Genomic DNA, 115,343 nt, shown 5'->3' on the forward strand with positions numbered 1-115,343 from the left:
CAAATTGTTAATCATACTTTTAATGATACCAATAAAACAAGTTTCACTGAAGCAGATATAAATTCTATGCCTAAGGGTTATATTTCTGTTGGCTATAAAGGTTTAGATTTTTCAGATCAATCCAATCCTTATAATGCATTAGGACTAGTTAATCATTCTAACACAAAAGTAACTAATGTTTTTAAAACAGATGATGAATTTCATGAAGCTCAAGCAATACAAATGGGAATGATGGGTATTGATTTTTATCCGCAAAAATTAAATATATCAACTCAAAGTTTATCACAAGGAGCTTTAATGGAAGGTGGATTTAATCCTGATATGTCAGTTTATCCACAAAATGAAGATGGAAGTTATTCTAAAGAAGCTTTTTTTATGAGCTTTTTAAAATCAGAAGGTGGTTATATGGTTGCAGGAAAAAATACAACTATTGCACCGCAAGCAATGAATTATAATCTTAATGTTGCCAAACAAAGTATTCCAAAATACTCTAATGTAGATTTCGATGACATTATGACAGGTAAAGTTGATTTTGCAAGTTTATTAAAAGGTTATGCACAAGATGGCTAGCTTGATGCAGATATATATGCAATGGATAAAGGAGTTGCTTGGCAAAATACAAGCATAGGTTATAGTGGAGCTTGGTTTGATAATCAGTTTAATCAAGCAAAAGCTAATGGCTGGAAAGCAAGTAGCCAAAGTATAGATTCTTATGTTAATTCTATAATGGATAGACTTAATAATCTTTTAGGGCAGACTAGGGTTTAAAGAAGTATTTGCACGAAGTCAAATTAAAAATGATGATATTTGCAAATACTTATGCGAATCACATAAAGCTAGGTGCATCGTTTGAAAAGAGTATCAAATCTCCGTTTTTTGTTTCTTTAGCTAGAGTTTGAACTAGCTGGCTTTTTTCTTTAAGTATAATGGTTTTTATTTTTAACTCTTTTTTGAAAATTTCAGCATTGATTTGTGCGCTAATGATAGCAAGATCAAAACACTCATTAATGATTTTAGCAAGTTTTATATTTTCTTCTTCGCTTACTTCCACTATACCAGGACTTACTAAAACTTTGCGTCCTTTATAGCTTTTACAAAGTTCATAGCTTGTGCTCATACCTTTAAAATTTCCATTAAAACCATCATCTATGATAAATTTAGGCTCTCTTGAAAGCACTTGCAAGCGATGTTCTACGGAGTTTATATTTAAAACTTGCTTTTGAATTTTTTCTAGTTTTATACCAAGATAATGAGCACAAAGTATACAAACACAAAGATTTTGCGCGTTAAAATCCCCTAAAATTTGACTTTTGAAATCATAGGATTTATTTTCTATATCGACTTTAAATTCTAAACCTTCAAGACTTGAATGAATAAGACTTAATTTATCATCATAAAGGCTGATGAGTTTATCTTCTTCTTTTTGGGTGCTAGAGTGTAAAAAAGCCTTTTCTAATCTTTTGGAATTTAAGGCTTCAAGTTTGGTTGAGCGGATATTTTCAACACTTTTAAAATACTCTAAATGTGCATTGCCTATCTCTCCTACTATGCTGATGTGAGGTTGTAAAAAACGAGTGATTTCATCAATATCGCCTTTAAGTCTAGCACCTGCTTCAGCTATGTAAATTTGAGTATCTTGGCTTAAATTGGTATTGATATCAGCAACTATACCTAGCAAGGTATTGACAGAGCGTGGTGTTTTGTAGCTTTTAAAGTCATCTTTTAAAAGTTCGTATAGAAAATTTTTAATACTTGTTTTTCCAAAACTTGCGGTAATGAGTATGATTTTTAAATTTTCATTGGCTCTTAGTTTGGCTTTGGCTTGTTTTTTATAATATAAATTTGTAAAAAACTCATAAATTTTAAGACTCAATAAAGCAAAAGGAAGGCTAAAAAGATTAAAAAGAAAAGAAAAACGCAAAGCAAGGATAGCAAAAATAGCATTATAAACAAAAACAAAAACAAAAAACCATTTAACCTTGCTTGTAAAAACAAGCTTTTTATCTATACCTTTGTTCCAAAAATACAAAATTGGAGTATGGATCAATGCAAAATATGCCAAAGAGTATAAAGGAAAAGCTAAGAATAAAAAATAAGGAATAAATAAAAAATACAAATGCCACAAAGGTTTATGATAATGAAAAAACACGCGTTTAAATTTATAAGAATACCATTGTAAAGCACTCATAAGATAAAAAGCTATACAAAAATTAAAAAATAAAGAATTAATAAAATAAAGAGTATTGATAAGCATTTAAATTTCCTTAATTTTTTGAGCTATGAAAGCAGAATGTTTTAAAAAGAAAAAATGATCTCCCTCTAAAGGATAAAAAGTGCTATTTTTTAAAAATTGATGCATTTTCTCGCCACAATATAAAGGCGTAGCTTCATCGCTTTTCCCCCAAAAAACCAAGCTTTTAGCCTTTTGCTTGGCAAAAATTTCACTAAAATCCTCATCAACAACCCTTTTAAAGGTTTCATACATTATAGGACTAAGATTTGCTCCATCTTTACTAGCAAAATAGCGATAAAATTTTCCAAAACCAAAGAGTTTTAAAATTTTAAAAATACGGATTTTAAAACGTACTTTTAGGGATTTTTTAGCCAAAATTCCTGCACTTGAAAGTAAGATTAGAGTGTCTTTTTCTTTTGCGAGTAGGGTGCTTACTTTTCCACCAAAAGAATGCCCCATGAAAAAACAGACATCGAGTTTTTTTTGCTTTAAAAAAAGTTCTGTGATATTGGCATAATCTTGAGTGTTTAAAATTTCTTCCACGCTTGAATTTCCAAAACCCGCCAAATCCATATAAATTTGACAAAAATCTTTCAAAAAAGGACAAAAACTTTGCTTCATAAGTTCTTTATTGGCTCCCCAGCCGTGCAAGATAAGTATTTGCGGTAAGGCAAGATCGCCTAAAATTTCATAAGAAATTTGATAAGTTTTGTTTTTATAAGAAAGTTGTGTTTGAGCCATTTTAAGCCTTTTGATTTTTGTAGATATTTTCTAAAAGTTGCATGGCGTTTTGTAAGCGTTCAAATTCTTTCATACTAAGCATTACAGCTTCAAATTTGTTATTTTTTAAAATAACTATTTTTCCACTTTCGCTTTTTTTGAGTTTTTCCATAATGGGGCTAAAATTTCTTACCACTTCGGTGGCAGTGTAAATTTCATCTTGTTTAAAAGAGAGCATTTTTCTTCCTAAAATACGCTAAATTTTATGTATAATTTAGCGTATTTTGACTTAAAAGCTTATAATTTTCCTTTTTGTCCGTTGATGGAGTGAAGGAAGTTGTAATTGATTTTTATCATTTTTTCAAGTGAAATTTGATCAGCTAAAGCGTTTAAAGTGGTATTAAAATCTTTAAAAAGATAATTAGCCAAAGAACCAGGATTTGGGTTGATTTCATTTAAATATACTTCATTATCCAGTATAAAAAAATCGCAGCGTATTAAAGCACCTTTAAACAAAGGATTGTAGATCTTTTTAAAACTGTCTTTGAGTTTTTCTTTTAATTCTTCGCTTAAATCCGCTTCTATAAGCTCATTGTGTCCTGAAAAGCTAAGATATTTTTGTTCAAAGTCTAAAAATTCTTTTTTCTTTGGCTCTTCTATGATGGAAAAAACAAACTCATCATTGATCATACATCCTGCAAGATTGTATTCTTTGATATTGTTTTTAAATTCTTCTACTACAAGATCATTATCAAATTCAAAACCTACATCTTTGGCGTATTCTAAATCTTTTTCATCTTTTACTATACTAATACCTATACTACTTCCAAGTCTTGCAGGTTTGATAATGCAAGGAAAACTAAGCTTTTCTTTAGAGTTTTGGTTTTTTCTTAGCATGGTATAATCAAGTGTTTTTACTCCAACGCTTTTGGCATAAAGTTTGGTAAGTTCTTTATTAAAAGATAATGCGCTAGCTTCAAGCCTAGGTCCTATAAATTTAATAGAATAAAACTCAAATAAAGCCGCAATTTTTCCATCTTCTCCATCTCTACCATGGATAAGATTGATCACGCATTCGCACTCTAGTTTATTTTCTTTTAAAAAGCCTTTGCTAAAAAAACCTCCTTGTTTGATGAAGAGTTCTTTTTCATTTTTATAAGCTTTGGTGCTAAAAGTTTTAGAATTCATTTTTTCGCTTGGAATGTGATAAAATCTTCTTTCTTCATCGCAAAAAACAAATTCTAAATTTTGATTGATAACTTTTTTAAGTACTACAGCACTTACTATACTGATCTCGTGTTCATAAGAATTTCCGCCAAAAAGTATTGCAAATTTCATTTTATTCCTTTATCCTAGTTTTTTAAGAGCTTCTTTGATGAGTTCGCTTGTGTTTGTTGCTTGAGCACTTGCTAAAACACTTATGATTTTTTCTTGTTTAAAGCCTAGAGTAAGAAGTGCGGCTAAGGCTTCGCTTTTATCATCGCTTACATTTTCAAGTTTGGTTTTTGTGTCAGAAAGTTCTACTATAATGCGTTTTGCATTTTTTGGACCTATGCCAGGTACTTTTTTAAGCACGCTTTCATCGCCCAAACTTAACGCTTTGTAAAAAGAATTTACATCAAGACTAGAGCATACCGCCATAGCAGTATTTGCACCCACTCCATTGACTTTTAAAAGCATTTCAAACATTTTTTGTTCATCTTTATCCAAGAAGCCATAAAATTTATTAGAATCTTCTTTGATGATTTGAGTGATAAAAAACTCATGCTTTTCTTGAGTTTGAATTTTAGCAGAACAAAAAAGCGAAATAAATATCCCATAGCTTAAACCACTAGCACATTTAACAATGATAAAAGTAGGTTCTTTTTTTGTGACTATTCCTTCGATGCCGACAACCATGCTATATCCTTTTCTTCATAATCTAATTTTTTATGTATTTCTATACTTTCTTGGTTGTTTTGTATGACTTTTTTAATGCCTATAAATTTAGCACTTTCATTAACAAATGAAGAGTAAAAAATATCTTCTTTAGGCTCTAGAAGTGAAAATTTGATTTCATTCATATCAGTCCATTTGCCGCTTTTATTTATAAAAGTTGCTTCAAAAAGCATTTTTTGCAAATTGATTAATTCTAATTGTAAAGATTTTTTGCGTTCAAGAAGTTCTTTTTCTTCATTTTGTAGTTTATTTAATTCAAGATTTTGTAAAGAGAAATCTTTTAGGGCTTTTTCGTATTGTACAGGAACATTTTGACCTTGATTTTTAAGTTCTGTTATCTTTTTTTCAATGCTTAAAATTCCATTTTTGCTTGATAAAATGTATTGTCTTATTTTATTTATTTTATGATTTAACTTAGAAATTTGCTCTCCTAAAATCGCAAATTCTTCATCATAATTTTTATCAAGAGTTTTAATTTTAGCATGAAATTTATTGTTATCCCCGTTAATGCGTTCTATTGTGGTGTTTTCAAAAAACACACAAGAATTATTACTTTCTAAATTTTCTATATAGATTTTATCAGCTTGTATATTTCCACCTAAGCTTTTTTTAATTCTCACTTCTTTGGCTTTGATTGTTCCACCTTCGAGCAAATCTATATTTAAAATTTCGGCTTCTGCAAATCCTCTATGAGTTTTTATATAGGCTTGTTTGGCTTGAATTTTGGCTTTAGAGTGTGTAGTGCCTTCAATTTTCATTTTGGTGGCATTAAGTTGAGTGTTGCTTCCTACGCTTCCGACTACATTTAATTCTTCACATTCTATCCCAACACCAGAATTTACAGCATCTTTTACTTCTGAAAGAAATTTTATATTGATTTTGACATTTTTGTCTAGTCCAGCTCTTATAATCCCTATATTTTTAAAATCTACCCCATTAAAATCTAGTTCATTGGCAATATCAAATTTTTCACCATCTTGTACTACATAACCTTTTTTTAAAGCTATATATTCTGTGTATCCATCTTGCTCTACTTGTTTAAAAGCCGAAGAACAAGAAAATTTAACTTTATTTTCATTTGCGGCTAAAACTTTTAAGGTGTGTAAATTTAAGTCTTTTCCTTCTTTACCTTGTTTAAATTTGGCGTGTTTTAAAACAACTTCATTTTCATCAACAACAATAATACCTGAGCGTTTTTCATCGATAGTGTAGTTTTTGGTTTTTTCTTTATAAGTCAAGATCAGGGATTCATCTTGACTTTCTATAGGATCAATACCTTGTGCAACGGTAATTTGTATAGTTTTATTTAAAGGGGTGTTTTTATGTTGGTTGCAAAAAGACATTAAATTTTTCTTAAAATCAAAAATGCGGATACCTATTAAAAATTTAAGTTTCAACATCTTTTTATAAATATTTTGCAAAAGTTCTAGTGCTAGTTTTTCATGAAAGTCTAAATTTGTAAAATCAATTTGAGCAACTATTTTGGTTAAATTTTTATTCGCAACTAGTTTGACTGCTTGAGATGCTTTGCTTTGGTTTATACCATGGAAAATTTCTATTTTGTATTCTTGCTTGATTTGAAGATCATTTTTTAAAAAAATTTCATCTTTATCAAAAAGAGTTAATTCTTTTTCAGAGATTTTTTCCCATTCTAAATCTCCAAAACGATATTGTGTAGAAAATGCCAATAAACTAAAATCAAGCTCATTTAAGCTAAGGTTTGTTCGTGAAGCTACGCTTAAAAGCTCTCGAGCTGGATTTTCTGTATAGGCAATAATTTTTTCATCCAAAGCCAAAACTTTCCCCTTGTAAAAAATTAAGAATGTAATTATAGTCAATTTTTAATCAATTTTAGTTAAAATAGTTCTCTTTATATTTTGAAATTTATGAAAAAATTTAATGAAGAGTTTAGTATTTAAAAATTTTATTATCAATGCTTTAGGAATTTTATTTTCAAGAATTTTAGGGCTTGCTAGAGATGTTTTAATAGCGCTTTTTTTAGGAGCAGGGCTTTATAGTGATATTTTTTTTGTGGCTTTAAAAATGCCCGCTTTTTTTAGAAGAATTTTTGCAGAAGGGGCTTTTGGACAAAGTTTTTTGCCTAATTTTATAAAAGCGAAAAAAAAGGGAGCTTTTTGCGTTAGTGTAATGATGCAATTTAGCCTTATAGTTTTTTTATTTTGTCTTTTGGTAAGTTTTTTTTCCTCTTTTTTTACTAAGCTTTTTGCTTTTGGGTTTAACGCAGATACTATAGCTTTAGCGGCTCCTTTGGTGGCGATTAATTTTTGGTATTTGTTTTTTATTTTTTTAGTTACTTTTTTAGGAGCTATTTTAAATTATAGACAAAAATTTTTCATTACCTCTTTTTCTGCGGCATTATTTAACTTAAGTATTGTTATAGCTGCCTTTTTTGTGGATAAAAATGCACCGCAAAATACACTTTATTATTTTTCTTATGCAACGGTTTTAAGTGGGGTGGCACAGCTTGTTTTACACTTGCTTGTTTTAAAAAACAATCCTGTAATCCGTGCTATGGCTTTAAGTGTAAAATTTAAAAAAGCCAAGGCGAAATTACAAGGTTTTTATGGCAATTTTTTTCATGGAGTTTTAGGTTCTTCTGCGACTCAATTTAGCTCATTGCTTGATACAACCATAGCTAGTTTTTTAATGAGTGGGAGTATTTCTTATCTTTATTATGCAAATCGTGTATTCCAACTCCCCCTTGCACTTTTTGCTATCGCTTTAACTCAAGTTTCTTTTCCAAAAATTTTAAAACATTTAAAAAGTGGTCAAGAAAATTTAGCTTTAAAATTTATGCAAAGAGCATTAGCGCTTTTAAGCATTTTGCTTATTGCTTCTAGTATTGTAGGTTCTGTGTTTGCTTTGGAAATTTCAAAACTTTTATTTGAAAGAGGAAATTTCACTCACGAAGATGGTGTAATTACGGCTTATGTTTTGATTGCTTATCTTATAGGGCTTTTACCTTTTGGTTTGCAAAAGCTTTTTTCTTTGTGGCTTTATGCAAAATTTAAACAAAAAACAGCAGCTTGGATCGCGGTAAAATCTTTAATTATCAGTGCTTTATGTTCTATGGCTTTTATATTTTTGATTAAAGATGAAAGTTTAAAGGTTATTGCAGTAGCACTTTCAAGCTCTATTAGTGCTTTTTATTTGCTTGGAGCTAATATCAAAGAATTTGGTTTTAAGAAATTTTTTGCTTTAATATCTATTAAAATTTGCTTATTGGTTATAGTTGCTTTGATTGTTTTTGCAATCTTACTTATTTTGATTAAACCTTATATTTTAAGTTTTTTTATAGGAATTTTTACAAGTTTTAAAGGAGTTTTTTAATGAGATTATTAGACAGTGTAACAAAAGAGAAAATAAAACTTGATAAAAAAGATATTAGTATTTACTTATGCGGACCTACGGTTTATGATGATGCACATTTAGGACATGCAAGAAGTAGTGTTTGTTTTGATCTTTTGCGTAGGGTTTTACTTGCTCAGGGCAATAGGGTAAAATTTGCTAGAAATTATACAGATATTGATGATAAGATTTTGAAAAAAATGGCTCAAAGTGGTCAAACTTTAGAGGAAATTACGGAATTTTATATCAAAAGTTATGAAGAGGATATGAGGGTTTTAAATGTATTAGATCCTGATTTTAAACCTCGTGCAACGCATTATATAACAGCTATGCTTGATTTGATTAAAAAGCTTGCTAAGGATGGGTTTGTTTATACTCTAGAAGATGGAATTTATTTTGATACAAGTAAAGATGAAAAATATTTAAGCCTATTAAATCGCAATTTAGAAGAAAATATCTCTCGTCTAAGTAATGAAGTGCAAAAAAGAAATGAAAGCGATTTTGCGCTTTGGAAATTTGATGAAAATTTTTACGAAAGTGAATTTGGCAAAGGGCGTCCAGGTTGGCATACTGAATGTGTTGCTATGATTGATTCTATTTTTGAAAATACTCTTGATATACATGCTGGAGGGATAGATTTGCTTTTTCCTCATCATGAAAATGAAGCTGCGCAATGTCGTTGTGGATGTAAGAGAAAATTAGCAAATATTTGGCTTCACAATGGTTTTGTAAAAATCGATGGCGAAAAAATGAGTAAAAGTTTAAATAATAGTTTTTTTATAAAAGATGCTTTAAAAGAATTTATGGGCGAGGCTTTAAGATTTTATCTTTTGAGTTCTCATTATAGATCTCATTTTAATTATTCTTTATCGGATTTAGAAAATGCTAAAAAACGTTTAGATAAATTTTATCGCCTTAAAAAAAGATTGGATTTAGGTGAAATTTCTGATTTTGATGTTTTAAATGATATTGAAATAAAAAGCGAAATTACTAAGCAAATTTTAGAGATTTTAAATGATGATTTAAATGTTTCTAAAGCCTTAGCTCTTTTGGATGATTTTATCAGTAGTGCAAATTTAGAGTTGGATAAAGAAAGCAAAAATAAAATTTTAAAACAAAATATCAAAGAAGCTTTAAGTGAGCTAGCTAAAATTTTTGGCTTTGGTTTTATGGATACAACTTTATATTTTCAATGGGGTGTAAGCAAAGAAGAACGAGAAGAGATTGAAAAGTTAATTTTAGAAAGAACTGAGGCTAAGAAAAACAAAGATTTTAACACAGCTGATGCAATAAGAGAGCAATTAAATAGTAAAAAAATCACTCTTTTAGATACTCCAAATGGAACAATTTGGGAGAAAATAAATGCATAATGAGATGAATTTAAAAGAGGTTTTAATACGCTTTAAGCCCTTTTATAAAAGATATTGGAAACAATTTGCTATAGCTATTTTCGGTATGATTTTAGCAAGCGGAGGAACTGCTGGAAGTTTTTATGCTTTAGAGCCTATTTTAAATTATATTTTCGTTGAAAAAAATGAAGCTTTACTTTATACAGTGCCTTTTTTGCTAGTATTGATGTATTTTTTTAAAAATCTTGGAACTTATTTACAAAGTTTTTATGTTTCCTTTATAGGAACAGATATGTTAAGAGTATTGCGTGCTAGGGTTTTGAAAAATGTTTTACGCTTGGATATGGATTTTTTTAAACGCTATAGAAGCGGAGAGCTTGTAAGTCGTTGTACTAATGATATTAATGCACTTCAAAGCATAGTATCAAACATTATTCCTGATTTTTTTAGAGAGCTTTTAACTGCTATAGGACTGCTTGCGGTAGTCTTGTATCAAAGTCCTACTTTGGCTTTTTTTGCTTTAGTGATTTTGCCTTTAGCTATTTTTCCTTTGGTATGGTTTGCTAAAAAACTTAAAAAATATGCAAGAAATATACAAGAAACAAATTCGGATTTACTTTCTTATTTGGGTGAAATTTTTTCAAATATTGAATTGATCAAAGCTAATGATAATGAAAAAAAAGAAAGTGATAAATTTGCTAAGCATAATGATACTTTATGTAAATTAAACCTAAAATCCGCACGTATTGATGCACTTACAAGTCCTTTAATGGATATGATGGGTTCTGTTGGGGTTGCTGTGGTGATTATTGTAGGGGGTAGAGAGGTTATCAATGGTTCTATGAGTGTGGGAAGTTTTATCAGTTTTGTTTCGGCACTTTTTGCGATATATACTCCTTTAAAGCGTCTTTCGTCTTTATATGGAAAACTTCAAGGTGCTGTTGCGGCAAGTGAAAGAACTTTTTATTTATTGGATTTAGAACCTCAAATTAAAGGTGGAAGCAAAGAATTAAAAAACATTGAAAAAATTAGCTTTGAAAATGTTGAATTTGCTTATGAAAACCCGCATAAAAGTGTTTTAAAAGGCGTAAATTTTGATTTTGTTAAAGGGCAAATGCTTGCTCTTGTAGGGACAAGTGGGGGTGGTAAATCTTCTATTATTAATCTTTTGATGTATTTTTATGAAAAGCAAAAAGGTAAAATTTTACTCAATCAAGAAGATATTAGCACTTTTACCATAGAAAGCTTACATGCTAAAATAGGACTTGTAACGCAAAATATTTATCTTTTTAATGATAGTTTTGCTGCAAATATTGCTTATAGCGAAGAGTTAGAAGAAGAAAAAGTCATCCAAGCTTTAAAATTGGCCAATGCTTATGAATTTGTTAAAGAAATGGGCGGGATTTGGGCTGAAGTGAAAGAACATGGTAAGAACTTAAGTGGAGGGCAAAAACAAAGAATAGCAATCGCTAGAGCTTTATATAAAAATCCTGATGTGCTTATTTTTGATGAAGCAACTTCAGCTTTGGATAATGAAAGTGAAAAAGCAATAGTTAAAACTATAGAAAATTTAAAACAAGATAGATTGATTTTAGTGGTTGCACATCGTTTAAGCACTATAGAAAATGCGGATAAAATAGTAGTATTGGATAAGGGTAAGGTATTGGCAATAGGTAAAGATGAAGAGCTTTTGCAAACTTGTTCTTTGTATCAAAAATTTAAAAGCAAAGAAAAAACAAAGCCTAGCTTTAGTTAATTTTAGTTAGAATTTCAAAAAGGATTAAAAAATGGCTTATGAAATGATAAAACCTTTACTTTTTAAGTTAAACCCTGAGCATGCACATGCTTTGGTTGAATATAGCTTAAGGGCTTTAAGTGCTAGTTTTCCAGGAGCTTTAAGTTTTTTAGCACACAAATATATAGTTGATGATGAGAGTTTAAGGCAAAATTTACTTGGACTTGATTTTAATAATCCTGTAGGTTTAGCAGGAGGCTTTGATAAAAATGCCACTATGATAAGACCTTTGAGTGCTTTAGGATTTGGCTTTTTAGAAGTGGGAACTTTTACTCCAAAACCTCAAGAAGGCAATGAAAAGCCACGTCTATTTAGACTTGTAAAACAAGAAAGTATACAAAATGCTATGGGTTTTAACAACGAAGGTGCTGAAAAGATTGCTTTAAGGCTTGCAAAAACTTATCCTTTTGTTTTGCCTTTAGGGGTAAATATAGGGAAAAATAAAATCACTCCAAATGACAAAGCCTTGGAGGATTATTTTACTTTGTTTAGAGATTTTAAGGATTTGTGTGATTATTTTATCGTTAATATCTCATCTCCTAATACTAAAAATTTAAGAGAGTTGCAAAATGATGATTTTTTAAATACCTTGCTTGAAGAAGCCAAAAAAATCACTTCTAAGCCTATTTTGATAAAAATTGCTCCTGATATGAAAATAGATGATGCTTTAAATTTATGTGAAAATACCATTAAAAAAGGTGCAGATGGGTTTATATTGGCCAATACTAGTATTGATTATAGCTTGCTAGATAATAATCGTACCTTTGGTGGTATTAGTGGAAGACTGATTACGGAAAAAAGTGGTATTTTTTTCAAAGAAGTAGCTAAAATTCTTTTTGGCAAAACCTTGCTTATTGCAAGTGGAGGGATTGATAGTGCTGATATTGCTTATGAGCGTATTAAAAATGGGGCTAATTTAGTGCAAGTTTATACAGCTTTGATTTTTAAAGGTCCTTCTTTGGTAAAAAATATCAATCAAAATCTTATAGAACTTTTAAGAAAAGATGGTTTTTTACACATTAGCGAAGCTGTTGGGGTAAATTTAAAATGATTGCTTATGAAAAAATTCAATTAAAAAACAAGCTTGAAATTTATGCTTTGCCTGTAAATAAAAATAGCGATGTGATTAGCGTTGATATTTTTTATAAAGTGGGTTCAAGAAATGAGATCATGGGAAAAAGTGGCATAGCTCATATGTTAGAACATTTAAATTTTAAAAGTACTAAAAATTTAAAAGCTGGCGAATTTGATGAGATTGTTAAAGGTTTTGGTGGTGTGGATAATGCAAGCACAGGTTTTGACTATACTCATTATTATATTAAATGTGCGAAGAAAAATTTAGATAAAGCTTTAGAGCTTTTTGCGGAACTTATGGCGAATTTAAATTTAAAAGATGAAGAATTTCAGCCTGAAAGAGCAGTGGTTTTAGAAGAGCGTAGATGGAGAACAGATAATAACCCTTTAGGATATCTTTATTTTAGACTTTTTAATCATGCATTTATGTATCATCCTTATCATTGGACTCCTATAGGTTTTTTTAAAGATATAGAAAATTGGAGTATCGAAGATATTAAAGAATTTCACAGTATTTACTATCAACCTAAAAATGCGATTTTACTTGTAAGTGGTGATATAGAAAGTAAAGAAGTTTTTGAGCTTTCAAAACAACATTTTGAAAAGATTAAAAATACTAAGACTATACCTAAAATTCACACAAAAGAGCCTAAGCAAGATGGAGTAAAAAGAATATATTTGCATAAAAACTCAGATACTGAACTATTAGCCCTTGCTTATAAAATTCCAAATTTCAAGCACAAAGATATACCTGCCTTAAATGCTTTATCCGAGCTTTTAGGAAGTGGGAAAAGTTCTTTAATGAGTGAAATTTTGATTGATAAATTAAATTTAATCAATGATTATTATGCTTATGTTAATGATTGTATAGATGAAAATTTATTTATTTTTATTTGTAATTGTAACCCCAATGTTAATGCAGAAAAAGTAGAAAAAGAGCTTTTAAAAATCATTGATAAACTTAAAATGGGTAAAATTTCTCAAAAAGATTTGCAAAGAGTGAAAAATAATGTCAAGAGTGATTTTATTTTCTCGCTTAACAATGCTAGTGCAGTGGCAAATATTTATGGTTCATATCTAGCAAGAGGAGATATCAATCCTTTGTTAAATTATGAGAAAGATATACAAAATTTGGAATTAAAAGATTTGATTTCTTGTGCTAAAAAATATTTTATTCAAGAAAATTCAACTACGGTAATTCTAAGAAAGGATTCAAATGGATAAAAATATTATCATTGGGGCGATGACTGCTCTTATTACACCGTTTAAAAATGGAAAAGTTGATGAGCAAAGTTATGCAAGATTGATTAAAAGACAAATAGAAAATGGCATCGATGCAGTAGTTCCAGTAGGAACAACAGGAGAAAGTGCAACTTTAACCCATGAAGAACATAGAACTTGCATAGAAATAGCCGTTGAAACTTGCAAAGGAACTAAGGTTAAGGTTTTAGCAGGTGCGGGAAGTAATGCAACTCATGAGGCAATGGGTTTGGCTAAATTTGCTAAAGAACATGGTGCTGATGGGATTTTAAGTGTGGCACCGTATTATAATAAACCTACACAACAAGGACTTTATGAGCATTATAAGGCTATTGCGCAAAGTGTAGATATTCCTGTGCTTTTATATAATGTTCCAGGAAGAACAGGTTGTGAAATTTCAACAGATATTATTATCAAGCTTTTTAGAGATTGTGAAAATATTTATGGAGTAAAAGAAGCGAGTGGAAATATCGATAAGTGTGTGGATTTGCTTGCGCACGAACCTAGAATGATGCTTATTTCGGGAGAAGATGCGATCAATTATCCTATACTTTCAAATGGTGGAAAGGGAGTGATTTCAGTAACTTCAAATTTATTACCCGATATGATTAGCGCTTTAACTCATTTTGCTTTAGATGAAAATTATAAAGAAGCTAAAAAAATCAATGATGAGCTTTATAATATCAATAAAATTTTATTTTGCGAAAGTAATCCTATTCCTATTAAAACGGCTATGCATATAGCTGGATTGATAGAAAGTTTGGAGTTTAGACTTCCTCTTTGTTCTCCAAGTAAGGAAAATTTTGCTAAAATTGAAGAAGTGATGAAAAAATATAAGATCAAAGGATTTTAATGAATACAGAATTTCAAGGAAAAACTTTAGTAATCAGCGGTGGAACTCGTGGGATAGGTAAGGCTATAGTTTATGAATTTGCTAAAGTGGGTGCAAATATAGCTTTTACTTATAATTCTAATGCACAAATTGCTGACGAAATGGTACAAGATTTGGAGAAAAATTATAAAATCAAAGCTAGAGCTTATGAATTTAATATTTTAGAACCTGAAACTTATAAAGAACTTTTTGAAAAAATTGATGCGGATTTTGATAGAGTGGATTATTTCATCTCAAATGCTATCATTTCAGGACGTGCGGTTGTAGGTGGTTATACTAAATTTATGAAATTAAAACCAAAAGGAATTAATAACATCTTTACAGCCACAGTTAATGCTTTTGTTGTGGGCGCACAAGAAGCAGCTAAAAGAATGGAAAAAGTAGGGGGTGGAAGCATTATTTCTATCTCATCTACAGGAAATTTAGTGTATATAGAAAATTATTCAGGTCATGGCACAGCAAAAGCTGCCGTAGAAGCTATGGCAAGATATGCGGCTACTGAACTTGGGGGAAAAAATATCCGTGTAAATGTCGTAAGTGGTGGGCCTATTGAAACTGATGCTTTAAGAGCTTTTACAAATTATGAAGAAGTAAAACAGGCTACTATAAATTTAAGCCCTTTAAATCGCATGGGGCAGCCTGAAGATTTGGCTGGAGCATGTCTTTTTCTTTGTTCAAGTAAGGCAAGTTGGGTAACAGGACATACTTTCATCGTTGATGGTGGTACAACTTTTAAATAAAAATTAAGAAAAATCAATGGATTTTTCTTAAAAATATTTTTCAATCAAGTTTTAATTTCCATCCTAAAAAAACACTTAATAATGCAAGTAAAAAAATAAAATTTAAAGTCCAATTGCCAAAACCTACAAAACCTATAGATAATACGCTGTAAAAAAATCCTCCCACAGCTGAATAAATACAAATCGTACTTAAAGATCCATTTTCTGCCATTTTTTTACATGGGCAGATTTTATAAAATTTTTTATCGTTAAATTGATTTTTCTTTTTATTTCCCAAAAATAAACCAAAAAGGGCAAAAAGATTTAAAAAAATAAAAGCATATAATAAAATTTGATCTAATTCCATTTTAATATACCTTAAAAGTATCTAAGCCAAGAGGGTAAATGGACTTGTTCTTCTTTTAAAGTAGTCTCTTGTCCATGTCCTGGTAAAAGTTTAAAATCTTCTTTGTAAGTCATAACTTTTTCTAAACTTTGTTTCATTAAATTTGCATCTGAATAAGGAAAATCCCATCTTCCTATGCTTCTATAAAATAAAAAATCTCCACTAAACATGATATTTTTACCTACAATTTCTATCATAGTGCAACCTGGTGTGTGTCCTGGTAAAAAGTGAAATTTAAAATCAACTCCGCAAATATTTAAAATATCTTCATTATCTACTAAAAAATCCGCATCGCTAGAATCATAGCCTTGATTGAAATCATCATGTAGCATAAAAGCATCATTTTTGTGAATATAAATGGGGATGTTGTATTCTTTTTTAACCTTGGCATTATCCCAAATATGATCATAATGCCCGTGAGTATTTAAAATCGCTAAAGGATTTTTTACATGTTGTTTGATAAATAAAAGTGCATCAGTTCCTGGATCAATGATAAATTCACCCTTTGGGGTAAATAAAATATAGCAATTAGTTTCATAAACTCCACAAGCTTGTTTGATAATTTGCATTTTTTACCTCTTTAACGAAAAATTTGCCTTAAATAAATATAATTATACATTAAATTTTTAAAAGGCAAGCTTTATGGATTGGCAAAAGATTACGGAAAAAATGTGTGATTTTATACAAGAAAAAGTGAAAAATTCTCAAAGTCAAGGTGTGGTTTTGGGGCTTAGTGGCGGGATTGATTCTGCTTTGGTAGCAACGCTTTGTAAAAGAGCTTTAAAAGAGAATGTTTTTGCTCTTTTAATGCCAACTCAAATTTCAAATAAAGCCAATCTTGAAGATGCTTTAAGGCTTTGTGCGGATTTAAATCTTGAATATAAAATCATAGAAATTCAAAGCATTTTAGATGCTTTTATAAAGCAAAGTGAAAATACTACTCTAGTATCGTTAGGAAATTTTGCAGCTCGTATTAGAATGAGTTTGCTTTATGATTATTCTGCTTTGAAAAATTCTTTAGTCATAGGCACTTCTAATAAAAGCGAATTACTTTTGGGTTATGGTACGATTTATGGGGATTTAGCTTGTGCTTTTAATCCTATAGGATCGCTTTATAAAAGTGAAATTTATGCCTTAGCAAAATACCTTAACTTGCATGAAAATTTTATTAAAAAAGCTCCAAGTGCGGATCTTTGGGAAAATCAAAGCGATGAGGGGGATTTAGGTTTTTCTTATGCAAAAATCGATGAAGGCTTAAAAGCCTTAGAAACTAATGATGAAAAACTTTTAAGAACGCTTGATCCTTCTTTGATTGCTATATTAAAAAATCGCATGCAAAAAAATGCTTTTAAGGGAAAAATGCCTGAAATTTTGGAAATTTAAACAATGAGTGAAGAAAAAAATTATGAACTTTGGCTTGATAATTATTTTTTTAAGCCTAATTTTTGGCAAAAATGCCTTGCTTTTATACTTTTTCCCTTAAGTGTGTTTTATGCTTTTTTTGCGATTTTAAATACTTTTTTTCGTAAAAAAATAGTTTTTAAAAAACCTGTTATTAGCGTTGGTAATTTAAGTTTTGGGGGTAATGGAAAAACCCCGCTTTGCAAAGCTATAGCAAGGGAATTTGATGGCGTTTTTATAGTACTTAGAGGCTATAAAAGAAAGTCTAAAGGTTTGTTTGTTGTTAAAAATCAAAATGAAATTTTATGCACCTTAACACAAAGTGGCGATGAAGCTATGGAGTATGCTTTTGAAGAAAATATCAAAGGTGTGATTGTGAGCGAAGATAGAGTAAAAGGTATTGAAAAAGCTTTTGAATTGGGAGCTAAAATCGTTGTACTTGATGATGCTTTTTCTAAATTTCATATTAAAAAATTTGATATTTTACTTGAAAGTAAAATCAAACCTTATTTTAATTTTACTTTACCAAGTGGAGCTTATCGTTTGCCAAAATTTTATGAAAAAAGGGCTGATTTTATTGCATTAGAAGGTAGAGATTTTGTGCGTTATTCTTTTGTAAAAGAAAATCCAAAGGCTGTTTTGGTAACTGCTATTGCTAAACCTTTTAGATTGTATGAGCATTTTATTAAAGCAAGGGCTTGTTATTTTTTTAAAGATCATTATGAGTTTAAAAAAGAAGAATTAGAAAATTTGCTAAAAAAACATAATTGCGATACACTAATGCTTACTTTTAAGGATTTTGTTAAAGTTAAAGATTTTGGTTTTAAATGTCAAATTATAGAATTAAATATAGAATTAAAAGATTCATTAAGAGAAAAAATAAAAACTTATATCAAGGAGTTTGAACAGTGAAATTGGTCGAGAGTAGAAATGTAAATAATGTATCAAGCTTTAAGGAAGCTTTGATTAACCCAAACGCTCCAGAAGGAGGACTTTATTCGCCTTTAAATTTACCTATTTTTGAAGGAGAAAAATATGCCAATTTATCTTATAAAGATTTTGCTTTAAAGCTTATAGAAAGTTTTGGTTTTGGCGAAGAAGAGCTTTTTAAAAAGGCTTTGAAAAGTTATGAAAGCTTTGATGATAAAAATACACCTATTTCTTTGCAAAAAATCTCTGAAAAAACCTATATTAACGAGCTTTGGCATGGGCCTACAAGAGCTTTTAAAGATATGGCTTTACAGCCTTTTGGCGTGCTTTTAAGCGAATTTTCAAAGGATAAGAATATTTTAATTATCTGTGCTACAAGTGGCGATACAGGGCCTGCAACTTTAAAAAGTTTTGAAAATGCAAAAAATGTTAAAGTAGCTTGTATGTATCCAAAAGGTGGCACAAGTGGAGTTCAAGAGTTGCAAATGCAAGCTTTAGATAAGGATAATTTGAAAGTTTTTGCCATAGATGAGGATTTTGACGCAGCGCAACGCACTTTAAAAGAATTGCTTTTTTCAAAAGATTTTCAAAACGAAATTAAAGCTTTAAATTATGAGCTTTGTGCAGCTAATTCTGTAAATTTTGGGCGTATTTTATTTCAGATTATTTATCATTATTATGCGAGTTTAAAACTTTTTAATGAGTTTTTAGAAGAAGTACAAATCATCGTTCCAAGTGGAAATTTTGGCAATGCTTTAGGGGTTTTTTATGCTAAAAAAATGGGAGCTAAAATTTCAAAAATCAAAATCGCTTCAAATGCGAATAATATTTTGAGTGAATTTTTTAATCAGGGCGTTTATGATTTGCGTGAAAAAAGTCTTAAGAAGACTATTTCTCCAGCTATGGATATACTTATTTCATCTAATATCGAAAGACTTTTGTTTGCGAAATTTAAAGATAAAAGAACTAAAGAACTGATGAATTTGTTAAAAAATGAGAGATATTTTAAACTTGAAAAAGAAGAATTACAAAGTTTGCAAGAAGATTTTGAGGCGGATTTTTGCACCGATGAAGAATGTATGCAATTTATCAAACAAAGCAAGATTTTAATCGATCCGCATACCGCAACTTGTTTTAAAATGCTTGATCCTTTAAAACCTAGCATTATCACTTCTACAGCAGAATGGACAAAATTTACTCCAAGTATGATAAAAGCTTTATATGATAGGGATTCTAAGAATGAAAAAGAAGATTTAAAATTTATAGCTAAAGAGTTTAATGTCCAAGTTAAAGATGAAATTTTGGCTTTATTTGATTTGAAAAATAGCGATGAAAAGGTATTTGAAGCCAGAAATATAAAAAAAGAAATTTTAGATTGGATGCAAAAATGATTATTATCCCTGCAAGATTAAAATCAAGTCGTTTTCATGAGAAAATTTTATGTGATATAGGTGGAGTGCCTATGTTTGTGGCTACTGCAAGAAGGGTAAGTAATGTAGATGAAGTTTGTATAGCTTTAGACGATGAAAAGGTTTTAAGTATCGCTAAAGAATATGGTCTAAATGCGGTTTTAACAAGCAAAGATCATGAAAGTGGTACGGATAGGATTAATGAAGCTTGTAAGAAACTAGCTTTAAAAGATGATGAGATTATTATCAATGTCCAAGCTGATGAGCCTTTTATAGAATGTGAAAATTTATTAAAATTTAAAGAATTTGCAAGTTCTTGCTTGGATAAAAAAGCTTTTATGGCGAGTTGTTATAAAAAAATTACTCAAGAAGAAGCTATGGATCCTAATCTGGTTAAAGTGCTTTGTGATAAAGAAGGGTATGCTTTGTATTTTTCAAGAGCTAAAATCCCTTATGAAAGAGAAAATTACGAGGAAAGTTTTAAAGGGCATTTAGGCATTTATGCTTATAGTGTCAAAGCTTTAAGGGAATTTTGTTCTTTATCAAGTTCTGCACTTGAAAGAGCGGAAAAATTAGAGCAATTAAGAGCTATAGAAAATGGTAAAAAAATCAAAATGCTTGAAATTTCAACAACAAGCATGGGGATTGATACTAAAGAAGACTATGAAAGGGCTTTAAAAATTTATTTAGAAAAATAACTCCACCCCAAAACGGAACAGATCTTGCTTATATTATTTTAATATATTTAGGTTGAAGGCAAAAAAATCTAAATTAAGGAATTAATATGAGTATCTTTAGCATCAGTGATAACTCAAATTATAATTCTATACTTTCACAAAGTAAAGCCAATAAAGAAAGTAAAGAAAATTCCAAAATAAGTTTTGCTAATTCTTTTTTAAAACAAAATGCTAGTAAGTTAAATGAAATTCAAAATGCAAATTCACAAACTCTAGCAAGAAGTGAAGTATTAAATTCTACTAATACAACAAATACTAGCAATAACACTAATTTTAGTACAAGTAGTAAGACAAGTTCTCCTAATTATGATATATCTAGCGAATTTAAAAACTCTATTTATACTCTAAAATATAAACAAGCAGATATAAGTAATACTTCTACCAATACAGCCTATGGTTATAGTGTAGATAAAGATGGTTATATGGGAGAAGATTTTAACAAAGCTGCAGGACTTCCTGAAGATTTTAAGATACATAAATCTACTTTGGATGAGATATATAACTTTAATGAAGCACAATATCAAGACATAAAAGAACAGCTAGGAATTTCTCGCTATTTTACCAATATCGATATGGCTGATACCATAAAACAATACTATAATCAATTTAATCAAATTGTTAATCATACTTTTAATGATACCAATAAAACAAGTTTCACTGAAGCAGATATAAATTCTATGCCTAAGGGAATTAGTGAATTATCATCTAAAACTATAGGTATTATGCCGAAAAATTATAATAAGCTAACAATAACAAACTATTATAATACACAAGAGCAATATAATGAAGCAGAACAATTAGGAATGTTTGGACATATTAATATAGGCTTACAACCATTAAATTTCACTCCGCAAAGTATGCAAACTCAAAATTTAGATAAAGACACTGCAATAGATACTTTTAATCCTGATATGTCAGTTTATCCACAAAATGAAGATGGAAGCTACTCTAAAGAAGCTTTGTTTATGAGTTTTTTAAAATCAACGGGTGTATTGCCAAGAGAAGGTAGTGCAACATTAAATCCTATAGCTAAGTCTTATGCTGAAGCTATGGCTAAAGAAAGCTTTGATGGATCATTAACTTCCTTAGATGATATCATGACAGGTAAGGTTGATTTTGCAAGTTTATTAAAAGGCTATGCACAAGATGGCTGGCTTGATGCAGGTATTTATGCAATGGAAAAAGGAGTTACTTGGCAAAATGCAAGCATAGGTTATGGTGGAGCTTGGTTTGATAATCAGTTTAATCAAGCAAAAGCTAATGGTTGGAAAGCAAGTAATGAAAGTATAAATTCTTTTGCTGATTCTATAGCGGATAGACTTAATAATCTTATAGGACAAACTAGGGTTTAGGAAGTATTAATTTTTTAAGTTTGAAGCAAATTGCTAATAACAAAATAAGATAAAATTAGTATAATTTTTTTACAAAAAAATTTGAAAGGAAATTATGAAAAAAATTATTTTGATTTTTATCTCTTTTTTTGCTTTAAATTTGAGTGCAAAAGATTTGGTTGTAGGAATGGAGCTTGGATATCCGCCTTTTGAAATGAGCGATAAAACAGGCAAAGCAAGTGGAATTAGTGTGGATTTTTTAGAAGCTTTTGCAAAGAAAAACGGCTATAAACTTGTAGTAAAAAATATCGCTTGGGATGGTTTAATACCTGCTTTAAAAACAGCCAAGATAGATCTTATCATGTCTTCTATGACAATTACCGATGAGAGAAAGAAAGTGGTGGATTTTAGCATTCCTTATGCTAAGGCAAATTTGGCTATTTTAGCTCCTTTGAGCTCTGATATTACAAATATCAAAGATTTAGATAAAAAGGGCAAAGTTTTGGCTTTAAAGCGTGGTTCTACAGGGCATTTATATGCGGTTAAAAATTTAAAAAATGCAACTATTAATTTATTTGATAAAGAAAATGCTGCTATTTTGGAAGTGATTCAAGGTAAGGCTGATGGATTTTTTTATGATCAACTTACGATTTATCGCACTTGGCAAAAACATCAAGATACAACTAGAGCCATTTTGGCACCTTTTCAAGAAAATCCTGAGTTTTGGGGTATAGCAGTCCAAAAAGGTAATGCAGAACTTAAAAAAGAGCTTGATGAATTTATTGCAGAAAGCAAAAAAGATGGGCTTTTTGATTCTTTAGGAGAAAAATATCTTAAAGATGTTAAAGATACTTTTAAAAAGAATAATTTAGAATTCTTTTTCTAAGAAGGATTTTCCTTCTTAGGTTACAAAGCTTTCCACAAGCCTTTGCACTAGCAAATTCCATCCATCCACTAATACAAAAATTAAGAGTTTAAAAGGTAAAGAGATCATAGTAGGAGGTAGCATCATCATACCCATAGCCATTAAAACTGAGCTTACAACCATATCTATGACTAAAAAAGGTAGGTAGATTAAAAACCCTATTTCAAAAGCAGTTTTAAGCTCTGAAATCATAAAAGCAGGAACTAAAACCGTAAGGGGAACATCATCTATGGTTTTGGGATTGGGTAGATTGCGTATGCGATAAAAAAGGGCTAAATCTTTTTCGCGAGTATTTTTAAGCATAAAATCTTTAAAAGGCTTTGCTCCTTTTATAAAAGCCTCTTCATAGCCTATTTTTTCTGCTAAATAAGGTTTTATACCTTCATTATAAGATTTTGTAGCTACAGGTTCCATGATAAAAAAAGTTAAAATTAAAGCCAAGGTTACTAAAATAGTGTTAGGTGGCATACTTTGCGTCCCCATAGCTTGTCGCAAAAATGAAAATACCACAATAAGACGCAAGAAAGAAGTCATAACAAAAACTATACTTGGAGCGAGTGCAAGTATGGTTAAAACAATCACTATATTTAAAGTAGTAACAAGCTGATTAGGTGTATTGGGTGCACTTAAGCTTAAATTTACTGTAGGGATAGTTGCTTCAGCAGCAAATAAGCTCATGCTTAAAAGTAAAAATAATAATATTTTTTTCAAAATTTAAAAACCTTTTTTTGTTTTTTATTAAAGAAATTTAAATTTTATCTTTTGATGACTAAAAACTAGTTTAAGGGTATTAGGATTTTAACTTTAAACTGCTAAAATAGTCTTTTAGACTTCTTAATAACAAAGGTAAAAAATGAAAACTTCTATTTTGATTTTAGCGGCAGGATTAGGCACTAGAATGAAATCACAAAAGCCAAAGGTTTTGCAAGAGCTTTGTCAAAAAAGTATGATTTTACACATTTTAAAAAAGGCTTTTGCTTTAAGTGATGATGTAAGTGTAGTTTTATCGCATCAAAAAGAACGCGTTGAAAAAGAAATTTTAGAACATTTTCCAAAAACACAAATTTTAGAGCAAGACTTGCAAAATTATCCAGGAACTGCGGGAGCTTTAAGGGGGTTTGAGCCTAAAAATGAAAGAGTGTTGATTCTTTGTGGCGATATGCCTTTGGTTGAGCAAACAAGTTTGGAAGCTTTGTTGGGTAATAATGCAAAATTAAATCTAGCAGTTTTTAAAGCAAGAGATCCTAAAAGTTATGGCAGAGTGGTGATAAAAAACGATAGCGTTGAAAAAATTGTTGAATTTAAAGATGCAAATACACAAGAAAAAGAGATAAATACTTGCAATTCTGGGGTTTATGTGATTGACTCGAGGCTTTTAAAAGAGCTTTTACCTTTGATTGATAACAATAATGCGGCAAAAGAGTATTATTTAACCGACATTGTAAAACTAGCAAAAGAAAAAGATGTGATGATTAAAGCGGTTTTTGTAGATGAAGATGAATTTATGGGGATTAATGATAAATTTGAACTCAGTATAGCTGAAAATTTCATGCAAGAAAAAATTAAAAAACACTGGATGCAACAGGGAGTGATTTTTCATTTACCGCAAAGCACTTTTATAGGTACAGATGTTGAATTTGTAGGTGAATGCGAAGTATATGAAAATGTAAGGATAGAGGGTAAAAGTAAGATTATAAACTCTATCATTAAAAGTTCAAGCGTGATAGAAAATTCCATTGTAGAAAATAGCGATGTAGGGCCTTTGGCACATTTGCGTCCAAATTGTGAGTTAAAAAACACTCATATAGGAAATTTTGTAGAATGCAAAAATGCGAAGTTAAATACCGTAAAAGCAGGGCATTTGAGCTATTTGGGAGATTGTGAGATAGATAGTGGAACTAATATAGGCTGTGGGACTATCACTTGTAATTATGATGGGGTAAAAAAGCATAAAACCATCATAGGAAAAAATGTTTTTGTAGGTTCTGATACGCAATTTATCGCACCTGTAAAAATCGAAGATGAAGTGATCATAGCAGCAGGAAGCACAGTAAGTGTTAATGTAGAAAAAGGTGCTTTATTTATCAATAGAGCAGAGCATAAAATGATAAAAGATTATTATTATAAGAAATTTCAAAAATGAAAACCATACTTTTAGCCATTAGTGGCAGTATAGCTTTTTATAAATCTTACGAGCTTATTTCTTTGTTTAAAAAAGAAGGCTTTAGGGTAAAAGTTTTGCTTTCTAATGGTTTGTTAAAATTTGCTAGCAAAATGAGTTTTGAAGCCTTGGCTGATGAGATTTTATGCGAGGAAAATGAAAGTTGGCAAAACTCAAACAATCACATAGCTTTTAGTAAGGATGCAGATCTTGTTTTGTTTGCCCCTGCAAGTGTTAATTCTATCAATAAACTTGCTTTTGGTATAGCGGATAATCTTTTTATCCAAACCTTAATCGCAGCAAATAAACCTCTTATCATAGCTCCTGCGGCAAATACAAATATGTTTCATCATTTTAGCACACAAAATTCTTTAAAGATACTTAAAAAAAATAAAACTTTGATTATAGAGCCTATTTGTAAAGTTTTAGCTTGTAAAGATGAAGGCGTAGGAGCCTTAGCTGAAGTTAAGGATATTTTCAATATCACCAAAAGAGAACTTTTAAAAGAAAAGTTTTGGTGCGATAAAAGTGTAGTTATCACAGGTGGCGGCACAAGGGAAAGAATCGATGATGTGCGTTGTGTGAGTAATTTTTCAAGTGGAAAAATGGCAAAAGCCATAGCTGATGCTTTTTATTTTTTAGGAGCTAGGGTAAAACTTTTAAGCTCTGTGGAATTTGATACGCCTTATGAGTTTTGTAAATTTGAAAGTTCTAAGGATCTAAAGGAGCTTTTGGATAAAAATTTAAGTCATGACTTTTTGATTATGACAGCTGCGGTGAGTGATTTTATCCCTCAAAGTACAAAAGGAAAAATTAAAAAAAATGAGCATTTACAGGGTTTAAATTTACACCTATCTTTAAATGATGATTTGCTTAAAACTTGCAAATTTCAAGGTAAAAAGATAGGTTTTAAGATGGAATTTGATTCTCAAAATGCCTTAGAAAATGCGAAAAAATCTTTAAAAGATAAGCAACTTGATATGGTTTGCCTTAATATCATTGATCAAAAAAATTATTTTGGAAGTGATCAAAATGAGCTTTATTTTATCACTTTAAACAATGAAAATAAAAGCACTTTGCAAAGCAAAGAAAAATTGGCATTTGAATTAGTAAAATGGTGTGAAAAATTATGAGTATGATTAATTCTACCTTGCCTATACAAATGAAAGTTTTAGCTAAATCAGGCTATGGACATTATACGCTTTTGTTAAATCACAAAAAGATTCAAACCAAAAGCATGATAGAGCTTGAAATTGGCGCTGAATATTTAGCCGAACTTTATATGCAAAATGGTGGAGTTATACAATTTAAACATCTTTCAAAGCGTCCTAATTTCAAACCTTTTGAAGAGGGATTGGCTTTGATAATCGCTATTTTAGAGGATAAAATTTCTTATAAAAAATTCATCATACAAAATCTTTTAGATTGTAAAGATATAGAGCGTTATCAGATATTAAAAGAAATGCTTTTTGCAAGTTTTGAAAATATTTATCATATTCCTTTTATCTTTGAAAATAAATCTTGCTTATTTCAAATGCGTAAAAGAGCAAAATATTTAGAAATTTACTTATATTTTAGTGTTTTTGGAGCTTTGAAAATTTTGATAGATTCACAAGGTGTTAGTGTTTTTACACCTTTTGCTAAGGTGCAAAAATTTTTAAACGAACATTTAGATTTTAATGTATCACAAGAAAACAAGATTGAACCTTTGTTTGTTTTTAAAAGGCTTTTTGATTTTAAAGGATGAAAAATGAATGAATTAAAACACCTTGCTGTTGTTATGGATGGTAATAGGCGCTGGGCTAGGGCTAAGGGTTTTTTGGCAAAACTTGGATATTCCCAAGGAGTTAAAACTATGCAAAAATTGATGGAAGTTTGCATGGAAGAAAATATTTCAAATTTAAGCCTTTTTGCTTTTAGTACGGAAAATTGGAAGCGCCCTAAAGATGAAATTGATTTTATTTTTGAACTTTTAGATCGTTGTTTAGATGAAGCTTTAGAAAAATTTGAAAAAAATAATGTGCGTTTAAGAGCTATAGGTGATTTATCGCGTTTGGAAGATAAAGTAAGAGAAAAAATTACCTTAGTTGAAGAAAAAACAAAGCATTGTGACGCACTTTGTGTTAATTTGGCTATAAGTTATGGTGCAAGAGATGAAATTATAAGAGCTGCTAAGCGTGTGATTGAAAAAAAATTTGAGCTAAATGAAGAAAATTTAACGCAAAATTTGGATTTACCTTTAGATGTGGATTTGATGCTTCGCGTTGGAAATGCCAAAAGGCTTTCAAATTTCTTACTTTGGCAGTGTTCATATGCTGAAATTTATTTTAGTGAAACTTTATTTCCATCTCTTACCAAGAGAGAATTTAAAAGGATTATTAAAGAATTTAGAAATAGAGAAAGAACTTTTGGAAAATGATATTTTTCATAATAATTCTAGGGGCTTGTTTGGGTTCTTTTTGCACAAGTTTGGCAAGTAGGATAATTGAAAAAAAGCCCTTTTTTATCTCGCGCTCTTTTTGTTTTTCTTGCGATACAAAATTAAAATACTATGAAATTATTCCTATTTTTTCTTATGTTTTTTTAAAGGCAAAATGTCAAACTTGCAAATGTCATTTGCCTATTTCTTTGTTAATTAATGAAATTTTAGGCATAATTTTGCTTATTTTGGCTTATTCTTTAAGTCAAAATTTTTATGATTTTTTATTTTTATCTCTATTTTTATTTAATCTTTTCTTGCTTTCTTTAATTGATATTAAACTCAAAGCCGTACCACAAATTTTACTTTGGAGCGCTTTTTTATTTGCTTTTTTTTGCGCCTTTAGGGAAAGTGAAATTTTACATTTTTTGATTTTTAAAGAGTTTAGCGGAGGTTTTTTGCTAAATGCTTTTAGTTTTGGAGGATTTGTTTTTTTATTAAAAAGTTTGGTTTTTTTTCTAATGAATTTCCGAAAAAAAGATGAAATTTTAGAAAATTTGGGTGATGCTGATATTATCATTATGTCTTGTATAGGTGGAATTTTAGGTTTTGAGTATGGATTTTTAGTATTACTTATAGCTTCTATTTTAACTTTGCCTTTTTTTATTTTTTTTAAAATTAAAGCAATAAAAGAGCAAGAACTTGCTATGATACCCTTTTTAAATATCGCTTTTGTGGCAGTTTTATTTTATAAAAACTTAGGATTATTCTAATGAAGCTTAGTTTAAGATATGTTTTAAATCAATTTTTAAGTACGAATTTGTCTATATTTTTCGTACTTTTTGCTATTGTATCTATGGTGTTTTTTATTCAACTTGCAAAACTTACTTCAAGCATAGAGATTAGTTTTTTGGATCTTTTAAAGCTTTATGGGTTTATGTTGCCTAGAATTTTAATTTTTACCTTGCCTATATCTTTTTTTATTTCTTTAACTTTGGCTTTGTTTAGGCTTTCTAAGGAAAATGAAAGCATAGTACTTTTTACTTTGGGATTTTCACCAATGATTTTGGCAAAATTTTTCCTTAAAATTGCAAGCTTGATTAGTGCTTTTATGCTTGTTGTGGCTTTGGTAATGATACCTATAGTATTTGAACTTCAGGATAACTTTGTAAACTATAAAAGCACTCAAGTGAAATTTAACTACAAAACAGGAGAATTTGGACAAAAATTTTTAGACTGGATGATTTTTATAGAAAAACAAGATAGCGATAAGTATGAAAACATAATTATGTATCGCCCTAAACATAAAGCAGATGATAAAGAACAACTTATCATAGCCAAAGAAGCGCATGTGCAAAGAAAAGATGATAGCTTTGCTTTTAGCTTGAATCAAGGCAAAATGTATAATTTTGAGCAAGGTCAAAGTATTTTTAGTGGAGAATTTGACACTTTAGTAGTAAATACTCAGTTTAATACAGACAATCTTCAAACAAAGAAATTTTATGAATACTGGAATGATTTAAACGAAAATCCACAAAGAGCAAGAGAATTTGTGATTTATACAACTATAGCCTTGTTTCCACTTGCTAGTACGCTTTTTGCGCTTTGTTTTGGTTTGGTTACTTATCGTTATGAAAAAGGCTATGTGTATTTAGGTATGTTTGGAGTGATTGCTATATATTTTGGACTTTTAAGTTCTTTTTCTCAACCTCCAATTTTGGCTTGCCTTGGAATTTTTTCTTTAAGTTTATTTGTTTCGGCTTATTGTTTTAAGAAAATGATTTTGAGTCGTTATTGATGAAAATAAAAATTATATTTTCTTATGATGGCTCTGCTTTTTTAGGTTCTGCTACTCAGCCTCATAAAAAAGGTGTTCAAGATGCTTTAAGTGGGGTCTTATCGCATTTGGGTATTGTTTCACCTCTTTTGATGGCTTCTCGTACAGATAAAGGAGTACATGCAAGCTATGCTGTAGCTAGTGTGGAGTGTGGAGATCATTTTGTAAATTTAGAATATCTTCAAAAACAGCTTAATAAATTTTCCCATCCTTTTATCCATATCAAAAAAATTGAAAAAGTAAAAGATGATTTTGAAGTAAGATTTGATGTAAAAAGTAGAGAATATCGCTATATATTTTCTCATTCTTCTTATAGTCCTTTTATGGCTTCTTATGTACATTTTTATCCTAAATTTGACTTAGATAAGGCTAACGAGCTTTTGGGTTTTTTTGTGGGAAAAAAGGATTTAAAGTTTTTTTGCAAAAGTGGAGGAGATAATAAAACGACTTTAAGAGAAATTTTTATTGCTAGAGCTTATGCTTATAAAGATTTTAGCATTTTTCATTTTAAAGCTAATGGTTTTTTAAGAGGGCAAATTAGATTAAGTGTAGCAAGTGTTTTAAAGGTTTTAGAAGGAAAAATGAGTGAAAAAGAGCTCAAAGAACAGATTGAGGCCAAAAAGCAATATAATCACTTTTTAGCACCGCCAAATGGGCTTTATTTAAGCCGTATATGTTATTAAAAACTTTCATAGAAATTAAAGGCCTTTTGGGTTAAAATTTTTCTTATTTCTTCTTGATGTTCTTTACCTTTGGTTTCTAGGGTAATTGAAATCATCGCATCGCCATAATCAAGCTTGGTGGAAAATCTATCATAGTCGATTTTTACTATATTTGCATTGGCTATTTTTAAGCTATCTGTAAGGTGTAATAATGCCCCGGGTTTATCTACTAAAGTAACATGAATTTGCATTTTTCTATAAGATTTAAATAAACCTTTTTCTATGATGATATTTAGCATTTGTGCATCGATATTGCCTCCGCTTAAAACTACGCCAATTTTTTTACGATTTTGTGTATTTATTTTTTGATGAAGCAGGGCGGCTACACTTGCAGCTCCTGCGCCTTCAACTATGATCTTATGTTTTTCAAGTAAAAACAATACCGCATTAGCGATTTCTTCATCATCAACTTGTATAAAATCATCTACACATTCTAAAATAATGTTAAAATTTATAGGATTTGCATCACGCACAGCAATACCATCGGCTATAGTGCGTACGCTTTTTGCATTTTTGATTTTTTTAGCATGAAAACTTTCATACATTGCAGGAGCTCCTTTGGCTCCAACTCCAATGATTTTAATGTTTGGATTGATTTGTTTAGCTGCACTTGCGATACCACTTATAAGTCCTCCACCACCAACAGGTGTGATAATCATATCAAGATCGCTTATTTCATCAAGCATTTCAAGCATCAAAGTTCCTTGTCCTGCCATTACAAATTCATCTTCAAAAGGATGGATAAAGCTAAGATTATTTTCTTTAGCATAAGAGGTTGCAAAGGTATAAGCTTCATCAAAATTGTCCCCTCTAAGTATCACCTCTGCTCCTAGGGCTTTTGTAGCAGAAACTTTTAAGAGCGGAGTGGATTCTGGCATTACAATAACTGCTTTAATGCCAAATTTTTTTGCACTAATGGCCACGCCTTGAGCATGGTTTCCCGCACTTGCCGCAATGACTCCATGTTGTTTTTGTTCAGCGTTAAGATTGGCTATTTTATTATAAGCTCCACGAATTTTATAAGCACCTGTGATTTGTAAATTTTCATTTTTAAGATAAATCTCACTTTGACAAATATTACTTAAAAAAGAAGAGTGTATGAAAGGAGTTTTATTTACAAACCCTGAAATTTGTTGTTTTGCTTTGTAAATTTTATTAAGCTCTAACACTATTTTTCCTTTGTTTTAAAATGTGGATATTCTAGCATAATGCAACGATTTTGTATAAAATTTATATCTAATTTTTTACATTCTTCTTTGGCTGTTTCATTACTAATGCCAAGTTGAAGCCATAGGTTTTTAATATTTTTTTCAATAAGCTTAGAAAGAATTTCTAGTGCTACTTCGCCTTTTCTAAAAAGTATAAGTGTATCGATTTTTTCTTCTATTTGATTTAAATTTCTATAAACTTTTTCATTTAAAATAAACTCTTCTTTAGGATAAATAGGAAAAATTTTATAATTTTTTCTTTGTAAAAATTCTGCTACCCTATAAGAAGCTTTTGTCTTATCTGGACTTAAAGCAAATATGGCAATATTTTTACTTGTATTTATAATATAAGAGATAGTTTCTTTTTCGTTCATTGTTAACCTTTGTTTTGGTATTTTATCTTAAATGATTAAAAAATTAACTAAAAGTGAATTCAAAAAATGAAAAAAGTGTTATAATATAGCAAATTCCGAAGTTTAATAAGGAGGGAAAAATGGAAGAATTTTATCCATATACTTTAACAATACATCTTCTTTGTGCTATTTTGTTTATAGGTTATTTGTTTGTTGATGTATTTGTTTTGGGTGTAGTTAAAAAGAAAAACCCTAATTTTGACAAAAGTCTTTTTAGTGCTACTGGAGTTAAAATAATGCCTTTTGTGGTTCTTTTGCTTTTTTTAAGCGGAGGTGCTTTGGCAGGTTTTCATTTTAAACCTTTAAATTTACTTTTTGCTGTAAAAATTATTTTGGCTTTTGGAATTTTATCTTTAGTTGTTTTTTCTTTATTTTGTCATTTTATATTAAAGAAGAAAAACCCGCTTGGTGCTTTTATCCACCCTTTTGTATTTGTGCTTTGTATCGCGATAGTAATACTGGCCAAATTAATGAATTATTTTTTTATACCTTGCTAAGAAATACTCCACATTCAAGATGTGGAGTATTGGCAAATTGATCAAAAAGAGCAAACTCTTCCACTCTATGTGTTAGGCTTAATTCTTTTAAATTTTCTTTTAAAGTGATAGGATTGCAAGAAATATAAATAATATTTTCATATTTTTTTATTAAGTCAATTACGCTTTTATCAAGTCCTGCACGGGGTGGATCAACTAAAACATGAGAGAAATTAAAATCATCTAATCGAATATCTTTTAAACGAAAAAATTTTCTTTCTTTTTTGATAGCAAGACTTAATTCTTCGCTTGAAAGTCTTGCAAAGTAGATATTTGTTGTATTGTTAAGTTTGCAATTTTTTAAAGCAAAATTAATATTGTTTTTTGAAATTTCAGTGGCTAAAACTTTAAAAAAGAATGGTGCTAAAGCTAAAGTAAAATTTCCATATCCACAGTAAAGCTCAAGTAAATCCATTCTTTTTTGAGTATTTAAAATTTCACACACCCAAGTAATCATTTTTTCATTTATAGCAGTATTAGGCTGAATAAAACAATCGTTGTTAAATTCATAAAATATTTTTCTATCTTGAATATTTAAAGTTTGTCTTAGATTTTCTGTTTTAAAAATAAGTTTTTTGCCTTTACTTCTTGCTATAAGGTTGATATGAAGAATATTGCTTAAATTTTCTAAATTTGACTTTATATCCTCTATATTTTTATGATAGAGTAAGGTTACGCTAAGTTCTTGCTTTGTGGTTAAAAACTCCACGCCAAAAAGTTTTTCTTTTAATTTATTATCTTGACGCAAGTATTCTAGAAGTTTTGGCATAAAAGCACAAATTTTTTCATCAGCAAAATCTAAATATTCTATAATGTACTTTTTTTTGCTTTTTGGATCAAACATTGCATAAAAAAGCGTATCGTTTTCATGATAAAATGAAAGTTCAGCTCTTGTACGATAATGTTTATCTTTTGAGGCAAAAAGTTTAAAATCCTTTGTATAAAATTCTTTAAAATATTTTTTTATGAAAGAGTGTTTTTCATCTAAAGTGAGAAAATTTCCAAAATTTTCAAGACTCATGGAACTTTCTTTCCGATGAGTCTTAATAAAAGCGCAATAAGTATGAAATTTAAAGGCAAGACAAACCAAACGCTAAGTCCTAAAGATACAGGAATATATCCAGCGATTAAAGAAATGCCACAGATAAATAAAGCATAAGGAATTTGTGTTCTTACATGCTCCATATGATCGCATTTTGCACTCATAGATGAAAGGATTACATTATCTGAAATTGGTGAGCAATGGTTTCCAAAAATCGCACCTGTTAAAACGCAGCTTATATTAATAACCATATAATGATGCATAGCATTTGCATCCATACCATTGATTTTGGCGATTTCATGAGCTAAAGGCACAGCCAAAGGCATTAAAATCCCCATAGTTCCATAGCTTGTTCCTATGGCAAAAGAAATGGCTGAAGCAAAAGCAAAAATAGTAGCAGGTAAAATAAACTCAGGCAATTTATCTGCAAGCAAACTAGTGATAAATAAAGAAGTTCCTAGATCTTTTACTATACTTGAAAGCGACCAAGCAAATAAAAGCAATACTATGGTAAAAATCATGGTTTTCCAGCCATATATCCAAGTTTCTACCGCTTCTTTAAGATTGAAAATTTTACGACGCACCCCGATAAAAATCGCTACAATAGCAGCAAACAAAGCAGCTTGGAATAACACCACAGAAGAATCAGCATTTCCAAAAGCAGCCCTAAAAGTTTCAAAAGACAAAGGATTAGCACTTGCTTTTGCAAGTTCTTCGCCTTCTAAAGTGCTAAGTCCATTAAAATAAAATCCTAATATAGCTAAAATGATTAAAGTAAAAATAGGAACAATAGCATCAAAAGCACGAATTTTAATACCTTCTTTTGGTGCTAAAAATTGATCTTCTAATTCAGCAGTATCTAGTGTGCCTGATTTAGGTAGAGGAGCAATTTGTCCTGTGGTTCTTGCACGCACTTCAGCCTTGTACATAGAACCAAACTCACGTCCCATGATTGCAGTCATGACTACAAAAAAAAGCATGAAGATATTATAAAAACGATAAGGTATGGTTTCAACAAAAATTCCAAAAGCACTAATATCGCTAATGCCTATGTGTTCATAAGCGGTTTTAATTAAAGAAACTTCTAAGCCTATCCAAGTAGAAATTACAGCTATTCCTGCTACAGGAGCTGCGGTAGAGTCGATAATAAAGGCAAATTTTTCACGAGAAATTTTAAATTTATCCGCCAAAGGACGCATAATTGGACCTACGATCAGTAAATTAGCATAATCATCAAAAAATATTAAAAGCCCTAAAAACCAAGTATTAACTTGAGCTGATACAGCTGATTTGGCTCTTTTGGCAAATTTTAATGCTACAGCTTTTGCACCACCCATTTTTGTGATAAGCGCCACAAGACCACCTATACAAAGAATTTGTAAAATGATTCCCGCATTTACTGGATCAGAAGTTGAACCTAAGATATAAGAAATAATCTTTGAAAAAGATTCTACTGCAGTATTATAAAAATTTACAAAAGCTAAATGTTGTGCTTTGAAAATATTTGCAGAAAGGCTAAGTAGAAAAGTTCCACTTAAAACTCCAGCAAAGAGTGACAAAATAACATCTTTTGTGATAAAGGCTAAAGCAATAGCAACTAAAGGCGGTATAAGCGTAAAAACTCCAAATAAATTAGCATTTGCAGCTGCTTCTGAGGAGTTTGCAAATGCAACTAAAGGTAAAAACAATAAAACTAAAAATTTATTCATTCATCTCTTTCTATATAAAATCCATTCCAAGTTTGTGTTACCGGCATAAGCTCGATTTCATTAACATTAATATGGCTTGGTAGGTTAATGATAGACATTACCACTTTGGCAATATCATTAGCACTGATAAATTGCGTATTTTCATACACTGCATCAGCTTTTTGGATATCTCCTTTAAAACGCACTTCACTAAATTCAGTTTTGCAAAGTCCTGGAGCAATGTTTGTTACTTTGATATTGCTTCCTCTAAGATCATTTCTTAAGGCCAATGAAAATTGTCCTACAAAGGCTTTGGTTCCACAATACACATTGCCTCCAAAATAAGGATTTCTTCCTGCAACCGAACCTAAGTTAAAAATATAAGCATTTTTTTGTTTACGAAGTATAGGAATAACAGCTTTTGCAACATATAAAAATCCTTTGATGTTTGTATCAATCATAGTGTTAATATCTTCAAGGTTTAATTTATCAAATTCATCTACCCCTAAAGCTAAACCTGCATTATTAAAAAGCACATCAATTTCTTGAAATTCTTTGGGTAAATTTTCAATAGCCTCAAAGATTTCTTTTTGATTTCTTACATCTATGCAAAGCGTGTAAATCTTATCTTTGTGAGCATTTTTTAACTCTTCTAGACGCTCTTTGCGTCTAGCAAGGGCGATTACTTTGTAGCCTTCTTGTATAAAAGCTTCAACGCAAGCTCTACCAAAACCTGAACTAGCTCCTGTAATAAATGCGGTTTTCATTCTAAACTACCTCCGTAAAATAGATTTTCGTTTGCTTTTAAACCCAAGCTTTTTAGATAATCAGCATTTTCTTTTTTACCTGCTGATAGCGCAAAGTCGAGTGCATTAAAACCAAGATCATCAACAGCATTAAAATTTGCTCCTTTTGAAATAAGAAGTTTTAAAATTTCAACATTTCCATAGGCCGCAGCATGCATTAAAACATTTTTTGAAGTATGCTCTAGAGCGCAAAATGTAATAAAATAAGGCGTATTTGAACCTATGTTCGCACTTAATGCTAATTTTTCATTGTTATTAATATATTTTTGATTAACATTTGCTCCATTATCAAGAAGTAGTTTTATGATATCAAGACGATTAAACTCTATGGCATAAAAAAGTGGGGTTTTACCAAAGGCATTGGCTTGATTAACATTTGCTCCATTTTGGATTAAAAAGTTTGTATTTTCATAATTTTCCAATGCATAAAAAATAGCACTTTCATAACCTTCGTCAATCCTAGCACCAAAACGAATCAAAAGTTCTAAAATTTCTTTTTCTCTTTGATTTAAAAGCGCTGCTTGCAAGGCTATAGTAAGATCATCTTGACTTGGATTATTTGAAAAAATAAAATCTTGTATATAAGATACTGAATAATTTTTATTTGACATGATTTTTGCTAAAGGACTAATGTCTTTGTAAATTTTTGTTTCACCAACAGCCCAATTTAAAAATTCGTTTAAGGCATTGCTAGTATAGTAAATATTACTACCTTTGTCAAAATTAAAATTACTTTCAAAATACTTTTCTAAAGGTTCTATAGCATTGTTATATTCTTTCCAAAAAGCTTTGTAAAGTCTAAAATTTCCTATACTTTGATATGCCCAATATCTAAAATAAGATTTTAAAATATCATATTTTTTTTCTAAATTTTCGGGTGTATCTAAAGTTTTTTGATAAGCGATGGGATCGATAGCTATTTTTAATAATAAAAAATCAAATTGTTGTAATTTGGGCAAATAAGCCACACCATTACAAGAGCTATTGCTTCCGCGAATTTCATTGGAAATCGCATAGAGTTTTTTTGTAAAATCTTGATTTTTTAAAGATTCTTTACAGCTTGAAGCTATATTTAAATAATCTAAATTTGAACTTTCATTTAGCAATGTTTTATTATTTTTAATGTTGTCGCAGTTAATGGCATCGCTAGCCATTAAACTTGCAAAACAACAAAAGGAAGTGAATAATAACTTCAATATTTTTCCTTTGAAAATTTTAATTTTGTTATTTAATCCAAATAAGTATTAAATTTGAATTAATTTTCAAGTTTGAAATTTTCAATCTCATTGAAATTTAAATATCTATAGATATTTGCCTTATGCTCATCACTTAGCTTTTCGCTGACAATTTGTAAATATTCTTCCTTGCTTGGAATTTTACCCAAAATCGCACAAACTGCTGCAAGTTCTGCACTGCCTAAATATACTTTAGCGCCCATTCCCATACGGTTGTCAAAATTTCTTGTAGAAGTTGAGAAAACTACAGCTCCATCATTTACTCTAGCTTGATTACCCATACATAAAGAACAACCAGGAACTTCTATTCTAGCACCTGCTGCGCCAAAGATGCTGTAATAACCTTCATTAGTAAGTTGCGCTTTATCCATTTTTGTTGGAGGTACTACCCAAAGTCTGGTTTTAAGTATGCCTTTATCTTTTAAAATTTCTCCCAAAGCTCTATAATGTCCTATATTTGTCATACAAGAGCCTACAAAAACTTCATCTATATTTTTTGGACGCTTATCATCGGCTAAAATTTCACTCAAAGTCGCCACATCATCAGGGTCATTTGGACAAGCTAGGATTGGCTCTTTAATGTCGTTAAGATTAATATCTATAATATAAGCGTATTTTGCATCTTTATCTGCTCTTAAAAGAGTAGGGTTTTTAAGCCATTCTCTCATTTTTTCAGCCCTTCTGGCAAGGGTAGCTTTATTTTCGTATCCTGCTTCTATCATAGCTTCAATTAAAGAGATATTGGATTTGATATATTCGCTTACACTTTCTATGCTTAAATCCACACTGCAAGCAGCTGCAGATCTTTCAGCACTTGCATCACTAAGTTCAAAAGCTTGTTCGACTTTTAAGTTTGGCAAGCCTTCTATTTCTAAAATTTTTCCTGCAAAAATATTTTTCTTATTTTTCTTTTCAACGGTAAGTTGTCCTTGTTTGATTGCATAATAAGGTATAGCATTAACCAAATCTCTTAAGGTAACTCCAGCTTGTAATTCCCCACTAAAACGCACTAAAACACTTTCAGGTACATTTAAAGGCATAGAACCAGTAACCGCGGCAAAAGCCACAAGTCCACTTCCTGCAGGGAAAGAAATTCCTATAGGAAAACGCGTGTGAGAATCCCCACCCGTTCCTACGGTATCTGGCAATACAAAACGATTAAGCCAAGAGTGGATAACCCCATCACCTGGTTTTAAACTCACCCCACCACGACTTGTCATGAAATTGGGCAAGGTTTTATGTAAATTTGAATCGCTTACTTTTGGATAAGCAGCTGTATGGCAAAAGCTTTGCATTACAAAGTCTGCATTAAAACCTAGGCTTGCAAGTTCTTTAATTTCATCTCTAGTCATAGGACCTGTGGTATCTTGAGAGCCTACAGTTAAAGTCATAGGTTCTATATACATACCTGGACGCACACCTTCAACTCCACAGGCACGACCTAGCATTTTTTGAGCTAAGGTATAACCACCGCTTGAAGATTTAGGTTGTTCAGGTTTGGTAAAGATATTTTCACTTTCCATTCCTAAAAATTCTCTAGCCTTAGCACAAAGCCCACGACCTATGATAAGTGGGATTCTTCCTCCTGCTCTAACTTCATCTAAGAGAGTGTTTGGACTGAGTGTAAATTCTGCAATTGTAGAGCCATTTTTTATGATTTTTCCCTCATAAGGATGAATTTCAAACTCATCGCCCATTTCTAAGTTTGTTACATCACAGATGATAGGTAAAGCCCCACTATCTTGAGCAGTGTTAAAGAAAATCGGTGCTATGGTTGAACCCATTACTATACCACCGCTGTGCTTGTTTGGTACCCCTTCTATTTCTTTTCCTAAGTGCCATTGTATAGAATTTATTGCTGATTTTCTACTCGAACCTGTTCCTACAACATCACCTACATAAACCACTTCGCGACCGCTTTTTTTAAGCTCTTTGATTTTTTCTAAGGATCCTGCTTGTCTTACCTTTAGCATGGCATTTGCATGCAAAGGAATATCGCTTCTTGTAAAAGCATCTCCTGCAGGGCTTAGATCATCGGTATTTGTTTCCCCTGCTACTTTAAAAACTATACATTTAATCACTTGAGGTAATTTTTCTTTTTTGTTAAACCAGTCCGCATTTGCCCAGCTTTGTAAAACTTCTTTAGCGTGTGGATTGTTTTTGCTAAGTTCAGCTATGGTATGAAAATTATCATGAACAAAAATAATATTTTTCAACACTTCTGCAGAATCTTTGGCTATGTTTTCATCTTTTAAGGCATCGATTAAAACTTTAACATTATATCCGCCTAGCATAGTTCCAAGCATTCTTAAGGCTCTTTTTTTGTCTATATTTGGAGCACTGATTTTGCCTTTAAGTATAGAATCTAAAAATTCACATTTTACTAAAGCTGCATCATCAACACCAGGATTTACTCTATTTTCTAAAAGATTTGCAAGCTCTTCATTATTTTCATTTTCAAGTAATTTACAAAGTTCTCTAGTTTGATTTGCATTTAAAGGAAGGGGTGGTATACCCAAAGCGGCTCTTTCTTCAACAAGTTTATTGTATTCTTGCATAAAAGACATTTTCTACTCCTTAAATATTTTTTATTATAATTGTAGCTCTTTGAAGGATAAAAAATGTTTAAAGTTTATTATAAAATGCCTTTATGTTACCTATCTTTACATAGTGATGGAAAATTTTTAACTAGAGTCGATTTTTGTGATAATAAAAAATCAGAAAAAAATTGTAGTTTGCTTGACTTAGCAAAATATGAACTTGATTTATATTTTACTCATAAGCTTAGAAAATTTAGCATTCCTGTTTTGATACAAGGTACAGATTTTGAATCAAAGGTTTATAAGGCTTTAATGAAAATTCCTTATGGCAAAATAGCTACTTATAAAGATATAGCAGAAAAAATTAATCATCCCAAAGCTTTTAGATCTGTCGGAAATGCAAATTCTAAAAATCAAATTCCTATTTTTATACCTTGTCATAGAGTTATTGCAAGCAATGGCATAGGAGGATATAATGGAGGGCTTGAAATAAAAAGATTTTTGCTTGAAAATGAAGGAGTGAATTTAAAATAAGCTTGGGGTTTGATTTTCTTTGTTTTCAAATTCTTGTTCAAAAATATCATAATTTTCAAGAATTAAACAATATTTAAAATTTTTTAATTTTCTTAAATCTGAAAGCTGATTATAGGAAAAATCACAAAATAAAGAATTTTTAGAAGCAATTTTAAAGTCTTTTATGTTTTTAAATTTTTCTTTCCAGAATTCAAAGGTATTTTGGTTGTTGCTTACAATAAACGCTTGAGAGCTTGAACCAAAAGGAGTGATTTCAAATTTATCATCAATAAAATAAATTTTAAAATCATCAATCTTATTAAAGTCAAATATTATTTTTTGACTTTTTTCTTTTAAAAAAGAAATAATTTTTGCAAAACTATTTGCGTAAAAAAAAGGCAAATTAAGATTTTTAAAATATAAATTTTCACAAATCAAAGTTGTAAAAAAGAAGCTAGATCGCGATAATAAGGTAAAATTAGCATCTTTTAGACTATGAGAATAGGCACAAAGTTTATTTAAGTAATTTTCTTCACAGTAGCAAAAAATTTCACCCTTTTTTGCTTTGATTAGTTTTTCAAAATCAGCAAAAATATTTCCTTTTAAAATGTTAAAATAAAAAGCCTTGCAAAGACTTAGTTCGTAAGATTTAAAAAGTAAAAATTCATATTCTTTATCTTCACAAAAAAAGCGTAAAAATCTTACAAGAGCTTGTTCTAGATTTTCTACTCTAAAGTAAAAAATTTCTTTATCTTCAATAGTAATGTCATTTTCTGTAATTATGGCATAAGTGCCTTTTTTTATAGCTTGGGCAATTTCTTTTTTATCGTTATTAAAGAAGGCAAAGCCTGCTTTAAGTTCGTTTAAATTTATGGCAAAACCTTCCACGCTTAAAACGCTACCTTCATGAATGAGTGTCGCGTTTAAAAGTTCACCTAAATTGCTAATTTGCATATTTTAGCCTACTAAAGAACCGTTTTGCACAAGTTGTTCAGGGGTGATTAAAACAAGTTTATCTCCGCTTTTTGCAGAAAGTATCATACCATCGCTTTCATGTCCAAAAATTTTAGCTTTTTTGAGATTGCTTATAATGCAAACTTGTTTACCGATTAAATCACTGGCTTTATAGTGTTTTGCTATGCCTGAGAGTACTTGACGGATTTCTTTATCGTCAAGTTCGAGTTGGAATTTCAAAAGTTTTTCACTCCCTTCTATATTTTGACAATCAAGCACCTTAGCGACTTTGATTTCAATTTTTGCAAAATCATCGATTTTTATTTTAGGACTTTCTTCTTTTTTAGGTTCTTCTTTAATTTCTTGTTTTAAAAGAGCTTTTTCTACTTTTGGAAATAAAGCTTCGCAAGGATTTGCTTTAAAATCTAAAAGTTCATTATCAAGTATCATTTTTGCGTAATTTGTAGATGAAATTTCAAAATTTAAAGCTAAGGCCACCTTTTGACAAGACTTTGGTAGAGTAGGGCTTAATAAAAGGCTTGTTTTGGCTAAAATATTTGTACAAAGTGCAACTAAAGCGTTAGCTTGTTCGTGTTTGTTTTCTTTGATTAAATTCCAAGGTTCGTATTTGCTAATGGCTAAATTTGCTACGCTTAAGGCTTTAAAAAGTTCTTCTAAATAACGATTACACTGTAAGTTTTCTAAAAATTCTACCGCTAAATTTAAGTGTTCTTTTGCTTGATTTAATTCAGCATTGTAAAATTTTAAAACACCTTCTTTTGAAATATTTCCTTGAGAATATTTTGTACTCATACCTATAATGCGATTAAGTAAATTCCCAAATTCATTGCTTAGTTCAGCATTGATACGATTTATCAGCATATTTTCGCTAAAATCCCCATCATTACCAAAAGGTACTTCTCTAAGCAAGAAATATCTAAAAGCTTCGCTTCCATAGGCATCAACCACTTCTTTAGGTTTTACAACATTGCCTTTAGATTTGCTCATTTTTTCGCCTTCTTTAGTCCACCAGCCATGTGCACCTATAAATTTTGGCAAAGGTAAATCTACGCTCATTAAAAAAGCTGGCCAATAAATGGCATGAAAACGCAAAATATCTTTTCCTACTAAATGCACATGCGCAGGCCAAAATTTAGCATTTTCTCCCTTGCTTTGAAAATCAAGAGAGCTTATATAGATAAAAAGTGCGTCAAGCCATACATAAATAATATGTTTATCATCATTAATTTCTTGAGGCAGTTTAATCCCCCAATCAAAACTTGTTCTTGTAATGGAAAGATCTTTAAGGCCGCTTTGGACAAAATTTATAAGTTCGTTTTTTTTGTTTTTTGGTAGGATGGGATCTTTTTCTTCATACCATTGTAAAATTTTATCTTGGTATTTTGAAAGTTTAAAAAAATAACTCTCTTCTTTTAAAATCGTAGTGTTTTTGCCACAATCTGGACAAGAACAATCATTGATAAGCTGACTTTGAGTAAAAAAGCTTTCGCAAGAAATACAATAGTGTCCTTCGTATTCATCTTTATAAATATCGCCTTTTTGCCACATTTTTAAAAACATAGCTTTAACAAATTCAATATGCCTTGTATCAGTTGTTCTTGCGTAAATATCATAGGTGATTTCAAATTCATCCCATAATTTTTTAAATTCAAAACTGATTTTATCAGCATATTCTTGAGGAGTGGAATTTCTTAGTTTGGCAGCTTCTTCGATTTTTTGTCCATGCTCATCTGTTCCTGTTAGAAATCTTGTTTCATGTCCTTGCAAACGATAAAATCTTGCTAAAGTATCGGCTATGATGGTAGTATAAGCATGACCTAAATGAGGCACATCATTTACATAATAAATTGGTGTTGTAATATAACGCATTTTTTTCCTTTAAAAGTCAAATCCGCCTTCGGTTTTACCCTTAGACATACTGTTATAGACTGCATCAACATAATTTTTTCTAGTTTGGCAGTTAAAAATTTCATCGCAATTATAACAAGAGTTTAGGTTTTTTGAGTTTTGACATGAAAGTAAAATTTCTTTTTTTTTATCCATATCTTGCTCAAATTCATCTCTAGCTTCATTCATTGTAAGCCTTTAAAAGTTTTGAAATTTCATATCCTGAGCCAAAAAAACAAGGAGTTGTCGCATGGATTTTATCAAATTCAAGTTCAAGTAAGGAGTGGTTTTTTCCATTTGTAGTTTTTCCGCCTGCTTTTTCTATGATAAAGGCTAGAGGAAAGACTTCAAAAAAGGCACGAAGTTTGCCATTAGGCGCATCTTGTGTTGCAGGATAGCTAAAAATGCCACCCCCTTTTAATAAAATTTGATTGATATCGCTTACCATGGCTCCAGAATATCTTAAGCGATAGCCTTCATCAAAAAGACTTTTGATAAATTTAGCGTGTTTTTCTTCCCAAAATTTTTGCGTTCCACCTGTAGCATTAATCTTGCCTTTTTCATTCATTTTAAGATCTTTTGTAAAAATAAATTCATTATTTGCATTTAAGCGATAAAGTTTTGGCTGATCTTTGCAAATCACAAGTTCTAAGCGCGCTCCATACATACTATAAAGTGCAGCTCTTAAATTTTTAGCATTTGCTTTTTCTTCATAGATAGCAAAAATAGAACCTATGGCAAAATTAACATCCATTAAGCTAGAACCATCTAAAGGATCATAAGCTACGATAAAATTTGCTTTTTCATTAAGCGTTAAAATTTCGTCTTTTTCTTCACTTATGATGGCTTTAATGCTTGAACATTGACTTAGAGTTTTTGTGATGATTTCATCGCTTAAAACATCAAATTTGAGTTGGGTATCGCCTGTAAAATTTTGATTTTGACTGTAGCTTGTATCGGGAAATTTTAAAGCGTTAGAAATTTCTAAAACCGCTTTTTGTATATAAGAAATCACTTCTTGCATTTTATAATTCTCCTTGTAAATTTTTAGCATTTTTAAGTATATATCGACAAATAGCTTGTATATCGTTTAAATCAAGCCAAGTAAGATAAGGGTGAGAAATTTTTTCATAGCTTGCAATGGCGTTTGAAAAAGTAAAATAACTTTCATCAATTTCTTTACAAAATACGCTAATGCGTGGTAAATCAAGAGTTTTCAATCCTTCAACCAAACAAATGTCAAAATCAGGGCTTAATTTTAAAGCTTTTAAAATATCTCTATTTTCATGAGAGAAAAAAGTTGTTCTTGTAGGGCTTAAAACCATGACTTCAGCTCCACTTTGAAAAAATTTAAAACTATCTTTACCGTTAAAATCAAATTGAGCTTTATCAGCAGGATCATGTTTGATGATTAAAACTTTTAAATTTTGTTGCAAAAAGTTATCAGCTATTTTGGTGATGAGTGTGGTTTTTCCTGAATTTGAAGGCCCGCTAAAAGCTATAATAAGTTGTTTCATAAAATATACTCTTAATTTTTTTGTAAAATTATATCTTTTTAAACCAAAAAATAGGGTTAAAAGGTTACAATAATGCTAAAAAAATATGGAAAAAGAATGAAAATTTATAGTGTAATTTTAGGTGCTTTTTTGCTTGGAGCTTGTTCTTTAAAAGATCAGGCGATTGTGGATACAAATTTAAAATCTCAAACTTTAATGTTTACTCAAAAATATAAAATCACACAAGATAAGATTAATGCCATTATAACCATGTCTTATTTAAACCCAATTCTAGAGAAGACAAGTAAAGATGATATATTAGCTTTATCTTTTACTCCAAATACATTAAAAATTCAAAATTTAGAAGTTTTTATCAATAATAAAAAAGCCAATATTGAAAAACTGGATGATGAGTATTTAAAATATATAATACAAAACAACTATACTGATTATTTTAAAGTATCTCTTCCTAGTGTCAAGGAAGAGACTAGGCTTGTAGCTAAGATTTGTTTAGATCATTTGCCTTGTTTTGAATTAAATTTTCAAAAATATCCGAAATCTTTATACTATCGTTCAGAAGATGTCGATACACAATATAATTAGCTAGAACTTTTTTTCCGTAAATTCGGCTTTCTTGATAAGGAACTAGCTCCATAGACAAGAAAGGTTCAAATTTGCCCGTCTTAAACATATCATTTCTTGCAAGCATACGGTTAGTAAATCCTATACCGCCATTATAAGCATAAGCGACAAAAAGTGGAGATTTTAAACGTGATTCAAGGTAATTTAGATGATAGTTTCCAAAGTAATATGCTATTTCAGGTTTAAACATAAAATCTTGATCGAAATTTGGAATTTTTAATTCTTTTTCCCCTATGTGATTGGCTAAAAATGGCATAAATTGCATCATGCCTAAAGCATAAGAAACTGAAATAGCAGTTGGAATAAAACGACTTTCTTGTCTGGCAATAGCCAAAATTAAAGCTTGTCTTGTTTTGTTATAGTCTTTTATATTGTCATAATAAGGCATTATAAAATAATGTTTTTTAAAATTATTTTTGCGTTCTAATATGTAAGCATAAATAGGCAAGGTTTCTTGTGTGTCAAATTCTTTTGCCAAGACATCTAGTTGACTTGCGTTAGCATCGCGAATTTGTTTGTTTATTTTTTGCCAAGCAAAAGGATCTTGCATGTTAAAATTATTTTTTTTCTTGCTTGGATTAAGGCTTTCTATCTTTGGAAAAGGTGTGTTAGTAAGTTCTTTTGCGTAAAGACTATAAATATTTAAAGAAGAACTTTGTGATAAAGTTTTTAAATCTTCTTCATTGTTTTTAATCAACCACATCCAAAATATAGCATTGTCTTTATTGCTTTGCGATTTAAAACTTTGAGCCGCCTTTTTAAAAAAGTCATAAGCAAGCTCTGTTTTATCATAAGTTAAGGCATTGACTCCTAAATAGAAAACAGAATCTTCACTTACATTTTCAGGATTTATTCCTAACATAGAATGTCTAAATTTTGGATTTTCTTTTTTAATAATAATATTTTGTGCAAAATCTTTAAAACCAATGTGGTTTGGTAGTTTATTGACTAAACTTGTATTTAAATCTAAGTCATATTTTTTAGAATAATTATAAAGTTTAAAAAAACCATTAATATCTTCTTTTTGTACTATATAGCTCATAGGATCAGAAGTATTAAAAGCTAGCAATAAATTTGTCAAATCAGGTCTTTGATTTTTAAAGGTTTGAGCTAAAGTCGTTCGGTCTTTGGAATTTAAACTCGCTATAAAAACTAATGAATTTAAGCGCACACTTTGACAAGTTAAATTTGCATCTAAGATAGTATTTGCTGTATAGGTATAGCATTTAGCATATTTTGGGTTGATATAAGGCTTTAAAGGGATGATTTTTTCAAGTTCGGATTTAATTTTTCCTATATAGCGAAAAATATGAGAATTTAAATCTTGTGCATCTTTTTTACTGATTTTATTTTTTTCTAAAAGTCTATAAATATAATAATCCTTAGCAAGTGAATTTTCTTCCTTTTTGAGTTTTTCTATGCTATATTGTGTAGCATTTAAACTTGAAAAAATAAATAAAAAAACGAGTATTTTTTTTATCACAATATACTCCTTAAGATATTCCCAAGAAAAATGCCAAGAAACTGCAATGCTAAGACTATAATCAAAGGCGCAAGATCAATATTACCAATGCGTGTTGGAATTTTTCTAACTAAGGCGTAAGCAGGATAACTTAATTTATATAAAATTTGCACTATGGGATTATAAGGATCAGGGTTTACCCAGCTTAAAAGTGCTGTGATGATAATAATCCAAGTATAAATGTTAATGACAATTTGTAGTACTTGAAAAATAGAAATAATAAAAGAGTCTATAACCATAATTAAATCCTTGCTAATTCGTGAATAAAATTTTTAATATAAGGATAAAGATCACTAAGCTCAGGTCCGTGGATATTTCCTGTTAAAATTATCCTTAAAGGCATGAAAAATTTTTTACCTTTTAAGTCGCTTTTGCTTAAAAGTTCATTTTTAAAATCTTCATAGTTTTCAAAAAGTTCAATACCTTTTAAGAGTTCTTTTAAAATTTTACATTCTGTTTCAAACTCTCCAAAGTCTTTTGTGCTAAAAATAGCTTGCATTTTTTCTTTAAGTTTTTTTATGGTGCTTGCTTCTTGAGTGTAAAATTTAGCAAGCTGTGCAAGATCTTTGTTTAAATCTAAAATTTTATTAAGCTCATCATCTTTGATCATTTTGATATGTTCACGATTGATTTGTAAGAGTTTTTTAAGATCAAATCTTGCGGGAGCTTTTGAAACTTTAGAAATATCAAACCATTTTATAGCTTCTTCTAAGGTAAAAATTTCACAAGGAGTTTTATTGCCTAGCATGATCAGATAATTTGCGATTGCACTAGGTAAAATTCCACTTTCAAGTAGCCATTTTACAGAAGAATGTGCTTCTCTCTTACTCATTTTAACACCTTCTTCGTTTAAAATGATAGGCAAGTGTGCATAAGTCATAGCTTTATTATAACCTAAGCTTGCGCGGATATGTTCTTGTTTTGGAGTGTTTGAAACATGATCTTCTCCGCGTATAATACAAGTGACATTTTCAAGCATATCATCAACCGCACAAGCAAAATTATAAGTTGGAGTTTTATCTGTTCTCATGATGACAAAAGAGTCTATGTTTTCAGGCTCAAAACTAAGCTCGCCTTTGATAAAATCAGTAAATTTCATAGTATGAGTAGGTTTTTTAAGACGGATAACAAAGGGTTTTTCACATTCTAAAACATCAATATCGGCTAGTTTTTCACAAGTGCCATCGTAGCGATAAGCTTTACCTTGTTTTTTAGCTAACTCTTTTTTTGCTTCAAGTTCTTCTTCAGTACAAAAACAAGCAAAAGCTTTTTTTTCGCTTACAAGTTTTAAAGCCATTTGGCGATGGAATTTTAAATTTTCACTTTGTATATAGTAATGCTGCCATGAAATACCAAAAAGATTTAAAATTTCTTTGATTTCTTCTTCTTTTCCTGCTATATTTCTAGCCTTATCAGTATCTTCAATACGTAAGATAAAATCCATATTTTTTTGTCTTGCACAGATATAATTAAAAATTGCTGCGCGTAAATTTCCTATGTGCATATCACCTGTGGGAGAAGGTGCAAAACGGTACATTTTATAGCCTTTAAAATTATTTAAAAGCTTATTATAACAGAAAAATTTATACGGATATTTAATTTTACTTGGTTATAATACTTTTATGATATTTTTAATTTTTTCTTTCATTGTATTATTGATTTTTGGCTTAGCAAATGTTTATATTTATAAAAGATTAATCAAGAAAATTACTCTTTTTAAGTATTTTTATAAAATTTTTGCCTTTATTTTTATTGTGCTTTTTTTAGCCCAAGCTGTGTTTTTAATATTTCGTAGAGATGAATATTTAAGTGATACTTGGTATGAAATTTTAGCCATGCTTTATGCGCCGACTTATTGTTTGTTTTTTATGACTTTAGCTTGGGATTTTATTAAATTGATTTTAGCTCTTATGGGTAAAAGAGATAAAAAATATAATCTTATTTTGCGTTTGATTTTTGAGCTTTCTCTTATAGTTTTAAGTGTGTTTTTAATTTATATAAGTATAAATAATGCTCTAAAAATACCTGAAGTAAAGAGTGTTGATGTTGAAATACCAAATCTTAAACAAGATCTAAAAATTGCCATGCTTACCGATATACATTTGGGTAAAAATTTGCATGAAAATTTTTTAGATAAGCTCATCACTAAAGTGAATTTGCAAAGTCCTGATATGGTTGTAATAGTAGGAGATCTGATTGATGCTAATCCTAAAGATTTAAAAAATTACATCTCAAAACTTAATGATTTTAACTCCACTTACGGAACTTTTTATGCTTTGGGAAATCATGAGTATTATCATGGTATCAATGAAGTTTTGGATTTACTTAGAAAACATACTAATATGAAAATTTTAGTCAATCAAAATTTAGATTTAGGTTTTATAAATATTGCTGGACTTGGAGATTTAGCCGGACTTGATAAGGGTTTATATGCTCCTGATTTAGCAAGAATAAAAGTGGATTTAAATACAAGTAAAGCTAGTATTTTACTCACACATCAACCTAAAACAGCTTTGCTTTATGATTTAAGTGATTTTGACCTTGTTTTAAGTGGGCATACGCATGGAGGGCAAATTTTTCCTTTTATGTTTTTAGTTAAACTTCAGCAAGGTTTTGTTCATGGGCTTTATAATTTAGGAGAAAAAACTAAGCTTTATGTGAGTAGTGGCGCAGGATTTTGGGGGCCAAGTCTTAGAGTTTTTGCTCCGAGTGAAATAGTGATTTTAAATTTAAAAGGAAAAAAATGAGTTTTTCAAAAGAAAGTTCGAGGCTTTTTGGTTTTGTAGCAGGGATTAAATTTCCTAAAATGATACAAAAAGTTATTAATGAAAATTATGTTAAGTATTTTAATATCGATATGAGTGAATTTAAATCTCCTTGTGAATACGAGAGTTTAAATGCTCTTTTTACAAGAACTTTGCACATTCCAAGAAAACTTGAAGAAGGTTTTATCAGTCCAAGTGATGGTAAAATTTTAGAGTGTGGAAGTACTTTTTTGGCAAATGAAGAACATTTTGCTTTTTCTATAAAAGGGCATACTTATAGCGTTGAGGAGCTTTTAAAAGATAGCTTTGAAAAAGATGAGCTTAAAAATGGGCTTGATTATGTCAATATCTATCTTTCTCCAAAAGATTATCATCGTTATCACAGCCCTTGTGATATGCAAATTTTAAGTGCAACTTACACAAGCGGCGCCCTTTATAGTGTAAATGAAAAGTATTTAGAACGCATTAGTAATTTGTATGTAAAAAATGAAAGAGTGAGTTTAAAATGTCAAAATGAAAAAGGTATTTTTTGGCTTGTTTTTGTAGGAGCGCAAAATGTAGGAAAAATGCGTTTTAATTTTGATACAAGCATACAAACCAATGCTAAAATTTCTCATAATTTTACTAGAAAATATGAAAATTTAAATTTCAAAAAAGGCGAAGAACTAGGAAATTTTGAACTGGGTTCTACTATAGTTTTAATCTCTCAAAAAGGGATTTTAAATTTTAATTTAAAAGCAGGGCAGGGCATTAAATTTGGAGAAAAAATAGCGGATTAGTTTTTAGGAGTTTTATTTGCCATTTGATAGATAAAGGCAAAAACTTCAGCTACAGCTTTGTACATATTAGGTGGAATTTCATCGCCTAAGTCAAGTTTGCTTAAAATTTCTATTAAATCTTCATCTTCTTTAATGGGAACTCCGTGTTCCTTGGCTAAAGAAATAATTTTAGCAGCGCTTTCACCTTTGCCACTTGCAAGCACTTTTGGGGCAGAGTTTTTTTCTTTTTGATAGCCTAGAGCTACAGCTTTTTTAATCGATCTTTTGATTTTGCTCATACTTTTTTATCCATACCCATTTCAAGATCTAAATTTTTCATATTTCTAGTATCAAATTTACTTCTTATGATATCACCTACAAAGAAATTTGCACTTAAAAGTCCTGCTTTATTGATATTTCTTTTAAGCTCATGGGCATTTTCATAGATGGTTTTTCTAAATTCAATATTTTCTGCCATAATATTAATATCTATATATTTTTCATTATTTAAAGAAATAAGAATTTCCAAATCCCCAAGTTTTGCAAATTCGAGTTTAATCTGAGCAAAAAATTTATCCTTTTTTCCGCGTCTAAACATAATTTTAGAATCATTTAAATCATCCCAAGAAAAAGGCAGATAAGTATTGATAGAATCATTAGCTAAAGACATAAGCTGATTGATTTCAATTTGTGCTAAAAGACGATTAGCTTGATTATATACAGCTTCATTGCCTTCATTTTTAGCCAAATTTGAAATTTGCAAAAGTGTTGATTTTACATCATGATGTAAAGATTCAGCTATATCTTGTTCTGTTTTTGGTTTAATTTGCGCTAGATCTTTGGTAGAAAGATTGAGTTTGTGTTCGAGATTTTTAAGTTCTGCTTGATTAAGCTTGGCATTTTGAGTATAGGGTTCAAGTTCTTTCAAGCTTTCATTAAGTCTACGAGAAAGATTGTTTAAATTTTTACTTAAATCTTGCACTTGTTCTAGATCTAAATTCTCTACATTAAATGCTAAATTTTTTACAATATTTTGTTTTATAAATTCCTGATTTTTAAAAATATTTTGCATGGTTTGGTTATTGTTAGATTGAATATTTTGAGAATTATTTAAATTTTGCGTATTGTTTGTGTTAGGATTTGAAGTGTTGGTATTTGTATTGATTGAAGTTTTGTTTTCTGTTTTTGTTTCATAAAATTTTGGATTTTCTTTGATATTTTCTTTTGATTTTTCTTGTTTTCCATCTTTAATTTTTTCTTGGTTTGGAGTAGAGTTTTTTATATCATTGTCTGGCTTATTTTCTGTTTCATTGTTTTGAATATCATTTTTTGTATCTTGAGTATCTTCTTCGTGAGTTTTTATATCAGAATCTAAATTTTCATCTTCTTTTATATCAGTTTCTTTTGCATGCGAATTTTCTTCGTTTTTTGAATCTTGCTTAATATCGGTTTTAGTATCATCTGTGAGAGTTTCTTCTTTTGATGCTTTTATATGTTTTTCTTCATCTTGGTTTTTTGTGTTATGATTAAGTTTTTCTTCTTTCATATTTTCTTTGTTACTTAAAAGATTTTCTAAAATATTTTCTTTATCTTGTATTTTAGAAGCTTGATTGCCTAGTATATTTTTTAAAGTATGTTCAAGTTTTTCAAAGGCGGTAGCAGTTTGCTTAAGGATGTTTGGATCTTTTATCATTAAATTTTCTGGCTTATTAAGAGCTTTGAAAAAATCATTTTTGATGGATTTTAATTCTTTTAAAATTTTATTAGCTATAGGGGTGATTTTTTCTTGAGCATGACTGGGATTTTTACTTATATAATTTTTAAAATTTTCCAATTTAGAACTTAAATTTAAAAGTGCTTTAAAAGAACTTTGATTTAAAATTTGCTTATTTTCATTTTTGCTAGAATTAATAATATTTTTTAATTCTTTTAAAGTGTCTTTTGGGCTTAAATTTGTATTTGCAAGCTGGGCTATCTGAACGCTTAGTTTTTCGCTACTAAGACCTTTGATTGTACTTAAAAGAGAGTGAAAACTTTTGGGTAGTAATTCTTCGTTTAGGGCATCTTTTAATTTAGCTTCTAAAAATACGCCTGAATTTTTAAACAAAGGAGCTAAGTTATTGTTTTTTATTTCACTGGCAGGTTTTAAAATTTGATTTAATCTATCTAAAACTTGTGTAAAAGTATCGCTTTTTGCAAGTTCTGTACTTAAAGTTTTTAATTCATTGGCAAAATTAGGAGCTAAATTTAAATTTTTTCCTTGTTTAAGTACAGGGGAATCGGGATTTTTTTGAGCATTAATTTGATCTAAAAGTTTATTAACAAGTTCTTTTAATTTGGTACCTGTTTCATTTTGAACAAATTTTGCTAGTATTTCCTCACTACTAGCGTCCTTGCTTAAACCTAAATTTTGCTTTAAAGCTTGTGCAAGTGCTTCTTTTGGATTGTCTTTTAAATTTGTTTTATCTTTTGAAGCAGAGTTATCTACTTTTAAATCATTTTTTTGCGTATTGGCAATTTGACTTGCTAGTTGAGTATTAATCATCAAATATCACCATATTTCCAGGCTTTTTCTTAAATTTTTTATTTAAAATATTTGGTTTATTGATAGCAAAAAGAATTAAAAATGCTAAAGAAATTATATAAAACCATATAAAACCTTTGATTTCAAAATATTGCATTAAAAAACCTAAAATTAAAGGGCCAAACAAAGAGCCCAAAGAATAACAAAAAAGAACCCCACGACCTAACTCTACGCCTTTATTTTTGCTTACTAAAACATCATTTGCTCTAGCAAGTGCTAAAGCATATAAACAAAATATTCCTATACCAAGAGTAATTCCTAAAAAATATTGCATATACAAGTGAAGTTTAAAAAAGATAAATATAAGCATAGTGATAAATCCTATGCTTGCACAAGTGATAATAGCAAATTTGCGACCAAGTTTATCTGAAATAGTTCCTATGATGGTTTGTGCAATAAAACCACCTAAAACCCCACAAAATATAAAATAAGAAACCGCTTTTGTATCAAAACCTTGCAAAAGTATAAATAAAGATGCCATAGAAAAAAAGCCATTTATAAGCATTCCAGCTATAAAGCTTGTGACGATAGCTAAGGGAGCTATATCAAAAATTTTAGGTATAGAAATAGGACTTGATGCGGGCAAAACAGGTTCTTTGATTTTAATTAGATTTAAAGGTAAAGATGAAAGTAAAATTAAAGTTGCACTGAGAATAAATACACTATGTTTGCTCAAATTTAACGCTATGATTAAAACTCCAATACCAAACGCAAGATAAAAAACAATTTCATAAAAACCTAGAATTCTAGATCGAATGGCATTTTTGCTTTTTTCATTAAGCCATGATTCTATGACCATTAAAAGTCCATAGTAGCAAATTCCTATGAAAAATCTTAAAACAGCCCAAAAAATAAGATTTTCGCTTACTGTATGAAGCATAGCTGAAATTCCAAAAATAGCACCAAATAGCCCAAAAGAGCGTATATGACCTATACGAGAAATAATTTTATGAGCACTGATAGTTCCAACAAGAGCGCCTACAAAAAAACAAGAACTTACTACTCCAACAGCTAAAGAACTTTCTCCGTTTTCTTTTAATATAACACCTATAGAGCTTACTATCAAGGCATTACCTGCAAATAAAAATGTCATACCAGCAAAAAGTGCTGTCATTGATTTAATAATTTTTTTTGGACTCATACTTTTTTATATATAAAATAAAAATAAATACACAAACTAGCAAGGATGAAATTCCACAAATATAAGCAAAGATATCTAATTTATCTTGGCGATGTAAAAATAAAAATCCAGCAACCAATATTACATAAGCCATCAATTTAAAGAGAGTAAAAAACATAGCAAAAAAATGGATTTTCTCTTTAACATTTGGCTTTAAATCGTCTTTTAGAACTTTAAAATGAATAATTTTTGATAAATTTTGTTTTTTTTTGATAAAAAGTGACGAAATGAAATTAAAATCTTTTTCATAATTTTTTGATTTTTTTATAATGACTTTTTTATAATTTAAATAAGAAGCAAAAATAATCAATAAAACACTAAAAAAAGCTATTTCATAGCTTAAAAATGTATCTAATTTAAAATGATTTAACGATGAAAATATGATCCAAAAAAATAAATGAATAATGGCAAAAATACAAAATAGAGCTTTTTTATGTTCCATTATTTATTCTTTTCTTTTTGAATTTTTTCTTTGATCAACTCATCTCTTTCTTTAAATTCTTCATAGCTTTTTACTTGAACTTTATAAGCTTTATAAACATTAAGTATAGCGGCACCGATCCCCCAAAAAACTCCAAGCCAAAAAAGCCAAGGATAAGGAGTAAATTTTTTAAGCAAGTATCCTATTCCCACACCTATAAATACAGCAACAACCATAGAGATACCAAGACTTAAACCATCCGCAGCTTCAAGAGTTTTGCGAATGATTTTTTGTCTTTTGCTGTTGGAATTTTCTAAGTGATTTTTTTCTTCTTTTAAAATATTACTCATATTCTTTTAAAGCTTTCCCTAACAGCCTCTAATGTTGTATCTATAATTTTATCATCCATTTTTGAACATATAAAGCCTGTTTCAAATTGAGAAGGTGCTAAATAAATTCCATTTTCAAGCATATTTTTGTGAAATTTTGAAAATAATGCTAGATTAGATTTTAATGCATCTTGGTAGTTTGATACAGGATCTTTGGTGAAAAAGTATCCAAACATAGAACCTACATGACAAGCTTGCAGTGGAAGTCCTTTTTCATCTGCTAATTTTTTCATTCCTTGGGTAAGTTTTTTTGCTAATTTTCCAAGTTTGTCATAAAGCTTGGTTTTCTTTTTGGCTTTTGTAAGACTTGCTATACCTGCAGCCATTGCCAAAGGATTTCCACTTAAAGTTCCTGCTTGATAAACTCCACCCAAAGGACTTAAAATATCCATAATTTCAGCTCTAGAAGCAAATGCTGCTGCAGGTAGACCGCCTCCTATTACCTTACCAAAAGTAATTATATCTGCTTGGATATGATTGATTCCATAGGAACCAAGGTAAGATGCTCTATATCCACTCATTACTTCATCAAAAATCAGCAGAGTTTGATTGTTTTTACAGATCTTAGCAAGTTCTTCTAAAAAATCTTGTTTAGCTGGAACTAACCCCATATTTCCAGCAATAGGCTCAATGATAACACATGCAATATCTTTATTTTTTTCAAAAAGCTCTTTAACGCTATTTATATCATTATATTTTGCTACTAAAGTGTATTTAGCTACATCTTCTAAAACACCTAAAGAACTAGGAGAGTTAAAAGTAGCAGCACCACTTCCTGCACTCACTAATAATGAATCAGAATGCCCGTGATAACATCCTTCAAATTTTAAAATTTTATCTTTTTTAGTAAAGCCACGGGCAAGACGAATAGCACTCATGGTTGCTTCTGTTCCACTGCTTACAAAGCGGATCTTTTCTAAATGAGGAAAATCAGATAAAACAAGCTTGGCAAGTTCAGTTTCTAATAAAGTCGGAGCTCCAAAACTTGAACCTTTATGAAGTGCTTTTTGACAAGCTTTTTGTATATCTTTATCGCAATGTCCAAAAAGTAAAGGCCCCCAGCTTTGAACATAGTCTATATAAGAATTTCCATCTATATCGAAAATATAAGCACCTTTTCCATGAGAAATAAATTTTGGCTCACTTTGAACATTTGCAAAAGCACGAACTGGAGAATTTACACCGCCTGCGATGAATTTACACGCTTCTTTAAAAGCTTTTTTGTTTGTCATTTTTCTTCCTTGCTAAATTGCTTGATGTAATTATATAAAGTTACAATTTCATCATTTGTTAAAGAGTAATTTGGCATGATTGATTTTGCGTCTTTACTCTGATTAAGAGAATTTTTAAAATTCTCAAAACTAAGATTTTGTATACTTGGAACTTTATAAGCTGTTTTAATACCATTTTTCATATAATATCCTAAAATTTGTTCGCTTCCATCTGCTCCATGACATTCTTTACAACTAATGCCCCTTGGATTTTCATAAAGCATTTTAGAGTATTCTTTAAGAGTGATAAAATCAGCACCAAAAAGATTGATACTAAATAAAAAAAACATTAAAACAATTTTCAAAGTTTCACCTTGTTAATGAAGTTTTAATATGATACAATTTTTACTTTAAAAAAGTGATTAAATTTATAGAAGGAAAATAATGACTTTGCTTAATGGTAAAGCTTTAAGCGCAAAAATCAAAGAAGAATTAAAAGAAAAAAATCAATTTTTGAAAAGCAAAGGGATTGAAAGCTGTTTAGCTGTTATCTTGGTTGGAGATAATCCTGCAAGTCAAACTTATGTAAAATCTAAGGCTAAAGCCTGTGAAGAATGTGGAATTAAATCTTTAGTTTATCATCTTAATGAAAATACTACACAAAATGAACTTTTGGCATTGATTAATACCTTAAATCACGATGATAGTGTTCATGGAATTTTGGTTCAGCTTCCCTTACCTGATCATATTTGTAAAGATTTAATACTTGAAAGTATTATAAGTAGTAAAGATGTTGATGGCTTTCATCCTATTAATGTAGGATATTTAAATTTAGGCTTAGAAAGTGGGTTTTTGCCTTGTACTCCACTTGGAGTTATGAAGCTTTTGAAGGCTTATGAAATTGATTTAGAAGGAAAAGACGCTGTTATTATAGGTGCTTCAAATATAGTAGGTCGTCCTATGGCTACTATGCTTTTAAACGCTGGAGCTACAGTAAGCGTTTGTCATATTAAAACCAAAGATTTGAGCCTTTATACTAGGCAAGCTGATTTGATTATAGTAGCAGCAGGTTGTGTGAATTTACTTCGATCGGATATGGTAAAAGAAGGAGTGATTGTTGTTGATGTTGGAATCAATCGTCTTGAAAGTGGAAAGATAGTTGGAGACGTGGATTTTGAAGAGGTATCTAAAAAATCTAGTTATATAACTCCTGTTCCAGGCGGAGTAGGTCCTATGACTATAGCCATGCTTTTAGAAAACACAGTTAAATCTGCTAAAAATAGACTTAATTAGGGAAAATCTATGGAAATTTTAAAGAAATTATATAAATTTTCACAGTCTTGGACTGGAACTGTAGTTATTGTTCTTTTGGTGATTTTTTTCTTTATACAAGCTTTTGTTATTCCTTCTGGTTCTATGAAAAACACCTTATTGGTAGGGGATTTTTTATTTGTTAAAAAATTTAGTTATGGTATCCCAACTCCTCATATTCCTTGGTTGGAAATTCCTGTTTTGCCGGATTTTAATAAAGATGGGCATTTGATAAAAGCACAAGGGCCACAAAGAGGAGATATAGTTGTTTTTAGAAATCCTAGAAATGAAAAAGAACACTTTGTAAAGCGTTGTGTAGGCACAGGAGGAGATAGAATAATTTATGCAAATAAAACACTTTATGTAAGAATGCATGAGGGTGATGAATTTATGAAAGAACATTATCCGAATGATCTTGTTGCTCTTGGAGGGCAAATTTATGTAAAAGAACCTTATAAACAAAAAGGTATTCATTATGATCCAAAAAAAGATATAGAAAGCGATATTTTACACTTTCTTAGTATAGGTGATTTTGCCATGTCTCCAACTTATATTAAAGAACTTGGAAATCATATAGGTTTTAGCGGCGGAAATGCTTATGTTTTTGATGTACCTGAAAATGAGTATTTCATGATGGGCGATAATCGTGATTATTCTTATGATAGTCGTTTTTGGGGTTCTGTTCCTTATAGGTTGATAGTAGGTAAACCTTGGTTTGTATATTTCTCTTGGGATAAAGATAAAAATGTTCGCTGGGAAAGGATAGGGCGTTTTGTTGATACCTTGGAAAATGATGAACAATATATCCATGATCATGATGATGAGGATAAATTAAGCTAATGTTTGTGAAAAACACAAACATTATATTTTTAAAAGCGTGATTTCATCACCTTTTTTTAATTCACTTGTATTTTCTTCGCTTATAAGTAAAAACTCACTTTTAATAAGTGGAAGTATCATACCAGATCCAAATTTATTTTCATTAAATGGTGTAAAAATATCTTTTTCTAAATTTCCTAAAATGAGATTGTTTCTTCCACTTTTAAGCTTTAAATCCATACCCATTGTAGCATGAAATTTTAAAGGATTGTCTAGGCTTCCACTTAATAAAGCAATAATTTTTTTAGCAAAAATAAAACAAGAAAGATAAGCTGCCATAGGATTTCCTGGTAAAATCAATACGAAATTTTCACCTTTTCTATAAAGCTTAGTAGGTCTTGCAGGGCGTGCTTTTAGTCCTTTAAAAAGCGGAGTAAAGCCTAATTTATCTAAAGCTTTTTCCATAAAATCAGCCTCGCCAACGCTTGCACCTCCTGAAGTGATTAAAAGATCAAAATTTGTATTTTCTAAAGCCTCTTTAGTGCTTTTAAAATCATCTTTAATAATACCCAAATAAGAAGCATTTTGAAGCATGGTTAGTAAAGGCAAAGCATTGGCATTATAAATACTTTCTTCATCGCATTCTTGCCAAGGTTCTTTTAGCTCATTTCCACTTGAAAAAATACCTATGCGAATTTTTCTTATGACTTCTATTTTATAAAGCCCTTGAGAAGCAAGCAGGGCGATATGTTTATCATTAAGTTTGGTGCCTTTTCGAAGTAAAATTTCACCTTTTTTTAATTCTTCGCCTTTATAGCGATAGGCATTGTATTGTTTAGGGGCTTTTTTAATGATGAGTTTATTTTCTTCTATATACTCATCTTCTAACATTAAGATAGTATCAGCATTTTTGGGCATTTTAGCCCCTGTCATGATTTTATAGCATTCATTCTTAGCAACTGTATAAAAATTTTTATCTCCTGCAAAAATAGCCCCTTTAATCTCCAAAGCCTCATTGATATCAGTATAATTAAAAGCATAGCCATCAAGAGCAGCATTGTCAAAACTGGGTAGATTTTTTCTAGCGTATAAATCTTTAGCTAAAATTCTATCTTTTGCTTTTTCAAGGCTAATAAGTTCACTTTCATCTAAGCATGAAATTTGATCTTCTAAGTCTTTTAAGGTTTTAAAGATATTTTTCATTCTTCAAGCCTTGTGATTTTAGCCCCTAAGCCTTTAAATTTTTCTTCTAAATTTTCATAACCTCTATCAAGATGATAAATTCTATGGACTTTGCTTGTGCCTTTAGCTGCAAGAGCTGCTAAGATAAGGGCTGAAGAAGCACGCAAATCTGTAGCCATGACATCAGCAGCGTTAAGTTCTTTTCCGCCTACTATAGTAGCAATATGACCATTGAGTTTAATATCCGCACCCATTCTTAAAAGTTCACTTACATGCATGAAACGATTTTCAAATAGTCTTTCATCAATAATACTAGTTCCATTAGCTTTTAAAGCTAGTGCCATAAACTGCGCTTGCATATCGGTTGGAAAGCCTGGATATTCGCTTGTCATGATTTCTACAGGTTTAATTTCTTTAGCAGGAAGTAGGGTGATGCTATCATCTGCAATCAAAGTTTCAAAACCCATTTGATGAAGTTTTGCTAAAACTGCACTAAGATGAGTGGCGTTAACTTTATCTAAAGTAATTTTAGAATTTGTAATAGCCCCTGCACAAAGATAAGTTCCTGCCTCAATTCTATCAGGTATAACGCTAAATTCTTTAAATTCTAAAAGTTCTCCATCGCTACCATAAATTTCAAGTTCATCTGTGCCTACGCCTTTGATTTCAAGTCCTGCGTCTTTTAAAACTTCGCAAAGTTGAACTACTTCGGGTTCTTTTGCAACATTTAAGAGCTTGGTTTTACCTTTAGCTAGAGCTGCTGCCATGATGATGTTTTCACTACCTGTAACCGTGATTTTATCAAAAAGAATTTCATTGCCTTTTAAATTTCCACTAGCTACGACATAGCCTTGTTTGATTTGTATATTTGCCCCCATTTTTTCCAAGGCTAAAAGATGTAAATCAATAGGTCTTTGTCCTATGGCACATCCACCAGGCAAAGATACTTCACAATGCCCAAAACGAGCAAGCAAAGGCCCTAGAGTAAGTATAGAAGCACGCATTTTACGTACAATGTCATATTTGGCTATGGTTTGATTAAGAGTGTTTGTGTTTAATAAAGCACTATTGTTTTGAAAATTGACTTTAGCTCCTAAATTTTCTAGCAAAGATATAAGAGTTTTTATATCAGCAACATTAGGAACATTGTTGATTTTTACTTCATTTTTAGCAAGTATGCTTGAAACGATCAAGGGTAGGGCAGCATTTTTTGCTCCACTTATTGTAACATTTCCGCTTAGATGATTTGTGCCTTCGATTTCTAGATAAGTCATATTTTTCCTTGAAAAAGTTTAAAAATGCATCATTATAGCATTCTTAAACTTTTGAAAAAATATAATCAAGCTTGTTGGCTTTGGAGTTCTTGAATTTGAGCTTGAATAGTTGAAGCTTGGGCATTTAATGTTGCTATTTGACTTTCAATACTTTTGATTTGATCCTCATTAGCTTTAGACATTTTTGCAGTTAGTTCAACAATTTTTGCTTGAATTTCTGCAAGCTTCTGTGTTAATTCTGTAAGTTTATCTTCACTATTGCTGCTACTATCTTGTTGCGTGTTGTTTTGCGCGTTTAAAGCTTGAGCTGGAGCTTGAGAATTATTTTGATTAGAAGTATTTGATTTTTCTTTGGCTTCTTTGCTGATATTTACCTCTACAGCTGGATCTTGCGCTAAAGTGTTTTGTTCTTGATTTTTAGAGTTTTGATTTTCTTCGTTTGAGTTGACTTTAACATATTGACTCAAGCTATTTAAGGAATTGTTAATTTGCATATTTTCTCCTTAATTTATAATATATATTACACTAAATCGACATTATTTTAAAAAATATACTATAATTTAAAATAATTTTTATTAAGGTTTGCAATGGGCGTATTTTTAGTTCTTTTGGGAGGTATTTTTTGGGCTATTAGCGGTGTTTTAGCTGAATACCTTTTTAAAAATAATTATAGCGTAGATTGGGTTTGTTTTTATAGGCTTTTATCTACAGGGTTGATTTTGATTTTTTTAAGTTTTAAAGCTCAAAAGATTTTAGTTTTTACAAATTTAAAAGAAAGCTTAAGTATTTGTATGTTTGGATTTTTTGGGCTTTTGCTAACACAATTTGGTTATTTTAAGGCTATTTATTATACCGATGCTGGAACTGCAACTATGATACAATATTGTGCACCTTTGATTATAATGCTTTATTTGTGCTTTAAAAATAAAAAATTTCCTAAATTGATAGAAATTTTGGCTTTGATTTTGATTATTTTTGCTTTGTTTTTGCTTGCAACTAAAGGAGATATTGAAGCGGTGGTTTTAAATTATTGGGGTATTTTTTGGGCTGTTATAGGAGCTTTTGGGGTTGCTTTTTATTCTTTAAGCGCTAGAGAAGTGATATTAAAATATGGTCTTTTTTGGATAATGGGTTGGGCGAGTCTTTTTGCTTCTTTTGTATTTTTATTAATCTTGCAATTTGATAAGGGTTTAATTCACTATGCTTTTAACTTAAAAGCATTTTTTTCTATGGGCGGGATTGTCTTTATCGGAACTATAGGGGCTTTTTGTTTATATTTAAAAGGAGTGGAATATATAGGTGCTCTAAGGGCTAGTATGATTGCCTCTATAGAGCCTGTAGCAGCTGCTTTGATGAGTTTTTTATTTTTAAAAACCCATTATAGCTTGCTTGATATTTTTGCTTTTGCTTTAATTATATTGAGTGTTATTTTAAATGCAAAAAAGACTAAAGTTTCATAAAGTTTTTAAGTATTTTTTTACCTTTTTGAGTTAAAACCGCTTCAGGGTGAAATTGCAATCCATAAATAGGATATTTTTTATGTTTAATTGCCATAATGATATTTTCTGAATTACGAGCTAAAATTTTGCATTTTTTAGGCATAGAACTAATATGTAAAGAATGATATAAACAAATTTCAATTTCTTTTTTAATACCTTTAAAAATAGGATCTTTTTTAAAATAAAGTTTAGAAATTTTACCATGCATGGGATTTTGCATTTTAGAAACCCTACCGCCAAAAACTTCAGCTATACACTGATGCCCTAAACATATACCTAAAATTTTTTTGTTTTTTTTAAAATATTTGATTGCTTTTAAGCTTAATTTAGATTTCTTAGGAGAATGAGGGCCAGGAGAGATGATAAGATGAGTAAAATCAAATTTTTCTAATTCTTTAGCTTTTTTAAAGGCATCGTTTTTTATCACTTTACATTCAAAACCAAGTTCTTTAAGATAATAGATGATGGTATAACTAAAAGAATCATAATTATCTATAAATAAAATTTTCTTCATTGTAATTTTACCTTTTTTAAACCACGCACGGAATTAATGCAATAAATATTTTCTGCTTCAAATAAATCTTGTTTAAATAATGCTTTTTCTTTTATTAAACCAAGATTGACTAAGAAATTTCTATATACACCATTTAATATACCACTTTGAATTTGTGGAGTATAAAATTGAGCGTTTTTTTCTAAGATGAGATTGGTTCTTGAGCCTTCGCAAAGTTCATTTTTTTCGTTAAAAAAAGCTATGTCATAACACAAGTTTTGCTGCCATTTGTATGAGTGTTGATTATAAAAAGTACGCAAAGAGCTTTTGTGATAGAGATTGTCACTTTTTGAGTTAATTTTATCATCACTTAAAAGCAAAATATCGTTTGAATTTTGTTTTGAGGCACTTTGTTGAATTTCGTATCTTCCGTCTTTGTATAAAATAAGCTTTAAAATTCCTTCTTTATGTGGATTTTTAAAGGGTAGGGGAAAATTATAAAATAAAGAATGTTTTTTGTGGAAAATTTTTTCATCGAGTTTAAAAAGTGTAAAATTTTGATATTCTTTATAAGAACTTTTTTGGTTTAAAATATTATAAAAATCTTTAAAGAGCTTGTGAGTATTAAAATTAAATTTAAGAGCTGAATTTATAAGCCTTAATAAATGTTCTTTTAAAAATAAAATTTGAGAATTTTTAAAATACATGGTTTCAAAAAGATGAAAATCATAAGGATTTAAGATCGCGCTTTTAAGTTTTAATTCTTCAAATTCATCTTTGAATTTTGAGTCCCAAACCAAGCCACTACCCGTGCTATAAGTATAAATTTCATCTTGTTTTTCTAAGGTGCGTATAGCTACGCTAAATTTATTTTTATTTTTGTGTATTAAACCTATAGTTCCGCAGTAAATACCACGATCTCTTTGTTCTAATTCTTCAATAAATTTAATACTTTCAAGCTTTGGGGCACCTGTAATAGAACCACAAGGAAAGAGGGCTTTAAAAATTTGATATAAAGAAATATTTTTTTTAAGTTTTCCTTGTACGCTTGAAGTCATTTGATGTAAAGTAGGGTGACTTTGAATTTCAAAAAGTTTGGTTTTTAAGCTTTTTTTTGTGATGATTTTTGAAAGATCGTTACGCAAAAGATCACAAATCATAACATTTTCACTTAGATTTTTTGTATCATTTTGCAAGAAAATTTTATTTTCTTCATCTTTTATATGATCTTTATCACGCTTAATCGTGCCTTTCATAGGTTTTGTAAATATTTTTCTTTTTTTGGTTTTGAAGAAAAGTTCAGGAGAAAAGGATAAAATTTCTCTTGTTTCATCTTTTATAAAAGCTTTAAATTCAGTATCTTGTCTAGAAAGCAAAAGTTTAAAAAGTTCAAAAGAATCCATTTTGCTATGAAATTTAAAATTTTGAGTGAGGTTGATTTGATAAACTCTTCCTTTGGAGATCGCCTCTTTAACTTTAACGAAATTTTCTTTGTAATTATCTTGATCTAAAAAATTTATAAATTCAGGAATAAATTTTTCTTCATCGATATCCTCTTTTTGAAATTTTTTTCTTTTTTTAAAAGCAAAAACAGACAAACAAGCTTTTTTACTTGTGAAATTTTCATCTTGAAAATATCTATATAGCTCATAATCAGCAAGCATTAAAATATAAAAATCATTTTTATATTTTTCTATAAATTTAAAGCATTTTTTACTTTCTTTGTGGTTAAAGGCTTTTAAAGTATGTTTTAAATCATAGTAAAAATATTTACCAAAAATAGCATAGTTTTCAAGAGTCACTTAATTCCTTTGCAACCTGTGCGGCAAGTTTTAATTTATCATTATCAAAATGAGTGTAAATTCTTGAAGTGTTTAAACTTGCATGCCCTAAAGCTTCTTGAACTAAAACTAAATCTTTTTGTTTTTTATAAAGCAGGGTGGCAAAAGTATGACGCAACATGTGAGCACCATTTTTTTGTTTGCGAATTCCTGCGTGAAATAAAAGCTGTTCTACTATACGACTGACATAAGATTGAGTCAGTGGAGTGCCTTTTTTATTGACAAAAAGTAGGGCGTCTTTACTCATATAATTAATACTTACATTTTTAAGTAAATCGTAAATAAGTTCTTTTTTTATCATTACAACACGATATTTATTGCCTTTAGCTCTTATTCTTATGATATAAAGATCGTTTTCTTCGCTAATATCACCCATTTTGATATTGATAGCTTCGCTTACCCGTATGCCTGTAAAAATGATGATTTTAAGAATAAGTTTATTGCGTATGGTATTGTTTTTAAAATCTGCATTTTCAATAGCATCAAGAAATTTTTTAAGCTCTTCTTCACTCATAAATTCGGGTAATTTCACCCCTTTAGAACCTGCTATACCTGCCCAGTTTTTAAGATTGATATCAAAAATATGTGCTTTTTCATCTTCTTCGTTTTGCTTGTCTAAAAAATCAAAAAAATTAATCACAGCAATACGGTAATTTTTTTTACTTGCATCTGATAAAGCACCTGTTACACTTGCTAAAACTTCTACAATGAGTTCCTCATCAATCTGTTTTAAAGAGTAAAGCTTGTAAAAATTTAAATATTCAAACACTTTTTTTAAGGGGTTAAAATAAGTATTAACTCCACTTAAACCAGCATTTCTTGCTTTTTTTGCTAGAGCGTCAAGTTCTTCAATGTTTTTTACACCTTTTGTAAGGGCAAAATTAACTTCTGCTAAAGCTTGTGGATTTTTTAACTCTTTGTTAGATAGCGAATTGAGTTTAAATTTTACATATTTTGCCAGCCAAAATAAAAATGATTTTTCAAAATTTTCTTCACAATCTAAAGGGTATTTCATAAAAACTTTTCCTAAAATATAAATTTTTAGCTTTTTAATTAGAAAAGGTATTTTAGTATTAACTTAGTAAAAAAAAGCTTTTTTAGGAAAAAGTTTGTTTTGCATGCGAGGCAAAAAGATTAAAATATTTTTATTAAATAAATCTTATATCAATCATAAAAAGATGTGATAAAAGGTAAAAATATATAAAAATTATAATTTTGTATTGAAAACTGTAATTTTCAAACTTTTTTATATACACATAGATTATTCTATTTTGATATACTTTAATCTACTATTTTTCCATACTTTTATGATTTTACCTTTTGAGTGAAATAAACTTATCCACAAAATATAATGTAAAAAATTGATAATTTTATTTTGTAAATTAAAATTATATTGTACTTTTCTTGAAAACTATAAAGAATATTTAAAAATTAAATTATTTTATATTATTATCAAAATATACATAAAAATGATAACTTGTGCATTAAATTTTTAATCCCCCTATTCTTAATTTTTAGTTAAAGTAAATATTTTTTAGTTATAAAATTTTTTAAGAATATTTTTATTTTAATAGTTTTATAATATTTATTACATAAAAACTTAATAAAAAGTTTTGTCAAAACCAAATTTCAAGGAGAAGGTAATGAAATTTCCAGTAAAATTAGCAAGATCTATTGTTACATGTGCTTTTTTAGCAGGTATAAGTGCTAGCGCATTAAGTGAAGGTAAAGAATATGTAATTCTTAAAAATCCTATTGCTAACGCTGATAATTCATTGATTGAATTTTTTTCTTATCGCTGTACTCATTGTTATGATCATCACAAATTTAATACCATGGGTAAAGTTAAAGAAAAATTGCCTAATTTAACTTACAAATTTTATCCTGTAAGTTCTATGGGAGATTATGGAAGGCAAGCTAATGAAATTTTTGCTTTTGCGGCATTTAAGGATGGTGTAAATAAAATTGATCCTACGGATAAAAATAGCTTAACTCATAAAGTTGCTGAAGCTTATTTTAATGCATATTTTAAGAAAAAACAAAGATGGGAAAATGGTAAAAATCCTGAAGCTTTTTATAGTGTCGGTTTAAAAGCAATGAATGTGAGTAAGGCTGATTTGGAAAATTTCTTAAAAACTCCAGAGGCTGCAGAGTTTTTAAGAAGTTATGAAATTGCCAATCCTATTTCGCAAAATTATGGCACCCCTGCTTTTGTTGTTAATGGAAAATATCAAATTAACCCAAGTGCAATCAACTCTCCAGAGGCTTTGATTGAGATTACTAAAGAACTTAGCAAGCAAAAATGAGTTGTATAAAAATGAAAGATAATTGCAGAAATTTTTCACTTTCTAAATGGCAAGATACGCGCAAACCTTGGTTAATTTTGATTATAGTTACTATAGGACTTACTTGTATAGCACATTTTTTATTTCAAGAATATCTTTTTATGGAACCTTGCGAACAATGTGTGTATATAAGATTTGATATGCTTGTTATGGCTATAGGCGGTATGATTGCATTAATCAACCCTGCAAATAATATTATAAAAATTTTTTCTTATGGTTTAGCTTTTTATGGAATTTGGCTTGGCTTGGAGCATTGTCTAACTTTAAATCATATTCATGAAGTGGTTCATTCTGAAAATCCTTTTGCAGGTGTAGATGGATGTCGTGAAATTCCTATTTACCCATTTAATTTACCTTTGCATGAATGGGCTCCTAGTTGGTTTTTGCCAACAGGAGAATGTGGGATGGATACCCCTGTAGTTCCAGAAAATGCTTATAATCATCTTAATGCTTTTCAAAAATTTTTTATAGGAACTCCACCTAATTTTGAAAATGGGCTTTATAGCAATGGTTGGTATTTGATTCCTAGTTTAAAGTTTATGAATATGGCAATTTGCTGTCTTATGGCATTTTTATGTTGTTTTATTGTGCTTTTTGCAATGTTTATAGCCTATGTTTTAGATAAAAATAAACCTAATGCTAAAATTTTTGCATTGGTGATTGTTATTTTGGTTTTGGTGTTTAAATTTATAGGAGAACCAAAAAATCCAAATCAAAATATAGCTAGTTTAAATCATTTAAATCAAGTCGTTTTAAGATGCTCTTAAAATACGCAACACATTATTTTTGTTGCGTATTATTAAAATTTTATTAAGCTATTTTAGGATGGCTTAAATAATTTTAAAGGATTTATCATGAGACTTAGCAAAACTATTTGCATGGCATTTTTGACGGGTTCTACCCTACTTGCACCTAATGCTTTAATGGCCATGGGTGGTCCCAGTGGAGCGAAAATAGATTGGAAAATTCAAGGACAAATAGATGCGATTAAAATGAATCCTTATGGATTGTCTCCTTTGACCGCTATTATTATGGATAATGGTTACGTCTTAAGCGATATAAAAGTAACTATTGTTCCTAAACCAAATGGTCAAACTATTTCTTATAGTGTGATTTCTAAAATGGCTAAGACTTATGGTGGAATTCCTATTTTTGGACTTTATCCTTCTTATTTAAATACAGTAAAGGTAAGTTATACTAAGACTGCAAATGGTAAAAGTCAAAAAGTTGTTGATGAGATTTATAAAATTACAACTCCAGGGGTTAGCATAGAACCAAGTGGAAGCACTGATCAAAGAGGAACTCCTTTTGATAAAAATGGATCCAAAATTTTCAGATAGGCTATATTTAGTAAATAATGCTCCTGGAAAACAATCTGGCAAAGGCTCACAATCTGTATGGAATAATCCTGTAGGTGGTGCTATGGAATGGGATGAAAATTCAAATGTCTTTATCATAGATACCAAGGGTGAAATCAGATGGTATTTTGATAACGATAAATTAATGAACCGGGACAATATTTACAATCGTGGAATTATGATGGGTTTTCATCAAAACAAAGATGGAGCTTTAACTTGGGGATTTGGTCAAAGATATGTAAAATACGATATCTTAGGAAGAGAAATTTTCAATCGTAAATTACCTGTTGCCTATATAGATTTTTCTCATGCTATGGACAATATGCAAAATGGGCATTATTTATATTAAGAGTAGCTTCAGCAAATACTTTGCGTCCAAATGGTAAGCATGTACGCACAGTGCGTGATACTATTATAGAAGTAGATGAGAATGGTAATGTTGTTGATGATTGGAGATTGTATGAGATTTTAGATCCTTATAGAAGTACTATTATCAAAGCTTTAGATCAAGGTGCAGTGTGTTTAAATATAGATGCAAGCAAAGCGGGTAAAACTTTAAGCGATGAAGAGCTTGCCAAAATGGATGAAAGCGACAAATTTGGAGTATAGCAGGTACAGGTATAGGTAGGAATTGGGCTTATGTAAATAGCGTTGATTATGATCCAAGTGATGACAGTATTATTATTTCTAGTCGCCATCAAAGTGCTGTTGTTAAAATTGGTCGTGATAAAAAAATAAAATGGATTTTAGGGGCACATAAAGGATGGAATAAAGAATTTCAAAAATATTTATTACAACCTGTAGATAAAAATGGCAAAAAAATTGTTTGCGATGATGATTATAGCAAATGCCCAGGTTATGAAAATGAAAATGGTGGATTTGATTTCACTTGGACACAACATACAGGCTGGAGAATTGATAGTAAATCAAACAAGCGTTATATCTATATAAGTGTTTTTGATAATGGTGATGCAAGAGGAGCTGAGCAACCTGCATTTGCGAGTCAAAAATATTCTCGTGCTGTAATTTATAAAATCGATCAGCAAAATAAAACTGTGGAACAAATTTGGGAATATGGTAAAAATCGTGGAAATGAATGGTTTTCTCCTGTAACTTCTTTAACTCAATATGAACCAGATAAAGATTCTATTATGGTTTATAGCACAACAGCTGGAATGGCTTGTGATCTTAGCAAAGGTGTAAGTCTTGGAGAGCCAAAACCTGAAATTGATGAATTTAACTGGGGTGCTAAGGAGCCTTCGGTTCAAATTTAATTTAGCGGTTCAGGCACGGGTTATCAAGTAATGCCTTTTAGCGTTGATCAAGCATTCAATCCTAAAAAATAAATAAGCCCAAAAATAAATTTGGGCTTATTTATTTTTTTTAAATAAAATTATCTTTGAAAATTTTATTTAATCAAGGATATAGTATGCGTAATTTTTTTTGCAAATTTGTTTTAGCGCTTGTATTTTGCTCAAGTTTTGCGTTAGCAAATAATAGTTTTATTACTCTTAATCCAAATTTACCCAACTCCGAAAATAGTGTAATAGAAGCATTTTCTTATAAATGTATACATTGTTATAATCATCATAAATTTGGAACCCTTGAAAAACTAAGAGAAGCTTTTCCAAATTTGCATTTTAAACTCTATCCTGTAAGTTTAATGAATGGAGATTTTTCCAAAGAAATGAATGATCTTTTTGCCTTTGCTCAATACAAAGATGAGCAAAATGGTAAAGACGCGAGTTATTCTGATAGTTTATCTCATAAACTTGCTGATGTTTATTTTGTTTCTTATTTTTTAAACAAGCAAAGAAATTTTTCGAATTTAGATGAATTTTACGACATAGGTTTAAAGGCTATGAATGTAAATAAAAATGAAGTATTAAATTTTTTAAACACCCCAAAAGCTAAAGAAATTTTAAGAGAGTTTCAAAGAGCTAATGATATAGCTAAAACCTATGGTACCCCTGCTTTTGTTGTCAATGGAAAATATCAAATTAACCCAAGTGCAATCAATTCGATGCAAGATTTAGAAGATCTAGTTAAAAAATTAAGTAATATGAAATAATAAATTTTTTAAGGCAATAAAAATTGCCTTAAAATTATTTTTTGATCATATTTGTATAAGGTCCATAGCGATGTTGGGTTGTAGAAAAGCTATCATCATAAGGTCCTACATCCATATCTAAAGGCTTAACCTTTCTATCTGGAAAGTCTTTATCTCTATTTGCTTTAATAGGGCGAGCTTGTGAATTCATGTAAGCTGCTACATCATAAGCATCTTCAAGACTTAAGTCAGGCGCGCCTTGAGGCATATTTTCTTTAATATAAGAAGCAGCTTTGATAAGACGATACATTCCAGCTCCTGTATTATAACTATCATTGCCCCAAAGTGGTGGATAAAGATAATACGCCCCTGCGCTATCCTCATTTTTAAGCCCTAATCCATTTTCTTGATGACAAACGGCACATTTATCCATATAAATTGCCTTACCTTTTTTAGGATCAGCTGCTCTCGAGATGAAATCTATCTTCTTAAGCCCCTGCCCTTCTATCTTAGCTCCTACTGGAACTCCTTGAGATAACCATTGCATATAAGTTAGCATGGCTTTCATTTCAGGCGCATCACTAGGCATTCTTTTGCCATTCATAGAGCGTTCAAAACAGCCATTGATCCTATCTGCTAAGGTAATTACTTTATCTCCTCTGGCATTATATTGTGGAAATCTTGCCCAAATTCCTACAAAACCTGATTGATTTTGTACACTTCCACCATTAGCATGGCAACTTGAACAAGAAAGATTATTTCCCGCAAATCTTTTTTTAGGATCTTTGGCCTGTGGACCTACATATTTGCTTGTTTCATTAAGAATTTTATTTCCCAAAATAACCATTTTGCTATATTCTGAATTTTTTGGCATTTTAGTTTCATCTATGGTACCATCTTCATTTAAAGCCTTAGGTAAATTCCATTTGGCAGTAGGTAGATCAATACCTGTTGCACTCTTAGTTTTTTCCAAATTTGGATCTAAGGCTAAAGCACAACTTCCACATAACAACAAAGTTAAAACTATAGAAAATTTATTCATCATTTTTCCTCCTTAAATTTGTCTAATTCGAATTCAGTATATAACTTTGCTTCAAAAAAGTCAATAAAAGTTAATAATATTTTAATAAAAAACTTTAAATTCTTAAAAAAATATTTATTTGCCTTATAATTAAAACTTTAAAATAAAAATAAAGTTTTTTTGATAAAATTGAAGTTTGCAATATTTTTAGAGGTTGGTTTAATGAAAAATTTAAGCATTCAAGAAAAAAAAGACTTAGATAACTGCGTTTTTCAAAATCTTGGAAGGCAAGATACTTTTACTTTAAGTGCGATTTTTAAAAATTTTTATTTAAAAATTAAAGCATTTATTTATTCTAAATAATACCACTTAAAATCTTTTTTTGTGTAAGAAAGATCTTTAAAAGAAGGCGATTGGATAAATAGTTTGCACTCTTTATCCAAATTTTCTATTCCGTATATTTTCATAGCCATTCTTGAGTCATGTCTTGTAAGTTCTATTCCAACGCAAGCTTGATTGTTGATTTTATAAAGCAAAGTACCACCATCTTTTTCATCTATATTTAAAACATCCAAATTCTTATTTTTACTCATATCTTTTACATCTTTACTAAAAGAATATCGGAGTTTATAATATATCATAATATCTTGCATGGTATTTTTCAAATTTTGTAAATTTTCATTAATCAAGTATCCATTATTTTTATAAAGTTTTAAAAAATCTTCATTAAGAAATTTTTGAAAACTTTCATCTTTAGATAATTTTTGACAAGAGTTATAGCTATTTAAAATTCTAACTTGACCAGCTTCTATTAAAAGCTCAAGGCAATCTTTATTTTCTTGTGAAAATTGTACTAATTTAACTTCTTGAATCTTAAAATCTTTGTTCGGTTTTTTTTCATAAGCAAAATCATTTAATTTTTCGTAAATATTAGCAAAACTTAAAGAATATAAACTAAAAAAAATTAAAATACACTTTTTCATTGAAAAAAATCTTTGTATTTATTTTTTAGAAATTCCACCACTTCTAAAATTTCATCAACCCCTTCTTTGTTGGAATTTTCGAGCACATTATCTATATTATCAATATAAGCTTCTATTGCATTTTCTAATTTTTCTCTTTTAACTCCAGCGTATAAAAGCATAGCTTCTAAAACTATGCTAAGCTCATATTGTAAATCCTCTAGTTCATTTTTTAAGGTTTTATTATTGTTTTGATTCATTGTTTTCCTTTTTAAGTTCTTTGCTTTTAATTAAATCAATAATTTGAGCCTTAATATGATTATAATTTACTCCATCTTTAAATGTCGCAAAAAGTCCACCACTAGCATTTTTATGTCCACCACCACCTACTAAATTTTTAGCCATTAAACTTACATCTATTTTTCCATTTGCACGAAAACTTAAGGTTTTTCTAGAACTAACATCAATAAAAAAGTCATAATCAGGATTTTTTACTAAAAAATCATTTCCAATAACAGAAGTATTGCCTATATTTGAAGTTAAGATGCCTTTATGGCCTTCATATTCTATACTGAAATTTTCTTTTAGCTCACTTAGTTTTTCAACTACAAAACAAGAAATTAAATTAGAAAGAGTATCATCATTTTTTCTGGCAAAATAATCCTTTTTTATAAAATGAGTAGCATTATCGAGTAAAATATTCGCATTTTCTTTTCCTATAAATTTCCAAGCCTTATCAAGCAAGAAAAACATATAATCGATTTGAGATTCTTTAAACATCACGCGATTTATTTCTTTTGCATTGGCAATCAAGCCTAAAAAAACCTTTCCAAGTTCAAAATTTTCATCCTCGCTTAGCCAAATATCAACAGCATTAACCACATCAACAAATTTTGAAAGTTCTAAAACAGGAGTGCAGATTTTAGAGAAAAAATCATAAACGATTTTAGTTGCACATCTTTTAGAATCAAGTAAATACCAAGAATATTTTTGAGCACATTCTTCGCCACTTTGATGATGATCAAGAAGAAAAATTTTAATATTTTTCTCTTTACAAATTTTTTCAAATTCTTCACATTGATTTAAATTTAAATTTAAATCTGTTATTAGAATAATAGCTTTTCCGAAATTTTCATCTTTTTCTATATCGCCTATAATAGAGTTAAAATTTTCATTAATTTCTTTACCATAATTAGAATTATAAAATTTCACATTTTTAAAATAAAAATTTACTACAAATTGACAAGCATAACCATCAAGATCTGTATGCGAAAGATGATAAATTTTCATTATATTCCTTAAAGTTCTATCCTAATAATACCCTCGGTATTAAAATTTGTATTTTCTGCAATTTCTGCAAAACTTAACACTACTATATTAATGCTAAAATTATAACAAATATCAGCAATGAATTTTCTAAGCTGCGGTTCAACGCAAAGTATAAAAGGCTTGATACGACCATTTGCTACTGCGGCAACTTCAGCCCTTAGAGTATCTACTAAAGTGCCTGTTTGAGCTACACTTAAAGGCAAGTGATAACTTCCATCTCTAAATTGTACATTTTCCATTAAAACTGCAGAGCTAGCAGAGTCTAAGATAAAAATATCCAAATTTCCTTTATCATCTAAATACATATTTGTAATCATCCTAGCTAAAGACGCCCTTACATGTTCAATAATCATATCAAAACTCTTGCTTACTTCTGCTATATCGCTTACAGATTCTAAAATAGTAAGCATATCTTTAATTGGTATGTGATGCTTAAGCAAGTCTTTGAGAATTTTTTGAATAAGACTTACAGGTGCAACACCTAAAGCACCTTCTACAATGATTGGATAATCATTTTTAACCTTATCAAGAAGATTTTGCACCTCTTGGCGTGTGAGAAGTTCGCTTGCATGTGCTTTGATAAGTTCGCTCATATGTGTTGAAATAACACTTGCAGGATCTATTACTATATAGCCATTTAATGTTGCTTCATCTTTTAAATTCGCATCAATCCAAAGTGCATCAGAGTTAAAAGCGGGTTCTTTTGTAGCAATCCCTTCTATCTCTTCTGTGATAAAACCACTATCCATGGCTAAATATTTATCCGGATAAATTTCAGCACTTGCTATAGATACGCCCTTGAGTTTAAAACTATACTCATTTGGTTTAAGTCTTAAATTATCTCTTATTCTTATTTTTGGCATTAAAAATCCTAAACTTTCAGCAATACTTCTTCTCATTGAGCGAATTCTTTCTGTAAGTTCGTTTTCAGCAAGCTTAATAAGTCCGTATCCAAGTTCAAGTTCTAAAATTTCAACTTTGAGTATGTCGTTAATCTTGTGCTCTTCCTCTTTGAGAATTTCTTCTTCGCTTTTCTTAGCAGGCGCTGCCGTTGTCTCACCTGCTCCACTTTGAGATGCAGCTGCAGCACTTGGTTTGCTTTTTTTAACTGTGGTTATATCAATTTTACCTTCCTTAACCTGCTTGGTAAGATAGCCAAGACTTAAAAAAACTAAAGCCATAAAGCCCAAGGATAAAGTTGGCAAACCAGGCACTAACGCAAAGATAAAAAGTACAAAACCTACTATTAAAAGCGTGCGATATTCACTTAAAAGTTGAGTTAAAGTTCCTTCTGCAAAATTTTCCTCATCTTTGCTTGCACGAGTGATAATTATAGCGGTTGCAGTAGAAGTAATAAGCCCTGGAATTTGCGATACAAGTCCATCACCTATGGTTAAAATAGTATAGGTAGATGCAGCATCGCTTAAAGCCATATCGTGCTGAAAAGATCCTATTAAAAAACCACCTATGATATTTATAATAGTTATGATAATTCCTGCAACAGCATCTCCTTTGATAAATTTAGAAGAACCATCCATTGCACCATAGAAGTTTGCCTCAGCAATAACTTCTTGACGTCTTGCTCTAGCGGTTTGTTCATCAATAAGTCCTGCATTTAAATCCGCGTCAATAGCCATTTGTTTACCCGGCATTGCATCAAGTGTAAATCTTGCTTGTACTTCAGAAACCCTTGTACTACCTTTTGTTACAACCATGAAATTAATTAATACTAAGATACAAAATACAATCACACCAATGACCATATTTCCACCAACAACAAATTCTCCAAATGCTGCTATAATCTCACTCACAGCTTCAGGGCCGTTTTGCCCTTCGCTTAAAATCATCCTCGTAGTAGCTATATTTAAAGAAAGTCTAAATAAAGTAATAATCAAGATTAAAGTTGGAAAAGTTGTTAAATCTGTCGGTTTAGGTATATAAATAGAAATTAAAATAATTAATACTGATAAAGCTATACTTAAAGCTAAGAAAAAGTCCAAAATAGGACTTGGTAAAGGAACTATGATAATAGCTAAAATGCAAACTAAGAAACCAACAATAGTTAAGCTTTTAGCTTTTAAAACAGGAGCAATTAAAGGCCCCAAAAAAGGAAAAACTAAATCGACTATTTTATTTTTTGCCATTATTTTTCATAATATCTTCTAAAGTAATAGAATCTAAAAATTCATCTACTTTATTTTGTAAATTTACTAACATAGGCATTAAGGTGCAATTTTTTTCTTTATTATTTGGACAAGTGCCACCGCTGCATTCAAATACACTGATATCCTTTTTTTCAGCACTGTTAACAATTTCTTTTATAGTATATTGACTTGGTTCTTTGATTAAAGCAAAACCACCTTTTGCCCCTTTAAAGGATTTTAACAAACCATCTTTAGCTAAAGTTTGTAAAATTTTAGCTAAAAAACTTTTGGGAATATCAAGCTCTAAAGCTAAAGAATCTACATCTTGAGGTGTTTCTTTTTGAGAAATATAAATTAAAGAAAGTAAAGCGTATTCGCTAGCTTTGGTAAATAGCACAAATTCTCCTTATTATAACTACAGAAATAGCTGTAATTATAATAAATAATTCTTAGAAAAAGACTTAAATTTTTACAAAACCTTCTAAAAAGGATAAATTCAGTTTATTTTTTGCTTTTTAAGATAAAATTACAGTTCTTTAATTTATTATTTTACCAATCAGGAGGTCTATCATGGCTTTGGATTCGGCCAAAAAAGCAGAAATAGTTGCGAAATTCGCTAAAAAACCAGGTGATACTGGTTCAACAGAAGTTCAAGTAGCTCTTTTAACTGCAAGAATTGCAGAACTTACAGAACATTTAAAAATTTACAAAAAAGACTTTTCGTCAAGATTAGGACTTTTAAAACTTGTAGGTCAAAGAAAAAGACTTTTATCTTATCTTAAAAGAAAAGATTATAATTCTTATAGTAAGTTAATTACCGAATTAAATCTTAGAGATAAATAATTTTAAGCCCTTTTTATGGGGCTTTTATCTTTATAAATTTCTTCTTTTGTAATTAGTTTTTATATCAAAATAAAAAGAAAATCTTATAAAATTTCCCTTTGTCCTTTGGCATCAGGTTCGCTTAAAACTCCATTTTGCGTAAGTTGTTCAATAATATTTGCAGAGCGGTTATAGCCGATTTTTAAACGGCGTTGCAAATAAGAAATGCTTGTTTTTCCATCTTCTAAGATTACTCTTTTAGCTTCTTCATAAAGCTCATCTACTTCCCCATCAAAGCTTTCATTTGTTGTAACACCCACGCTTTGCTGATCTTTTAAAAAGCTTTCATCATATTCTACGCTTTGTTGATCCTTTAGAAAATCCACGATTTTTTCTATTTCAAATTCACTCGCAAAAGGCGCATGTAAACGCACTATAGAGCTTGTTCCAGGAGGAGTAAATAAGCAATCTCCTCTTCCAAGTAAACTCTCAGCACCCATAGCATCTAAAATAACTTTAGAATCAATTTTTTGCCCTACTTTATAAGAAATTCTACTTGGCAAATTCGCTTTGATTAGTCCTGTTACAACATCAACAGAAGGTCGTTGTGTAGCTACAATCAAGTGAATTCCACTTGCTCTTGCCATTTGCGCAAGTCTTCCTATATAAAATTCTACATCTTTACCCGCAGTCATCATTAAATCAGCAAGTTCATCGATAATTACTACAATAAAAGGAAGTTCTTTACCACCTAATTCTTTCATTTTTTCATTGTAATTTTCTATATTTTTGGTTTTTGCATCAGCCATTAAACGATAGCGTCTTTCCATTTCAGCTACCATATTTGAAAGCGCATTGACTGCTTTTTTTGGATCTGTGATAACAGGAGTTAAAAGATGAGGAATGTCATTATAAATGCTAAATTCAAGCATCTTAGGATCTATCATCATCAAACGCAAGGTTTTTGGAGAGTTGCGATATAAAAGACTTAAAAGCATAGAATTTATCCCCACACTTTTACCACTTCCCGTGGTTCCTGCGATGAGTAAATGCGGAAGTTTTTTAAGATCAGTTACAAAAGCGTTACCTACTATATCTTTACCTAAAGCTATGGTTAAAGGGCTTTTAGCGTTTTTAAAAATTTCACTTTGTAAAATTTCTCTTAAATAAATGGTTTGAATTTCATCATTTGGAACTTCTATGCCTACAACATCTTTTCCTGGTATTGGAGCTTGAATACGGATTGATTTTGCCATTAAAGCCATAGTTAAATCATCTTGCAAATTTAAAATACGACTTACTTTCACATCTGCACTAGGACGAAATTCAAAAGTAGTCACAACAGGACCAACATAAGTGCTTATAACATCGCCGCCTATTTTAAAACGACGCAACTTTTCAAGAAGATTATAAATTTTTTTATCTATTTCACTTTCATTGATTTCTTGTCTATGCTCTTTTGGATTAGCTAAAAAATCTAATGGTGGCAAGGTGAAATCTTTTGGTTTTTCTATCTCACCCTGCTCTATTTCACGCAATAAAGCTTGGTTAATAGCAATTTCTTTGGCTAAAACTGCTTTTTGAAGTTTAATTTCTTGATCATTTGTTTTTTCATCATCGATTTTAATTTCTGTATTTTGGATAAAATCGAGTGTATTTTTTTCTTCTATAACTATTTCATTTATATTTTTTATAGGAGTAGGTTCTATATAAGGATGATTTAACTCTTCTACAATAGGAGTAAATTCGAAGATATTGTCTGCTTTATCTGGATTTTTATTTTCATTTATTTTGTTTGATTCTTCTGTTTCTGTTTTGATTGTCTTTGAGTTATTAAAACTGTATTTATTCCCTTCTATAATATCGCTTGAATTTATTGCATCATATTCTTCTAATTTTTTAATTTCTTGTTTTACTTTATTTTCTAAAATTTCATTTTGATAGGCTTTGTATTCTTGTTCTAGTTTTTCTTTTTTTATCAAATTCTCTCTAAGTTCAAGCTCTTTTGTGAAAATTTTTGGTTTAACTTCCTGTTTAGAAACTGGAATTTCAATATTTTTACGCTTATAACTTGGCTCATCTAAATTTTTATTTGTATCTATTTGCTTTATATCTTCAAGTTTTTTAGGTTTTAAAAAACGTTCAGGAATCATATCTACCCCTTCTTCTGAAATAAAATTAAAATCTTCATCAAGGCTAATGCTCGTTTTACTAGCCTTTTGTGCGAAATTTCGCACTTGTTGAGAATGCTCATAAACAAAACTTCTTGATTCTTTTAAGCTTTGTGTATCAATCTCTATGGTTTCATCTAAAATTTGATTTTTTAGTTTTTCAAAGTTTTCCTTAGCTGTGGTAATTGAATTTTTACTTGCATTGATATTGCAATCTTTGATTATCTGTTCTAAGTTATTGGTTTTTTCTTTTTTATTTATTTGTAAATTCTCATAAATACTATCTTGCAAAATATTTAATTTTGGAGCCATATGTTCTGATTTACCTACATCTTCTTTCTCATTTTCTCCGCCAAATACATGCATAAGTAAAGATTTAAAAGCTTGCTCTACTTTTAATAAAAAAGTAAAATCTAATTCTATTTTTAAAATTTCTTTTGCAAATTTCGGAAACAATAAGATCAAAGAAAATAGCAAAAGTAAAAGAGCAAAAATTCCACTCCCTGTATGTCCTAAGATTATAGAAAAAAATCCATATACAATTTCTAAAATATACCCAAACTCTCTATAAAAGACAGAAAATAAAAGCAAAGTAGAAAAAAAGGCCAAAGAAAAACCAAAAAGCTCTCTACGCTTAAAATTTTCTATTTTATAATTTTTTCTATAGTAAAGATAATTTAACACAAGTAAAAAAAATGGATAATAATACCCAAATTCTCCAAATAAAAATAAATTAGCCTTGTAAACCCATTCTCCCATGCTAGGTGCTAGCATACAAAGACAAATATAAAAAATAACAAGTGTAGAGCTGGTAAAAATGGCTTCTTTTTTAATATTCTTTCCTTAAAAATAAAATCAAAGCCAAATTATACCATAAATTTTTACATATAATTTAATAAGCTAAGTTGAGAAATTGTTGTACTAGCCTTAAGAGAAGCTTGATATGCAAGTTGAACTTGCATTAAATTCATCATTGCTTCACCATAATCTACATCAATAACATTTGACTTAATGCTTTGCACATTTACGCTTAAGAAATTTACTCGAGTATTGACACCATCTATAGTATTATGATAAGCTCCCATGGTTGTATTAAGCTTGCTGATATGATCTGCTAAATGATCGAGTCTTTCTAAAGCTCCTTGCATTCCAGTATTTCTTGGATCAGCCGAATTTCCATCGGCTCTCATATTACCACTTAAAACCGCATCTATCATAGTATCTAAATCTTTTATAAGATCAACATTTGGTTCATCTATAACTAAAGCATTATTGGCACTAAAACTAAAATTTGGACCATTCTCTACTTGCGCAGTTGTGGTATAAGGTGGTTGTGGAAAATGTCCACTTTGAGAATCGCTTAAAGAAATTCCTATATTAGTTCCTGAGGATAGCTTATCGGTAACGCTAATGCGACCTTTATAATCCATACTTACATCAACAGTAGCTTGAGAATCTTTCATGAGTTGTTGTAAACTATTATAACCATTTGCATCAACTTTTCCATTTGTAGCTGTTATGCTTTGGGTTGGAATTTTATCTGCGGCAAACATACCTATAATATCATTGATTTGACCATAAGTAATATCATTTGATCCTGTAACAACTCCACTATTTCCAGTTGCAGGATCAGTATGGGTTATAGGAAAACTTATGGTTTGACCTGGATTATTAGGATCAGGATAGCTTACAGTTGAAGTTTGTAAATTTATAGTAACATCGTAAGAATTTCCACCTTTGGAATTGACTTTTAAATTTAAAGTAGTACCATTTAGACTATTTCCTGCCATTACCTCGCTAAGTTTGGTTGAATCAGTTGCATAAGCATTGCTTCCTTTAATCACTTGAGAAACATTGCCATAAACAGTATTTCCATCTTTTTCAAAATAAACATTATCATAATCCGCTCCATTGGCTTTATCTCCAGCCGAATCTGTCATATTGCTTTTGATAAAATCAGTTTGAGCTAAGCTAAAGGTAAATTCTTGCTCTTTTCCATCTTTTCCCGTTAACTTAATAGTAACCGGGCTGGTCGGATTAGTAATATCACCATTTTTCATAGCTTCTTGCATAACAGCATTGGTAACATTATCCATGTTAAGATTATTATCCTTAACAAATTTTTCCATTGCTTTGAAACTTTCTGTTTTATCCATTTGTGGAGTATAGGCTACGGCATGAAAGTCTAATTTATTATTGCCTTGTTTTAAATCTGTGATTTGAATTTGACCACTATTATTGATGCTTACTTCTACAACTTTATTATTAGCAGTGTTGCCATAAAGTGCGCCAATTTGCTCTAATACATCTTCTATTTTATCATCTGGTTTTACTAAAACTGCACTTTTAAAGCTTGTTCCATCTGGTTTTGTTCCTTGAACATAGAGTGTTGAAGGTGGAAAGTTAAGTTTTCGGTCTTTATCTTCAAAATCTATATCCGGATCTAATTTTCCATCTTTTACATAATTTTGCCCGATAAGCTGCTTCCAAGCAGAATCTCCGTTTAAATATTCTTGTTTATCTTTATCTGTATAACGATTATCTGTAAAACTGATATTAGTAGTAATTTGTTTTTTATAGTCTCCATCCGCTTTGAAAAATAAATCCCATCCAGGTATATTATAAGGACTTTCAGTTCCAGCTCCAGTTACTACATTGATATTATTTTTATCTCCATAATAATTACCATTGGAATCAAAAGGTTTATTTGCAACTTGCGAACCTGCAAAAAGATACTGACCATTAACGCTAGTATTTGCAAGCTGAACTATACTCTCTTTTATGCGTTCTAATTCTTTTGCTATAGCCTCCCTTGAAGTTTGAGAGTTCCCATCACTTGCAGCTTGAGTTACTTTAACTTTAAAATCTTCAAGAAGTTTTACCATATCTTGCAAAGCTTTCATGCTGTTTTGAGTCATTTCTTTTGCACTGTTTGTTGCTTGTTTTACTTGTTCTAATGTTTTAATTTCATATTCAAGACGCGTATTATCTATATAAATGCTTGCATCTTCATATGAATTTTGTATTTTCAAACCTGAAGCAAGTTGTTGAGATATCTGATATAAAGCACTTTGACCGCCCATAGAATTATTCACACTATTTGTGAAGTTAAGTTTATTTGTAATTCTCATTTTTTTCCTCTAAAGTATTAAAGTTAAAATCTTTTCAAACATTGCTAATAAACAAAAGCAATAACTGTTCCAAAAATTTAAATTACATAATTTTATATAATCTTTTTGAAAATACTTTTTATTTTTAAAGTATTTTTTAGCCTAAAAAAGTATAATTTTAGCTTTAAATCTTAAAATGAGCCCGAGTGGTGAAACTGGTAGACGCGCCAGACTCAAAATCTGGTAAGGGCAACCTTGTGTCGGTTCGAGTCCGACCTCGGGCACCACTTATTTTTTGCGGGAATAGCTCAGGGGTAGAGCACAACCTTGCCAAGGTTGGGGTCGCGAGTTCGAATCTCGTTTCCCGCTCCATAGAACAAAAAATATAAAATCTCTTTAATTATAAATTCTCACTTTTCTCTAATACTAAAAAATACTCATTTTCTAGAATTTCAAGTTCTTTTTGCATTACTTCAAGCTCTTGATAAAGCTTGTTAACACCTATTTCTTGATATACATTTGGATCGGATAAATCTTGATTTAATTTAGCTATCTTTTGCTCTAAAAAATCTATTTTTTCAGGATGGTTTTTTAATATCTCATTTTCTTTGTAGCTTAATTTTTTAGAGCTTTTTTCTTTTTGGTTATTATTTTGCTCTTGGGTTTGAAGCTCTAAAGCAAAATTATCCAATTCTTCAATTTCTTTTTCATTTTCAAGATATTCAGTATAAAGAGTGTGTAAAATATTTATATATCCATTTCCCTCAAAAGCATAAAGTTTTGTTGCAATTTTATCAATAAAATATCTATCGTGCGATACTAGCAAAATAGCCCCTTCAAAACTAAGTAAGTATTCTTCTAATATATTAATCGTAGCTATATCAAGATCATTAGTTGGCTCATCTAAAATCAAAACATCATATTCTTTAGTAAAAAGCAAGGCTAAAGCAACGCGATTTTTCTCTCCACCACTTAAAAGAGCCACGCTTTTATCTAAAAATTCCTTAGGAAATAAAAAATTTTTCAAATATCCATAAACATGCATATTTTTACCACGAACTTCAACCCTATCTCCACCATTGGGACAAAAAATTTCAAGCAAGCTTTTATCAGAATTTACCAAGCTTCTAGCCTGATCAAAATATCCTATCTTAAGCTCTCCACGTTTTATTTCACCGCTATCTTGTTTTATTTGCCCTAGAAGAATTTTTAACAATGTCGATTTTCCACAACCATTTCTTCCTACGATAGCTATGCGTTCACCTTGTAAAATACGCGTTGAAAAATCTTTAAAAAGATTTTTATTGTTTATATTTTTGCTTATATTTTTAAGCTCAAAAAGCATTTTTTTACGATTAATCGTTTTTTCTCCATTAAAATTTAAAGCCGCTCTTGAAATTTCAAGTTTTAAGCGTTTGATTGCTCCGGGATTTTTTTTCGCTTCTTCACGCATTTTAAAAATGCGTTCTTTTCGTCCTTCATTTCTTTTAAGTCTTGCCTTAACCCCTCTTCTAAGCCATTCTTCTTCGCTTTTTAATTGCTTTAAAAGAGTTTCATGGCTCTTAGCAAGGCTTTGCAAAATTTGTGTTTTTTTCTCTAAATAGTTTGCATATCCGCCTTTAAAAATACTAAGTTTACCCTGCTCCACTTCTATACACTTGTGTGCTATAGCGTCAATAAAATATCTATCATGGGAAATAAAAATCACACACATCTTTGAATTTTTTAGCAATTCTTCTAAAAAGCTTGTCATATATACATCTAAATGATTAGTTGGTTCATCAAGCAATAAAATATCAGGATTTTTTAGTAAAAGTATGCAAAGGCCAACGCGGCGTATTTCTCCACCACTTAAAGTAGATATAATACGATTTTCATACTCAAGCAAACTAAATTCTTTTAAAACGCGTATTATTTTAGATTCTATATTCCAAGCATCTTTACTATCAATTAAAGTCATAAGCGTATCTATTTTTTTAAGATAATCTTTATTGCTAGGATCTTCTTCTAATTTTTTATGCAGTATTTCATATTCTTCTAAGGCATTGTAAATTTCTGCAAGCTCTTGCTTGATGGCTTCTTTTACACTTAAATTTGCGTTAAAATCAACGGTTTGTGAAAGCATGGCTATGCTTTTTCCATTTTGTCTTATTACTCTACCGCTATCTAAAGGAAGTGCGCCTAAAAGCGTTTTTAAAAAAGTAGATTTTCCTTCTCCATTTTTCCCTATAATGGCAATCTTTTCTCCCTCGTTTGCGCTAAAATTTACTTCATTTAAAACTATTTTGTCTCCAAATTTTTTTGAAGCTTCAATTAAATCTATAAGAGCCATTTTTTATCCTTGACTGAGTTTAAAGCTAAAACTAGAACCATAGCCTAAAGTGCTAGAAATTTCAAGATAACTTTTATGTATATTTAAAATTTTCTTTACTAAAAAAAGTCCCAAACCAAAAGAATTATCGCTTTTTACATCAATTTTATAAAATTTTTTTGTAATCAATTTTATTTTATCTTCTTCTATGCCTTTTCCAAAATCTTGCACTATTATCTTTTGATCTCTTGCTGTTAAAATGACTTCTTTTTGACTATATTTTAAAGCATTAGAAAGCAAATTTATAATCACTTGCTCGATTAAAAATTTATCAGCCTTAACTTTCGTGCTTTTACCTTGCAATACAACCCTTTCAAAGCCTGGGTTTTTAGTGATTTTTTCACACAGAGAAAAAAGATCAAATTCTTGCATTTGCAAGGCTTCACTATTAAGATTAAAAACAAAATTAAGCTTATGGGTCAAAGCATTAAGCTTAATGCTTTGACGCGAAATTTTTTCTAGCAATTCCTTTTTTAATTTTTTATCTTCCAATTTCTCATCTTTTAGCATCTCTAAGCTAAGATCAATCACGCTTAATGGATTTTTAAGCTCATGAGAAATAGCAGAAATCACACTAGCAAGCTGAGTATTTTTTAAAGTGATTTTATCGCTTTGTTTTTTATTTTTCTGGGTATTCTTTAGAATTTTATCCTTAGTTTTTAAAAGCTTCTCATTTAGCAAATTAAATTCTTTAAATATTCCTTTTTCTAATATAACAACTTTATGATCCCCTATAGAATCTAAAAAATCCAAAATTTTATTAAAATTTTTCTCCATTCTTCTACCTAGCAACAACATTAAAATAAAAACAAACAGCAAGCATACTCCAAAACCGATTGCCATTTTTGTCCAAAAAAGTTCTAAATCTAAAAAACGAGGATAAACAATAATAATATATTTATATCCTTTGTAAATAAAGCTTTTAGTGAGAATTTTTTTTGAATCGAAATTTAAAATTTCTCCTTCTTTAAAATTAGAAAAAAAATCAGGATTTTTTACAGAACTTATTTTCATATCATTGTTTAGGATAATAAAATCAGCCCTAGTATCTTTAGCAAAATCCTTGATATTAGCATCATTTAAACGCTCTAAGAGAGAAAATTTTAAAACATCATCAAGGCTTTTGATTTTTTGCTCATATTGTTTTATAAGCAAGAAATTAAGATAAGAATTAGTAAAAGTATAAAAAATAAATCCAAAAATCAAAGCCAATACAACAAAAAAAACTATAAAAATATTTTTAGTTTTTAGCATAATTTATAGCCAACACCCCTAACACTTATAATATGATCTTTTAGTTTTGGAAATTTATTTCTAAGTCTTGTTAGAGCTATATTGATTGTTTTATCACTTGTAGTATCATCTTTCCAAACACTTTCGCTTAAAAATTGTCTAGTAAGCAAGGTATTTGGATTTTCAAAAAAACATTTTAAAAGCTCATAGTCAAGATTTGAGATTTCTAATTTTTGATTTTTGTAAAAGAATTCATAATTAGCCAAATCTAAAATAAAATCACCAAAAGATAGCTTTTCTTCTTCTTTCTTATGGCGTTTTAAAATTGCTTTAATGCGAAGCAAAAGCTCATTAAAATCAAAAGGTTTACAAACATAATCATCACAACCACTTTCAAAGCCTTCGAGCAAATCTTGATGCAAAGCCTTGGCTGTAAGAAAAATAACTGCTTCTTTATATCCTTGCTCTCTTAAATCTTGAATTTTTTCTAAAGAATCTCCACTGGGCAAATTTCTATCGACTATTAAAAGATCGATTTGCTCATTATCGAGCAAATCTTCAACTCCAAAAAAATCCACTAAAGATATAACTTCATAACCACTAGATTTTAACTTTAAAACAAGCAGTTCGTTTAAATCTATATCATCTTCTATAATTAAAATTTTAAATTTCAACATATTGGACAAATACACACGCCTCTAATTGTTTTAGTTCATCTAATACTTCTTTCTGAACTTTTTCATCAATCAAAACAACAGCCAAAGCATACCCAAAACCATCTCTACCAAGTCTAAAATCAGCTATATTGATATTTTTAGCTGCCAAAACGGAGCTGATTTTAGCTATAACTCCTGGTATGTCTTTGTTTTTAAAAATAATCATTTTCCCTTTTGGCTTAAAATCAGTTTTAAAGCCATTTAATCCAACTATGCGTTGTTCATTTTCATTAAACACTGTTCCTGAAACACTGATATTTGAATTTTCGGTGATAATTTTAACGCTAAGTTTATTATTATAACCACTATTTGGAAGAGTTTCGCAAGATAATTCAACTCCTTTTTCTTTGGCAACAAATTCTGCATTAACATAATTAATTTTCTCTCCTAAAATTCCACCCAAAGCACCAACAGCTGCAAAGGTTAGCATAGAATTTGCATACTCGCCAATAATTCCTTCAGCCTCTAATTTAATACTTTTTATAGGATTTTTATCAATTTGAACAGCTAAAAAAGCCATTTTAGAAACAAGTTCTATATAAGGAGCTACAAAAGGTGGTAAATCTTCGGTTTTAATTGGCAAATTTAAGGCATTAGGATAAGCCACGCCTCGTGCTGCACTTAGTGCTTGCTCACAAGCTTCTCTTGCGATATTGTCTTGACTTTCTAAAGTATTTGCTCCTAGGTGAGAAGTAACTGAAATATTTTCAAAGTCTAAAAGAGGATGATTAGTCGCAGGTTCTTTATCGAATACATCTATACCAAGCCATGCTATTTTACCACTTTTTAAACCTTCATATAAAGCTTCTTCTGTGTACAATCCTCCGCGAGCACAATTTATTAATCTTATTCCATCTTTCATTTTTGCAATTTCTTGCTTTCCTATCATACCATTGGTTTCTTTGGTTTTTGGTGTGTGAATGGTAATAAAATCACTTTTTTCTAAAATTTCATCCAAATTTTTTGCTTGCTCCATATCTAAATCTGTAATCTTAGAAGCAGAAATATACGGATCGTAGGCTAAAATTTTCATACCAAATGCTTTAGCACGGATAGCTACTCTTGAACCTATATTTCCAAAACCTATAACCCCTAGCGTTTTGTTCATCAGTTCAATGCCATACCATTTTTCTCTTTTCCATTTTCTTTCAATTTTTAAAAAATTATGAGCATTAACAAAGCTTCTAGCTGATGTTAAAAGATGTGCCATTGTTAGTTCAACTGCGGCAATAGTATTTGCAGTTGGGACATTCATCACAATCACTCCTCTTTTAGAACACTCTGGAATATCAACATTATCTACGCCCACCCCAGCACGCACAAGCGCTTTTAATTTTTTGGCATGATTTAGGAAGTTTACATCTATATCCGTAGAACTTCTAGTAATAGCAACTTCAACATCACCTAGCATTTGCATAAGTTCATCTTTTGGAACTTTTGCAGCTTCTATAAGCTCAATATCTTCAGCCTTTCTTAGGATATCGACACCTTTATCCAAAATAGCATCACATACTATAATCTTTTTTTTCATAGCCAAATTTCCTTTACTTCTGTATTTATTTTATATTTTTTTAATTCTTTGATAATATCATCTATAAGTTTTTCATTACCTGTATCCAAAAAGATTTCTGGACTATCGCCTGATTTAAGAAGAAAATACTTCACATTAAAAGAATTTAAAGTCTGTCTTAAGCAAAACATAGAATAAATATCATATTTTCCAACTATAAGTTGATAATATTTATTTTTCTCCTTAAGCTCGCTAGTATCCGCATCGAAATATAAGGTAAATTTTTCTGCTGCTGGGGTAAAATCTCTTGTAGGCCATTTTGCTAATTCTTCTTGCCATGAAAGATCTTGATTTTGAGCTTGAATACTTGGCTGCGTATTTGTATCTTTAGCAAATTGTGGAATGAAATTTACATTAGCTTTAAATTGCCAAAGTAATGTAAAAACAACAGCAAGCAAAATGAGTAATAAAATACTCAAAATGCTTATTGTAATGTATTTTTTCATTAAGTTAGTTGATCTTTAATGATATCACCTAAGGTTACTTTATCATCATTATTGATTTCATTAAGAACTTCTCTTTCTTTCATTCTAATAAGATTTTTAACACTTAGGCGAATTCTATTTTTCTTTTCATCAATAAAAACTATAGCAGCTTCAATATCGTTGCCAATTTTTAAATTTTCAAGCATAGAAGTGCTTATATCTTCTTTATGAATTAAAGCATCAACATTTTTACTTAGCTCTACAAAAACGCCAAAATCTTTAATATCACGGATAGTGCCTTTTACAATATCGCCGACTTTATGAATTTTGGCATATTCTTGAACTGGAGAGCTGCTTAATTCTTTTGTGCTTAATGATATTTTTTGGTTTTCTTCATCTATTTTGATAATTTTTACCTTGATTTTATCCCCTTGAGAGAATTTGTCTTTGCATTTATCGTTTCTATCCCAAGAAGCGTCTTCATTATGCAACAAACCTTCAATACCGCCAAGTCTAACAAACGCACCAAAAGAAGTTACTGAGGTAATTTCTCCCTCAACCACATCTGCAATTTTATAAGATTTCATAAATTCATCAAAAGGTTTAGAAAGTAAATTTCTTAAAGAAACTCTTAAGCGTCTTTCATTTGGATTGATTTCAATTACTTCAACATCAATTTCTTGGCCTTTGTTGATATAATCTTTTGGATTTTTAATATTTTTATCCCAAGAAATTTCGCTGATATGTAAAAATCCTTCTATATCATTTCCTAAATCTACAAAAGCACCGTAAGGCTCTATATTTGATACCATTACTTTAATAGTATCACCTACATCAAGAGTATCTTTTATCTCGCTCCATGGATCAGGTAAAGCCGCTTTTATAGACAAGGATAAATGTTTGCGTTCTTTATCATACTTTATAACTTTAACTGGAACTTTATCACCCTCTTTATAAAGTGTTCCAGGATTTACAGGTCCTTTGTAAGAAATTTCGCTGTAATGAACAAGGCCATCAACACCTCCTACATCTACAAACATACCATAGGTGGTAATTTTTTTCACAATACCTTCAATTAAATCTTCTTGTTGTGCTACATTATTGATCAATTCTTTGCGTTTTCTTCTCTCCTCATCTAAAGTTTTTTTACGAGAAACAATGATACTTTGCTCATCTTTATCGATTTTAATAATTTTAACTTTAAACGTTTTGCCTATAATGTTATTTGTTTCTTTGAAGCCATATTGAGATTTTGGCAAGAAAAATTCAACATCATTTTCATCAACAACTATCAATCCGCCTTTATTTTTTCCAACTACTTTTACGGTAAAAATATCATCTTGATTTTCTTGATAGTTTTTAATAAATTCAATAACTTTTTCTTTTCTCAAAGCTTTTTCATGAGAAAGTAAAGATCTGCCACCACGAGAACCCATAACAGCAACTTTAATACTATCGCCTATATTAAATAATAGCTTAGAATTGTCATCTTGTATTTCGCTAAGAGCTAAAATACCTTCAGATTTTTTACCTATATCTACATAAACTTCATCATTTTTGATCTCTACAATCACACCCTCTGTTGTAGCCTCTTCTCTTGATTTATCAAAAGCCTCTAAAAGCTGTCCAAAATCTTCTTCCTCAAGATAATCATCTACACCACCTTGAACTTTTTTGTTCACCTCGCTCATTATGGTCCTTTAAAATAATTTTTAGAAATTAGTTGATTTTACCTTATTTTTCTTTAATTAGTGTTAAGTTTTTTTATTTTTGTTAATTTTTTTTAAATTTTTGACTTTTTTATTCTATTTGAAAACATTTTTTAATTAATTTTAAAATTTTCTATTTTGGCGATAACTTTTTGTATGATCCAATCAGGAGTACTAGCGCCTGCACTAATGCCACAATGTTTTTTATCTAAAAACCATTCTTTTTTCAACTCTTCTTCAGTTTCAATTAGATAGCTATCTTCACAATTGGTTTTTGCAATCAAAAAAAGTTGTTTTGTATTGGCTGAGTTTTTACCTCCTACAACAACCATAACATCACTTTTAAGTGAGAGTTCTTTAATGGCATCTTGATTCTTAAAGGTTGCATCGCATATAGTGTTAAAAACTCTTACTTCTTTGGCTTTAAGTATTAAAAAATTTACTATCTCCATAAAATGTTCAGGCTTCTTAGTTGTTTGGCTTACTACAGCTATTTTATTAGGAAGTTTTATATGTTGAAGCTCTTTTTTATCCAAAACTACATAAGCTTTTGTACTTACATAACTTTTCACTCCTTTAACTTCGGGATGATTTTCATCTCCAAAAATAACAACTTCATAACCCTCCTTACTCATTTGCTCGCAAATTTGTTGTGGCTTTGTAACAAAAGGACAAGTGGCATCAAAAATTTCTATATCTTTTTTTCTCAATTCTTCTAAATCTTGCTTTGTAATACCATGAGTTCTTATAATAGCCTTTTTTTCATTGCTTAAAGCTTTTATATTTTCCAAAGTTTTGACATTAAATTTTTTTTGTAAACGAGAAATTTCTTCGTTATTATGAATAAGAGGACCTATAGTTGCGGCATCTTTTATTTGTTCTGCTTTTTTAATAGCTCTTTTAACACCAAAACAAAAACCATAGTTTTTTGCTAATTCAATAATCAATCCTAGCTCCTAAATTTGATAAAATCTCTATAAAATTTGGAAAAGAAGTTTTTATACAATCACTATCATCAATCTCAACTCCACAAAGCAAACCTAAAATAGCAAAACTCATAGCAATACGGTGATCTCCATAGCTTTTAATTTTTGAAGATTTTAGTTCGCATCCACCTTCTATTTCAAAACCATCATCAAGTTCTCTAGTTTCAACACCACAAAGCTTTAGATTTTCAACCATCACAGCAATCCTATCGCTTTCTTTAACGCGTAATTCTTTAGCATTTGTTAAACTAGATTTACCCTTAGCTAAAGCAAAAGCTATGGCCAAAGCAGGCGCTTCATCTATCAACCAAGCAATATTATCTTTAACTTCTATGCCATTAAGCTTGCTAGACTCTACCCTGATCTCACCAATAGTTTCAAAATCATTTTGAGTTATTGTCATTTCAAGCTTGGCGCCCATTTTTTGCAAAATTTTATACGCCTCTATACGAGTAGGATTAAGTAAAATATTTTTTAAAATAATTTGAGATTTAGGCAAAATAATAGCTACTAAAGCAAAATAGAAAGCCGAAGAAGGATCATTAGGAATGATTATATTTTGAGCTTTTAAAGGTTTTTTTAAAGGACTTATTTCAAGACTTAAGCCATCATTGCTAACCCTTATTGGAGCTTTCATAGCCTTTAACATGTTTTCACTATGATTTCGACTAAGAGAAATTTCACTAAAAGTGCATACATTATCAGCTCTAAAAGCAGATAAAATCATAGCTGTTTTAACTTGAGCCGAAGAAATTTCGCTTTTATAGTTAAAAGCTTTTAAATTTTGACCTTCTATGCAAAGTGGAGCTAAATTTGCCTCATTTCTTCCATAAATTCTAGCGCCTATTTGAGTAAGTGGTTTGCTTATCCTTCTCATAGGACGATTGTTTAAATACTTATCTCCACTTAAAACAAAAAAACCAGAAATTCCTGCTAAAAATCCTATCATCAAACGCATAGCAGTTCCTGAATTTCCACAGTCTAAAATACAATTTGGAGATAAAATTTCTTTAGGGGGTATAATTTTGACGCAAGAATCTTTTTGTTCAATTTTAGCTCCAAGATTTTTTATAATTTCAAGAGTGTTTAAAGTATCTTGAGCTAAGAGATAATTTTGAGCCTTATTTTCTTCTTGTGTTAAAAGCGAAAATATAGCAAAACGATGAGATATGCTTTTATCTGCTGCTATATTTTCAAGTATGGCATTTACAGGGGTTTGCAATTTGTAAATTTTCATCTTAAATCAAGACCCAAATTTTTAAGAGTATTTAAAATTTTATCCATACATTCATTGACTTGATTATCCTCTAGAGTTTTATTTATATCCCTAAAAGAAAAACTTATAGTAACGCTATAAAATTCTTTAAGGTTTTCATCACTATAAATATCAACTAAACGAAAATTTTCAAGTATTTCTAAATTCAATTCTTCAATACAATTTTTAATCTGATTGTATTCAAAACCTTTAGGTATTAACACGCTAAGATCTCTAGTGATAGCTGGGAATTTGGAGTAAGGCTTAGCTATTTTAAAATCTTGCCTGATTAAATCTAAATCAAGTTCGCAAATATATGTTTTTGGTAAATCTCTCTCATTTTCTATTTTTAAATGCAAACGGCCTATAAAACCTACTTTAATATCCGATAGATAAATATCTGCTTGTTCATAAGGGCTTAAAATATTATATTTTGATGATTTTAGCTTAAAATCACCTATAATATTTTTAATGTCTAAAAGAAAATCATAAAATTGCACCGATTCAGGTTTTGCCTTGTTGGAAATTTTAGCTTCTTCTTTTAAGCCAGAATGGATAAATGCGATACGATTTAATTCTTGATTATTAACATTGAAAACAGCCCCTAGTTCAAAAAGTTTAATAATTTTTTTAGAATTTTTTGCATTTAAACTTGCTGCATTTAACAAATGATTTAAAAGGGTTGTTCTTAAAGTATTAAGTTCTGCTGTAATTGGATTAATTAGTTTTAATTTAACAGAGTCAAAACCCAATTTTTTAAGTTCTTCTTCATTATCCAAAACATAATGTAAGCTTTCAAAATAACCACTAGCTACTGCTCTTTTCCTTAAATTCAAAAACTCAATATAATTTTTATATGCAGAATTTAAACGATTTTTTTCTATAAATTCTAAACCCTTGGAAGCAATATTATCAATACCTATGATTCTTACAACTTCCTCGCAAATATCTGATAAATTTTTAATATCAGGACGATGTAAAGGTGCTTTAACATTTATAAGCCCTTCACCTGAAAGTATGAGCTCAAAACCTAATTTTTTCAATATTTTTAATACTTCATCTTTATCAACATTTTGCCCTATTATATCGCCAATACTTTCAATACTTATTGGTATGATTGGTAATTCTTTGTCAGTTAAAATTTGTTGAGAAGAACTATAAATAACAAGATTTGGAATCTGCTCAAAAATACTAAGCAAAAAATCCATTCCTAAATTTAATTTAGGTTCACTTCCCCTAAAACTTCTATAAAGCATTTTTTCATCTTGATCTTTATGATATATTTTAGCATCTGCAATTACCAATGGATCGGTATAATTAGCCTCAATAATAATTATTTTAGAATCATCTTTACATCTACTTTCATTATTTTGGAAAATTCCGCTAAAGCTTAAAAGTTTATCTTTGCAAGATACTTTTGTTTCTCCATGCACTTGCTTGCTTAAATTAATGGTAAATTCTTCATCTTTTTCAGAAAAACTACTTAAATCATAAGCATTAAAAAGAACACCAGTTGAATGCGTTGCATAATTTAATAAATTTTCTATGGAATTTTTTCCCAAACCTTCAATTTGAGCAAGTCTTAAACTAAGTAATAAGTTTGTTTGAATTTCTTCTTTTAACTCTATGGCTCGATAATTATAAAGTCCATTAAGTTCTTTCTCAGCTGCTAAGCGCAAAATTCTACCGATACCTAAAACATTTTCACTTTCTTTAAATGGTTTTGGTTCTTTTAAATTTAAATTTAAAGCTGTAGCCAAATCACGAGCAATACCATAAATACTTAAACAATCACCCCTATTAGGAGTAAGTTCTACTTCTATTAGCTCATCATTAAAAATTTCATAAGTATTTAAAGCTCTCCCAAGTTCTAATTTTCCTATACTCTCATCTAAAAGCATAATTCCTTCATTGATTTTTTCAAAACCCAGTTCTAAACTAGAACAAAGCATACCACAAGAATCCACTCCTCGTAATTTTGCTTCTTTTATTTCCATACCGTTTGGCATGATAGCACCTTTAGTTGCAACAGCTACAAATTGTCCTGCATCAACATTCGCAGCACCGCAGACAATTTGCAAGGTTTCACTTCCGATATCAACTTGACAAATGCTTAATTTATCTGAATTTTCATGTTTAATTTTTTCCTTAACATAGCCTACAACAACTTTATCTGGAGCCTTTAAAGTGCCAACCCTATCAACTTCTATACCTATAGAGTTTAAAGTTTTAGCTATTTTATCCGAACTTATTTCTTCAAGTTCTAACCAATCATTCAACCAACTTTTAGTAATTATCATCTAAACTGCTCCAATAATCTCAAATCACCTTCAAATAAAGATCTTAAATCTGGAATTTGATGCAAAAGCATTGCAAAACGCTCTACTCCCAATCCAAAGGCATAACCACTTACATTTTCATAACCAACAAAATTATAAACATTAGGATCAACTATTCCACATCCTAAAACTTCAAGCCAACCTGTATGTTTGCAAACTCTACAACCCTTTCCTTTGCAAAACACACAAGAAATATCAACTTCAGCAGAAGGCTCTGTAAATGGGAAAAAACTTGGACGAAAACGAACTTTCACATCTCCGAACATATAACGCAAAAAATCTTCCAATACACTTTTTAAATTTGCAAAGCTAACCTTTTGCCCTTCTTCCACCACAAGGCTTTCAACTTGATGAAACATAGGAGTATGCGTAATATCAAAATCTCTTCTAAATACAGCACCAGGGGCTATCATCCTAATAGGAGGTTTTTGTGCAAGCATTGTCCGTATTTGCACTGGCGAAGTTTGTGTTCTTAAAAGCCTTTTATCATCAAAATAAAAGGTATCTTGCATATCTCTTGCAGGGTGAGATTTAGGCAAATTTAACGCTTCAAAATTATGAAAGTCATCTTCTATTAAAGGCCCTTTTTCTATGCTAAAATTCAAAGCTATAAAATACTCTATGATTTTATCCATGGTGCTCATAACAGGATGCAAGGCACCTGTTGTAATACTTTCATCAAAATAGTTAAAATTTAAAGCATCTTGTTTCATTCTTTCTTCTAAAGCAAGATTTTCCAAATCTTTAAATTTGGCTAAATAAGCCTCATTAAATATTTCTTTTTGTGCATTTAATTTAGCAGCAAATTCTTTTTTCGCCTCATCTTCTAACTCTTTAAGCTTTGTAAAGCCTTCTGTTAAAATACCTTTTTTTCCAAGAACGGAAATCCTAATGGCTTCCAAATCATTTAAATTCTCACATTTTTGAATCTGTTCTATAAAATTTTGCAATTTTCTTACCTTAAATAAAATATTTCAAGTTCTAATTCTATTAAAAACTATTTTAAATTCAGCATAAAAACCAAACTTTAAAGATATAATTGTATCAAACCAACAATAAAAAAGGATAAATAATGCAAGAAAAAACAATTTTTGAACTCATAGTTGAAGGTAAACTTCCATGCAATAAAGTGCTTGAAAGTGACGATTTTCTAGCATTTCATGATATTGCACCCAAAGCACCCATACATATACTTATAATCCCTAAAAAACATTTTAAAGACTTTCAAGAATTTGATCCTGAACTTATGGCCAAAATGACAAGTTTCATACAAGAATTAGCTGTTCTTTTAGGTGTAGATAAAAGTGGATATCGCTTGGTAACAAACTGTGGAAAAAATAGCGGACAAGAAGTTTTTCATTTGCATTTTCATATGCTTGGAGGTTTTGAACTGCCTAAGGAAAAAACAAAAAAAGAAAATCCTCAAGCTTTATTTTAGTTTAAATGGTAGAAAAACTACCATTTAAACTATTTTGTCAAAGGCAGCAACATTCCCTCATATAATTTTTGATAAATTTCATCACCGCATAACTTTTTAGCTAGCTCTAAACCAAAAAGAATTGCCGTAGCTGGACCTGCTGAAGTTATAACATTTTTATTTACAACTACAGCCTTGTTAACACGATTTCCATTAAGTCCAACTTCACAACTAGGATAGCAAGCAAACTCGCCCTCTAAAACACCTGCTTCATTTAAGACTATAGGAGAAGCACAGATTGCGGCAACAATTTTATTTTTGCTATGAAGTTGTTTAATGATATTTAAAATAACATTTGAATTCTTAAGATTCATCATACCTTCAAAGCCACCCGCCAAAGCAATGGCATCTAAATTTTCTATATCAACATCCTCTATAGAACAATCTGCTTTTATACTAATGCCATTAGCACCTTTTACTAATAACTCACTGTTTAACGAAGCTATAACAACTTCCAAATCTGGATTTAATTCTCTTGCTCGTTTTAAAACATCCGCAATTCCTATAAATTCAGCTTCCTCAAAACCTTGAGCCAATGGAATTAATACTTTTTTACTCATTTTGTTCTCCTTTTTTATATTTTTTAAATCTTTCTTCTCTTTCTTTGTTTTTTTGCATCATTTGACGATTAAAACCTATGACCAAAACAATCATTAAAAACACAAAAATAACTATTAGAATGAAATCTAAAATTTCCATAAATACAACCTTGTTTTTGGGAAATTCTAACACATTTTTTTAAATCTTTAGAGAAAATTCAAAGATATTTCTATAAAATCTTTTTTTAAATAATTTCTCTGAAAAGGTTTACAAATTGAATCAGAAAAATATAAGAATTTTTGTTTTTTTTGTTATTATTATTTTATGGGGCTATTTTTCTTTCCCGATAGAAATATTAAAAATTCAAGATCCTAGTGGAGTTGTAAGCTATGGCTATACAGAAAATGCAAAAGCTTATTTAAAAAGTTATCTTATTACGCTTTTATTAACTGCTTGTGCTGTTATTATCGGAGTGATTATTGGTTTTAGCTTAGCTATTTTACGCTTCTCTAAATTTAAAACACTTAATTTTATTATAGATGAATATATAGACATTATACGAGGAACACCGGTAATTTTACAATTGATGATTTTTGCTTTTGTAATTTTTACTTTTATAGATAACCTTTATGCAGCCATTCTTGCACTAGGACTTAATAGCTCGGCTTATATAGCAGAAATTGTAAGAAGCGGCATTAATAGTGTAGATAAAGGACAAATGGAAGCTGCAAGAGCAATGGGACTTGATTACAAAACTTCAATGAAAGAAATTATTCTTCCTCAGGCTACTAAAAACATTCTACCTGCATTAGCTAATGAATTTATTTCTTTATTTAAGGAAACTTCTGTTGTAGGATTTATTAGTGTTATTGATATTACCATGCAAAGTCAAAGCTTGCAAGCCGTACTTTACAATCCAAAACCTATTATTTTCACTGGACTTGTTTATTACGTAAGTGTAAAAATTTTTAGTTATTTTGCAAAAAAACTTGAACTTAGGATGAATAAAAATGATTGAAGTTAAAAATTTACAAAAAAAATATGGAGAATTAGAAGTTTTAAAAAATATTAACACTACAATCTCAAAAGGCGATGTAATAGCTATCATAGGTCCAAGTGGAGGCGGAAAAAGTACATTTTTACGCTGTATCAATCGCTTAGAACTAGCTGATAGTGGGGAAATTTTAATCAATAAACAAAACATACTTGATAAAGAAATTGATATTAATAAGATCAGGCAAAAAGTTAGCATGGTATTTCAGCATTTTAATCTTTTTGCTAATAAAAATGTTATGGAAAATTTATGTTTAACACCCATTAAAACAGGAATTTTAAGTCAAGAAGAAGCCATAAAAAAAGCAAAAATACTTCTTGCTAAGGTGGGTTTAGCAGACAAAGAAAATATAATGCCCCATAAGCTCTCTGGTGGACAAAAACAACGTATAGCTATTGCTAGAAGCTTGATGATGAATCCTGATGTTATTTTATTTGATGAGCCTACTTCAGCTCTAGATCCTGAAATGATAGGCGAGGTTCTAAGCATTATGAAAGATGTTGCAAAAGAAGGTTTAACTATGCTTGTAGTAACTCATGAAATGGGCTTTGCTAGAAATGTTGCCAATCGTATATTTTTTATGGATAAAGGAAAAATTGCTGTTGATGCAAGCCCTAAAGAAGTATTTGAAAATCCTAGCAATGAAAGATTGAGAGAATTTTTAAATAAGGTTTTAAATCATTAATTCATAAGCCATTAAGGCTTATGAATTTTAATCCCAACATTCAGCGTTTTTAATTCCAAGCTTGCTAGCGTTAAATTTAGGATCTATACCAGATTTTTGTTGCGTATTAAAATCTTTTAAAACTTTATTTACTATACCACCTAAAAGCAATAAAGATATAATATTTGTCGTTGCCATGAAAGCCATAGTCAAATCAGCCAAATTCCAAGCAAGTTTTAAATTCATTTGCGAGCCTATAAAAATCATAGCTACAGCTGTAATTCTAAACAAATTCATTACAAATTTGGAATTTGTTAAATATTTAACATTAGCTTGAGCATAATAATAATTTCCTATTAAAGAAGTTATTGCAAAAAGAACAATAGCTATAGTAATAAAATGGATTCCAAAGCTACCATAATACTCACGCATAGCTTCTTGAACTAAAGGCATTCCACCATCAATTTTACTTTCTCCAAGTCCTAAATATGCCATAGAAAAAAGAACTAAAAATCCAGAACTTGTACAAACAACAACATCAATTAAAACTGAAAAGGCTTGTATAACACCTTGTTTAGCTGGATGACTTGTCAAAGCTGCTGCAGCTGCATTAGGTGCCGAGCCCATACCTGCTTCATTTGAAAAAAGCCCTCTTTTAATCCCTATAACTAAAGCAGAACCAGCAAAACCACCAAAAATCGCTTTAAAATCAAAAGCACTTTGTAAAATCATATGAACCACAGAAGGAATTTTATCAAAATTCATTAAAACAGCAATCACAGCAAGTAAAACATAAGCTAAAGCCATAAAAGGAACAATTAAAGAACTAATTTTACCTATTTTAGTATGGTGAGAAAAAAACATCCATGCACCAAAAATAGTTAAAACAATACCAATAATCATTGGCCAAGAGCTTGATGCAAAATCTACAGCAGCATTTGGATTAAACATATCATAATAAACTTTAAAAGACGAAGTCATTGTTTGACTTTGAAGTCCGTTAAATCCATAAGCATAAGTAATAATAAGAATAAAAGCAAAAAAAGCTCCAAAAAAATGTGAGCCTAAGGCTTTTTTTATATAATAAGCTGGCCCGCCTTTAAATCCACCTGTATCATCTTTTGATTTGTAAACTTGAGCTAAGGTACTTTCAGCAAATGCTGAGGCACCACCAAAAAATGCCATAACCCACATCCAAAATAAAGCACCAGCTCCACCTGTAGCCAATGCCAAAGAAATTCCAGCGATATTTCCTATACCAACTCTAGAAGCAGTTGAGATCATCAATGCCTGAAAAGGTGAAATATGTTCTTTAGTGTGTCCTTCGTTTTTTTCTGTAAGAATTTTAAATACAGAACTCAACATACGAAACTGAACAAAGCGAGTTAAAAAACTATAATAAAGCCCACAAACAATAAGCAAAACTACCATAATAATGTCTGTATTTGAGACAATCTTATTAGCTATAATATCAGACGCTTTATTGGCAAAATCTAGCATAATATCTAAATTCATCCAAACTCCTCAAAAAATAATCTAAATTTTACTTTAACATAATTTTTATAAAAAGGACTTTATGATTTTATTTGTTTTAAGTTATTGTGTAAATTTGAAACTTTTAAGAAACAAAATTGCTAAAATTTTGTCTTAAAGCTTCATAAGAGATTATACCAACGCTTGTAGCTAAATTTAAACTTCTTCCATAAGATTTCATAGGTATAGTTATAGCATTTTCCCAATTTAATTGCATTAATTCCATAGGTAAGCCATAACTCTCACTTCCAAAGAATAAGAAATCATTTTTCTGAAATTCTGCATCAAAATAAGCTTTTTGACTCTTGGTTGTTGCGAAAAAAAAGCGATTTTTATAAATCATATTTTCATTCAAAAATTCTTCAAGATTCTCCCAAATAATGGGCTCTAATTTATCCCAGTAATCAAGCCCTGCTCTTCTAACAGCCTTTTGAGAAATATCAAAAACAGTTGGTTTAACGATATGAAGTTTAAAACCAGCATTAAAACACATTCTACCTATACTACCTGTATTTTGCGGTATTCTAGGGTGAACTAAAACTATATTAAACATATTTATACTAGAACTCTTTGAATGTTAGGATTTAATTTTACTAAAATTTCATAGTTAATAGTGTGAAAAAAATCAGCCCAAATATCAGCATCTTTAAACACGCAAATTTCCTCGCCAGAATTTTCACAAGAAAAACTATCCATTGACATCTTTCCAAGCATTGCTTTTCCATTTCCAAGCACTAACTCCCCTTTTCCATTGTATCGGAAAAGACCATCAGCATAACCCAAATCATAAGTCGCTACTTCCATATCCTTTGCAGCAGTAAAAATGCCTCCATATCCTATACTCTGTCCTTTTTGTAAAATCCTTTGACTTAATCTATGAGCATACAAGCTTAAAACTCTTTTTAAATTTGAATCCCCATATCCAAATTGAACAAGCCCAACTCTACAATATTCATCTTCGGGAATTTTCCCTCTAAATAATGCTGCAGAATTATGCGAATGAAATAATAAATTTGAAAAATATTTTTTTACTATCTTTTTAGCTTTTTGAAAATTTTCTTTTTGAACAAAAAAACTTCCATCCATTTCATCTGCACTAGCAAAATGTGTAAACATTCCAGTAAGTTTTAAATCACTACTTTGAATAAGATCTATAGCATGTTCTAAATTTTCTACACAAATTCCATTGCGATGCATGCCTGTATCTATTTTTAGATGTATTTTTATATCTTGCTTGTATTTTTTTACTTGGGAAATATCATTTAAAGCATAAATAAATCTAGAATTTTCATTACCATGAGGACGATGTGATAGTATTAATATATTCTCAAAAAATTCTTCGATTTCTCGAGCTTCTTCTTCACTCTTAACAGCAACAAAAGAAACTCCTAAATTTTTGGCTAATGGAGCTAAAAGCTTAGCTCCATGTCCATATGCATTATCTTTAAAAACGCAAATTAATCTTTGAAAACTCCCTATTTTTTTAGCAATATGTCTTAAATTATATTCATAAGCTTTTTGATCAATTTTTATTAAAGACATTTATTGCTCTGCTAAAATTTTCATTTTACCTTTACTATCTATCTTAACGTATAAAATTTTATCGCCTCTAAACTGATAGTTTTTAGTGTAATAATCCTCATAAAATGAAATTCTATACATAGTTTCATTTTCTAAATTCGGATAAGGGCTGATATTAATATCTGAAAATTTAATCTTTTTATCTTCTTTACGAGAAAAAATAGATTTTTTCATGGAAGCAAACTGTTCAAATTTCATTTTATCAAAACGTTTAAATTCTTGCTCATCATAAAAACTTAAATAGGTATTAGTGTCACTATTTGTCCAAGCTAGTTTCCATGTAAAAAGATCAGCCAATAAACTAGCTATTTGATCCTTTTTAGCTCTAATTTTTTCTTTTTCTTCTGTCATAACAAAAACTTTTTTATCTTGTACAACTTGTGCAAATTTCTCCAAATTATTATTAAATAAAGCAATACATCCTCTTGTTTTAAATTCATCAAGTCTAGAACCATCTAAAGGATAGCCATGGATCCAAATACCACCACCTGTTTTTCCTTGTACTTTATCAAGTAAATTTGGATAAGTTGTAGCAAAAGCAAAGGGACCATAATAAGGATCACCTGGATTAAACTTACGGCCTAACTCATAAAAACCTACTGGCGTTTTCAAATCTCCTTCTATTTTTTTATCGCCCATTAATCCAGTTATTATTTCTTTTTGTTCAAAATCTTTTCTTATTTTTCCGTCCTCGTAAGAATAAACACGGAGAATTTTATCTGTTTTATTTGTAAGCACGATAGCAACATTATCATCATAGTATCCAAGTGAAATATTTTTATCTCCTATTTCACTTAACCAAAAATCCTTTTGAGTTAATTCTTTTTCAATCGCTACACCAACAGCATCTAACCCTTGATTAAGATAAATTTTAACAAGATCTGAGGCATGTAACATCAATGAAGAAAGTGTAATTAATAAAGCAAGTCGTTTTAACAATGTTTTTCCTTAGGTATTTCAAAATTTTTTAAGTCAAAAATGTTTGTGATTATAATATTTTTTTTCTTAAAAAATATTAATTATATTAACAATGCGGCCTTATTTATGATATAATTTTTATAAATCATAAAGGCTTGTTTTAAAAGGTTGTCTATAATGATAAGAAATTTTTTTATAGGAATGTCTTTTTTAGGCATTATATGATAAAAAGAAAGAAAGTGTATTTAGCTTAAATACATGCCAATCTCTAACTTGTGACTTAAATTTACAGGATTGTGTTTTTTCTTTTAATAAAAAAAATATTGAAGTTTCAGCCTACCCAAAACCTATAAAAATTTTCAATAAAACTACTATAAAAATTAAAAATTTTCCTCATTATTCTAATTTAAAGATTAAAATTTATAGTTTAAATTCCTATATAGGCGATATCATTCCTAAATTTAATATAGTTAATGGTGATATTCTTATAAATTTTATAGGTAGAAGCATTACCGATGATTCTAGATTTAGGGTTGAATTTTTAAACAATAATGCTCCAACTGGTTTTTTCTTTGATTTTGATGTTACTATGCAAAAAAATTTTCAAACAGGTAACACACATTGAAAAATTTTCAAAATTTTATATTCAAATAAAAATATTTTTTGATATAATGAACAAATATTTAATATTATAAAAATAAGGATGCAATATGAAAAAAATTCTTCTCTTAAGTGCTCTTTTTGCTGTAAATCTTTGGGCTGTTAATGATATAGAGGTAAAAAATGCCTTTGTAAAACAAACTCCACCTCATGCGCAAAATAGTGCTATTTTTCTTACCATTTTTAATAATACTAATAAGGATATTGCTCTAATAAGTGCCAAAAGCGATATCAGTGAAGTCAGTGAACTGCATACACATATACATAAAGATGGAAAAATGATGATGCAAAAAATTCCTGAAATTATTATAAAAGCTCATTCAAGCACAGAGCTTAAATCAGGAGGTTACCATATAATGCTTTTAAAACTAAAAAAACCTATTATTAAAGACACGAAGGTAAATTTAGATTTAAAATTTAATAATCATAAAATCATAGAGTTAAAAAATATTGATTCTAAAGAATTTTAATTAATGAGAAAAATTATTTTTATCCTAGCTTTTGCTTTTGTTATTGCTATTTTATATATTATTTTTGATTTTTATATAATAAAAGATTCTAAAAAAATAACAAAAGCTGATTTTTCTACCCCATTGACTTGCGATCTTAATGTTAAAGACTGCACATATAGTTTTAATAATAAAGAAGTCTTAATTTCCCTAAATCCCAAACCCTTACAATCTTTAGATGTTACAAATCTAAAGATTGTAAATCTAGGAAATTATAACAACTTAGGAATTAAAATTTATGGATTAAATATGTATATGGGTGAAATTAAACCTAAAATACATCGATTAAATTCAACAGACTATGAAAGTAAAATAGTTCTTGCTGCTTGCGTTTTAGATACTATGCGTTTTAGGGTAGAATTTATGGATAATAATAAACCCATAGGGTTTTATTTTGATTTTGAGCTAAAAAAATGAAAAAAAATATTATTTTATTTATAGTTATAGTTGCCATTATTTTAGGTGTAATATTTTTTATTAAAAATCATCAAAATTCTTATGATTTTATTTTAAAATCAGATTTAAAAGAGGAAACCACTGTAAAAGATTTTAAAGGAGATAAGCTTATTATCTATTTTGGATACACTTATTGCCCTGATGTTTGTCCGGCAACTCTTAGTTTAGTAGGCAAAGCCTTAAAGCAAATCAATAATCCTAAGGCTCATCTTCTTTTTATTTCTTTAGATCCAAATAGAGATAACAACTTAAGCAATACAAACGAATGGTTACGATACTTTTACCCAAAAGCAGATGCCTTAATTGCAAAAGATGAAAAAACTCTTCAAAAAATAACAAAACAATATAATGTTCAATATCAAAAAATAGATCTAAATGATTCTTTTATGGGTTATTCTATAGCACATAGCAATATGCTTTATCTTATTGATGAAAAAGGTCATTTTTATAAAGAAATTAGCGATTTAAATCCACAAGAAATTTTAAGAGAACTTAGAATTTTTCTAAATTCTCAATAATTATACTTAAGCAAAAAGATCAGTTGAGAGGTATCTTTCAGCCGTATCGTTTAGCATAGTTAAAATTCTTTTATCTGGAAATTTCTTTGCTAGCATACTTGCGGCAAATACATTTGCTCCACTTGATATACCTACCATTAAACCACTTTTGGCAAGTTCTTTGGCTGTATTTATAGCATCTTCATTACTTACCGTGATCACTTCATCTATAATTTCTTTATTTAAAATAGCAGGTATAAAATTCGCCCCTATTCCTTGTATTTTATGGCTTCCCGCTTCACCTTTGCTAAACAATGGAGAATTTAGAGGCTCGACTCCAACAATATGCACTTTTTCTAATTTTTCTTTTAGTATTTCCCCAACTCCACTAATAGTACCGCCAGTTCCAAAACCAGCTACAAAAATATCAAGTTCATTATCCAAATCTCTTAAAATTTCTAAAGCCGTATTCTTACGATGCGCATTTTTATTTGAAATATTTTCAAATTGAGAAACCATAAAAGAATTTGGAGTATTTAATAATATTTCATTTGCTTTATCAACCGCTCCTTTCATTCCTAAATTTACAGGAGTTAATTCTAACCTAGCACCAAAGAGTGTTATCATTTTTCTTCTTTCTAAACTCATAGATTCAGGCATTACAGCAACAAATTTAAGTCCCAAATCTGCACAAATCATAGCCAAAGAAATTCCAGTATTTCCACTAGTTGCTTCAACTATTGTAGTATCTTGATTAATTTTTTTACTATCTAAAGCATCTTTAATCATTTCAAAAGCTGCTCTATCTTTTATAGAATGACTAGGATTTAAAAATTCACATTTAGCAAAAACATTGATACCAAATTTTTTCAAATGTATAATAGGAGTATTTCCTATAAGCTCACTTACTTTTTCATGCACTTTCATAATTTTAATATCCTTTTTTGTTTAATAATGATAGTTTTATAAAAGTTTAAAAAAATAAAGTAAATAAAAGATACAAAATATCTGAATTAATTAAGAAAGAAGGCTAGAATTTATCTAGCCAAAGTTTTATTTTTTCTTTTTGCCGCTTGCTTTTGCAACAGCTTCTTTAAGGTTTTTACCTACCTTAAATTTTGCAACTCTTGTAGCAGGAACTTTGATTGTTTTTCCTGTGCTTGGTACTCTAGCTTCTCTAGCAGCTCTTTCTTGAGTTGAAAAAGTACCAAAACCAATAAAACTGATGCTATCACCTTTAGCTAAAACATCAGTAATAGTAGAAATAACTGCATCAGTAGCAGTAGTAGCGTCTTTTTTTGTTAGCCCAGCTGTTTGAGCAACTAATGAAATGAAATCTGCTTTGGTCATAAAAGCTCCTTTGTTTTAATTGAAACGCCTAATTTTAGCATATTTAAAAAACAATATCAAGTAAAAAACAGCTTTTTTAAGTTTTTTTCAAAAAACTTTATTATTTTTTCTTATATCTTTCAAATTCTCCGCTATTATCAATTTCATTGCCAATTTTCTCGTATAAATCATAATAAAATTTAACAAATTCTTTACACTTAGGCATAATAGGAAGAAAAATATTATCTTCAATTTCACAAAATCTACTTAAAAACTCTTTTGCATCAAGTCTTAAAGCATAGTGTTTTGCTAATTCATGATAATTTTTTAAAGTTAGTTCTTTAAATTTTTCATAATGCCCTAAATCAAAATTTATCTTCAAATTATTATTTTCAAAAATCAATACTTCACTTTCAAAAAGCAAACTAAGATGAATAAGTCCTTCTGTATAATAAGGTCTAACTTCATCAACCCTTTGCCAAGAAATAAGTCCAATAGCTCTTTTTATAAGTTCATGAAAAACAGGCATTATCAAGTCATCTTGTTCGTGATAAAAGAAATTTATAAGTCCACCTGTAGTAGCTTTATATTCTTCTATATTTTTAAAAAAACCACTCTGATTCATTGTTTTTTCGGTATCATTAGCAATAAAAAATATATGACCAAATTCATGGCCTATAGTTGATACTTCATAAACCCTTTTCCAAATTTTTTCCTGATAAAATAAAATATTTCTTCCAAAATCCAAAAATTCTTTATCAAAAATCTCGCTAGAAATTTTCATAAAAGGCTTTGTTTTAGCATTTTCATATACAAAATTTATAAAGGCAAATATTTTTTTGCCCGCCTTAGAACTTACAAACTCATCATTTGGAACGACTTGAGCTGAGAATAAACCTTTAAGTTCAGCACCATAAAATATCATCGGAGTGCAAATATAAAGTTGAGTTTTTTCTATATTAGATAAAACTTCTTTTTCTAATTCACAATCTTCAAGTCCTATATTTTTATAAACATGTTCAAAACTTTCCTTAATTTCACTACCAAATTTCAAAACATCAAAATCATTTTCATCTTCTATTCTTATATCCCATTCTAATGCCACCGCATGAGTATAATTATCTTCATAATATTCTAAAGGATGTCCCACTTGTAAAGGTGATTTTACTTTCATCCAAGCAAATTCAGCTTCTTGCCAAGCTTTTATAACTCTATCTTCATCTTTTTCACAAAACGCCAATTTTAATTTTTCAAAATATTCTATATAAGCTTTTTCCTCTTCGTTGCTAGCAAATATTTTAAGCTGATCAATCATATCTTCAAAAGCAAATTCTAATTTTAAAATTTCATTCTCGAAAAATCTCGCATAAGGAACAAATTTCCATAAATTTCCTATTCTAACTAAAACACCGTAGCTTCGCTCACAAATTTCTCCTTCTGGAGTTTTTTGATATAAATGATTTTTACGTAAAAATTCCATTGCATCATCTAAATTTGGAAATTGAGTAGATAAAATTTTATTATTTTTTTCTATAATTTCTTTAGTCCAAGAAATTTCAAAAATATTCATAATTAAACCTATATTATGCACTCCTTGTATTAAAGACAGATAAAAATTATTTAAAAGTTTTTTCTCTTTTATTTCATTAATTAAATTTTGATGTTCTTTTTCGTAAAACTTTCTAACCTCTTCATAGAACTTATGTTTTAACTCTATAATCTTATCTTCCTTAAAGTTGTTTTTTTTCCACTCTTGAACTAAATTTTCTTCCTTTAAATCAACCAAACGCCTAAGTATGGCTAGCATAGTTGTTGTATCTTGTTTTAACTCACTTAAAGAAATCAAAGATCTAAAATACTCGCCCACATCTTCTTTGTCTAAAAACTCATATAACGCATTATTTCTTTCTTTGTATTTTCTAACCAATTTAGCTATTTCTTTAAAATTATTCATACTTTTATTCTCCTTTTTAACTTTTTTAATTATAATTCATTTTTTAAAATAAGGAGTAAAAATGAGAGATATGGGAGAACCAAAATTAAAAATTGTAGCTATGCCAAGTGACACAAATCCAGCAGGAAATATTTTTGGCGGATGGATACTTTCACAAATCGATTTAGCAGGAGCTATCGCAGCAAGAGAACTTTCTCCTGAACGCGTTGTAACCATCTCTATGGATAAAGTAGTTTTTAAAGAACCTGTTTTTATAGGCGATATAATTTCTTGTTACTCTAAAGTTGTAAATGTGGGCAACACTTCAATCAGCGTTGAAGTAGAAGTCACAGCTCAAAGAGTGGATTCTCAAGGTTGTACTTCTTGTATTAATGTAACTTCGGCTTTAGTAACTTATGTAAGTGTTACAAGAGATGGAAAGAAAAAGCCTATTAGTGAAGAACTTAAAAGAATTCATGGCTTTTTAAATGCTTAAAGCTTATTTTGTATGATAAAACTTTATCCTTTAAGCTTATCAGCATTTATTTAAACCGCCACTATTATATTTTTTATCTAGACATTCTTTGAAAAATTCCCCTCTGGTTTTTGGAATTTTTCCTGGATGTTTTTGTTTCATGTGTTCTAAATACTTATCATAACTAGAAAGTCCCACCAAGGGATGAAAAAACCTTTCGGCTTTTTCATAATAATACTTAAATTTTTTGAAATTCATCAATCTTAATATACTTAGTTTCTTTAAGAGGAATTTTAATTTTACCTAAGCAAATTCCTATACAAGAAATTATAACAAGCAAGGTAGCCATCATAAAGAACACACAAAGAATTGCATTAAGTAAATTTCCAACTTTACTTTGAGTGGCTATTGAAATTTCTTTTTTAATTGTAGAAATTTCTTTTTCATCTTTAGTATTATTTAATTTAAATTCTAAATCTTTAATTTTTTGACTTTGTATGCTAACGGCGGCTACATGACTTACCGCATTTGCTACTTTATTGCCTTCTTCATAAGGCATAATTTTTTGAATTCCTCCATACAGAGTTGCCGCTAAGACAAATACCGCAGGTACTAAAGTAACCCAAGTATATCTTGCCTTGCCCATTTTTACAAGTATAGTTGTAGCAAGAAGCAAAGCCATACCCGCAAGCATTTGATTACTCACGCCAAAAAGAGGCCAAAGTGTATAAATTCCTCCCTTAGGATCAATGGCGCCTTGATAAAGAAAATATCCCCAACCTGCAACACTTAAAGCCGTAGCCAAAAGTCCAGCTGGATAATTATGAATATCTCCTAAAGGTTTATAAACATTACCCAATATATCTTGCACCATAAAACGACAAGCCCTTGTCCCAGCATCCACCGCTGTTAAAATAAATAAAGCTTCAAACAATATAGCAAAATGATACCAAAAAGCCATCAAATCCACGCCGCCAAAAAGTTCATGCAAGATCAAAGCTACACCTATAGCAAAAGTTGGAGCTCCACCTGTTCTTGAAAGTATAGTATGCTCTCCTATATTTGCGGTTAAAGTAGTAATTTCTTCAGGAGCAATACTAAATCCCCAACTTGAAATGGTTTGTGCTACATTTACAACATCTGTTCCTATCAAAGCAGAGCTTGAGTTTATAGCAAAATAAAGACCTGGATGTAAAATACAAGCACAAATTAAAGCCATAATCGCCACAGCGCTTTCAGCAAGCATAGAGCCATATCCAACAGCCAAAGCATGAGTTTCGTTTTCAAGCATTTTAGGAGTAGTTCCACTAGAAATCAAAGCATGAAAACCACTGATCGCACCACAAGCAATGGTAATAAATAAAAATGGAAACACTCCACCTGCAAATACTGGACCTGTTCCATCAAAATACTGAGTATTTGCTTTTGGCATTTGTAAATCAGGAGCAACCAAAACAATAGCTACAGCCATTACCACAATAACACCAATTTTCAAAAAAGTTGAAAGATAATCTCTTGGAGCAAGTAAAAACCACACAGGTAAAACAGAAGCAATAAAACCATAAGCCATCATAACAATTGCCAAAGTTGGAGCTTCTAAAGTAAATATTTTAGCCCAATAAGGATCAGCAGCTATAACGCTACCATAATGAATAGCCAAAATTAAAAGCACAAAACCTATTATAGAAACCTCCCCTACCCTACCTGGACGGATAAAACGCATATAAATTCCCATAAATATTGCTATAGGAATAGTCATTGCGATAGTAAATAAACCCCATGGAGATTCTGCTAAAGCTTTTACAACCACCATAGCTAAAATGGCAATAATAATAAGCATAATACCAAAAATCGCCACCATAGCAACTCCACCTGTAAATTTACCCATCTCATCCTTAATTATCTCGCCAAGACTTCTACCTTTTCTACGAGTAGATATAAAAAGAACAACAAAATCATGCACAGCACCCGCTAAAACTCCTCCTACTAAAATCCAAAGCATAGAAGGCAAATATCCCATTTGAGCGGCCAAGATAGGTCCTACTAATGGACCTGCTCCTGCAATAGCAGCAAAATGATGTCCAAATAATACAGCTTTATTTGTAGGCACAAAATCACGCCCATCATTTTCTACAAGTGCTGGTGTTGCACGATTTTTATCAAGTTCTAAAACCTTATAAGCTACAAAACGCCCATAAAATCTATATCCTATCATATAAATACATACAGCAGCAACCACCAAATAAATCGCTGATACACTTTCGCCATTTTGTAAAGCTAAATAACCAAAACAAATAGCGCCTAAAGTTGCAACAAACAACCATAAAATTTTAGTACTTAACTGAGTCATATTTCTCCTAAGAAAATAAAATATTTTCAAAGAATAGCAGATTTATAGATTAAATTGTATAGAAAGATGTTTAGTTTTTTCACATTTTTAAAAAAATATATGTTTTTTGTTTCTTTAAGTAGCATAAAAATGAAAAGCTTAAAAATAATCTTTAAGCTTTTTTAATCTAAATAAAAAGAGAATTTACACTTTCGTTATGATAAACACGACGTATTACTTCAGCAAAAACAGGTGTAACGCTTAATACTTTAATATTTGGTAATTGCTCTTTTAAAGGTATAGTATCTGTTACCACAAGCTCATCTAAAGCTCCACTTGCTATTCTCTCATAGGCTTTTCCACTTAAAACTGCATGAGTACAGCAAGCCATAACAGATTTTGCACCTTTTTCTTTTAAAGCTTCCGCGGCTTTAACTATAGTGCCAGCAGTATCAATAATATCATCCACTAAGATAACTTCTTTATCTTTTACATCTCCAATAATATTCATTACTTCACTTTCATTGGCTTTTTCACGACGCTTATCAACTATAACTATATCAAGCCCTAAATGCTTTGCAACACTCCTAGCTCTTGCAACACCCCCTATATCTGGACTTCCTATAATAGCATTTTTAAAATGTTTGGCTTTAATGTAATCATTAAAAACTATACTTCCATAAAGATTATCTACTGGAATATCAAAAAAACCCTGAATTTGCCCTGCATGCAAATCTATCGTAGCTACGCGATCAATCCCAGCTGCTTGAATCAAATTAGCCACAAGTTTAGCAGTAATTGGCACTCTAGGATTTGCTTTTCTATCTTGTCTCGCATAGCCAAAATATGGGATAATAGCCGTAATTGAATTTGCACTTGAGCGACGCAAAGCATCTGTAAGAATTAAAAGTTCCATTAAGTTATCGTTTGTAGGAGCGCAAGTACTTTGAATAATAAAAACATCCTTTCCGCGTACACTCTCATCAATTTGAACGCTAATCTCTCCATCACTAAACCGCTTTACTCCAGCATCACTTAAAGGCAGGGAGAGATATTTAGAAACTTGTCTTGCAAATTCGACATTAGCTGAGCCTGAAAAAATTTTATAACCTCGCATAAAAAACCTTAATCAATAAAATTATGAATTAATATAAAAGATTTTAATAAAAAAAATGTTAAAAACTGCTGTAAATTTAAAAAGCTTATATAAAAATATAAGCTTTTTTAAGAAATGTAAGCTGTCTTTTTGGCATAATATCTTACCAACATAGAAAGCGAAAAACATATTATAAAATAAATTCCCGCAACAACACCTATCATCGCTAAAATTTCTTCAAAACTTGTTAGTTTTGCCAATATAGTTTTTGAATTATAAGTAAGTTCAGCTATACCTAAACCCGCTAAATAAGCTGTATCCTTTACAGTGGTTACAATTTGAGATAATAAAGCAGGTATTATTTTTCTAAAAGTTTGTGGTAAAATAATATAAAAAAGAGTAAAAAATTTACCAAAACCTTGAGAATAAGCTGCTTCAAACTGACCTTTTGGTATAGAATTTAATCCACCTCTAATAATTTCAGCCATAACCGAACTCGTATAAAGTGAAAATCCTATAGTACCCCAAAAAGCTTGAGGAAATTGTCCAAAAAATACAGGTAGAACAAAACAAGCTGCAAGCATCCATAATAATAAAGGAGTATTTCTAAAAATATCTATATAGCAAGCTGCTAAAAATTTACTTAATCTATCCCCATAATTTTTAGTTATAGCTAAAAAAGTTCCAAAAACAATCGAAATAATACAAGTTGCTAAGGCTATTTTTAATGTCAGAAATAAACCTTGCATTAAAAATTCAATATTTTGTGCATTAAAAACATTTTCCATTAACAACCCTTTATCTCGTTAAATGTGCTTTTTTTAATTTATTTTCATAAGCCTTTGCAAAATAAGCCAAAGGATAACAAATTATAAAATATAAAACCGCTGCAAATATATAAGCTGGCGCATAATTTCCATAATCAGCTGCATAGCTATCAGCAGAATGCATTAACTCAGCTCCACCTACAATAAGCAATACAGAGGTATTTTTGATTAAATTTACCATTTGATTTGTCATCGGTGGTAAAATAATTCTAATGGTTTGAGGTACTATAATATAACGCATTTGTTGAATATAAGTAAATCCTTGAGAAGCAGAAGCTTCAAACTGACCTCTTGGCACAGCCAAAATTCCACTTCTAACCACCTCGCTTACATAAGCTCCGTGATAAGCTCCAACACCCAATACACCAATAGTAAATATATCAAGTCTTATACCTAAAACAGGCAAGGCATAAAACAAAAAGAAAATTTGTATTACCAAAGGAACATTTTGAAAAAGCTCTACGTAAATTCTAGTGTAGGCTCTGATAATTTTAAATCTACTTGTAGCCATAACTCCGCCTATAGTTCCAAAAATTGTAGCTATAAGCAAAGCAAGAATACTTACTTCTAAAGTATAAATAAAACCATTAATAAAAGCATCTTTATTATCCAAAGCATCTAAAAATTTCCATACCGCAAAAGGGCTTATACTATTTTCATCATATAAACCCCAAGAAGTAAGAATTTGTCTTAAATGTTCAACAAAACCTACGCTTTCATTCATATTATAAACCCCATTTTTTCGCTAAAGCATCAATTTCATTTTTATGTTCTTTTACAAAATCATCAACATATTTTGCAAAAGCTGGATCATCTTTTTTGGTTACAATACCATAACTTTGTGGTTCAAAACTATCTGCCAAAATTTCACTTTTATCATCCACATAGCCTAACAATATTGATTTGTCTACAGAAAACGCATCAACTCTTTTAGCATCTAAAGCAGCTTTTATACTTGGATAATCAGGAAATTCACTAAATTTAACATCAATACCAATTTTTTTAGCAGCTTCACCTATAGCTTTTTTTGTAGTTGCAGCTTGAGCCACTCCAATATTTGCACCTTTCATATCAGCTAAAGATTTATATTTTTTTTCTTTTAAGACTAAAAGCCCTATAGCATCTTGATAATAAGGCTCTGAGAAATTATAAATTCTTTTTCTCTCTGGAGTAATAGTAAAAGTTGCTATCACTGCATCTACACTACCATTATCAAGCAAAGGGCCTCTTGTTTTAGCATTAACTGCAACTAGTTTTATTTTTTTATCATCACCCAATATACTTTTAGCTAGCAATTTAGCAACATCTACTTCGAAACCTTTAATTTCACCTGTTGCTTGATCAAGTAAAGCATAATGCGGAACATCATTTTTAACACCAACTATTAATTGTCCTTTAGATTTAATAGACTCAAGTTTACCTTCTGCTGCATTAGCATTGCTAAATGCAACACAAGCACCTAGAGCAAAAACTGCCAACTTTAACAAAGATTTTCTAAAAACCATTTTTTCTCCTTTCAATTTTGGTTAATTTTTAAGAATTTTCCCTAAAAAGAGTCGCGCTCTTTCAGTTTTTGGATTTGAGAAAAATTCACTAGGAATATTTTCTTCCACAATAGCACCATCTTCCATAAAAATAATCCTATCTGCTACTTCTTTTGCAAAACCCATTTCGTGTGTAACAACCACCATGGTAGTATTGCTTTGATGTGAAATTTCTTTCATTACATCTAAAACCTCTTGTATGGTTTCTGGATCAAGGGCTGAAGTAGGTTCATCAAATAAAATATAGGGTTTTTTAGTACAAAGTGATCTTGCTATAGCAACGCGTTGTTGTTGTCCGCCTGAAAGGGTTGCTGGATAAACATTTGCTTTATCCACTAAACCTACGACTTTTAAATACTTAAAAGCTGTTTCTTCAGCTTCTTTTTTAGATTTTTTTTGAAGTTTCATTGGAGCTAAGGTCAAATTTTGCAGAACCGTCATATGTGGATATAAATTAAAATGCTGAAAAACCATTGCACAATATTTTCGACAAATTTCAATTTTATTTTTATGATTTAAAACAAGATTGTTAACTACGACCTCGCCTGAACTAACTTCTTCAAGCCCATTCATGCAACGGATAGTTGTACTTTTTCCACTTCCACTTGGACCTATAATAACAAGCTTCTCACCTTCTTTAACAGAAAGATTAATATTCTTTAGAACATGATGAGTTCCGTAGTATTTGTTTACATTTTTTAATTCAATCAAGTTTTTTCCTTTATTTTTAACTAAATATAAAATTAATTAAAATTATTTTATCATTAAATAAAGAAAACTACTTCAAAATGTAACTTATTTTTACTAATAAATTTCTAAAGTGTAACTTTTAGTAATTTTTAGAATTTATACTTTTTCATAGTAAACACCTCTTGGAGAGAAAATCTTTTTAAAATAAATAGTCTCTGGAATTAAATCAGCATTGCCAACATAAAGCCTTCCTTTATCATTTAAAATTCTATGAAATCTCTCCATAAGTTTTAGTTTTGATTCATGATCAAAATAAATAATCATATTTCTAGAAGCTATAATATCAAATTTTCCCAATCTTGAAAATTTTTCTTCAAAAACATTGCAAAGTTCAAATTTACAAGTACAAAGCTCATTTTTATTAATAGTATAAAATTTATCTTCGCTTTCCAAAAAAAACCTTCTTTTTTCACTCTCGCTCAATCGCTGTAAAGTTCTTCCTTGATATTTTCCAAGTTTTGCTTTTTCAATCACGCTTGAATTAATATCAATGCCTAAAATATACATATCTTTAATAAAATTCTGTGCAGCCAATAATGCCAAAGAATATACCTCTTCTCCACTTGAACAAGGGGCGCTTAGGATATTTACTCTCTTTTCTAAGCTTTTAGCATAATAAATTATTTCTTTCAATTGAACCAATTCTCTTAAAAAATAAGTTTCACCTATGGTTACAAAATCTAAAGTTTCTTGTTTAAGTTGTCTATTGCTTTTTAATTTTCCCAAAAATTCGGAAAAATTTTTAGTATTAGTTCCTTCAAGAAATTTATTCAACTTTAAAGCTAGTATATTTTTTTTATCGGTTAAATCAATACCGCTCATTTCGTTGATAATTTTTATAAATTCATTAAGCTCTAATTCGCTAGGAGTTATTTTTTTTTCCATGCAATTTTCCTTTTATTAATCCTGATCAATAAAATTTACAATTTCTTTTTTAATTTCTTTTAAGCTCATAGGTTTTAAATGCGGATTCATATCTTTTGCTCTTTTTGGCATACCATAAACGACGCTATCTGCTTCATTCTCGCATAAACATCTAACTCCTGTTTTATAAAGCTCAAATAAACCTTTTGCGCCATCATCTCCCATGCCCGTTAAAATAATAGCAAGTATTTTATTTGTTTTTGCCAAAGAAACAGCGGAATGAAAAAGTAAATCCACACTCGGTTTAAAGCTTGAAGCCACATCTTGCCAAGCGGCTACAATATTTAAATTTCCAGATAAAATAGTATTTTTAGGGCAAATATAAATTTTATTGCTTAATATCTCTTTATCATTCAATAAGCACACTTCACTAAAAGCTTCTTTATTAAATTGCCCCACAAAAGATGGAATAAAACTGGCACTCATGTGTTGAGCTATAACTACACAAGTATTTTTTATATCAATATCCTTTAA

At 29.9% G+C, this 115,343-nt stretch carries 112 protein-coding genes, 2 tRNA genes and 4 pseudogenes (1 of these 118 running past the window's edge); 45 read left to right on the plus strand and 73 right to left on the minus strand.

What is annotated here, in order from left to right; all coding sequences use genetic code 11:
• A pseudogene (locus tag ELQ07_RS02630) lies at nucleotides 1-768 on the plus strand (hypothetical protein); the annotation flags it as partial.
• A gap of 58 nt (nucleotides 769-826) precedes the next feature.
• On the opposite strand, the gene murF reads toward ELQ07_RS02630, so the two are convergent.
• The 6 genes from murF to ELQ07_RS02660 are packed head-to-tail and all read right to left on the minus strand — an operon-like array spanning nucleotide 827 to nucleotide 6,687.
• Nucleotides 827-2,254: a UDP-N-acetylmuramoyl-tripeptide--D-alanyl-D-alanine ligase gene (murF, locus tag ELQ07_RS02635; protein WP_044305973.1), complete on the minus strand. Its 1,428-nt coding sequence runs from the start codon at nucleotides 2,252-2,254 to the stop codon at nucleotides 827-829.
• Nucleotides 2,255-2,974 (minus strand): alpha/beta hydrolase, encoded by a 720-nt coding sequence (locus ELQ07_RS02640; protein WP_070316484.1) that lies wholly within the window; start codon nucleotides 2,972-2,974, stop codon nucleotides 2,255-2,257.
• Between the two features lies 1 nt (nucleotide 2,975).
• Nucleotides 2,976-3,191, minus strand: coding sequence for a type II toxin-antitoxin system Phd/YefM family antitoxin (locus tag ELQ07_RS02645; protein WP_002852622.1), 216 nt, complete (start codon nucleotides 3,189-3,191; stop codon nucleotides 2,976-2,978).
• 59 nt (nucleotides 3,192-3,250) lie between these two features.
• Nucleotides 3,251-4,291, minus strand: coding sequence for a D-alanine--D-alanine ligase (locus ELQ07_RS02650; RefSeq protein ID WP_070316483.1), 1,041 nt, complete (start codon nucleotides 4,289-4,291; stop codon nucleotides 3,251-3,253).
• A 9-nt stretch (nucleotides 4,292-4,300) separates the two neighbouring features.
• Entirely contained in the window at nucleotides 4,301-4,852 is a 552-nt protein-coding gene (gene ruvA, locus ELQ07_RS02655; RefSeq protein WP_134224686.1) for a Holliday junction branch migration protein RuvA, read from the minus strand.
• Nucleotides 4,828-6,687 carry a flagellar assembly protein A gene (locus ELQ07_RS02660; protein ID WP_134224687.1) on the minus strand — a complete coding sequence of 620 codons (1,860 nt, stop codon included), beginning with the start codon at nucleotides 6,685-6,687 and terminating at the stop codon, nucleotides 4,828-4,830. Before ELQ07_RS02660 ends, ruvA begins: the two co-directional genes overlap by 25 nt.
• Before the next feature lie 103 nt (nucleotides 6,688-6,790).
• Between ELQ07_RS02660 and murJ the strand changes: the two genes are divergently transcribed.
• The 7 genes from murJ to ELQ07_RS02695 are packed head-to-tail and all read left to right on the plus strand — an operon-like array spanning nucleotide 6,791 to nucleotide 15,370.
• A complete protein-coding gene (murJ, locus tag ELQ07_RS02665) occupies nucleotides 6,791-8,242 on the plus strand; it encodes a murein biosynthesis integral membrane protein MurJ (protein WP_134224688.1) in 1,452 nt (483 codons plus the stop codon).
• Nucleotides 8,242-9,630, plus strand: a complete 1,389-nt coding sequence (cysS, locus tag ELQ07_RS02670) for a cysteine--tRNA ligase (protein WP_070316479.1) — start codon at nucleotides 8,242-8,244, stop codon at nucleotides 9,628-9,630. Before murJ ends, cysS begins: the two co-directional genes overlap by 1 nt.
• Complete coding sequence (locus ELQ07_RS02675; RefSeq protein WP_002858782.1) at nucleotides 9,623-11,365, plus strand: ABC transporter ATP-binding protein; 1,743 nt, start codon at nucleotides 9,623-9,625, stop codon at nucleotides 11,363-11,365. Before cysS ends, ELQ07_RS02675 begins: the two co-directional genes overlap by 8 nt.
• A 31-nt stretch (nucleotides 11,366-11,396) precedes the next feature.
• On the plus strand, nucleotides 11,397-12,455 hold the full coding sequence (locus ELQ07_RS02680; protein ID WP_070316477.1) for a quinone-dependent dihydroorotate dehydrogenase: 1,059 nt from the start codon (nucleotides 11,397-11,399) through the stop codon (nucleotides 12,453-12,455).
• A complete protein-coding gene (locus tag ELQ07_RS02685; protein ID WP_002856928.1) occupies nucleotides 12,452-13,702 on the plus strand; it encodes a pitrilysin family protein in 1,251 nt (416 codons plus the stop codon). The genes ELQ07_RS02680 and ELQ07_RS02685 overlap by 4 nt, the downstream gene beginning before the upstream one ends.
• Nucleotides 13,695-14,591 (plus strand): 4-hydroxy-tetrahydrodipicolinate synthase, encoded by an 897-nt coding sequence (gene dapA / locus ELQ07_RS02690; RefSeq protein WP_070316476.1) that lies wholly within the window; start codon nucleotides 13,695-13,697, stop codon nucleotides 14,589-14,591. Before ELQ07_RS02685 ends, dapA begins: the two co-directional genes overlap by 8 nt.
• Nucleotides 14,591-15,370 (plus strand): enoyl-ACP reductase, encoded by a 780-nt coding sequence (locus ELQ07_RS02695; protein WP_070316475.1) that lies wholly within the window; start codon nucleotides 14,591-14,593, stop codon nucleotides 15,368-15,370. The genes dapA and ELQ07_RS02695 overlap by 1 nt, the downstream gene beginning before the upstream one ends.
• 40 nt (nucleotides 15,371-15,410) lie before the next feature.
• Here the strand turns inward: ELQ07_RS02695 and ELQ07_RS02700 are convergent, their stop codons facing one another.
• Complete coding sequence (locus tag ELQ07_RS02700; protein ID WP_002852583.1) at nucleotides 15,411-15,716, minus strand: hypothetical protein; 306 nt, start codon at nucleotides 15,714-15,716, stop codon at nucleotides 15,411-15,413.
• An 11-nt stretch (nucleotides 15,717-15,727) separates the two neighbouring features.
• On the minus strand, nucleotides 15,728-16,324 hold the full coding sequence (locus ELQ07_RS02705; protein ID WP_070301009.1) for an MBL fold metallo-hydrolase: 597 nt from the start codon (nucleotides 16,322-16,324) through the stop codon (nucleotides 15,728-15,730).
• A 73-nt stretch (nucleotides 16,325-16,397) separates the two neighbouring features.
• On the opposite strand from ELQ07_RS02705, the gene ELQ07_RS02710 reads away from it, so the two are divergent.
• The 6 genes from ELQ07_RS02710 (at nucleotide 16,398) to ELQ07_RS02735 (ending at nucleotide 22,449) form a co-directional block, all read left to right on the plus strand.
• Entirely contained in the window at nucleotides 16,398-17,138 is a 741-nt protein-coding gene (locus ELQ07_RS02710; RefSeq protein ID WP_044261690.1) for an NAD+ synthase, read from the plus strand.
• A 3-nt stretch (nucleotides 17,139-17,141) separates the two neighbouring features.
• The gene (locus ELQ07_RS02715) at nucleotides 17,142-18,068 is read left to right on the plus strand and encodes a tetraacyldisaccharide 4'-kinase (RefSeq protein WP_002933583.1); all 927 of its coding nucleotides are present in this window, start codon (nucleotides 17,142-17,144) and stop codon (nucleotides 18,066-18,068) included.
• Nucleotides 18,065-19,477, plus strand: a complete 1,413-nt coding sequence (gene thrC / locus ELQ07_RS02720; RefSeq protein WP_134224689.1) for a threonine synthase — start codon at nucleotides 18,065-18,067, stop codon at nucleotides 19,475-19,477. The genes ELQ07_RS02715 and thrC overlap by 4 nt, the downstream gene beginning before the upstream one ends.
• Entirely contained in the window at nucleotides 19,474-20,193 is a 720-nt protein-coding gene (gene kdsB / locus ELQ07_RS02725; protein ID WP_002861453.1) for a 3-deoxy-manno-octulosonate cytidylyltransferase, read from the plus strand. Before thrC ends, kdsB begins: the two co-directional genes overlap by 4 nt.
• A gap of 86 nt (nucleotides 20,194-20,279) precedes the next feature.
• Nucleotides 20,280-21,584 carry a hypothetical protein gene (locus ELQ07_RS02730; protein ID WP_134224690.1) on the plus strand — a complete coding sequence of 435 codons (1,305 nt, stop codon included), beginning with the start codon at nucleotides 20,280-20,282 and terminating at the stop codon, nucleotides 21,582-21,584.
• 94 nt (nucleotides 21,585-21,678) lie between these two features.
• Nucleotides 21,679-22,449, plus strand: a complete 771-nt coding sequence (locus tag ELQ07_RS02735) for a transporter substrate-binding domain-containing protein (RefSeq protein WP_038817250.1) — start codon at nucleotides 21,679-21,681, stop codon at nucleotides 22,447-22,449.
• 15 nt (nucleotides 22,450-22,464) lie between these two features.
• Here the strand turns inward: ELQ07_RS02735 and fliP are convergent, their stop codons facing one another.
• Nucleotides 22,465-23,199, minus strand: a complete 735-nt coding sequence (gene fliP / locus ELQ07_RS02740; RefSeq protein WP_002852529.1) for a flagellar type III secretion system pore protein FliP — start codon at nucleotides 23,197-23,199, stop codon at nucleotides 22,465-22,467.
• Between the two features lie 142 nt (nucleotides 23,200-23,341).
• Between fliP and glmU the strand changes: the two genes are divergently transcribed.
• The 7 genes from glmU to truA are packed head-to-tail and all read left to right on the plus strand — an operon-like array spanning nucleotide 23,342 to nucleotide 29,588.
• Nucleotides 23,342-24,631, plus strand: a complete 1,290-nt coding sequence (gene glmU, locus ELQ07_RS02745) for a bifunctional UDP-N-acetylglucosamine diphosphorylase/glucosamine-1-phosphate N-acetyltransferase GlmU (protein WP_070317197.1) — start codon at nucleotides 23,342-23,344, stop codon at nucleotides 24,629-24,631.
• Nucleotides 24,628-25,782 (plus strand): bifunctional phosphopantothenoylcysteine decarboxylase/phosphopantothenate--cysteine ligase CoaBC, encoded by a 1,155-nt coding sequence (coaBC, locus tag ELQ07_RS02750; RefSeq protein ID WP_134224691.1) that lies wholly within the window; start codon nucleotides 24,628-24,630, stop codon nucleotides 25,780-25,782. Before glmU ends, coaBC begins: the two co-directional genes overlap by 4 nt.
• A complete protein-coding gene (locus ELQ07_RS02755) occupies nucleotides 25,779-26,396 on the plus strand; it encodes a hypothetical protein (protein ID WP_002892499.1) in 618 nt (205 codons plus the stop codon). The genes coaBC and ELQ07_RS02755 overlap by 4 nt, the downstream gene beginning before the upstream one ends.
• A 3-nt stretch (nucleotides 26,397-26,399) precedes the next feature.
• On the plus strand, nucleotides 26,400-27,068 hold the full coding sequence (gene uppS / locus ELQ07_RS02760) for a polyprenyl diphosphate synthase (protein ID WP_134224692.1): 669 nt from the start codon (nucleotides 26,400-26,402) through the stop codon (nucleotides 27,066-27,068).
• Nucleotides 27,065-27,841 carry an A24 family peptidase gene (locus tag ELQ07_RS02765; RefSeq protein WP_070317194.1) on the plus strand — a complete coding sequence of 259 codons (777 nt, stop codon included), beginning with the start codon at nucleotides 27,065-27,067 and terminating at the stop codon, nucleotides 27,839-27,841. The genes uppS and ELQ07_RS02765 overlap by 4 nt, the downstream gene beginning before the upstream one ends.
• Nucleotides 27,841-28,866 carry an LptF/LptG family permease gene (locus ELQ07_RS02770; protein WP_002856798.1) on the plus strand — a complete coding sequence of 342 codons (1,026 nt, stop codon included), beginning with the start codon at nucleotides 27,841-27,843 and terminating at the stop codon, nucleotides 28,864-28,866. Before ELQ07_RS02765 ends, ELQ07_RS02770 begins: the two co-directional genes overlap by 1 nt.
• Nucleotides 28,863-29,588 (plus strand): tRNA pseudouridine(38-40) synthase TruA, encoded by a 726-nt coding sequence (gene truA / locus ELQ07_RS02775; RefSeq protein WP_072238681.1) that lies wholly within the window; start codon nucleotides 28,863-28,865, stop codon nucleotides 29,586-29,588. Before ELQ07_RS02770 ends, truA begins: the two co-directional genes overlap by 4 nt.
• Here the strand turns inward: truA and ilvA are convergent.
• A complete protein-coding gene (gene ilvA / locus ELQ07_RS02780) occupies nucleotides 29,585-30,796 on the minus strand; it encodes a threonine ammonia-lyase (protein ID WP_134224693.1) in 1,212 nt (403 codons plus the stop codon). The two genes, truA and ilvA, sit on opposite strands and share 4 nt — an antisense overlap.
• Nucleotides 30,796-31,209, minus strand: a complete 414-nt coding sequence (locus tag ELQ07_RS02785) for a CoA-binding protein (RefSeq protein ID WP_070317191.1) — start codon at nucleotides 31,207-31,209, stop codon at nucleotides 30,796-30,798. The genes ilvA and ELQ07_RS02785 overlap by 1 nt, the downstream gene beginning before the upstream one ends.
• A 119-nt stretch (nucleotides 31,210-31,328) precedes the next feature.
• Here ELQ07_RS02785 and ELQ07_RS02790 point away from each other — a divergent pair, with 119 nt between their 5' ends.
• Nucleotides 31,329-31,745 (plus strand): membrane protein, encoded by a 417-nt coding sequence (locus ELQ07_RS02790; protein ID WP_002856751.1) that lies wholly within the window; start codon nucleotides 31,329-31,331, stop codon nucleotides 31,743-31,745.
• Here the strand turns inward: ELQ07_RS02790 and trmA are convergent.
• Genes trmA through ELQ07_RS02815 form a run of 5 tightly spaced genes read right to left on the minus strand, consistent with a single transcriptional unit; the run spans nucleotide 31,732 to nucleotide 39,122 of the window.
• Complete coding sequence (gene trmA / locus ELQ07_RS02795; protein WP_088303878.1) at nucleotides 31,732-32,805, minus strand: tRNA (uridine(54)-C5)-methyltransferase TrmA; 1,074 nt, start codon at nucleotides 32,803-32,805, stop codon at nucleotides 31,732-31,734. The genes ELQ07_RS02790 and trmA overlap by 14 nt on opposite strands.
• A complete protein-coding gene (locus ELQ07_RS02800; protein ID WP_044779268.1) occupies nucleotides 32,802-34,535 on the minus strand; it encodes a Na+/H+ antiporter NhaC family protein in 1,734 nt (577 codons plus the stop codon). The genes trmA and ELQ07_RS02800 overlap by 4 nt, the downstream gene beginning before the upstream one ends.
• On the minus strand, nucleotides 34,532-35,281 hold the full coding sequence (locus ELQ07_RS02805; RefSeq protein ID WP_002872837.1) for an SDR family NAD(P)-dependent oxidoreductase: 750 nt from the start codon (nucleotides 35,279-35,281) through the stop codon (nucleotides 34,532-34,534). Before ELQ07_RS02805 ends, ELQ07_RS02800 begins: the two co-directional genes overlap by 4 nt.
• Nucleotides 35,278-36,516, minus strand: coding sequence for an ankyrin repeat domain-containing protein (locus ELQ07_RS02810; protein ID WP_002892514.1), 1,239 nt, complete (start codon nucleotides 36,514-36,516; stop codon nucleotides 35,278-35,280). The genes ELQ07_RS02805 and ELQ07_RS02810 overlap by 4 nt, the downstream gene beginning before the upstream one ends.
• 59 nt (nucleotides 36,517-36,575) lie before the next feature.
• Nucleotides 36,576-39,122: a bifunctional aconitate hydratase 2/2-methylisocitrate dehydratase gene (locus ELQ07_RS02815; RefSeq protein WP_052785901.1), complete on the minus strand. Its 2,547-nt coding sequence runs from the start codon at nucleotides 39,120-39,122 to the stop codon at nucleotides 36,576-36,578.
• Nucleotides 39,123-39,176: 54 nt separating this feature from the next.
• Here ELQ07_RS02815 and ELQ07_RS02820 point away from each other — a divergent pair, with 54 nt between their 5' ends.
• Complete coding sequence (locus ELQ07_RS02820; protein ID WP_088303877.1) at nucleotides 39,177-39,629, plus strand: methylated-DNA--[protein]-cysteine S-methyltransferase; 453 nt, start codon at nucleotides 39,177-39,179, stop codon at nucleotides 39,627-39,629.
• Here ELQ07_RS02820 and ELQ07_RS02825 read toward each other — a convergent pair.
• Genes ELQ07_RS02825 through mobB form a run of 5 tightly spaced genes read right to left on the minus strand, consistent with a single transcriptional unit; the run spans nucleotide 39,621 to nucleotide 43,987 of the window.
• Nucleotides 39,621-40,562: a hypothetical protein gene (locus ELQ07_RS02825; protein WP_134224694.1), complete on the minus strand. Its 942-nt coding sequence runs from the start codon at nucleotides 40,560-40,562 to the stop codon at nucleotides 39,621-39,623. The two genes, ELQ07_RS02820 and ELQ07_RS02825, sit on opposite strands and share 9 nt — an antisense overlap.
• A gap of 3 nt (nucleotides 40,563-40,565) precedes the next feature.
• The gene (gene metG / locus ELQ07_RS02830) at nucleotides 40,566-42,452 is read right to left on the minus strand and encodes a methionine--tRNA ligase (protein ID WP_134224695.1); all 1,887 of its coding nucleotides are present in this window, start codon (nucleotides 42,450-42,452) and stop codon (nucleotides 40,566-40,568) included.
• A 9-nt stretch (nucleotides 42,453-42,461) separates the two neighbouring features.
• Nucleotides 42,462-42,659 carry a hypothetical protein gene (locus tag ELQ07_RS02835; RefSeq protein WP_002892523.1) on the minus strand — a complete coding sequence of 66 codons (198 nt, stop codon included), beginning with the start codon at nucleotides 42,657-42,659 and terminating at the stop codon, nucleotides 42,462-42,464.
• Nucleotides 42,652-43,494 carry a class 1 fructose-bisphosphatase gene (locus tag ELQ07_RS02840; protein ID WP_134224696.1) on the minus strand — a complete coding sequence of 281 codons (843 nt, stop codon included), beginning with the start codon at nucleotides 43,492-43,494 and terminating at the stop codon, nucleotides 42,652-42,654. Before ELQ07_RS02840 ends, ELQ07_RS02835 begins: the two co-directional genes overlap by 8 nt.
• Nucleotide 43,495: 1 nt before the next feature.
• Nucleotides 43,496-43,987, minus strand: a complete 492-nt coding sequence (gene mobB, locus ELQ07_RS02845) for a molybdopterin-guanine dinucleotide biosynthesis protein B (protein ID WP_053872921.1) — start codon at nucleotides 43,985-43,987, stop codon at nucleotides 43,496-43,498.
• A 96-nt stretch (nucleotides 43,988-44,083) separates the two neighbouring features.
• Between mobB and ELQ07_RS02850 the strand changes: the two genes are divergently transcribed.
• Nucleotides 44,084-44,569, plus strand: a complete 486-nt coding sequence (locus ELQ07_RS02850) for a hypothetical protein (protein WP_070317200.1) — start codon at nucleotides 44,084-44,086, stop codon at nucleotides 44,567-44,569.
• Here the strand turns inward: ELQ07_RS02850 and ELQ07_RS02855 are convergent.
• The 3 genes from ELQ07_RS02855 to gltX are packed head-to-tail and all read right to left on the minus strand — an operon-like array spanning nucleotide 44,466 to nucleotide 47,667.
• Nucleotides 44,466-46,091: a lytic transglycosylase domain-containing protein gene (locus tag ELQ07_RS02855; RefSeq protein ID WP_134224697.1), complete on the minus strand. Its 1,626-nt coding sequence runs from the start codon at nucleotides 46,089-46,091 to the stop codon at nucleotides 44,466-44,468. The genes ELQ07_RS02850 and ELQ07_RS02855 overlap by 104 nt on opposite strands.
• Nucleotides 46,088-46,369: a YggT family protein gene (locus tag ELQ07_RS02860; RefSeq protein WP_002852501.1), complete on the minus strand. Its 282-nt coding sequence runs from the start codon at nucleotides 46,367-46,369 to the stop codon at nucleotides 46,088-46,090. The genes ELQ07_RS02855 and ELQ07_RS02860 overlap by 4 nt, the downstream gene beginning before the upstream one ends.
• A 2-nt stretch (nucleotides 46,370-46,371) precedes the next feature.
• Nucleotides 46,372-47,667: a glutamate--tRNA ligase gene (gltX, locus tag ELQ07_RS02865; RefSeq protein ID WP_134224698.1), complete on the minus strand. Its 1,296-nt coding sequence runs from the start codon at nucleotides 47,665-47,667 to the stop codon at nucleotides 46,372-46,374.
• An 85-nt stretch (nucleotides 47,668-47,752) separates the two neighbouring features.
• Between gltX and ELQ07_RS02870 the strand changes: the two genes are divergently transcribed.
• Together ELQ07_RS02870 and ELQ07_RS02875 are read left to right on the plus strand one after the other, a co-directional pair.
• Nucleotides 47,753-48,877, plus strand: coding sequence for a metallophosphoesterase (locus ELQ07_RS02870; protein ID WP_032583708.1), 1,125 nt, complete (start codon nucleotides 47,753-47,755; stop codon nucleotides 48,875-48,877).
• Nucleotides 48,874-49,674 (plus strand): phosphatidylserine decarboxylase, encoded by an 801-nt coding sequence (locus ELQ07_RS02875; RefSeq protein ID WP_088303874.1) that lies wholly within the window; start codon nucleotides 48,874-48,876, stop codon nucleotides 49,672-49,674. The genes ELQ07_RS02870 and ELQ07_RS02875 overlap by 4 nt, the downstream gene beginning before the upstream one ends.
• On the opposite strand, the gene ELQ07_RS02880 is transcribed toward ELQ07_RS02875, so the two are convergent.
• From ELQ07_RS02880 to ELQ07_RS02910, 7 genes are read right to left on the minus strand one after another with little or no spacing between them, the layout of a single operon-like run.
• On the minus strand, nucleotides 49,671-49,952 hold the full coding sequence (locus ELQ07_RS02880) for a FlhB-like flagellar biosynthesis protein (protein ID WP_002852641.1): 282 nt from the start codon (nucleotides 49,950-49,952) through the stop codon (nucleotides 49,671-49,673). The two genes, ELQ07_RS02875 and ELQ07_RS02880, sit on opposite strands and share 4 nt — an antisense overlap.
• Nucleotides 49,949-52,198 carry a flagellar hook-length control protein FliK gene (locus ELQ07_RS02885; RefSeq protein ID WP_134224699.1) on the minus strand — a complete coding sequence of 750 codons (2,250 nt, stop codon included), beginning with the start codon at nucleotides 52,196-52,198 and terminating at the stop codon, nucleotides 49,949-49,951. The genes ELQ07_RS02880 and ELQ07_RS02885 overlap by 4 nt, the downstream gene beginning before the upstream one ends.
• A complete protein-coding gene (locus ELQ07_RS02890) occupies nucleotides 52,191-53,378 on the minus strand; it encodes an MFS transporter (protein WP_134224700.1) in 1,188 nt (395 codons plus the stop codon). The genes ELQ07_RS02885 and ELQ07_RS02890 overlap by 8 nt, the downstream gene beginning before the upstream one ends.
• Nucleotides 53,356-53,859, minus strand: coding sequence for a membrane protein (locus ELQ07_RS02895; RefSeq protein ID WP_002860510.1), 504 nt, complete (start codon nucleotides 53,857-53,859; stop codon nucleotides 53,356-53,358). The genes ELQ07_RS02890 and ELQ07_RS02895 overlap by 23 nt, the downstream gene beginning before the upstream one ends.
• Entirely contained in the window at nucleotides 53,859-54,188 is a 330-nt protein-coding gene (locus tag ELQ07_RS02900; protein WP_002916135.1) for an AtpZ/AtpI family protein, read from the minus strand. Before ELQ07_RS02900 ends, ELQ07_RS02895 begins: the two co-directional genes overlap by 1 nt.
• A complete protein-coding gene (hemL, locus tag ELQ07_RS02905; protein WP_134224701.1) occupies nucleotides 54,185-55,459 on the minus strand; it encodes a glutamate-1-semialdehyde 2,1-aminomutase in 1,275 nt (424 codons plus the stop codon). The genes ELQ07_RS02900 and hemL overlap by 4 nt, the downstream gene beginning before the upstream one ends.
• The gene (locus ELQ07_RS02910; protein WP_002916139.1) at nucleotides 55,456-55,803 is read right to left on the minus strand and encodes a c-type cytochrome; all 348 of its coding nucleotides are present in this window, start codon (nucleotides 55,801-55,803) and stop codon (nucleotides 55,456-55,458) included. The genes hemL and ELQ07_RS02910 overlap by 4 nt, the downstream gene beginning before the upstream one ends.
• A gap of 79 nt (nucleotides 55,804-55,882) precedes the next feature.
• Here ELQ07_RS02910 and folD point away from each other — a divergent pair, with 79 nt between their 5' ends.
• Nucleotides 55,883-56,731 carry a bifunctional methylenetetrahydrofolate dehydrogenase/methenyltetrahydrofolate cyclohydrolase FolD gene (folD, locus tag ELQ07_RS02915; RefSeq protein ID WP_134224702.1) on the plus strand — a complete coding sequence of 283 codons (849 nt, stop codon included), beginning with the start codon at nucleotides 55,883-55,885 and terminating at the stop codon, nucleotides 56,729-56,731.
• Nucleotides 56,732-56,740: 9 nt separating this feature from the next.
• Entirely contained in the window at nucleotides 56,741-57,589 is an 849-nt protein-coding gene (lepB, locus tag ELQ07_RS02920) for a signal peptidase I (RefSeq protein WP_134224703.1), read from the plus strand.
• A gap of 21 nt (nucleotides 57,590-57,610) precedes the next feature.
• Here lepB and ELQ07_RS02925 read toward each other — a convergent pair whose 3' ends face one another.
• The 3 genes from ELQ07_RS02925 to fspA1 form a co-directional block, all read right to left on the minus strand.
• Nucleotides 57,611-58,771 carry a molybdopterin molybdotransferase MoeA gene (locus ELQ07_RS02925; protein ID WP_134224704.1) on the minus strand — a complete coding sequence of 387 codons (1,161 nt, stop codon included), beginning with the start codon at nucleotides 58,769-58,771 and terminating at the stop codon, nucleotides 57,611-57,613.
• The gene (gene murA / locus ELQ07_RS02930; protein ID WP_070317176.1) at nucleotides 58,768-60,024 is read right to left on the minus strand and encodes a UDP-N-acetylglucosamine 1-carboxyvinyltransferase; all 1,257 of its coding nucleotides are present in this window, start codon (nucleotides 60,022-60,024) and stop codon (nucleotides 58,768-58,770) included. Before murA ends, ELQ07_RS02925 begins: the two co-directional genes overlap by 4 nt.
• A 65-nt stretch (nucleotides 60,025-60,089) precedes the next feature.
• A complete protein-coding gene (fspA1, locus tag ELQ07_RS02935; protein WP_134224705.1) occupies nucleotides 60,090-60,518 on the minus strand; it encodes a flagellum-secreted nonflagellar protein FspA1 in 429 nt (142 codons plus the stop codon).
• A gap of 93 nt (nucleotides 60,519-60,611) precedes the next feature.
• On the opposite strand from fspA1, the gene ELQ07_RS02940 reads away from it, so the two are divergent.
• A complete protein-coding gene (locus ELQ07_RS02940) occupies nucleotides 60,612-61,484 on the plus strand; it encodes a DMT family transporter (RefSeq protein ID WP_070317175.1) in 873 nt (290 codons plus the stop codon).
• Here ELQ07_RS02940 and ELQ07_RS02945 read toward each other — a convergent pair.
• From ELQ07_RS02945 to ELQ07_RS02955, 3 genes are read right to left on the minus strand one after another with little or no spacing between them, the layout of a single operon-like run.
• A complete protein-coding gene (locus tag ELQ07_RS02945) occupies nucleotides 61,471-62,037 on the minus strand; it encodes an aminodeoxychorismate/anthranilate synthase component II (protein ID WP_134224706.1) in 567 nt (188 codons plus the stop codon). The genes ELQ07_RS02940 and ELQ07_RS02945 overlap by 14 nt on opposite strands.
• Complete coding sequence (locus ELQ07_RS02950) at nucleotides 62,034-63,818, minus strand: bifunctional anthranilate synthase component I family protein/aminotransferase class IV (protein WP_134224707.1); 1,785 nt, start codon at nucleotides 63,816-63,818, stop codon at nucleotides 62,034-62,036. The genes ELQ07_RS02945 and ELQ07_RS02950 overlap by 4 nt, the downstream gene beginning before the upstream one ends.
• A complete protein-coding gene (locus ELQ07_RS02955; RefSeq protein ID WP_002916154.1) occupies nucleotides 63,808-64,872 on the minus strand; it encodes a tyrosine-type recombinase/integrase in 1,065 nt (354 codons plus the stop codon). Before ELQ07_RS02955 ends, ELQ07_RS02950 begins: the two co-directional genes overlap by 11 nt.
• Before the next feature lie 628 nt (nucleotides 64,873-65,500).
• Between ELQ07_RS02955 and ELQ07_RS02960 the strand changes: the two genes are divergently transcribed.
• From ELQ07_RS02960 to ELQ07_RS02975, 4 genes and pseudogenes are all read left to right on the plus strand, one after another.
• Entirely contained in the window at nucleotides 65,501-66,163 is a 663-nt protein-coding gene (locus ELQ07_RS02960) for a thiol:disulfide interchange protein DsbA/DsbL (protein ID WP_134224708.1), read from the plus strand.
• Nucleotides 66,160-66,969, plus strand: a complete 810-nt coding sequence (gene dsbI / locus ELQ07_RS02965; protein WP_070317170.1) for a protein-disulfide oxidoreductase DsbI — start codon at nucleotides 66,160-66,162, stop codon at nucleotides 66,967-66,969. Before ELQ07_RS02960 ends, dsbI begins: the two co-directional genes overlap by 4 nt.
• Before the next feature lie 87 nt (nucleotides 66,970-67,056).
• A pseudogene (locus tag ELQ07_RS02970) lies at nucleotides 67,057-68,906 on the plus strand (aryl-sulfate sulfotransferase).
• 83 nt (nucleotides 68,907-68,989) lie between these two features.
• On the plus strand, nucleotides 68,990-69,631 hold the full coding sequence (locus tag ELQ07_RS02975; RefSeq protein WP_087705093.1) for a thiol:disulfide interchange protein DsbA/DsbL: 642 nt from the start codon (nucleotides 68,990-68,992) through the stop codon (nucleotides 69,629-69,631).
• Between the two features lie 34 nt (nucleotides 69,632-69,665).
• On the opposite strand, the gene ELQ07_RS02980 is transcribed toward ELQ07_RS02975, so the two are convergent.
• Nucleotides 69,666-70,652 carry a c-type cytochrome gene (locus tag ELQ07_RS02980; RefSeq protein ID WP_044779283.1) on the minus strand — a complete coding sequence of 329 codons (987 nt, stop codon included), beginning with the start codon at nucleotides 70,650-70,652 and terminating at the stop codon, nucleotides 69,666-69,668.
• 201 nt (nucleotides 70,653-70,853) lie between these two features.
• Between ELQ07_RS02980 and ELQ07_RS08215 the strand changes: the two are divergent.
• Nucleotides 70,854-71,004, plus strand: a pseudogene (locus tag ELQ07_RS08215) (hypothetical protein).
• Here the strand turns inward: ELQ07_RS08215 and ELQ07_RS02985 are convergent.
• The 5 genes from ELQ07_RS02985 to ELQ07_RS03005 are packed head-to-tail and all read right to left on the minus strand — an operon-like array spanning nucleotide 70,982 to nucleotide 75,463.
• Nucleotides 70,982-71,614: a hypothetical protein gene (locus ELQ07_RS02985; RefSeq protein WP_134224709.1), complete on the minus strand. Its 633-nt coding sequence runs from the start codon at nucleotides 71,612-71,614 to the stop codon at nucleotides 70,982-70,984. The pseudogene ELQ07_RS08215 and the gene ELQ07_RS02985 overlap by 23 nt on opposite strands.
• Nucleotides 71,611-71,853 (minus strand): hypothetical protein, encoded by a 243-nt coding sequence (locus ELQ07_RS02990; protein WP_002852415.1) that lies wholly within the window; start codon nucleotides 71,851-71,853, stop codon nucleotides 71,611-71,613. Before ELQ07_RS02990 ends, ELQ07_RS02985 begins: the two co-directional genes overlap by 4 nt.
• Complete coding sequence (locus tag ELQ07_RS02995) at nucleotides 71,837-72,883, minus strand: DHH family phosphoesterase (RefSeq protein WP_134224710.1); 1,047 nt, start codon at nucleotides 72,881-72,883, stop codon at nucleotides 71,837-71,839. Before ELQ07_RS02995 ends, ELQ07_RS02990 begins: the two co-directional genes overlap by 17 nt.
• 8 nt (nucleotides 72,884-72,891) lie before the next feature.
• A complete protein-coding gene (flhA, locus tag ELQ07_RS03000; protein WP_044260867.1) occupies nucleotides 72,892-75,066 on the minus strand; it encodes a flagellar biosynthesis protein FlhA in 2,175 nt (724 codons plus the stop codon).
• Nucleotides 75,053-75,463: an RrF2 family transcriptional regulator gene (locus tag ELQ07_RS03005; protein WP_070317166.1), complete on the minus strand. Its 411-nt coding sequence runs from the start codon at nucleotides 75,461-75,463 to the stop codon at nucleotides 75,053-75,055. The genes flhA and ELQ07_RS03005 overlap by 14 nt, the downstream gene beginning before the upstream one ends.
• Nucleotides 75,464-75,636: 173 nt before the next feature.
• On the opposite strand from ELQ07_RS03005, the gene rpsO reads away from it, so the two are divergent.
• The gene (gene rpsO, locus ELQ07_RS03010) at nucleotides 75,637-75,909 is read left to right on the plus strand and encodes a 30S ribosomal protein S15 (RefSeq protein ID WP_002852579.1); all 273 of its coding nucleotides are present in this window, start codon (nucleotides 75,637-75,639) and stop codon (nucleotides 75,907-75,909) included.
• 83 nt (nucleotides 75,910-75,992) lie between these two features.
• Here rpsO and ELQ07_RS03015 read toward each other — a convergent pair whose 3' ends face one another.
• On the minus strand, nucleotides 75,993-78,833 hold the full coding sequence (locus ELQ07_RS03015) for a DNA translocase FtsK (protein WP_134224711.1): 2,841 nt from the start codon (nucleotides 78,831-78,833) through the stop codon (nucleotides 75,993-75,995).
• A 107-nt stretch (nucleotides 78,834-78,940) separates the two neighbouring features.
• The gene (gene flgL / locus ELQ07_RS03020) at nucleotides 78,941-81,190 is read right to left on the minus strand and encodes a flagellar hook-associated protein FlgL (RefSeq protein ID WP_134224712.1); all 2,250 of its coding nucleotides are present in this window, start codon (nucleotides 81,188-81,190) and stop codon (nucleotides 78,941-78,943) included.
• Nucleotides 81,191-81,369: 179 nt separating this feature from the next.
• On the opposite strand from flgL, the gene ELQ07_RS03025 reads away from it, so the two are divergent.
• Together ELQ07_RS03025 and ELQ07_RS03030 are read left to right on the plus strand one after the other, a co-directional pair.
• A tRNA-Leu gene (locus ELQ07_RS03025) sits at nucleotides 81,370-81,456 on the plus strand.
• Nucleotides 81,457-81,466: 10 nt separating this feature from the next.
• Nucleotides 81,467-81,541 (plus strand) — tRNA-Gly (locus tag ELQ07_RS03030).
• Between the two features lie 28 nt (nucleotides 81,542-81,569).
• On the opposite strand, the gene abc-f is transcribed toward ELQ07_RS03030, so the two are convergent.
• The 10 genes from abc-f to pheS form a co-directional block, all read right to left on the minus strand.
• On the minus strand, nucleotides 81,570-83,501 hold the full coding sequence (abc-f, locus tag ELQ07_RS03035; RefSeq protein WP_134224713.1) for a ribosomal protection-like ABC-F family protein: 1,932 nt from the start codon (nucleotides 83,499-83,501) through the stop codon (nucleotides 81,570-81,572).
• Nucleotides 83,502-83,504: 3 nt separating this feature from the next.
• Entirely contained in the window at nucleotides 83,505-84,794 is a 1,290-nt protein-coding gene (locus tag ELQ07_RS03040) for a HAMP domain-containing sensor histidine kinase (protein ID WP_134224714.1), read from the minus strand.
• The gene (locus ELQ07_RS03045; RefSeq protein ID WP_002865921.1) at nucleotides 84,788-85,450 is read right to left on the minus strand and encodes a response regulator transcription factor; all 663 of its coding nucleotides are present in this window, start codon (nucleotides 85,448-85,450) and stop codon (nucleotides 84,788-84,790) included. Before ELQ07_RS03045 ends, ELQ07_RS03040 begins: the two co-directional genes overlap by 7 nt.
• Nucleotides 85,437-87,020: a phosphoglycerate dehydrogenase gene (serA, locus tag ELQ07_RS03050; protein WP_134224715.1), complete on the minus strand. Its 1,584-nt coding sequence runs from the start codon at nucleotides 87,018-87,020 to the stop codon at nucleotides 85,437-85,439. Before serA ends, ELQ07_RS03045 begins: the two co-directional genes overlap by 14 nt.
• The gene (locus ELQ07_RS03055; protein ID WP_070317160.1) at nucleotides 87,017-87,505 is read right to left on the minus strand and encodes a hypothetical protein; all 489 of its coding nucleotides are present in this window, start codon (nucleotides 87,503-87,505) and stop codon (nucleotides 87,017-87,019) included. The genes serA and ELQ07_RS03055 overlap by 4 nt, the downstream gene beginning before the upstream one ends.
• The gene (locus ELQ07_RS03060; protein WP_070317159.1) at nucleotides 87,505-89,175 is read right to left on the minus strand and encodes a 30S ribosomal protein S1; all 1,671 of its coding nucleotides are present in this window, start codon (nucleotides 89,173-89,175) and stop codon (nucleotides 87,505-87,507) included. Before ELQ07_RS03060 ends, ELQ07_RS03055 begins: the two co-directional genes overlap by 1 nt.
• 131 nt (nucleotides 89,176-89,306) lie before the next feature.
• Nucleotides 89,307-90,140 (minus strand): 4-hydroxy-3-methylbut-2-enyl diphosphate reductase, encoded by an 834-nt coding sequence (locus ELQ07_RS03065; RefSeq protein ID WP_052785431.1) that lies wholly within the window; start codon nucleotides 90,138-90,140, stop codon nucleotides 89,307-89,309.
• Nucleotides 90,130-91,416, minus strand: coding sequence for a 3-phosphoshikimate 1-carboxyvinyltransferase (gene aroA, locus ELQ07_RS03070; RefSeq protein WP_134224716.1), 1,287 nt, complete (start codon nucleotides 91,414-91,416; stop codon nucleotides 90,130-90,132). The genes ELQ07_RS03065 and aroA overlap by 11 nt, the downstream gene beginning before the upstream one ends.
• A complete protein-coding gene (pheT, locus tag ELQ07_RS03075; RefSeq protein WP_134224717.1) occupies nucleotides 91,413-93,734 on the minus strand; it encodes a phenylalanine--tRNA ligase subunit beta in 2,322 nt (773 codons plus the stop codon). Before pheT ends, aroA begins: the two co-directional genes overlap by 4 nt.
• Entirely contained in the window at nucleotides 93,731-94,723 is a 993-nt protein-coding gene (gene pheS / locus ELQ07_RS03080) for a phenylalanine--tRNA ligase subunit alpha (RefSeq protein WP_134224718.1), read from the minus strand. Before pheS ends, pheT begins: the two co-directional genes overlap by 4 nt.
• A 122-nt stretch (nucleotides 94,724-94,845) precedes the next feature.
• Here pheS and ELQ07_RS03085 point away from each other — a divergent pair, with 122 nt between their 5' ends.
• Nucleotides 94,846-95,211, plus strand: coding sequence for a histidine triad nucleotide-binding protein (locus tag ELQ07_RS03085; protein ID WP_002857192.1), 366 nt, complete (start codon nucleotides 94,846-94,848; stop codon nucleotides 95,209-95,211).
• A gap of 29 nt (nucleotides 95,212-95,240) precedes the next feature.
• Here ELQ07_RS03085 and ELQ07_RS03090 read toward each other — a convergent pair whose 3' ends face one another.
• Nucleotides 95,241-95,810 carry a DJ-1 family glyoxalase III gene (locus ELQ07_RS03090; RefSeq protein WP_002869165.1) on the minus strand — a complete coding sequence of 190 codons (570 nt, stop codon included), beginning with the start codon at nucleotides 95,808-95,810 and terminating at the stop codon, nucleotides 95,241-95,243.
• Nucleotides 95,803-95,982: a hypothetical protein gene (locus ELQ07_RS03095; RefSeq protein ID WP_011812746.1), complete on the minus strand. Its 180-nt coding sequence runs from the start codon at nucleotides 95,980-95,982 to the stop codon at nucleotides 95,803-95,805. Before ELQ07_RS03095 ends, ELQ07_RS03090 begins: the two co-directional genes overlap by 8 nt.
• Before the next feature lie 82 nt (nucleotides 95,983-96,064).
• On the opposite strand from ELQ07_RS03095, the gene ELQ07_RS03100 reads away from it, so the two are divergent.
• Nucleotides 96,065-96,808 (plus strand): amino acid ABC transporter permease, encoded by a 744-nt coding sequence (locus ELQ07_RS03100; protein WP_002865915.1) that lies wholly within the window; start codon nucleotides 96,065-96,067, stop codon nucleotides 96,806-96,808.
• On the plus strand, nucleotides 96,801-97,529 hold the full coding sequence (locus ELQ07_RS03105) for an amino acid ABC transporter ATP-binding protein (protein ID WP_002934313.1): 729 nt from the start codon (nucleotides 96,801-96,803) through the stop codon (nucleotides 97,527-97,529). Before ELQ07_RS03100 ends, ELQ07_RS03105 begins: the two co-directional genes overlap by 8 nt.
• A 27-nt stretch (nucleotides 97,530-97,556) precedes the next feature.
• On the opposite strand, the gene ELQ07_RS03110 is transcribed toward ELQ07_RS03105, so the two are convergent.
• The 4 genes from ELQ07_RS03110 to ELQ07_RS03125 all read right to left on the minus strand — a co-directional run bounded on the left by ELQ07_RS03110 (nucleotide 97,557) and on the right by ELQ07_RS03125 (nucleotide 101,561).
• A complete protein-coding gene (locus ELQ07_RS03110) occupies nucleotides 97,557-99,023 on the minus strand; it encodes a sodium:alanine symporter family protein (RefSeq protein WP_134224719.1) in 1,467 nt (488 codons plus the stop codon).
• 103 nt (nucleotides 99,024-99,126) lie between these two features.
• Nucleotides 99,127-99,594 (minus strand): tRNA (cytidine(34)-2'-O)-methyltransferase, encoded by a 468-nt coding sequence (locus tag ELQ07_RS03115; RefSeq protein WP_002921721.1) that lies wholly within the window; start codon nucleotides 99,592-99,594, stop codon nucleotides 99,127-99,129.
• 2 nt (nucleotides 99,595-99,596) lie between these two features.
• On the minus strand, nucleotides 99,597-100,583 hold the full coding sequence (locus tag ELQ07_RS03120; RefSeq protein WP_002934311.1) for an alanine racemase: 987 nt from the start codon (nucleotides 100,581-100,583) through the stop codon (nucleotides 99,597-99,599).
• The gene (locus ELQ07_RS03125) at nucleotides 100,584-101,561 is read right to left on the minus strand and encodes a murein L,D-transpeptidase family protein (RefSeq protein ID WP_002856863.1); all 978 of its coding nucleotides are present in this window, start codon (nucleotides 101,559-101,561) and stop codon (nucleotides 100,584-100,586) included.
• A 156-nt stretch (nucleotides 101,562-101,717) separates the two neighbouring features.
• Here ELQ07_RS03125 and ELQ07_RS03130 point away from each other — a divergent pair.
• The 4 genes and pseudogenes from ELQ07_RS03130 (at nucleotide 101,718) to ELQ07_RS03145 (ending at nucleotide 103,683) form a co-directional block, all read left to right on the plus strand.
• Nucleotides 101,718-102,165, plus strand: a pseudogene (locus ELQ07_RS03130) (hypothetical protein).
• Between the two features lie 85 nt (nucleotides 102,166-102,250).
• Complete coding sequence (locus ELQ07_RS03135; RefSeq protein ID WP_134224720.1) at nucleotides 102,251-102,670, plus strand: copper chaperone PCu(A)C; 420 nt, start codon at nucleotides 102,251-102,253, stop codon at nucleotides 102,668-102,670.
• A 3-nt stretch (nucleotides 102,671-102,673) separates the two neighbouring features.
• Complete coding sequence (locus ELQ07_RS03140; protein WP_002934306.1) at nucleotides 102,674-103,126, plus strand: hypothetical protein; 453 nt, start codon at nucleotides 102,674-102,676, stop codon at nucleotides 103,124-103,126.
• On the plus strand, nucleotides 103,123-103,683 hold the full coding sequence (locus ELQ07_RS03145; RefSeq protein ID WP_134224721.1) for an SCO family protein: 561 nt from the start codon (nucleotides 103,123-103,125) through the stop codon (nucleotides 103,681-103,683). The genes ELQ07_RS03140 and ELQ07_RS03145 overlap by 4 nt, the downstream gene beginning before the upstream one ends.
• Before the next feature lie 6 nt (nucleotides 103,684-103,689).
• Here ELQ07_RS03145 and cysM read toward each other — a convergent pair whose 3' ends face one another.
• The 3 genes from cysM to ciaB all read right to left on the minus strand — a co-directional run bounded on the left by cysM (nucleotide 103,690) and on the right by ciaB (nucleotide 106,945).
• Nucleotides 103,690-104,589, minus strand: coding sequence for a cysteine synthase B (gene cysM, locus ELQ07_RS03150; protein WP_134224722.1), 900 nt, complete (start codon nucleotides 104,587-104,589; stop codon nucleotides 103,690-103,692).
• Between the two features lie 126 nt (nucleotides 104,590-104,715).
• On the minus strand, nucleotides 104,716-105,012 hold the full coding sequence (locus tag ELQ07_RS03155; RefSeq protein ID WP_002859562.1) for an HU family DNA-binding protein: 297 nt from the start codon (nucleotides 105,010-105,012) through the stop codon (nucleotides 104,716-104,718).
• A 100-nt stretch (nucleotides 105,013-105,112) separates the two neighbouring features.
• Nucleotides 105,113-106,945 (minus strand): invasion protein CiaB, encoded by a 1,833-nt coding sequence (ciaB, locus tag ELQ07_RS03160; RefSeq protein ID WP_134224723.1) that lies wholly within the window; start codon nucleotides 106,943-106,945, stop codon nucleotides 105,113-105,115.
• Nucleotides 106,946-107,006: 61 nt separating this feature from the next.
• Between ciaB and ELQ07_RS03165 the strand changes: the two genes are divergently transcribed.
• On the plus strand, nucleotides 107,007-107,420 hold the full coding sequence (locus ELQ07_RS03165; RefSeq protein ID WP_002853544.1) for an acyl-CoA thioesterase: 414 nt from the start codon (nucleotides 107,007-107,009) through the stop codon (nucleotides 107,418-107,420).
• A 39-nt stretch (nucleotides 107,421-107,459) separates the two neighbouring features.
• Here ELQ07_RS03165 and kcuS read toward each other — a convergent pair whose 3' ends face one another.
• From kcuS to ELQ07_RS03210, 9 genes are all read right to left on the minus strand, one after another.
• Nucleotides 107,460-107,657: a KCU-star family selenoprotein gene (gene kcuS, locus ELQ07_RS03170; protein WP_002867452.1), complete on the minus strand. Its 198-nt coding sequence runs from the start codon at nucleotides 107,655-107,657 to the stop codon at nucleotides 107,460-107,462.
• Nucleotides 107,638-109,749 carry a carbon starvation CstA family protein gene (locus ELQ07_RS03175; RefSeq protein ID WP_134224724.1) on the minus strand — a complete coding sequence of 704 codons (2,112 nt, stop codon included), beginning with the start codon at nucleotides 109,747-109,749 and terminating at the stop codon, nucleotides 107,638-107,640. The genes kcuS and ELQ07_RS03175 overlap by 20 nt, the downstream gene beginning before the upstream one ends.
• Before the next feature lie 166 nt (nucleotides 109,750-109,915).
• On the minus strand, nucleotides 109,916-110,845 hold the full coding sequence (locus ELQ07_RS03180; RefSeq protein ID WP_002856539.1) for a ribose-phosphate pyrophosphokinase: 930 nt from the start codon (nucleotides 110,843-110,845) through the stop codon (nucleotides 109,916-109,918).
• 107 nt (nucleotides 110,846-110,952) lie between these two features.
• Complete coding sequence (locus ELQ07_RS03185) at nucleotides 110,953-111,612, minus strand: amino acid ABC transporter permease (RefSeq protein WP_002853290.1); 660 nt, start codon at nucleotides 111,610-111,612, stop codon at nucleotides 110,953-110,955.
• A gap of 10 nt (nucleotides 111,613-111,622) precedes the next feature.
• Nucleotides 111,623-112,375, minus strand: a complete 753-nt coding sequence (locus ELQ07_RS03190; protein ID WP_002853332.1) for an amino acid ABC transporter permease — start codon at nucleotides 112,373-112,375, stop codon at nucleotides 111,623-111,625.
• 1 nt (nucleotide 112,376) lies between these two features.
• The gene (peb1A, locus tag ELQ07_RS03195) at nucleotides 112,377-113,156 is read right to left on the minus strand and encodes a bifunctional adhesin/ABC transporter aspartate/glutamate-binding protein PEB1a (RefSeq protein ID WP_070317148.1); all 780 of its coding nucleotides are present in this window, start codon (nucleotides 113,154-113,156) and stop codon (nucleotides 112,377-112,379) included.
• A gap of 21 nt (nucleotides 113,157-113,177) precedes the next feature.
• On the minus strand, nucleotides 113,178-113,906 hold the full coding sequence (locus ELQ07_RS03200) for an amino acid ABC transporter ATP-binding protein (RefSeq protein WP_002865902.1): 729 nt from the start codon (nucleotides 113,904-113,906) through the stop codon (nucleotides 113,178-113,180).
• A 135-nt stretch (nucleotides 113,907-114,041) separates the two neighbouring features.
• Nucleotides 114,042-114,830 carry a CheR family methyltransferase gene (locus tag ELQ07_RS03205; protein ID WP_134224725.1) on the minus strand — a complete coding sequence of 263 codons (789 nt, stop codon included), beginning with the start codon at nucleotides 114,828-114,830 and terminating at the stop codon, nucleotides 114,042-114,044.
• Nucleotides 114,831-114,845: 15 nt separating this feature from the next.
• A protein-coding gene (locus ELQ07_RS03210; protein WP_002855874.1) for a chemotaxis protein CheB crosses the window boundary here: on the minus strand, nucleotides 114,846-115,343 show its 3' portion. The gene runs 57 nt beyond the window's last position; 498 of the gene's 555 nt are visible here — the last part of the coding sequence; the start codon falls outside the window, past its right edge — the gene reads right to left on this strand; the stop codon is at nucleotides 114,846-114,848.

This window comes from Campylobacter sp. US55 (genome assembly GCF_004378955.1).
GTDB classification, from domain to species: Bacteria; Campylobacterota; Campylobacteria; order Campylobacterales; family Campylobacteraceae; genus Campylobacter_D; species Campylobacter_D jejuni.

Excerpts from the sequence above, each read along its gene's own strand:
- coaBC (WP_134224691.1), top strand. The coding sequence starts at position 24,628 with ATGAAAACCATACTTTTAGCCATTAGTGGCAGTATAGCTTTTTATAAA.
- cysM (WP_134224722.1), bottom strand. The coding sequence starts at position 104,589 with ATGAAAGTGCATGAAAAAGTAAGTGAGCTTATAGGAAATACTCCTATT.
- uppS (WP_134224692.1), top strand. The coding sequence starts at position 26,400 with ATGAATGAATTAAAACACCTTGCTGTTGTTATGGATGGTAATAGGCGC.
- ELQ07_RS02785 (WP_070317191.1), bottom strand. The coding sequence starts at position 31,209 with ATGAACGAAAAAGAAACTATCTCTTATATTATAAATACAAGTAAAAAT.
- ELQ07_RS02695 (WP_070316475.1), top strand. The coding sequence starts at position 14,591 with ATGAATACAGAATTTCAAGGAAAAACTTTAGTAATCAGCGGTGGAACT.
- kcuS (WP_002867452.1), bottom strand. The coding sequence starts at position 107,657 with ATGAATTTCAAAAAATTTAAGTATTATTATGAAAAAGCCGAAAGGTTT.
- flgL (WP_134224712.1), bottom strand. The coding sequence starts at position 81,190 with ATGAGAATTACAAATAAACTTAACTTCACAAATAGTGTGAATAATTCT.
- ELQ07_RS03175 (WP_134224724.1), bottom strand. The coding sequence starts at position 109,749 with ATGACTCAGTTAAGTACTAAAATTTTATGGTTGTTTGTTGCAACTTTA.
- abc-f (WP_134224713.1), bottom strand. The coding sequence starts at position 83,501 with ATGGCTCTTATAGATTTAATTGAAGCTTCAAAAAAATTTGGAGACAAA.
- ELQ07_RS03185 (WP_002853290.1), bottom strand. The coding sequence starts at position 111,612 with ATGGAAAATGTTTTTAATGCACAAAATATTGAATTTTTAATGCAAGGT.
- ELQ07_RS02980 (WP_044779283.1), bottom strand. The coding sequence starts at position 70,652 with ATGAATAAATTTTCTATAGTTTTAACTTTGTTGTTATGTGGAAGTTGT.
- ELQ07_RS03085 (WP_002857192.1), top strand. The coding sequence starts at position 94,846 with ATGCAAGAAAAAACAATTTTTGAACTCATAGTTGAAGGTAAACTTCCA.
- lepB (WP_134224703.1), top strand. The coding sequence starts at position 56,741 with ATGGAAATTTTAAAGAAATTATATAAATTTTCACAGTCTTGGACTGGA.
- ELQ07_RS02900 (WP_002916135.1), bottom strand. The coding sequence starts at position 54,188 with ATGAGTAATATTTTAAAAGAAGAAAAAAATCACTTAGAAAATTCCAAC.
- ELQ07_RS02860 (WP_002852501.1), bottom strand. The coding sequence starts at position 46,369 with ATGGTTATAGACTCTTTTATTATTTCTATTTTTCAAGTACTACAAATT.
- ELQ07_RS02715 (WP_002933583.1), top strand. The coding sequence starts at position 17,142 with ATGAGTGAAGAAAAAAATTATGAACTTTGGCTTGATAATTATTTTTTT.
- ELQ07_RS02890 (WP_134224700.1), bottom strand. The coding sequence starts at position 53,378 with ATGAGTCCAAAAAAAATTATTAAATCAATGACAGCACTTTTTGCTGGT.
- ELQ07_RS02885 (WP_134224699.1), bottom strand. The coding sequence starts at position 52,198 with ATGATTAATACTCAACTAGCAAGTCAAATTGCCAATACGCAAAAAAAT.
- ELQ07_RS03110 (WP_134224719.1), bottom strand. The coding sequence starts at position 99,023 with ATGAATTTAGATATTATGCTAGATTTTGCCAATAAAGCGTCTGATATT.
- ELQ07_RS02875 (WP_088303874.1), top strand. The coding sequence starts at position 48,874 with ATGAGTTTTTCAAAAGAAAGTTCGAGGCTTTTTGGTTTTGTAGCAGGG.
- ELQ07_RS03055 (WP_070317160.1), bottom strand. The coding sequence starts at position 87,505 with ATGAAAAAATACATTACAATAAGCATTTTGAGTATTTTATTACTCATT.
- ELQ07_RS02755 (WP_002892499.1), top strand. The coding sequence starts at position 25,779 with ATGAGTATGATTAATTCTACCTTGCCTATACAAATGAAAGTTTTAGCT.
- ELQ07_RS03140 (WP_002934306.1), top strand. The coding sequence starts at position 102,674 with ATGAGAAAAATTATTTTTATCCTAGCTTTTGCTTTTGTTATTGCTATT.
- mobB (WP_053872921.1), bottom strand. The coding sequence starts at position 43,987 with ATGAAACAACTTATTATAGCTTTTAGCGGGCCTTCAAATTCAGGAAAA.
- peb1A (WP_070317148.1), bottom strand. The coding sequence starts at position 113,156 with ATGGTTTTTAGAAAATCTTTGTTAAAGTTGGCAGTTTTTGCTCTAGGT.
- ELQ07_RS02645 (WP_002852622.1), bottom strand. The coding sequence starts at position 3,191 with ATGCTCTCTTTTAAACAAGATGAAATTTACACTGCCACCGAAGTGGTA.
- ELQ07_RS03015 (WP_134224711.1), bottom strand. The coding sequence starts at position 78,833 with ATGCTAGCACCTAGCATGGGAGAATGGGTTTACAAGGCTAATTTATTT.
- ELQ07_RS03090 (WP_002869165.1), bottom strand. The coding sequence starts at position 95,810 with ATGAGTAAAAAAGTATTAATTCCATTGGCTCAAGGTTTTGAGGAAGCT.
- ELQ07_RS02650 (WP_070316483.1), bottom strand. The coding sequence starts at position 4,291 with ATGAAATTTGCAATACTTTTTGGCGGAAATTCTTATGAACACGAGATC.
- murJ (WP_134224688.1), top strand. The coding sequence starts at position 6,791 with ATGAAGAGTTTAGTATTTAAAAATTTTATTATCAATGCTTTAGGAATT.
- ELQ07_RS03180 (WP_002856539.1), bottom strand. The coding sequence starts at position 110,845 with ATGCGAGGTTATAAAATTTTTTCAGGCTCAGCTAATGTCGAATTTGCA.
- metG (WP_134224695.1), bottom strand. The coding sequence starts at position 42,452 with ATGCGTTATATTACAACACCAATTTATTATGTAAATGATGTGCCTCAT.
- ELQ07_RS03205 (WP_134224725.1), bottom strand. The coding sequence starts at position 114,830 with ATGGAAAAAAAAATAACTCCTAGCGAATTAGAGCTTAATGAATTTATA.
- ciaB (WP_134224723.1), bottom strand. The coding sequence starts at position 106,945 with ATGAATAATTTTAAAGAAATAGCTAAATTGGTTAGAAAATACAAAGAA.
- ELQ07_RS03155 (WP_002859562.1), bottom strand. The coding sequence starts at position 105,012 with ATGACCAAAGCAGATTTCATTTCATTAGTTGCTCAAACAGCTGGGCTA.
- ELQ07_RS02820 (WP_088303877.1), top strand. The coding sequence starts at position 39,177 with ATGTTTAAAGTTTATTATAAAATGCCTTTATGTTACCTATCTTTACAT.
- ELQ07_RS02640 (WP_070316484.1), bottom strand. The coding sequence starts at position 2,974 with ATGGCTCAAACACAACTTTCTTATAAAAACAAAACTTATCAAATTTCT.
- ELQ07_RS02940 (WP_070317175.1), top strand. The coding sequence starts at position 60,612 with ATGGGCGTATTTTTAGTTCTTTTGGGAGGTATTTTTTGGGCTATTAGC.
- ELQ07_RS02735 (WP_038817250.1), top strand. The coding sequence starts at position 21,679 with ATGAAAAAAATTATTTTGATTTTTATCTCTTTTTTTGCTTTAAATTTG.
- fspA1 (WP_134224705.1), bottom strand. The coding sequence starts at position 60,518 with ATGCAAATTAACAATTCCTTAAATAGCTTGAGTCAATATGTTAAAGTC.
- hemL (WP_134224701.1), bottom strand. The coding sequence starts at position 55,459 with ATGACAAACAAAAAAGCTTTTAAAGAAGCGTGTAAATTCATCGCAGGC.
- kdsB (WP_002861453.1), top strand. The coding sequence starts at position 19,474 with ATGATTATTATCCCTGCAAGATTAAAATCAAGTCGTTTTCATGAGAAA.
- ELQ07_RS02850 (WP_070317200.1), top strand. The coding sequence starts at position 44,084 with ATGAAAATTTATAGTGTAATTTTAGGTGCTTTTTTGCTTGGAGCTTGT.
- ELQ07_RS02835 (WP_002892523.1), bottom strand. The coding sequence starts at position 42,659 with ATGAATGAAGCTAGAGATGAATTTGAGCAAGATATGGATAAAAAAAAA.
- ELQ07_RS02955 (WP_002916154.1), bottom strand. The coding sequence starts at position 64,872 with ATGAAATACCCTTTAGATTGTGAAGAAAATTTTGAAAAATCATTTTTA.
- ELQ07_RS02945 (WP_134224706.1), bottom strand. The coding sequence starts at position 62,037 with ATGAAGAAAATTTTATTTATAGATAATTATGATTCTTTTAGTTATACC.
- ELQ07_RS02825 (WP_134224694.1), bottom strand. The coding sequence starts at position 40,562 with ATGCAAATTAGCAATTTAGGTGAACTTTTAAACGCGACACTCATTCAT.
- ELQ07_RS02700 (WP_002852583.1), bottom strand. The coding sequence starts at position 15,716 with ATGGAATTAGATCAAATTTTATTATATGCTTTTATTTTTTTAAATCTT.
- cysS (WP_070316479.1), top strand. The coding sequence starts at position 8,242 with ATGAGATTATTAGACAGTGTAACAAAAGAGAAAATAAAACTTGATAAA.
- glmU (WP_070317197.1), top strand. The coding sequence starts at position 23,342 with ATGAAAACTTCTATTTTGATTTTAGCGGCAGGATTAGGCACTAGAATG.
- ELQ07_RS02995 (WP_134224710.1), bottom strand. The coding sequence starts at position 72,883 with ATGAAAATTTATCATCTTTCGCATACAGATCTTGATGGTTATGCTTGT.
- ELQ07_RS03060 (WP_070317159.1), bottom strand. The coding sequence starts at position 89,175 with ATGAGCGAGGTGAACAAAAAAGTTCAAGGTGGTGTAGATGATTATCTT.
- aroA (WP_134224716.1), bottom strand. The coding sequence starts at position 91,416 with ATGAAAATTTACAAATTGCAAACCCCTGTAAATGCCATACTTGAAAAT.
- ELQ07_RS02815 (WP_052785901.1), bottom strand. The coding sequence starts at position 39,122 with ATGTCTTTTATGCAAGAATACAATAAACTTGTTGAAGAAAGAGCCGCT.
- ELQ07_RS02840 (WP_134224696.1), bottom strand. The coding sequence starts at position 43,494 with ATGCAAGAAGTGATTTCTTATATACAAAAAGCGGTTTTAGAAATTTCT.
- ELQ07_RS03120 (WP_002934311.1), bottom strand. The coding sequence starts at position 100,583 with ATGTCTTTAATAAAAATTGATCAAAAAGCTTATGAATATAATTTAAGA.
- ruvA (WP_134224686.1), bottom strand. The coding sequence starts at position 4,852 with ATGGTTGTCGGCATCGAAGGAATAGTCACAAAAAAAGAACCTACTTTT.
- ELQ07_RS02960 (WP_134224708.1), top strand. The coding sequence starts at position 65,501 with ATGAAATTTCCAGTAAAATTAGCAAGATCTATTGTTACATGTGCTTTT.
- ELQ07_RS02685 (WP_002856928.1), top strand. The coding sequence starts at position 12,452 with ATGATTGCTTATGAAAAAATTCAATTAAAAAACAAGCTTGAAATTTAT.
- ELQ07_RS03145 (WP_134224721.1), top strand. The coding sequence starts at position 103,123 with ATGAAAAAAAATATTATTTTATTTATAGTTATAGTTGCCATTATTTTA.
- murF (WP_044305973.1), bottom strand. The coding sequence starts at position 2,254 with ATGCTTATCAATACTCTTTATTTTATTAATTCTTTATTTTTTAATTTT.
- ELQ07_RS03115 (WP_002921721.1), bottom strand. The coding sequence starts at position 99,594 with ATGTTTAATATAGTTTTAGTTCACCCTAGAATACCGCAAAATACAGGT.
- ELQ07_RS02675 (WP_002858782.1), top strand. The coding sequence starts at position 9,623 with ATGCATAATGAGATGAATTTAAAAGAGGTTTTAATACGCTTTAAGCCC.
- ELQ07_RS02705 (WP_070301009.1), bottom strand. The coding sequence starts at position 16,324 with ATGCAAATTATCAAACAAGCTTGTGGAGTTTATGAAACTAATTGCTAT.
- flhA (WP_044260867.1), bottom strand. The coding sequence starts at position 75,066 with ATGGCAAAAAATAAAATAGTCGATTTAGTTTTTCCTTTTTTGGGGCCT.
- ELQ07_RS02870 (WP_032583708.1), top strand. The coding sequence starts at position 47,753 with ATGATATTTTTAATTTTTTCTTTCATTGTATTATTGATTTTTGGCTTA.
- ELQ07_RS02880 (WP_002852641.1), bottom strand. The coding sequence starts at position 49,952 with ATGAGCAAAATCAAAAGATCGATTAAAAAAGCTGTAGCTCTAGGCTAT.
- ELQ07_RS02990 (WP_002852415.1), bottom strand. The coding sequence starts at position 71,853 with ATGAATCAAAACAATAATAAAACCTTAAAAAATGAACTAGAGGATTTA.
- ELQ07_RS02710 (WP_044261690.1), top strand. The coding sequence starts at position 16,398 with ATGGATTGGCAAAAGATTACGGAAAAAATGTGTGATTTTATACAAGAA.
- ELQ07_RS03040 (WP_134224714.1), bottom strand. The coding sequence starts at position 84,794 with ATGCTAAAAACTAAAAATATTTTTATAGTTTTTTTTGTTGTATTGGCT.
- serA (WP_134224715.1), bottom strand. The coding sequence starts at position 87,020 with ATGAAAAAAAAGATTATAGTATGTGATGCTATTTTGGATAAAGGTGTC.
- ELQ07_RS02800 (WP_044779268.1), bottom strand. The coding sequence starts at position 34,535 with ATGAATAAATTTTTAGTTTTATTGTTTTTACCTTTAGTTGCATTTGCA.
- ELQ07_RS02805 (WP_002872837.1), bottom strand. The coding sequence starts at position 35,281 with ATGAAAACCGCATTTATTACAGGAGCTAGTTCAGGTTTTGGTAGAGCT.
- ELQ07_RS02765 (WP_070317194.1), top strand. The coding sequence starts at position 27,065 with ATGATATTTTTCATAATAATTCTAGGGGCTTGTTTGGGTTCTTTTTGC.
- trmA (WP_088303878.1), bottom strand. The coding sequence starts at position 32,805 with ATGAGTCTTGAAAATTTTGGAAATTTTCTCACTTTAGATGAAAAACAC.
- murA (WP_070317176.1), bottom strand. The coding sequence starts at position 60,024 with ATGACTTATCTAGAAATCGAAGGCACAAATCATCTAAGCGGAAATGTT.
- ELQ07_RS02680 (WP_070316477.1), top strand. The coding sequence starts at position 11,397 with ATGGCTTATGAAATGATAAAACCTTTACTTTTTAAGTTAAACCCTGAG.
- ELQ07_RS03165 (WP_002853544.1), top strand. The coding sequence starts at position 107,007 with ATGAGAGATATGGGAGAACCAAAATTAAAAATTGTAGCTATGCCAAGT.
- ELQ07_RS02790 (WP_002856751.1), top strand. The coding sequence starts at position 31,329 with ATGGAAGAATTTTATCCATATACTTTAACAATACATCTTCTTTGTGCT.
- ELQ07_RS03105 (WP_002934313.1), top strand. The coding sequence starts at position 96,801 with ATGATTGAAGTTAAAAATTTACAAAAAAAATATGGAGAATTAGAAGTT.
- ELQ07_RS03135 (WP_134224720.1), top strand. The coding sequence starts at position 102,251 with ATGAAAAAAATTCTTCTCTTAAGTGCTCTTTTTGCTGTAAATCTTTGG.
- pheT (WP_134224717.1), bottom strand. The coding sequence starts at position 93,734 with ATGATAATTACTAAAAGTTGGTTGAATGATTGGTTAGAACTTGAAGAA.
- ELQ07_RS02985 (WP_134224709.1), bottom strand. The coding sequence starts at position 71,614 with ATGAAAAAGTGTATTTTAATTTTTTTTAGTTTATATTCTTTAAGTTTT.
- folD (WP_134224702.1), top strand. The coding sequence starts at position 55,883 with ATGACTTTGCTTAATGGTAAAGCTTTAAGCGCAAAAATCAAAGAAGAA.
- ELQ07_RS03045 (WP_002865921.1), bottom strand. The coding sequence starts at position 85,450 with ATGTTGAAATTTAAAATTTTAATTATAGAAGATGATATAGATTTAAAC.
- ELQ07_RS02730 (WP_134224690.1), top strand. The coding sequence starts at position 20,280 with ATGAGTATCTTTAGCATCAGTGATAACTCAAATTATAATTCTATACTT.
- dsbI (WP_070317170.1), top strand. The coding sequence starts at position 66,160 with ATGAGTTGTATAAAAATGAAAGATAATTGCAGAAATTTTTCACTTTCT.
- ELQ07_RS02895 (WP_002860510.1), bottom strand. The coding sequence starts at position 53,859 with ATGGAACATAAAAAAGCTCTATTTTGTATTTTTGCCATTATTCATTTA.
- ELQ07_RS02975 (WP_087705093.1), top strand. The coding sequence starts at position 68,990 with ATGCGTAATTTTTTTTGCAAATTTGTTTTAGCGCTTGTATTTTGCTCA.
- ELQ07_RS02770 (WP_002856798.1), top strand. The coding sequence starts at position 27,841 with ATGAAGCTTAGTTTAAGATATGTTTTAAATCAATTTTTAAGTACGAAT.
- gltX (WP_134224698.1), bottom strand. The coding sequence starts at position 47,667 with ATGTACCGTTTTGCACCTTCTCCCACAGGTGATATGCACATAGGAAAT.
- ELQ07_RS02925 (WP_134224704.1), bottom strand. The coding sequence starts at position 58,771 with ATGAAAAATATCTTTAAAACCTTAAAAGACTTAGAAGATCAAATTTCA.
- rpsO (WP_002852579.1), top strand. The coding sequence starts at position 75,637 with ATGGCTTTGGATTCGGCCAAAAAAGCAGAAATAGTTGCGAAATTCGCT.
- ELQ07_RS03190 (WP_002853332.1), bottom strand. The coding sequence starts at position 112,375 with ATGAATGAAAGCGTAGGTTTTGTTGAACATTTAAGACAAATTCTTACT.
- dapA (WP_070316476.1), top strand. The coding sequence starts at position 13,695 with ATGGATAAAAATATTATCATTGGGGCGATGACTGCTCTTATTACACCG.